A 115,343-nucleotide genomic window follows, 5' to 3' on the forward strand; every position below is an offset into this window, starting at 1 on the left:
ATGATCGAACCATGGGTGTCGCCGGTGATCGGCGCCGTGGCCGGCGCTTCGCCATAGCCGATGTGGCCGCTGTCGGTGTGCACCAGCACCACCACGTCTTCGACCGTCTCCACGGTCCGCAGCGCGGTCTTGAACGGGGTCTTCAGCGGCACGCGCAGCATGCCCAGTTGGATGTCGGTGATCTTCATTCGGGGGCGATCGGGCGGACGCGTTGGATGCGGGTGATGCGGTCGATGAAGGGCGTGCCGTCGCCCAGCAGCATCGGTTCCAGCGGCGTCACCGAGACGCCGTTGAGGCGCGCGCGCTGCAACTGTCCGGACGCGTCGCGGTAGCTGGCGCCGGCCACGTCGTGGATCACCCAGGTGTGGCTGCGGTCGTGGCCGATCACCATCATCACGTGGCCGGGGATGTACACCAGATCGCCGACCTGCAGCTGCGCCAGTGTTTGCTGCCGCTGCGCCAGCGGCGCGGCAGCGACGTAGGACACGCTGGCGAGACTGGGGCTGCGCGCCTGGTCGCCGGTATTGCGCGGCAAGGCGATGCCGAGGCTGCGGTAGACGTCGGAGACGAAGCCGCTGCAGTCGCGCGCGTCGTAGTCGTTGCCCCAGCCGTAGCGTTCGCCGAGGAACTTGAAGGCCTGCCGCAGCAGGTTGCGTTGCGTCGCCGCCAGCGGCGCGGCGGCGACGTCGGCACCGCGCGGTATCAGCGCGGGCGCCAGCCGCAGGCGGCCATCGTCGTCGCGCAAGGGCAGTTGCACCACGTAGGCCGCCAGCGGCGACTGGCCGTTGACCGCCTGTTGCGCCGGCCAATCCTGCAGCAGCGGCAGGCTGCTGCCCATGTCCAGCGACAGGTGCGACGCCGCTGGCAGTTCCGGTGTGAACGCGGTCAGCGCGCGCGCGCCGGTCACCACCAGCCGCGGCGTGCGCTGCGCGTAGTCCAGCACCGTGGCGCGTTCGCCTTCGGCCACACGTTCGCGTTCGATCCACGCCGCGTAGTTCGGCGCCAGCACGAACAGCCATTGGCCGTCGCGGCTGGCGTGCAGGATCGCCACCGCGGTGCCGGGATACAGCGCCGATTCCTGGAAACGATCGATGTCGTGGTCGTCGCGGGTGCTGAAAACGCGCTGCCGGGTCGGGAAGGTGCGCAGATCGGCGCGGCGCACCACCAGCGCGTAACGCGGCGCGATCTGCGCGGGAATCGTGTCCAGGGCGAGCGTGGACTGCAGGGCGGTCAGCTGCGCGGCATCGAGCGTGGCGCCACTCGCGTCGTAGAGCGTGCGCGTCGGCGGCGCCGACAGTGCCAGCACGTGCGCGCGTACCTGCGCTGCGCTGTAGCGCTCGGGCAGCGCCTGCAGGTCGTGCATCGAGGCATCGTGGCGCAGCAGATGCGCGTTGAAGGCCTGCACTTGCGCCGTGTCGAGCAGTGGGCGCTGCGCCTCGGGCAGACGCGCGATCCAGTACTCCGGCTGCAGTTGGCTGGCCTGCAACTGGAACGGCGTCTCGCCGGCGACGCTGGCCGCGGCGATGGGCGCGCTGAATGTGGCGGCCAGTAACAGACACAGGCCACGCATCGTATTCATCGGACCCCGGGCGGTGGAAGGAGTGCCGGACCGCTGCGCGCCGGCTTCCGAATAGTCTTTTTCTCGATGATGCTTGTCAAGAATGCGCGATTGACATGCGATTTCGCACCGTGCTAAACCAAAACGCAGGGGCGAGGAAGCGGTGGCGACAGGCGCCGTTCCCGTCAGCAGCGAGGCGCTAGCCTGGGGATCACGGGCGCACGTCGCAGGGGGCGCTGTTGGGCATCCGCACCTGGGGAAAGTAGCGATTACAGAAAACGGCGCCGTGCTACGGCCGTGCGCCATGTTGTCCGCGTGGGTGCCCAGGGAAGGCGGCCGGCTGCCGGCCTGCGTCGACTTGGGGCGCCGTCGTCAGCGTCCGTCGTCGATCGCAGGAGAGAGCCGCATGCCCACCCGAGTCCAGCATTCCCGTTGCCACTTCCGACCGTCCCGCCTCACGCTCGCGCTGCTGGCCGGATGCGCATTGCCGCCGCTCGCCGCGGCGCAGGACACTGCCATCGCGACGCGCGACCTGGACAAGGTCACCGTCACCGGTTCGCGCATCGCGCGCTCGCAGGTGGAAGGGCCGGCGCCGGTGACCGTCATCACCGCGCAGGACATCCAGAAGCAGGGCTTCAGCACGGTGTGGGAATCGCTCGGCACGCTGACCCAGTTCAGCGGCAGCGCCTTCAACGAAAGCGACCAGACCGGCAGTTCGCCCAACGGCCAGTACCTCAACCTGCGCGGCCTGGGACCCGGCTACCAGTTGATCCTGCTCAACGGCAAGCGCATGGCCGACTACCCGCAGTCCTACAACGCCAACGGCACCGCGGTCAGCCTGGGCAGCATTCCGGCGGCGGCGGTGGAGCGCATCGAGGTGATGAGTGGCGGCGCCTCGGCGATCTATGGTTCCGACGCGGTGGCCGGCGTGGTCAACATCATCACCAAGCGCGATTTCAGCGGCGACACGCTGCGCCTGCGCGGCGGCACCACCACACGCGGCGGCGGCGACAGCGGCCAGCTGCAATGGAGCGGCGGGCGTACCGGCGATCGTTGGAGCCTGACCTACGCGTTCGAACGGCTGGACCGCGAAGCCATCGTCGCCAGCCAGCGCGACTTCCTGGATTCGTACGACGACCATCCCGGCAACAAGGCCGATCCGGCCAGCCCCAATGCCTCGATTTCCGGCGTCTATCTGCGCCGCGGCAACACCTATCTGTGGCCCAGTGGCGGCGCGCTGTCCACGTCGGCCGGCGCGCTGGACGCGGCGTGTACGGCGACCAATCCGGCATTCAGACCGTACAAGACCGCCGACAGCCTGGCCGCGGCCAACCGTTGCGGCGCGTTCGGCTACTACGAAGGCCGCTCGGTGCAGAACGGCTACGGCAAGACCTCTGGGTATCTGTCCGGTAGTTTCGATTTCAGCGACGACGTCACCGGCTATGCGCAGGTGCTGGCCAACCGCTCCAAGGACGAAAGCTCCAGCCAGACCCACTACTACATCGGCGAGGGTGCGTTCACCGTCTACGATCCGGACCTGGGCCTGGTCACCGCGCAGCGCATCTTCCTGCCGTCGGAAGTCGGCGGGATCAAGAACATCGAGTACGACGAGAAATCCTGGAACCTCAACGCCGGCGTACGCGGCAAGCTGTTCGACGGCCGCTTCGACTGGGACGCGAGCGTGTCGATGTCGCGCTACGACATCACCACACGGCGCCCGCGCTTCCTCACCAACGCGGTGCGCGACTACTACATGGGGCCGGTGCTCGGCTATCGGCCCGACGGCACCGAGATCCGCGAGTTCTACGCCGACAAGCTGTTCGCGCCGGGCAGCGCGGCGCTGTACGACCAGCTCACCACCGAGGTGGTCAGCCGCGGCGAATCCAGTACCGACCAGGCCCAGTTCGTTTTCAGCGGCGACCTGTTCGCGCTGCCGGCCGGCATGGTGCAGATCGCCACCGTGCTGGAGGCGGCGCGGCAGAAGTACGACCTCGCCCCGGATCCGCGCACCACCGTGGACTACACCGGCAGCGAGCGCATCTACAACCTGACCCAGACCCCGGGCGGCGGCCCGCGCGACCGCTACGCCGCGGGCCTGGAACTGCGCGTGCCGATCTTCAACCGGCTCAGCGCGACGCTGGCCGCGCGCTACGACAAGTACGACGACATCACCGCGGTCGACGATGCCGCCACCTGGCAGGCGGGATTGGAATGGCGGCCGTTCGACAGCCTGCTGTTGCGCGGCAGCCACGCCACCAGTTTCCGCGCGCCGGACCTGCTGTGGATCTACGCCGGCACCAGCGCCAACAATCCCACCGTCACCGACGAATACCTGTGCCGCCGCGACGGCCTGGATCCGTTGTCCGATGCCTGCTCGGCTGCGCACGAGTACCAGACCTTCTCCACCCAGTCGTCCAATCCGCTGCTGGAAGAGGAGAAGGGCAAGTCGACCACGCTGGGGTTCGTGTGGGACGTGCTGCCGACCCTGTCGCTGAGCGCGGACTACTACCGCATCGAACTGGAAGGCCGGGTCGAGTCGATCTCCAGCGAGACCTTGCTGGAGAACAACGCCAATTGCCTGCTCGGCAGCGACCGCGCCGGCAATGCGGTCGATACCGCATCGGCGGCCTGCCAGTTCTACATCCAGTCGGTGACCCGCAGCCCCGGTACCGACCTCACCGCCGAAGGCCAGATCACCGCGTTCGAGACCTTCCCGATCAACCAGTCGTTGATGCGCACCGACGGCGTGGACGCCAACTTGCGCTACAACTTCGACCTTGGCGACTGGGGCGCGTTCGGGCTGCAGGCCGGCTATACCCGTGTGCTGAAGATGGAAGTGGCGCAGTTCGCCGGGGCCAAGCCGGTGGACGTGATGAACGACGTCGATTACCTGGCATTTCGCACCCGCACCAACTGGCGTGCGAACTGGAGCATCGGCGACTGGTCGACCAGCCTGTACGGCTACCGCTACGGCTCGCGTCCCAACTACGCCGAGAGCGGACGCGTGGCGCCGTACGTGATCTGGAACGCGGACATCGCCAAGCAAATCACCGCCAAGGCCACGCTCGGCATCAGCGTGCTCAACTTGTTCGACAAGATCCATCCGCGCGACGACACCTACACCGCCTGGCCGTACTTCCCGCGCGTGTACAGTGCGATCGGGCGACAGCTGTACGCCAACTTCACCTACACCTTTTGAGGACGCGCGTGCGAGGCGACACAGCCACGCTGGAGACGACGAGGCCGGGGACGCCAGCGCGCAACGCAGCAAGCGCGGGGTGGATGCGCAGGTGCTTGCTCGCCGTCTGCCTGGCATGGCCGGCAGTCGCGGCGGCTGCGCACGGCGCTGCCAATGCGCTGCCGTCGCACGCCGAGTTCGACCGCCTGTTCGAGCAGGCCATGACGCGCTACCGGTTGCCGGGGCTGGCGGTCGGCGTGATCGACAACGGCGAGCTGGTCTACGCGCGCAGTGCCGGCGAACTGCGTCCCGGCAGCGGCGAGCGCATCGATGGGCAGACGCTGTTCAAGATCGCCTCCAACAGCAAGGCGATGACCACCGCCTTGCTGGCGCGGCTGGTCGATGCCGGCAAGCTGCGCTGGGACGATCCAGTGACCCGGTATGTGCCGGAATTCCGCATGTACGATCCGTGGGTCACGCGCAACATCCAGGTGCGTGACCTGCTGATCCACAACAGCGGCCTGGGCCTGGGCGCGGGCGATCTGATGCTGTGGCCGGAGCCCAATGCGTTCAGCCGCGCCGACATCATCGCCGGGCTAGCCTACCTCAAGCCGACCCACAGCTTCCGCGCGCACTACGCCTACGACAACCTGCTGTACGTGGTCGCGGGCGAAGTGGCCGCGCGCGCCGGCGGCAAGCCCTACGAGCAGCTGCTGCGCGAGCAGGTATTCGCGCCGCTGGGCATGCAGCGTTGCCAGGTCGGCGCCTGGGACCGCGATGCGGTCGGCAACGTCGCCCAGCCGCATATGCGCCAGGGCGAGGCCAACGTGGTAGTGCGCGCGGACCCGGCGCGGATCGCGGATACGCCGTCGATGGCGGCCGGCGGCGTGCGCTGCAGTCTCGACGACATGCTGGCCTGGATGCGCGCCTGGCTGTCGCCCGACGGCGATACCGCGGCGTGGTTGTCGCCGGCGCAGCGCCAGGCGCTGTGGACGCTGCACACGCCGATGCCGATCTCCGCGCAGATGCGCGACTGGGACGGCACGCGCCTGTACGGCTATGGCTACGGCTGGCGCCTCTCCGATGCGGACGGGCAGTGGCAGGTCGCGCATACAGGCACCCTGATGGGCATGTATTCGGCGTTGGTGCTGCTGCCGGATCGGCGCAGCGGCTTCGTCATTCTCAGCAACGGCGAGGGCGGCGAGATGCGTACCGTGTTGAGCGAGGCGCTGCTCAAGCATTTCACCCGTCCCGGCGAACGTACGCTGGATGTGGAGCACTACGCCACGCTGCTCGAGCGCGCGCGTGCGCATGCCGGCAAGGCGGCGCCTGCCGCGGTGGATACGTCTGCGCGCGTGCCGGTCGCCAGCGCCGCGTCGCGCGATCGGCAAGGCGTGTGGCGCGATCCGTGGTTCGGCGAGGTCGTGCTATGCCCGCAGCAGGACGTGTTGCGCTTCCAGGCGCGCAAGTCGCCGCTGCTGCGCGGCCGGGTCATGCAGGCCGGCGCGCGCTGGCTGGTGGATTGGGACGACGCCAGCGTCGATGCGGAGCCGTGGCTGGACTTCGCTGTCGGTGCCGAGGGCACGCAGCGGATGAAACTGGCGCATGTCGATCCGGATGCGGATTTCAGTTACGACTATGCCGACCTGGAGTTCGTGCGGGTGAGATCCTGTCCTGATCTTGTGGGAGGGACTTCAGTCCCGACGCTTCAGCGGTAAGGCCTGTCGGGACTGAAGTCCCTCCCACAACAAGCATCTCGTTCACAAGTTTCCAGATACTGCTATTGCTTGCGCTTGCTGCTCACTGTCAGATACCCCGGAATCCTCTCCATGACCCGACGCTTTCCCACTCCCGCATCGCCCCGCATCCGCTGGCTGGCACCGCTGGCGCTGGTCGCCCTGCTCGGCGCCTGCGCGCACGCGCCGCAGCGCAATCCGCTGGCCGAATGGGTGCCGTCGCCGAACCAGGATCTGCGCCGGCCGATCCTGATCGTGATCCATTACACCGACCAGGACTCGGTGCAGCGCAGCCTGGACACGCTGCGTTCGCACAACAGCAAGGGCAAGGTCAGCGCGCACTACCTGATCGGTCGCGACGGCAAGCGTTATCAGCTGGTCAGCGACGAACGCCGCGCCTGGCATGGTGGCGCCGGGCGCTGGGGCACGATCACCGACATCAATTCCGCCTCGATCGGCATCGAACTGGACAACGACGGCAAGACCCCGTTCGCCCCCGCGCAGATCGACAGCCTGCTGCTGTTGCTGGAGGATCTGTGCACGCGGCTGCGCATCCCGCGCACGCAGGTGGTCGGGCACGAGGACTTCGCGCCCACGCGCAAGGTCGATCCGGGCCCGCTGTTTCCATGGAAGCGTCTGGCCGAAGCTGGTTTCGGCCGCTGGCCCGCCGCGGACACGCCGCCGGCGCCGCCCGGTTTCGACCCGTGGCAGGCGCTGGCATTGATCGGCTATCCGCTCGACGACCGCGCGGCCACGCTGCGCGCCTTCCACCACCACTACCGCGGCAACGACGCCACCGCGTTCGATGCCGAGGACTTGCGCATCCTCCATGCATTGACCCAGCCGGCGCAGGCGCGACCGCAGCCACAGCCGACCCCGGCGCTGGAACAGGACGTGCCGTAGCGCTGCCGGGTCGTCCGGCACCGCATGCAGGCGACCCGCCTGTGCCGCCGCACCGACCTGGCGCGCGGCATCCATTGGATGCGACGCGTTCTTGGTAGCATGAGCGCGCCAAGAACTCCAAAGGACGCAGTGATGAGGCTAGCAAAGACAGCCCTGTGGGCGGCAACGCTCCTGTTGATCGGCGGTTGCACGGACAAGCAACCCGCCGCCGCCCCGTCCGCCGCGCAGGCGGGCACTGCAGCGAGCGCGCCGGCCGCACCCGCCGCCGCGCAATCCGATCCGGTCGCGGTCGAGGTGCCGGCACCTGGTCGCGTGCTCGACGACATCTATGGAGAGAAGGGCGACGGCTCGGCGTCCTACACGATCGACAACAACGCCCTGGCCAGCTTCTGGTACGGCTATCGCTTCGACCTCGGCGGCAAGCACTACTACACCGGCTTCGCCAATGCGGGTCCGGAAAAATACGGCAAGTCGGAGGAAGAGAACACGCCGGATCCCGCCGTCGGCGTGAGCATCAGCCAGGCCACCTATGTGCTCGACAGCGTGGACGGCAAGCCGACCTGGACGTTGTTCCATGCGCAGCGCTGGGCCGGCGATTTCGGCGCTTCTGAGAAGGCCGATACGCTGGACCAGAAGCGCAAGCCGCAGAGCACCGAGACCAAGGACGGCCACCTGCTGCTGGCGCTGCCGACCACGCACTTCGCCGACGGCATCACCAGCTCCGGCTTCGCCGTGTTCACCTTCGACCCGAACAAGAACGACCTTGGCGACTACAAGGGCTGGGTCTACCTGGGCACCGTGGCTACTGGCGAGGACAACGGCGCGGCCTGCGACGATCAGGGCACCATGAAGTGCGCGGCCAGTACCGGTACGCTGAGCTTCGAACCCGGCACCGGGCCGCTGCCGGGCCTGCACGTGGCCATGAGCGGCACCGCCATCGCCGGCCCCGGCAAGGTCCGCACGCTCGGCCCCGCCGACGTGGCGACCTATACGTACGACCAGGCCAAGGGCCAGTACACGCCGCCGCTGGATCGCTGAACAGCCGCCGACCGGCCCGAGCTAGGGCCGGCCGGAGGTGGGCGCGGAGGGGCGTTGCCCGCTGGTCGCCGGCAATGGAACTGGGTAAGATGCCGGCACGGGGCCTGATGATCAGGCGAGTCATTCGCGAGCGGCAATGGATGCTGCACTCGCCCGAAATGCCGGAGTGGAACGCCGGCTTGCGGTTCGCCATGCGCGAATCGCCATCACCGCCCCTGCTTTGGGGCCGGATTGCAATCCACCGTTCTCTGTCCGAAGCCGCGCCTGCGAGGAGTTCTTCATCCACGTAGGTCGCGCTGTGTCTGCGATGCGCAAGCGGGCGGCATCCGGATACGGCGGCGTGGCGTGTCGGGATTTTCAGGAGTGTTTTTCGGCTTCTTCAACGAATACAGGATGTTCTGCACATGTCCAATGACAACAAGCTTGCCGTCGCCACCGAAGCGCCGCCCTATCCGGGCAGCGTGCTGTATCTGATCTACGGGATCGACGGCGATGGCGCCCTCTCCTACGAAATCGACAACGGCGCCGTGGCCAGCTTCTGGTGCGGCCAGCATTTCGATCTGGGCGGCAAGCACTACTACACCGGTTTCGCCTATGCAACGCGCGGCAGGTACGGCAACGATGACGAGGAAACCTTTCCCGGTCCGGACGAAAGCGTTTCGCTCAGCCAGGCCACCTTCGTCCTGACCAACCCCGGCAGCGAGCGGCCATGGATGGTCTTCCACGCACAGCGCTACGTCGGTGCCTTCGGCAGTTACGAGCGCGCCGATGCGCTCGACGAGAAGCGCAAGCCGCAGCAGCATGTGCTGGACAACGGCCACCTGCTGCTGGCGGTGCCGACGTCGAGCTTCGACAATGGCGTCACCAGCGCCGGCTTCGCGCTATTCACCTTCGACCCGAACAAGAACGAGCTGGGCGACTACCAGGGCTGGGTGTATCGGGGAACGGTCGCGGCCGGCGAGGACAACGAAGCCAGCAGCGACGAAGAGGGCGTCGTCCCCCACGTTTCCAGCGTCGGCACACTGAGCTTCAAACCGGTGCCGGGCGAACCGATGCCAGACGTGCAGGTGGCGCTGAGCGGTACCGCGATCGCCGGTCCCGGCCGGGCGCGCATGCTCGATGCATCCGATGCGGTGCTCTATGCGTACGACCAGGCTAGCGCACAGTACCTGCCCACGAATAACGCATGAACCCGCCAGTGCGCCGATCTGTGGATGGGCGCGCTGGCAGCAGCAACACAGCAGCACACGTAGTACCCGAACAGTTTTGTTGACCGCGCACTAACAAGCTCACGGACGAGCTCGGTTGACCTTGTCGGCGCACGCCGCCGTATATCAACCTCAAGGAGTAACACGAGATGGCACGCGATTACACGAAGGCCGAGAACCTCGACATCATCGAGCGTGAGGCCAAGGAACGCCACATTCCGGTCGACGATTTCATGCGTTTCGCCTATATCGAAACCGGCGGCAAGTTCAACGAGCAGGCCAGCCGCGGCCCGAACGGCGCCAAGGGCCTGTTCCAGTTCACCCCCGGCACCGCAGCGGCCTACGGCATCAGCGGCCGCGAACTGGATGCGGTGGCCAATACCGATGCCGCCGCACGCCTGTACCAGGACAACCAGCATGCGCTGACCCGGCAGCACGACAAGGACCACCGTCCGTACCTGTCCGGCAAGCCGCAGCCCGATGGCCTGGACATGTACATGGCGCACCAGCAGGGTGCCGGCGGCTACCGCTCGATCCAGGCCGCGGTCACCAGCGGCAGCTTCGCGCGCGAAGACACGCGCTCGAACATCCTCAACAACGTGCCGCGCGAAAAGGATGCGGGCGGCGCCAAGCAGTTCGAGGCTTACACCGGGTCTTCGCTGGCCGAGTTCAAGAAGATGTCCGACCAGGACATGGCCAAGACCTTCCTGAAGTACTGGGACACCAAGTTCGACCACATCGCGATCCCGGAAAAGGGCATCAAGCCGGTTACCGAGGGCCATGCCCCGCAGCCGGTCCCGCCGGGTCGCATGCAGCCGCATCCGGCCGTGCATCCAGCCGCACATCCGGCCGCGATTGCCGCGACTGCCAAGCAGGACGGCCACGACGGGATCAAGCTCACCGCCGCGTACGAGATGGGCATCAAGTACGACGACGTGAAGTACGCGATCAACATCAAGGGCCACAGGCTTTCCCACCCCGGCGTGGACGGCAAGCATCTCGAGCAGGGCTACATCGATTGCTCCGGCTGGGTGACCGAACTGCAGAACAAGACGATGCTGGAGATCAACAAGAAAGCTGGCCACGAGGTGTTCGGCCAAAAGGATCTGTTGACGCAAGGCATGGTCGGCTCCGGCGATATCGTCAAAAAGGCTTCGCTCAGTTCCGGCGTGCTGCTGCAGGGCCAGGACGTGTTCAAGCCCGGCGCGCTGAAGGAAGGCATGGTCATCGGCGTCGATGCCAGCCACAAATCGGGGCATGACTACTGGAACGGCATCGACCACATCATGATGGTGGTGCGCGACCCGAAGAACGGCGAGCTGCTTGTCAGCCAATCCACCGGCAGCAAGGGCGTGAACACCATGCCGCTGGACGATTACCTGGCCGGCCACAAGAACGCCAAGCTGTTCGCGTCCGACCCGCTGGCCAAGGCGCGCGACCTGCTGCAGGACAAGCAGCAGACGCAGTCGCAGACTCACAGCCAAGGCCATGACGCGCGCACGTCGCTGAAGCCAGGCGAGCAGGGCCCCGACGTGAAGGCGATGCAGCAGAGCCTGATCGAGCACGGCATCAAGGACAACAGCGGCAAGTTGCTGACCGGCACCGGCTACTACGGCGACAAGACCAAGGAAGTGGTGGCCAACCTGCAACGAGAGAAAGGCATCGAGCCGACCGGCATCGCCGACAAGGTCACCCTCGATGCGCTGAGCAAGCTGCAGACGCAGGGCAAGGCCGAGGCCAAGGCCAACCCGGCCGCCGCCGAAGCGCAGCGTGCCGACAATCCGCTGTTCACCCAGGCGCTGGAGAAGCTGCAGAAGCAGGGGCCGAACGGCGGTTTCAACAGCCGCGAGGAAATGCAGCGTGCGGCCGGGCAGGTGGCGTTCGAGGCCAAGGTCGGCGGCATGTCGCGCATCGACGATGTGGTCCACAGCACCGACGGCAAGGGCCTGATCGCAGTGGAGCGCAACCCGAACAACCCGCATGACGTGAACCGCGCCTACGTGGACAAGCAGCATGCCGCGACGGTGCCGCTGGAACAGAGCCAGCAGCAGCTGGTAGCGGAAACCCAGCGGCAGGCGCAGGAGCAGACCCAGGATCAGCGCACCCAGACGCAGTCGCAGACACCGACGCGCTGATGCGTGCTGCCAGCATCGGCTGCCGCCGTCACGCGGATGGCAGCCGATGCCGGTTCGATCATCGATCGGGCTGGCGTCCACGCGCGCTCGCAGCTGCATGATTTTTTTCCTGCTTGGCGACGCATGCGGCATCGAGCAGGTGCCGCGTGCGAAGCGACCGATCGCGTCCGTCAAGTGGACGCTGCGGATGCAAGGCGATTGGGGGCTCGTCGAGACGCTGCCTACAGCCTGTCTGCGTTGTTTGAACGGCCGTGTAGCGGTGGCGTCGCAATCCGACGATCCCATGGACACAGTTTCGACGATCGTTTAGAACTGCCCTCCCTTACACGCATCACCACAAGGCGAATTCCAAAGTGGCCACCGTCAAGGTTCTTCCTGTTTCCTGCCTGCTCGTGCTCTGCGGTCTGACCGCGGCGTGCAACGGCGGATCTTCCGCGCCGGCGCCGGCTGCGCAATCCGCCACCGCTGCGCCAGCGACCGCGCCGGCATCGCCCGCGAGCGACGCGCCTGCGGCGAATCCGCAAGCGCCGAGTACGCCGTCCACCGAGGCGGATGCTGCCGCCGCACCATCGAAACCTTCAGGAGAAAACGTCGTGCTGCGACCTTCCTATGACACATGCATCAGCGCCGCCGCAGGCGTGACCCCGACGATGCAGGACTGCATCGATACCGAATACGAATACCAGGATGGCCGCCTGAACACGGTCTACAAGGCGCTGATGGCCAAGCTGGGCGACGCGGAAAAGAACGCGCTGCGCGAGCAGCAACGCAAGTGGATCTCCGATCGCGACGAACAGTGTTTCTACGATCCCGACAGCGGGCAGGCGGGGCGTGTGGATGCCGCCGAATGCCGTCTCGACATGACCGCCAAGCGTGCGGACGAACTGGAAGCGCGCTGATTCCTGCTGTGGTTTTTGCGATGAACTTTTTTAGACAAGGAGATGGACGATGAGCGACAAGGATTGGGAACTGGGTCAGACCTCGAAGCATTACGAAACCGGCGGACGCGGCGCGAGCACGGTGTCCTCCGGCATCGACGATCCGGGTGGCGTGTCCTACGGTTCCTACCAGATGACCTCGCAGGTCAAGACCAAGGAAGGCACGGTCATCGTGGGCGGGACCGTCGCGGCCTTCGTGAAGGACAGCAAGTACGCCGACGACTTCGCCGGCCTGAAGCCCGGCTCGGCCGACTTCAGCGCGAAGTGGAAGGAACTGGCCAGGACCGACGACAGCTTCGCGCAGGAGCAGCACGACTACATCAAGCGCACGCACTACGACAGGCTGGTCGACCGGTTGCAGGACAAGGGCGTGGACCTGTCCGACCGCGGTCCGGCGGTGCAGGATGCGCTGTGGAGCACGGCGGTGCAGTACGGCCCTGGCAGCGACAAGAAGCCGGGCGGCTCGGGCGTGTTCCTGAATGGACTGGAAGAGAAGTTCGGCAAGGACTACGACCTGTCCAAGCTCTCCGACAAGGACATCGTCGGCGCGGTGCAGGATTACAAGGCCGACCACGTCAAGGGACTGTTCCCGCGGGTGGAGAAGCAGAGGACTCTGGATTCGCTGCAGAACCGCGCCGAGAACGAGAAGGCCGACCTGCTCAAGCTGGCAGACCAGGACAAGACGGTCACCCGGACCGGCGAGCAGCCGGCCAAGCATGAGCGTGCGCCGCACGCGGACAAGTCCCACGGCGGCAACGGCCCGCACGCCGACAACGGCGACGGCGTGCTCAAGCGCAACGAGCAGGGCGCCGCGGTGAAGGACATGCAGGAGAAGCTGTCCAAGCTCGGTTACCTGGACGCGAAGGACGCCATCGGCACCTACGGTCCGAAGACCGAAGCGGCGGTGGAGAAATTCCAGCAGGACAACTGGCTCAAGGGCGTGGACGGCAAGGCCGGCCCGGAGACGCTCGCCTCCATCGACAAGAGCCTGCAACGGGAGCAGGGCGTGGAGCAGTTGCGCCGCGACAATCCGATGTTCGACCAGGCGGTCAAGCAACTGGAGAAGCAGGGGCCGAACGGCGGCTTCGGCAGCCGCGAGGAGATGCAGCGCGCGGCCGGCCAGGTCGCGTTCGAGGCCAAGGTCAACGGCATGTCGCGCATCGACGACCTGGTGCACAGCACCGACGGCAAGGGCATGATCGCGGTGGAGCGCAACCCGAACAATCCGCACGACGTGAACCGCGCCTACGTGGACCGGCAGCAGGCCGCGGCGGTGCCGCTGGAGCAGAGCCAGCAACAACTGGCGGCCGAAACCCAGCGCCAGACGCAGGCGCAGGAGCAGACCCAGGACCAGCAGCGTACCCAGTCGCAATCGGCACCGTCGCAAGGGCGTTGATGCCTATGGCGCCGGCGGTCGTCGCCGGCGCCAACTGCGTTGCAATAGCCGCCAGCCCGGGTTCACCGGGCTGGCGGCCAACGCCTCTCGTGCAGAGGCAACAGCCGCGGCGTAGTCGCTCGTGGCTAGCGTAGGTATTCGATTCGTTTGTCCCGCCACACAGTGCCGCGCATCGGCAGCGGCCGCATGTGCGAGGTATTTGCAGGAACGCTGCGCCAGCGGTGTGATCGTCTGTCTGGTGCCCACAAGACACAACGCTCGGCCGCACTGCTGACGCAAGCGCCAGCAATGCTCGAGCTCATCGCCCCGGCTGTTCGCCGCGCGTGCCCAGGCTGGCCGAGAGATGGTCGATCCACACGCGCAGTTTGGGCAGCACGTGGCGGTGCGAAGGCCACAGCATCCAGAACGTGCCTTCGACGACGTTGTAGTGCTCCAGCGCCGTCTGCAGCAGGCCCTGCTGCAGGGCGTCTTCCACTGCGAAATCGGGCAGGTAGGCGATGCCCATGCCGCCTATGGCCGCGCTCAGCGTGGCTTCGATGCTGCCCAGGGTCATGGTCGTGGGCACGCGCAGTTCGGCCAGGTCGGCACTCGCTTCGCTCAGGCGCCACTCCTGCAGCTTGCCGCTCGACGGATACCTGAAGCGCAGGCAGCGATGGGCCGCCAGGTCCTGCGGATGCGCGGGCATGCCGTGCTGGGCGAAGTACTGCGGCGAGCCGCACAACTTGAAGTGGAACGGGCACAGGCCGCGCGCCGACAGCCGCGAGTCCGCCAGCGTGCCGCTGCGGATCGCCATGTCGAAGCCTTCGTCGACGACGTCGACCAGCCGGTCGCTGAAATCGATGTCCAGCTCCACCTGCGGATACGCCTGGACGAAGGCCGGCAACACCGGCATCAGCAGCCGGTGCCCCGCGGCGGGCACGCTGATGCGCAGGCGTCCGCGCGGCGCGCTCGCATTCTTGGAGAGCGCGGCCTGCGCATCTTCCAGGTCTTCCAGGATCCGGCGGCAGCGCTCGAAGAACTGCATGCCTTCCTCGGTGAGGGCGATGCTGCGCGTGCTGCGATGGAACAGGCGCACGCCGAGCTTGGCCTCGAGCCGCGCGATGCTCTTGCCGATGGCCGAGGGCGACAGCCCCAGTACCCTGGATGCGGCGACGTAGCTGCGGGTCTCGGCTGCACGAACGAACGCGGTCAGCCCGCTTACATGGTCCATTTTTTCGGCCTTTGCGGAAATGGAATTGACGACAATTTGTCGTTTCTGTCGGGAATCATGGCTTGTTCCAAGCCGATTGAAGCCATCCTATCTTTTGTCGATCCATTTTGTGGATGCGCCCGACAAAGGATCCGATGTGAATTCTCCTGACCCCACGCACGCTGCCAACGCGAAGAAATGGCAGCTTCTCGGCGCGGTTCTGCTTGCTGCCTTGTCCATGCCGCTGAGCTTCACCGGCCCGGCGGTGGCGCTGCCTGCCATCGGGCAAAGCCTAGGGAGCAGTCCCGTCGCCCTGAACTGGGTGACCAATGCCTTCATGCTGGGCTTCGGCGGTTGCCTGATGGCGGCCGGCGCGCTCGCCGACCAGTTCGGCCGCCGCCGTCTGTTCGTTCTGGGCATGGGCGGTTTCGCCGCCGCCTCGCTGGCGTTGGTCCTCGTGCCGGACATCGTCTGGCTGGATGCGCTGCGTGCCGTGCAGGGCGTGGCCGGTGCGGCGGCGTTTGCCGGCGGCGCGGCCGCCCTGGTCCAGGAATTCGACGGCCATGCGTGCACCCGGGCCTTCAGCCTGCTGGGCACCACCTTCGGCGTCGGCCTGGCGTTCGGGCCGGTGCTCGCCGGTTTCCTGATCGAGCGCCTGGGATGGCGTTCGGTCTTTTTGAGCGTCACCGTGCTGGCCGCGTTGGCGCTGCTCTGCGGCTGGCGCTGCATGCGCGAATCGCGCGACCCGGGTGCGCAAGGGTTGGACTGGCTCGGCGCCCTCGGTTTCACCGCGGCGTTGACGCTGTTCACCTATGCGTTGCTGCAAGCGCCGGAGCACGGTTGGAGCGACCTCACGGTGGCCGGCCCGCTGGCCGTTGCGGCCGTGCTGCTGGCGGCCTTCGTGCTGATCGAGACCAGGGTCAAGCGGCCCATGCTGGACCTGTCCTTGTTCCGCTACCCGCGCTTCGTCGGCGTGCAGTTCCTGGCGGCGGCGCCGGCCTATTGCTACGTCGTGCTGCAGGTGCTGTTGCCGGCACGCTTCATCGGCATCGAGGGCTACAGCGCGATGGCGGCCGGACGCATGATGATCGCCCTGTCCGCACCGATGCTGATCGTGCCGATCCTGGCGGGCATGCTGACGCGCTGGCTGTCGGCCGGCCTGATCTCCGGCATCGGATTGCTGACCGCCGCCGGCGGCCTGGCGTGGCTGGCGCAGTGCACGCCGGGGCAACCTGCCGCGCAGTGGTTGGGACCGCTGCTGGTGATCGGCCTGGGTACCAGCCTGCCCTGGGGGCTGATGGATGGCTTGGCCGTGAGCGTGGTGCCCAAGGAGCGCGCCGGCATGGCCATGGGCATCTTCAGCACCACGCGCGTGGCCGGCGAAGGCGTGGCGCTGGCCGTGGTAGCCGCCATGCTCGCCGGCCTGGTGCAGTCGCGCCTGCGCGGCGCGGACCTGGTGGATGGCGCGCAGGCCTTGCCCGAGGCCGCGCAGCGCCTGGCGATGGGCGACCTGACGCATGCCGCGACCGTGTTGCCCGGTATCGATCAGGCCTTGCTGGTGCAAGGTTACGGCGACGCCTTCCGCATCCTGCTCTACATCCTCAGCGCAATCACGGTGCTGTCGAGCGTCATGGTCTTCGGTTTGCTGACGCATCGCCCGGTCCAGGAAGCAGCGTCGGAGCATGCGCTGCAGCCGTGGCCCGACGTGGAGCAGAACAGCGGGCCTGCGCCGTAGACCGCGCGCAAGCCTTAGGCAGGGGACGACGCGTCGCGGGCGCACGACGGCGGGCACCATGAAGAACGGCATCTGAGTGGCACGCAGGCGATCGCCTCCGTATGTGCCTCGCGATCGAAGCCAATGGCGGGGGATGGGCCGTCACGCGGGGTGATGGCCTATGCTGGGTCCATGTCGCATTTCGCCTCCGTTGTGCCGCATCCCGTGCCGCGTCAGCTACGTCGGGCATCGCGCGCGCGCCGGGTGTCGCTCGTGCTGTTCGCCGCATGCGCCGCTACCGGGCCGGGCAGCGCGCTGAGCGCGGCGGTCACGCCGGCTGTGTCGCCGGCGACCACGCCCGCGCAAGCCGGGTTGGTGGACGTGCACGAGGTCGCGCCGGACATCGCGATGGACATCCGCTACGCCGGCCACGACAACTTCACCGGCCGTCCGGTGCCCGGTTACGACGCGCCGAAGTGCTATCTGCTGGCCCCGGTCGCGCAGGCGCTGGCGCGCGTGCAGCATGCATTGCGCGCCGAGGGCTATGGCCTTCAGGTGTTCGACTGCTACCGGCCGCAGCGCTCGGTGCGCGCCTTCGTGGCCTGGGCGGGCGACCTCGGCGACCAAGTCGCCAAGGCGCGTTATTACCCGCACCTGGACAAGCGCGTGCTGCTCGGCGACTACATCGCCGAGACCTCCGGCCACAGCCGCGGCGCGACGCTGGACCTTGGCCTGCTCGACTGCCGCAGTGGCCATTGCGCGTCGCTGGACATGGGCACCGGCTTCGACTTCTTCGATCCGTTGGCGCACACCGACGCGGCAGGAATCGATGCGGCCCAGCGTGCGAGCCGCCAGCACCTGCTGCGCGCGATGGCGGCGCAGCGCTTCGCCAACTACCCGCTGGAATGGTGGCACTACACCTTCCAGCCCGAACCCAGCCCCGGCACCGCCTACGACGTGCCGGTACGCTAAGGCTTCCCGTATCGCTTCATAGGCCAAGCTCATGTCCGGCATGCAAAGCTTCATCGACCTGCAGTGCCCGTATTGCGGCGAATGGATCGACCTGGCGCTGGACCCGTCGGTCGAGACGCAGCAATACGTGGAGGATTGCCAGGTCTGTTGCCGGCCGATGCTGGTGACGGTGCGCTGGGACGAAGACGGTGCACCGGTGGTGAGTGCCAGTGCCGAGAACGATGGCTGATGCGTTTCCTCTCGGTCGATGGCCGGGGGTAAGCGCGGACTCCTGCTGGCCTCGGGGAATGGTCACGGCAGAAGCCGTTGACATTGCGCTTTGCGACGATGCCCGCATGCGTTGTGGGGATAGGCGACGCTTAGTTAGGACCGCACGCAGGTAGCCACACCGCCTAGACTGGCGCTCTCCTCGCCACCAGGAAGCACCGCAATGAACCTGCCGCTGCACTTCGGCCTGCTGGGCTCGCTCGAAGCCGGGCTGATCGCGTTCGCGGTCGGGTTCCTCGTGTACGCGCTGTGGCACCGCCTGTGCCGCTGGCTGCAATGGTCCGAGGGCCATGCGCTGGGCTGGTCGTGCCTGATCGCGGTCGCTGTGTCGGCGGGGATCGATTGCTGGAACCTGTTCTACACCGGCATCGTGCGCCTGGAGTCGCCGTTGTACGCGCGGCTGGCGCTGGCCAGCATCCACGATCCGAACGAGTTGGGCTCGCGGGTGGTGCTGGAAGTGTCCGGTGCGCTTGCCGGTGTCGCCGCGGCCTGGGTCGCGTTCAGTTCGCGTTCAAGCGAAAAATCCGGCGACGACGAGCGCCAAATTGGGTGAAACACACGCTTTTTTTCCAAGTTCCGAACGTCTCGAACGAAGGCCTTACCACCGGCTCACCAGGCGCTAACCAAGCGGGTAGCGCGTGTTTTGCCCGAGGTGGTTAACGAAGCGTTGCCTGCGGTTTTTCGCAAGGGAATGGATTCAGCCTGGCACCGGCACGGTGTAGCCATGCACCGGATTCAACCGGGCATGCCACAACCGAGAGAGCACAGGAGACCACCCATGAACATTCGCAACCGCACGCCGCTGATCGGGACCGCCGCCATTCTCGCCGCCGCACTGGCCATGCCGGCCTTCGCCCAGGATGCGCAGAGCGATGCCGCCACCCAGGCGCAGTCGCCCACCAGCGCGACCGGGCAGTCCGCGCAATCCGGCGCTTCGGGCGGCGGCCAGACCTGGGCCGACGTCGATACCGATAGCGACGGCGCCATCAGCAAGCAGGAAGCGCAGGTCAATGCAGGCCTCAGCCAGATCTTTGCGCAGGCCGATGCCGATCACAACGGTAAGTTGACCCCGGACGAATACAAGGCGTATGTCGCCAAACAGCAGCAGGGCGGCGCCGCCGGCAGCAACGGTCAGTAACGCCGACGATGGCAAGGCGCAGCGGTCGGTACGCGCATAGACGAGGACGCGTGCCGATCGCGGCGCGGAGACGACGTAACTGGCCTGATCGAACGTGACAGAGACGTATGAGGAAGGGCGGCCTGATGCCGCCCTTCCGCTTTTTTGCACTGCAACCGAAACATCGGCACGGCCGACATTGCTGCGGCCATAAGCGGCGTGGCAAGGAGTAGGGTGTGCATTCGCCGTTGGATGGGGGCTGCCCATGAGTTCTTCACGCTATTCGCTGCGCCTGTGCCTGGCGTCGTCGTTGGCGGCTCTTGCCGCAACCGGCATGGCCGCGCCGCAGCAGGATCCTGCCGCACCCGTATTGCCCATCCCTGTGCCGACACCCGCGCCCACCCCGGCGCCGGCCCCGCTGCCGCCATTGCCCGCGCCACCGGCCTCGACCTTGCCGGTGCCGGCAGCGCCTGCCAGCGACGCCGGTGCTGCTGCGGGCGCGCGCAGTTTCGCCGCACTGGACCTGGACCGCGACGGCCGCATCGACCGTACCGAAGTCACCGCCGACCCGGTCCTGCGCGAAACCTTCGACACGTTCGACGCCGATGCCGACGGCGCGTTGTCGCGCGAGGAGTACGCGCACTATCAGCCCGGCCCCGGCGATCCTGCGGCGCAATAAGCGGCGCTGCTATGCTTGCGCGATGCCCACTCCTACCGCTCTGCGCTCCTCCGCCATCGCTCTGGTCGGCTTCGACGGCGACGACACGCTGTGGAAAAGCGAGGACTACTACCGCGACGCCGAAGCCGCATTCGAAGCCATCCTCGGCCACTATCTGGACCTGCGCGACGTCGGCACCCAGCAGCATCTGCTGACGGTGGAGCGTCGCAATCTGAAAGTGTTCGGCTACGGCGCCAAGGGCATGACCCTGTCGATGATCGAGGCGGCGATCGAACTGACCGATGCCCGTATTTCCGCGCGCGATCTGCAGCGCATCGTCGAGATCGGTCGCGCCACGCTGCAGCATCCGGTGGAGGTGATCGCAGGCGTGCGCGAGGCGGTGGCGGCGATCGCCGCCGAGTTCGAGGTGGTGCTGATCACCAAGGGCGATCTGTTTCACCAGGAAGCGAAGATCGCGCAATCCGGACTCGGCGCGCTGTTCCCGCGCATCGAGATCGTGTCGGAAAAGGATCCCAAGACCTACGCCAAGGTGCTGGCCGAATTCGGCATCGGTGCCGAGCGCTTCGTGATGATCGGCAACTCGCTGCGCTCGGACGTGGAGCCGGTGATCGCCCTCGGCGGCTGGGGCATCCATACGCCCTATGCCACCACCTGGGCGCACGAGGCCGAGCATGGCGTGGCCGCCGACGAACCGCGTCTGCGCGAGGTAGCCACGGCGGCCGAGTGGCCGCAGGCGGTAGCCGACCTGAACCGGCATGCGGCGGCGCAGGGTGTTTTGCCGCTGGGGTGAGGGCGCTTGCGGCGCTGGTCCTCAAGGCCTCGACTGCCGCGCCGCCAGTGTGTGCAGCTAGTACGAAAGCAGGCGCCGGTAGCGGCAGCACGTGAGCGCGCGCTTCGCGTTGGCCGGTGCGCCGCGGGAGCGGCCCGAGCGGGGCGACCGCGTGCCATCGGTGCCGGTGCTTCTCCGTCCGGGACGCACTTGCGCGCGGCGTAAGCCGAGCGTGTCCGCCATGTCGGGCGGATGCGGCGCGTTACGGGCCTTGGGGTCTTTCTTGGCGACAGTGCCGACCACGCCACCCTGACAGCGATGCCGGCATCCGGCAGAATCGACGCATGCCGTGCCGCCTGCGCTCCCTCTGCCTGATCCTGCCGCTGGCGCTATGCATGGCGAGCGCCGCAATGGCCCAGGACACAGCGGCGCCGAGCGCTGCTGCGGCGGATGCGGCCGTGCCCGGCAGCGGCGATGCCTGGATCGACCGCCAACTGCTGGACATCGACCGCTATGCCGCGCGCTATCCGGACAGTTTCCTGGATGAGGTGGCGCGCTACGCGCAGCTGCCGCGCGGCTATGCCGAGGCGCTGCTGCGCGAACGCCGCTGGCCGCCGCGCGACATCTACTTCGCCTGCTTCCTGGCCAAGGCGGCGGGGCTGCCGTACCGCGAGGTGGTGCGTGCGCGGGCCAGCGCCGGCCCCGACGCCAGCTGGGCGGACGTAGCGAACGCGTTGCAGGTCGAGCCGGGCTCGCTGACCTACCGCGCGCTGCGCCACGCGATCGTCGCCAGCTACGACCACTGGGACCGGCCGATCGCGCTGGATGCGCTGCTGCGCCGCCAACTCGGCGACCGCGCGCAGCGCGACCAAGCGGCGACGCAGTAGACGCGGCCGACGCTGTGCAGGAAGCGGTCGGCGGCGCGCGGCCGATGCGGAGGCTCCGCTCGAATGCCCGCAGAACCGAGCCAATCTGGCGAAGCCCTTGTGGGAGCGACTTCAGTCGCGACGCGTCGATCTCGCCGTGCGCGTACCAAGCCTAAGCCGACAGCCGCGGAAACCGGTAAGGCCGCCGCTGCGCTTGTCGCGACTGAAGAGCACTTCTAACCTCGATTCCGAGATTGCACGCCAGGCACATCAATCACTTGCGAACGCTTGGACGAGCTTTGGGGGCTTGCAGGTGCCCTGAAGTCGCTCCCATCAGGGGCCTGCGGTCCGCTTGCAGGCCGCTACAGCCGGGCGCCTGGCGGCAAGCGTCTAGCAGCAAGCGCTATTTCTGCTGTTGACCGCCGCCGGCTCAGCCACCCAACCAGGACCTTCCATGCCCGCTGCGCTCGCGTTCCCTTATGGCGGCGATCCACGCGTACGACTGGCCGCGCCGTCGCCGCGGCGCGAGAATAGGCGTTCTGCCGGACCTGGTGCCCGGCGCTACCGCCGCTCCGGACCGTCCGATGACCACTGCTTTCGTTTCGCCCGATGCCATCCGCAGTCTGTTCGCGCAGGCCATGTCCGATATGTACCGCACCGAGGTGCCGCTGTACGGCACGCTGATGGAGCTGGTGGCGCAGGTCAACGCGGCGACCCTGGCCGCCGATCGGGCGCTGGACGCGCAGCTGCAGCGCAACGACGAGCGCGCGCGGCTGGACCAGGAGCGGCACGGCGCGATCCGTGTCGGCAGCGCCGAGGAACTGGCCACGCTACGGCGGTTGTTCGCGGTGATGGGCATGCATCCGGTCGGTTACTACGACCTGTCGGTAGCCGGAGTGCCCGTGCATTCCACCGCGTTCCGTCCGCTCGACGCGGCGGCGCTGGCGCGCAATCCGTTCCGCGTGTTCACCTCGCTGCTGCGGCTGGAACTGATCGAAGACCCGGCGCTGCGCGCGCAGGCTGCGCAGATCCTTGCGCAGCGGCGCATCTTCACCGAGGGCGCGCTGCAGCTGATCGAACGCTGCGAGCGCGACGGCGGCCTGGACGAGGCCGACGCGCAGCGCTTCGTCGCCGAGGCGCTGGAGACCTTCCGCTGGCACGGCGACGCCACCGTGACGCTGCCGACCTATCGCGCGCTGAGCGATGCGCACAAGCTGATCGCCGACGTGGTCAGTTTCCACGGCCCGCATATCAACCACCTGACCCCGCGCACGCTGGACATCGATGCCGCGCAGGCGGAAATGCTGCGCCGGGGCATCGACGCCAAGGCGGTGATCGAAGGCCCGCCGCGTCGACGCTGCCCGATCCTGCTGCGCCAGACCAGCTTCAAGGCGCTGGAGGAGACGGTGCGCTTCCCGGCCGGCGACGGCGCTGCCGAGGCCGGCACCCACACCGCGCGCTTCGGCGAGATCGAGCAGCGCGGTCTGGCCCTGACCCCGAAGGGCCGCGCGCTGTACGACGCCTTGCTGGAGCGCGCGCGCGCCGCCGACGGCAGCGCCGGCGGCGACTACGCCACGCGCCTGCAGGCCGCGTTCGCCCAGTTTCCCGACGACTACGCCACGCTGCGCCGCGAAGGCCTGGGCTATTTCCGCTATGCGCTGACCGAGGCCGGCCGCGCCGTTGGGGCCGCGGGCCTGGCCGGCAGGCCCGCCGAGTCGCTGATCGCCGATGGCCTGGCCAGCGCCGACCCGATCGTCTACGAGGACTTCCTGCCGGTCAGCGCCGCGGGCATCTTCCAGTCCAATCTGGGTGGCGGCGAACAGCGCGCCTATGCCGCGCATGCCAACCGCGCCGCGTTCGAGCAGGCGCTGGGCGCGGCGGTGCATGACGAATTCGCGATCTACGCCGGCATCGAGCGCGCCTCGCTGGAAGCGCTGCAGGGCTGAGCCACCGAAAGCCCCTCTCCCCTCGGGAGAGGGGTTGGGGTGAGGGTACGGACGCGAAGCGTCTCGCGGAGTTTGGGTGCACGAGGCTACGCCCGTACCCTCATCCGCCCCTGCGGGGCACCTTCTCCCGAGGGGAGAAGGAACAGCCGCTAGCCCCTCTCTGGGGTGAGGGTACGGCGCGAAGCGTCTCGCGGAGTTGGGCACACGAGGCTACGCTCGTACCCTCATCCGGCCCTGCGGGCCACCTTCCCCCAAAAAGGGGGCCATGGTCCCGATGGGAGAAGGGAACGGCCATGGCACCAGGCGCCGCGCGAGAACGGCGACCTTGGCTAGTGCGATGCAGCCGCTTGCGGTGCGGTGCGCGCCTGGCGCCGCTCGCGCTTGCGTGCCCGCCGCGCGCGCCAGCGCTCGCGCAGGCACGAGAAGATCACGTACAGCGCCGGGGTGCTGAGCAGGGTCAGGCTCTGCGAGATCAGCAGGCCGCCGATCATCGCGATGCCCAGCGGGCGGCGCAGCTCCGAGCCTTCGCCCAGGCCGACCGCCAGCGGCACCGCCGCCAGGATCGCCACCATCGTGGTCATCATGATCGGGCGGAAGCGCACCACGCACGCCTCGCGCACCGCCTCCAGCGGCGACTTGCCGTGCTGGCGCTCGGCGACCAGCGCGAAGTCGATCATCATGATCGCGTTCTTCTTGACGATGCCGATCAGCAGCACCAGCGCGATCATCGAGATCACCGACAGTTCGGTGCCGGTGAGCCACAGCGCCAGCAGCGCGCCCATGCCCGCGGCCGGCAGCGTGGACAGGATCGTCACCGGGTGCACCAGGCTCTCGTACAGCATGCCCAGCACGATGTAGACCACCACGATCGCTGCCAGCACCAGGATCAGCATCGAGTTCGGCTGCAGCGCCACGCCGAAGCCGCCGCCGTCGGCGATGCGGATGTCGCCGGGCATGCGCAGGCCGGCGACCGTAGCGGCGATGATCGCATCGCCCTCGCCGGTGCTCACCCCGGGCGCCAGGTTGTAGCTCAGGTCCATCGTCGTGTACTGGTTCTGATGGGTGATCTGCGGTGGCGCCAGGCCCGGCACCTGGCGCGCGACCGCGGTGAGCGGCACCATCGCGCCGCTGCGCGTGGGCACGTAGATGCGGTCCAATGCCGCCGGCGTGGCAGTCTGCTCGGGCAGCGCGTTGACCACCACGCTGTACTGGTTGAGGTCCGAATAGATCGTGGAGATCTGGCGCTGGCCGAACGCGCCGTACAGCGCGCCGTCGATCGCGCCGATCGACACGCCCAGGCGCGCGGCTTGCGCGCGGTCGATGACGATGTTCTGGCGCAGGCCGGCGGTGTCCACGTCGGTGCCGACGTCGCGCAGCTTCGGGTTCTGTTTCAGTGCCGCCTGCAGCTTGGGCAGCCATTCCTGCAACTGGGTGTTGTCGTTGCCCTGCAGCGAGACGCGGTATTGCGCGCCCTGGCTGGTGCCGCCGCCGCCGTCGCTGGGCAGGTCCTGGATCGCGCGCAGGCGCAGCTGCAGGTCCGGGTAGCGGTCGGCCTTGGCGCTGAGCCGCGTCAGCACTTGCGCGGTGGTCTCGGTGCGGCCCTCGTCGCGGCGCTTGAGCTCGATGTTGAAGCTGGCGCTGGAGCCCTGGCGGCTGCTGCCCAGGCGCGCGCCGACGATCTTCACCGCCGGATCGGACATCAGCATGTCGGTGATGCGGCGCTGGCGCTTGACCATGTCGGCGAAGGACACGGTGGCGCTGGAACTGGCGCGGCCCCAGATCAGGCCGGTGTCCTGCGCCGGGAACGAGCCCTTCTTCACCGCGCCGGCCAGGAACACGGTGGCGGCGATCAGCAGCAGCGGGGTCAGCGCCAGCAGCAGCGCGTGGCGCAGCGAGAAGTCCAGCGCCACGGTGTACACGCGCAGCATGCCGGCGTGCACGCGCTCCAGCCACGCGCCGAAGCGGCTCGGCCGTTCCGGTTCGGCATGCGCGGACAGGAAGCGGCTGCACAGCGCCGGGGTCAGGGTCAGCGAGACCACCGCCGAGACGCAGATCGCCGCGACCAGGGTCACGGTGAATTCGCGGAAGAACGTGCCGATCATGCCGCTGGCGAACAGGATCGGGATGAACACCGCCACCAGCGAGGCGGTGATCGAGACGATGGTGAAGCCGATCTCGCGTGCGCCGGCCAGCGCCGCATCCAGCCGCGACATGCCTTCGTCGAGGTGGCGCATGATGTTCTCGATCACCACGATCGCATCGTCCACGACGAAGCCGATCGCGATCACCAGCGCCAGCAGGCTCAGGTTGTTCAGGGTGAAGCCCATGACGTACATCGCCAGCGCCGCGCCGGCCAGCGACAGCGGCACGGTGGCCGCGGCGATCAGCGTCGGCGCCAGCCGGCGCAGGAACAGCGCCATGGTCAGCACCACCATCGCCAGGCTGATCAGCAGCGTGGCCTGGACCTCGTTCAACGAGGCGCGGATGGTCGGCGTGCGGTCGAAGTAGGCGGACATCTTGGTGCCCGGCTGCAGGTAGCCGCGCAGCATCGGGATCTGCGCCTTGACCCGGTCCACCGTCTCCACGATGTTGGCGCCGGCGCGGGTGAACACATACATCACCACCGCCGGCTTGCCGCCGAACCAGGCCGCCTGGTAGGCGTCCTGCTGGCCGTCGTAGACGTTGGCGATGTCGCGCAGGCGCACGGTGCGGCCGTTCTGTTGCGAGATCACCACTTGGCCGAAGTCGGCGGCCTTGGCCACCGAATCGTTGGCCACGATCGCGGTGGTGGAACTGCCGTCGCTGAGGAAGCCGGTGGGCGAGGTCACGTTGGCCGCGCGCACCGCATTGCGCAGGTCGTCCGGGGTCAGCCCCATCGCGTTGAGCGCGCGCAGGTTCACGTCCACCCGCACCGCCGGGGTGGAGGCGCCGCCGATGTCGACCGAGGCCACGCCGCTGATCTGGCGGATGCGTTGCGCCAGCAGCGAGTCGGCGACGTTGTACAGCTCGTCGGCCGATTGGGTGTCGGAGGTCAACGCGATGGCGATGACCGGATCGTCGTTGGGATTGGCCTTCTGGTAGCGCGGCGTGGACAGGCCCGAGGGCAGGTCCGCCTGCGCGGAATTGATCGCGGTCTGCACGTCCTGCGCCGCCGAATCGATGTTGCGGTCGCTCTGGAACATCATGAACACCTGGCTGTTCCCCTCCGAACTGGAGGAACGCATGGTGTCGATGCCGGGGATCTGGCCCAGGTGCCGTTCCAGCGGCGCGGTGACCGTGGACGCCATCGTCGAGGCATCGGCGCCGGCCTGGCTGGCCTGCACGAAGATCACCGGGATCGAGATGTTCGGCAGCGCCGCCACGCCCAGGCGCAGGTAGCACATCATGCCGATCACGAACAGGCCGATGGCCAGCAGCGTGGTGCCGATCGGGCGGCGGATGAAGGGGCCGGAGATGTTCATGGGGCCGGGATTGGGGAGTGGGGATTGGGGATTCGGAAAGCGGAACGCTTGCACGCTCCTTGCTCTCGCAAGTCGTCAGGCGTTCGAGGGGGCCGCAGGCCGCAGACGCCCCGCGATTCCCGATTCCCCATTTCCGAGTCCCAGCCCCTCACGCCGTCCGCTCCGCCGCCGCCACTGCCGCCTCGCGCCGCGCGGCGCGACGTTCGCGGTAGGCGCGCATCCGCTCGGAGGCGCGCTCCATGTACAGGTAGATCACCGGGGTGGTGTACAGGGTGACCAGCTGCGACAGCAGCAGGCCGCCGACGATGGCGATACCCAGCGGGCGCCGCAGTTCCGAGCCGATGCCGTCGCCCAGCGCCAGCGGCAGCGCGCCGAGCATCGCCGCGGCGGTGGTCATCATGATCGGGCGGAAGCGCAGCAGGCAGGCGCGGCGGATCGCATCGTGGGCGTTGGCGCCCTCGCGGCGTGCGTCGATCGCGAAGTCGATCATCATGATCGCGTTCTTCTTGACGATGCCGATCAGCAGCACGATGCCGACGATGCCGTCCACCGACAGGCTCAGCCCGCACAGCATCAACGCCAGCAGCGCGCCGACGCCGGCCGGCGGCAGCGTGGAGATGATCGTCAGCGGATGGATATAGCTCTCGTAGAGCACGCCGAGCACGATGTAGATCAACACCACCGAGGCCAGCAGCAGCCACACGATGTCGGTCTGGCTGCCGGTGTATTCGGCGGCCTTGCCGATGAATTCGGCATGCAGCTGCGGCGGCAGCTGCAACTGCTCGTTGGTTTCCTCGATCGCCGCCACCGCCTGCGACAGCGAATAGCCCGGCGCCAGGTTGAACGAAACGGTGATCGCCGGCAGCTGCTGCTGGTGGCTGACCACCAGCGGCGTGGTCGCGACCCTGGCCTCGGCCACCGCGGCCAGCGGCACGGTGCCGCCGCTGCCGACGGCGATGCCGGTGTTCTGGTTGCCGATGCCGGTGGCGGTGGACGAGTTGCTGGAGGTGGTCTGGCCGAAGCTGGTGGCGTTGCTGGCGGTCAGCGCGCCGCTGCCGTTGCTGGTCACCGCCAGCTGGTGCAGCAGCGCGGTGCTGTTGCGAAACTGCGGCGCCACTTCCAGCACCACGCGGTACTGGTTGAGCTGGGTGAAGATGGTGGAGATCTGGCGCTGGCCGAAGGCGTCGTACAGGGTGTCGTCGATGGTCTGCATCGGCACGCCCAGCGCGCTGGCCTTGTCGCGGTCGACGGTCAGCTCCAGCGCACGGCCCTGGTTGGCCAGGTTGTTGTCCACGTCGGCCAGTTCCGGACGCTTGCGCAGCGCCTCGGTCAGGCGCGCGGCCTGGGTCGCCAGTTCGGCGCTGTCCACGTCCGACAGCGAGTACTGGTATTCGGTCGCCGCCACGCGCGTGTCCAGGGTCACGTCCTGCACCGGCTTCAGGTACAGCGCCACGCCGGGCAACCCGGCCACCGCCTTCTGCAGCCGCGGCAGCACCTCCTCCAGGCTGTCGCGGTCGCCGCGGGTCTTCAGCACGATGCTCAGCTGGCCCTGGTTGAGGGTGGGATTCATCGAGCCGGCGCCGATGAAGGCGGCCACGCCGGTCACCGCCGGATCCCGCCGCAGCGCCTCGGCCACCGCCTGGGTGCGCTGCTGCATCTGCGGGAATGCCACGTTCTGGTCGGCCTGGACCACGCCGGTGATCAGCCCGGTGTCCTGCTCGGGCAGCAGGCCCTTGGGGATCACCACGTACAGCACCACGGTCAGCACCATCGTCGCCAGCGCGATCGCCAGGGTCAGCGGCTGGTGGGCGAGCACCCAGTCCAGCGAGCGCTCGTACAGCGCCACGGTGCGCGTCCACACGGTGGTCTTGCCGGCCGCGGCCGCACGCTCGTGCGCGTCCTCGCCTTCGGGCAGCGCGTCGGGCTTGAGCAGGTAGGCGCACATCATCGGCGTCAGCGTCAGCGACACCAGCATCGAGATCGTCACCGCGATCGACAGCACCCAGGCGAACTCGTGGAACAGGCGCCCGGTGACGCCCGGCATCAGCAGCAGCGGCAGGAACACCGCCACCAGCGACACGGTCAGCGACAGCACGGTGAAGCCGATCTGCTTGGCGCCGATCTCCGCCGCCTCCGGTCCGCTCTTGCCCTGTTCGATGTAGCGCACGATGTTCTCGATCATCACGATCGCATCGTCGACCACGAAACCGGTGGCCACCACCAGCGCCATCAGCGACAGGTTGTCCAGCGACATGTCGGCGAAGGCCATCACCGCGAAGGTGCCGGCCAGCGACAGCGGCACCGCCACCGACGGGATGATCGTGGCCCACAGGCGGCGCAGGAACACGAAGATCACCGCGACCACCAGGCCGATGGTCAGGATCAGGGTGAACTTGACCTCGTGCACCGAGGCGCGGATGGTCTCGGTGCGGTCGGAGAACACATCCAGGTGCACGCCGCTGGGCAACACCGCCTGCAATTGCGGCAGGATCGTGCGGATCTGTTCCACCGTCTGCACGATGTTGGCGCCGGGCTGGCGGCGGATCTCCAGCAGCACCGCCGGCTTGCCGTCGGCCCAGGCCGCGAGCTGGTCGTTCTCCACCCCGTCCACCACCTGCGCCACGTCCGACAGCCGCACCGGCGCACCGTTCTTGTAGCTGATGACGGTGTCGCGGTAGTCGGCGGCGCTGGACAGCTGGTCGTTGGTGCCGATGCTGTAGGACTGGGTCTTGCCGTTGAGCGAGCCCTTCGGCGCGTTGACGTTGGTCTCGGTCAGCGCGCTGCGCAGCGCCTCCATGGTCAGGCCCATGTTCGACAGCTGCGCCGGATTGACCTGGATGCGCACGGCCGGGCGCACGTTGCCGGCGATCGACACCAGGCCTACGCCGGGCACCTGCGACAGGCGCTGCGCCAGGATCGAGTCGGCGTAGTTGTTGACGTCGCGCAGCGGCAGCGTCTCGGAGCTGAGCTTGAGGGTGATGATCGCCGCGTCGGCCGGGTTCACCCGGTTGTAGACCGGCTGGTAGGGCAGCGACGAGGGCAGGGTGGACTGGCGGATCGCCGCCTGCACGTCCTGCGCGGCGATGTCGATGTCGCGGTCCATCGCGAACTGCAGGATGATCGTGGACAGGCCCGCCGACGAATCGGAGGTCATCATCTGCAACCCGGAGATCTGTCCCAGCTGCCGCTCCAGCGGCGTGGTCACCAGCGAGGCCATGGTGCTGGCATTGGCGCCGGGGTACTGGGTGGTCACCACCAGGCTGGGCGAGTCGATCTCCGGCAGCGCCGACACCGGCAGCTGCCGGTAGCCGAGGATGCCGAGCAACAGCACGCCTGCCATCAGCAAGGTGGTGGCGATCGGGCGGCGGATGAAGATCGTCGAAAAGCCCACAGGAATATCCTTGCTGGTGAGGTCCCGGACCCGGACGGACCGGGGCCGGGGAAAGCCGTTGCGTCAGTCGGCGAGTGACATCTGGTCGAACAGGTTGGTCGGATCGCGGTTCGGCGCGACCATGACGACGTTGCCCTGGAACCCGTATCCGTGCGGCCCCCATTGCCCGTAGACGTCGGTGCTCGAGGCGATGACGGTGCGGCTCTGCAGCGCGTCGAGCGGCAGACCGGCGACGAAGCCCTGCTGGTCGATCAGCAACGTCTGCAGGCTCTGCGCAAGCGGGTCTTGGGAGGCGATGACGACATTGGTCATGATGGGATTCCTCTTGAGGGTGACGGGCGGGGAGCGCGTGCTCCGCCCGTCATCCAGACGCGCCGCAACCGCGGTGCGAGCCGCGTGCCGCGCGTGCCGATGCCGGCCTGCTCAGCGCGGTCCGCCGCCGCGCCGGCCGCCGCCGCCGTCCTTGCGCTGCTGCTTGCTCTCGGCCGCCTTCAGCTCGGCCTCGCTCGGCTGCGGTGGCGCCTCGCCCGGCTTCAGCGGGGCGACCTTGCTGCCCGGCTTGAGCCGGAACTGGCCCTCGGTGACCACCCGCTCGCCGGCCTTCAGGCCCTGCGCCAGCTGCACCTGGCTGTCGCCGACTTCCGCGCCCTGCTTGACCGTCTGCATCTTGACCGTGTTGTCGCCCTGCACCACGTACACGTAGTCGCCGTCGGGGCCGCGCTGCACCGCCTGGGTCGGCACCACCACGCCGTTGTCCAGCGTGCGCAGGGTCAGCCGCACGTTGACGAACTGGCCCGGCCACAGCGCATTGCCTGGGTTGGGGAACACCGCGCGGACCTTGAAGGTGCCGGTGTCGCTGCTGATCTGGTTGTCGACCACGTCGACCTGGCCGTCGCCGGCGATCACGTGCGCGTCGCTGCGGTCCAGCGCCGCCACCGTCAGCGGTCCGGCCGCCTGCGCCTCGCGCAGGCCCTGCAGCTCGCGCTCGGCCAGGTTGAAGACCACGTAGATCGGATGGATCTGGGTGATGGTGACGATGCTACTGCTGGTGCTGACGATGTTGCCCACGTCCACGCCGCGCAGGCCGGTGATGCCGTCGATCGGGGCGAGGATGCGGGTGTACTGCAGCTGCACCTGTGCCGCGCGCATCGATGCGTCGTTGGCGGCCACCGCGGCCTCGTACTGCGCCACCTGGTTGCGCTGCGTGTCCAGGTCGGTCTTGGCCACGTACTGGCGGTAGGCCGGCGAATCGGAACGCTGGAAGGTGGAGCGGGCGGTGGCCAGCAACGCCTGGTTCTGGCGCTTGCTCGCCGCCGCCTCGTCGTAGCTGGCCTGCAGCGAGCGCGGGTCGATCTGCGCCAGCACCTCGCCCTTCTTCACTTCCTGGCCTTCGCGGAAGTTCAGGCTCATCAGCTGCCCGCTCACCTGCGGGTTGACCGTGACCGTGGCCAGCGCGGTCACCGTGCCGGTGGAGGTGGCGTAGATCGGCACCGCCTGGCTGCCGGCGGCGACCACCGTCACCGGAATCGGCGTGCTCGTGCTGTCGTCGCCATCGCCGCCCGCGCCCGCGCCGCCGCGGCCATGGCCGTGTCCGCTGCGCAGGAAGTGCGCGCCCACCAGCACCACGGCCACCGCTGCGACGATCAGCAGCGCAATCTTCCAGAAACGCGACATCCGGGGGGAACTCCTGTGGCGAGGCGGGGTAGGGGACCCTCCCGCAGTGGCTGGTGCGACAAGCGGTGAAGCATATCGCCAGCGCGTTGCGATTGGACCATGACTTAAGGGAGGGGGACGCGCGCCTGCGGTCATCGGCGCTGGTAGCGGCAACGCACCGGCGGCGGATCGGTTGACACGGATTCCTAAGGGTTTTTTCGCCGCGGCGGCGCGTTGGCCGGTGCCGGCCTGCCGCGAATGCAATACATTGACTGAACGCCTTGCAAAAACCGATCGGAGATTCCCCAATGCCGCGCCTGTCCCGCCTGCTGTCCGCCCTGCTGCTCGCCGTCCCCGCGCTGGCCTGCGCCCAGTCCGCCGAACGCCCGGAAGTGGCGGCCGCGGCAGCCAAGCTGCAGGCCAAGGTGGTCGAGTGGCGGCGCGACTTCCACCAGCACCCCGAGCTGTCCAACCGCGAGGAGCGCACCTCTGCCAAGGTCGCCGAGCGGCTGCGCGCGCTGGGCCTGAAGCCGCAGACCGGGATCGCCCACCACGGCGTGGTGGCGATCATCAAGGGCGCGCTGCCGGGGCCGAAGATCGCCCTGCGTGCGGACATGGACGCGCTGCCGGTGACCGAGCAGACCGGCCTGGCGTTCGCCTCCAAGGCCACCGGCGAGTACCGCGGCGAGACCGTCGGGGTCATGCACGCCTGCGGCCACGACGCCCACACCAGCATCCTGCTGGGCGTGGCCGAAGCGCTGGTGGCGATGCGCGCGCAGCTGCCGGGCGAGGTGATGCTGGTGTTCCAGCCCTCCGAGGAAGGCGCGCCGGGCAACGAGGAGGGCGGCGCCTCGCTGATGCTGAAGGAAGGCCTGTTCCGCGACTTCAAGCCCGACGCGATGTTCGGCCTGCACGTGTTCTCCAGCGTGCAGGCGGGCAAGATCGCGGTGCGTGGCGGCCCGCTGATGGCCGCCTCGGACCGCTTCAGCATCAAGGTGATCGGCCGCCAGACCCACGGCTCGGCGCCATGGAACGGGATCGACCCGATCGTCGCCAGCGCCGACCTGATCGGCGCGGCGCAGACCGTGGTCAGCCGCCGCGCCAACATTTCCAGGCAGCCGGCGGTGCTCAGCTTCGGAGCGATCAAGGGCGGCATCCGCTACAACATCATTCCCGACGACGTGGAGATGGTCGGCACCATCCGCACCTTCGACGAGGGCATGCGCCAGCAGATCTTCGCCGACCTGAAGACCGTCGCCGAGCACACCGCCGCCGCGCACGGCGCCAGGGCCGAGGCGCACGTGCCCGACCAGGACGGCAACCCGGCCACCATCAACGACCCGGCGCTGACCGCGAAGATGCTGCCCAGCCTGCAGGCGGTGGTCGGTGCCGACAACGTCTACGAGCCGCCGCTGCAGATGGGCGCGGAAGATTTCTCGTTCTACGCGCAGCAGGTGCCGTCGATGTTCTTCTTCGTCGGCGCCACCGCTCCCGGCATCGACCCGGCGACCGCGCCGAGCAACCACTCGCCGCAGTTCCTGCTCGACGAATCGGCGCTGGACGTGGGCCTGCGCGCGCTGCTGCAGGTGTCCTTGGACTATCTGGGTGTGAAGCGGTGATTGGGGATTGGGGATTGGGGATTCGTAAAGGCGATTGTCCGGGGCGGAGATAGCGCAGCGCTCCCTGGCACTTCTGGATCCGATGGATTGGCCAAGGCGCAGTTAGCGCGGTGCGCTTTTACCAATCCCGAATCCCGACTCCCCAATCCCGGCCGTCCATACACCTGCCAGCCAGACCGCCCCCGCTAGACTGGCCGGCATGAACACCCCCCAGGATTCCAGTCTCGGCCGCGAGGTCGCGTATCCCTCGCAGTACGATCCCGCGCTGCTGTTCCCGATCCCCCGCGCCGGCGGCCGCGCCGAGATCGGCCTGGACACCGCGCCGCTGCCGTTCTTCGGTCTCGACCGCTGGCATGCCTACGAACTGGGCTGGCTGGACGCGCAGGGCAAGCCCTGCGTGGCCACCGCCACCTTGCAGGTGCCGTGCACCTCGCCGCAGCTGATCGAATCCAAGTCGCTCAAGCTCTATCTCAACTCGCTCAACGCGATGCGCTTCAACAGCGCCGAAGCGGTGCGCGCCTGCATCGTCACCGACCTGTCGGCGCGCGCCGGCGCCGACGTGACCATGGAGTTCGGCCTGCCGCCGGTGGACCCGCTGGGCGAGGGCGACTCGCTGGACGCGCTGGACATCGCCATCGACTGCTACGGACCGCCACGCCCGCAGTTCCTGCTCGCCGCGGCCGACGACATCGTCGAGGAAACGCTGTGCAGCGAATTGCTCAAGTCCAATTGCCCGGTCACCGGCCAGCCAGACTGGGCCACGCTGTGCGTGCGCTATCGCGGCGGCCGCATCGACCGCGAAGGCCTGCTGCGCTACCTGATCAGCTTCCGCGAGCATGCCGGCTTCCACGAGCAGTGCGTGGAGCAGATATTCCACGACCTGATGACGCGTTGCCGCCCGCAGTCGCTGCAGGTCGAGGCGCGCTACACCCGCCGCGGCGGCCTGGACATCAACCCGTGGCGGGCCACGCCCGACGTGGCCGAGCCGATCGCCTTCCACCGCGATCCGCGCCAGTAGCGCGCGGCTGAATCGGACCAACGCCATTCACGGCTGCGCGATCCGCTTTTAACAAATCCTGTGCAACCGTGGCCGCATCCCATCCACGCACGGAGCCACATGCGATGAACAGCGACAAGCGCGCCGATTTTTCGGCAGTCACCGCCAAAGTGGATACCACTGCGGACATCACGCCGAAGGCGGATTTCTCCGCAGTGCAGGCGCACGTGGACACCACCGCCGAACAGGTGCAGCAGGTCTACGTGGTCAAATCGGGCGATTCGTTGTCCAAGATCGCCAAGCTGCACTACGGCGACGGCAACGCCTGGACCCGCATCTTCGAAGCCAACCGCGACGTGCTCGACGACCCGGACAAGATCTATCCGGGGCAGACGCTGAAGCTGCCCGCTCGCGCCTGACCCGCAGCGCACCGCAAATCGTGCGCGATCCATCATTCCATCCAAGGAGCACCACCTCATGAAGATCCATTCGAAGACATTGACCTCTCCGCTACTGCTGGCGCTGGTCGGCACACTGGCCCTGGCCGGTTGCAAGAAGCAGGAACAGAGCCAGACCGCCACGCCCGATCCGACCTCCTCCGCCCCGACCGAGGCGATGCCGGGTCCGGCAGAGACGGCGCCGGCCGCGGCTAATGCCGGCACGGTGACGGTCGCCTCGGTGACCGTGGGCAACACCGCTGGCGCCGACAAGACGGTGGCGCCGCTGACCACGCTGAGCAGCAAGGACACCATCATCGTTTCGGTGAAGACCGAGGGTTCCTCCACCAATACCACTATCGGCGCCAAGCTGCTGTTCCAGGACGGCCAGACCGCCGGCGAACAGAGCGCGACGCTGACCACGGCCGGTGCGGAAACCACCAATGTCTCCTTCACCAACGCCAAGGGCTGGCCGGCCGGCAAGTACAAGGCCGAGGTCACCGTGAACGGCCAGCCGGCCGGGACGGCGCAGGAATTCGAAGTCAAGTGATGCGCATCGCGTCGCGCTAGGGACACCGCAGTCACGGATCGCGCCAGCCGACTCTCTCCCGGCCGGCGCGGCACGCTGGGCGCAGTCGCGAGACTGCGCCCTTTTTTATTGGCGAACCTGCACCCTGGCGCATGCGACGCGCATAGCGTCGATGCGTACATCGCGCATTGCCGCGCAAGCCGCGCCGCACACCATGCGCTGGCGAATGGCAGCCCCGCATTGCTCAACCACTGATGGCAGCGGCATGCGCCGCAGCGAAGCGTGTTGCTGCGTGTTCCATACGCATGCGCAGGGAACACGCGCCGCCTTGTGCCGCAAGCGATGGCGGAATTTGTCCTGCGAGCCAACGCAAGCCATCGCCGCTGCGCCATGCCACACGCAGCGCAAGCGCATGCGCCGGCGCTGCGGTCGCGATCTCCACCGTTCCATGCAAGCGCTTTCTCCGGCCCGCAGAAAACGCGACAATCGGCGGCCGTCATGCCATCGCCGTCGCAGGGTTTCCCTGCGTCGCAAGCGCTGCACTCCGCACGCCGTCCGCGCCGTGCCACCCGCAGTCTTGTTCGCGGCAACGTATCCTTCCCGAATCGCAAGAGAGCCTACGTCACTCATGTCGAATACGCCCAAGATCCTGTACACGCTCACCGACGAAGCCCCATACCTGGCGACGCAGTCGCTGTTGCCGATCGTCGCCGCCTTCGCCGGCACCGCCGGCATCGCCGTGGAAACCCGCGACATCTCGCTGGCCGGCCGCTTGATCTCGCAGTTCCCCGAATACCTGCGCGAGGATCAGCGCATCGCCGACGACCTGGCCGAGCTGGGCCAGCTGGCGACCACGCCGGAAGCCAACATCATCAAGCTGCCCAACATCAGCGCCTCGGTGCCGCAGCTCAAGGCCGCGATCAAGGAACTGCAGCAGCAGGGCTACGCGCTGCCGGACTACCTGGACGAGCCGCAGGACGACAAGCAGAAAGAGGCCAAGGCGCGCTACGATCGGGTCAAGGGCAGTGCGGTCAATCCGGTGTTGCGCGAGGGCAATTCCGATCGCCGCGCGCCGCTGTCGGTGAAGAACTACGCGCGCAAGCATCCGCACCGCATGGGCGCGTGGAGCGCCGATTCCAAATCGCACGTGGCGCACATGGACGCTGGCGATTTCTACGGCAGCGAGCGCTCGGCGCTGATCGCGCAGGCCGGCAGCGTCAAGATCGAACTGGTCGGCAAGGACGGCACGGTCAGCGTGCTGAAGGAAAAGACCGCGGTGCAGGCTGGCGAGATCATCGACGCGGCGGTGATGAGCAAGCGCGCGCTGGCCAGTTTCGTGCAGGCGCAGATCGCCGACGCCAAGCAGCAGGGCGTGCTGTTCTCGCTGCACCTGAAGGCGACGATGATGAAGGTCTCCGACCCGATCATGTTCGGCGTGGTGGTCGGCGCGTTCTACCAGGACGTGCTGGACAAGCATGCCGAGGCGCTGAAGCAGGTCGGCTTCGATCCGAACAACGGCATCGGCGACCTGTACGCGCGCATCGCCACCCTGCCGGACGCGCAGCGCACGCAGATCGAAGCTGATCTGCAGGCGGTGTACGCGCAGCGCCCGGCGCTGGCGATGGTCAATTCCGACAAGGGCATTACCAACCTGCACGTGCCCAGCGACGTGATCGTCGACGCGTCGATGCCGGCGATGATCCGCGACTCGGGCAAGATGTGGAACGCCGAGGGCAAGCTGCAGGACACCAAGGCGCTGATCCCGGACCGCTGCTACGCCGGCGTGTACCAGGCGGTGATCGAGGACTGCAAGCGGCATGGCGCGTTCGATCCGGCGACGATGGGCAGCGTGCCCAACGTCGGCCTGATGGCGCAGAAGGCCGAGGAATACGGTTCGCACGACAAGACCTTCCAGATCGCCGCCGACGGCACGGTGCGGGTCAGCGACAGCGACGGCAACGTGCTGCTCGAGCATGCGGTCGAAGCCGGCGACATCTGGCGCATGTGCCAGGTCAAGGACGCGCCGATCCAGGACTGGGTCAAGCTGGCGGTCAGCCGCGCGCGCCTGAGCGGCACCCCGGCGGTGTTCTGGCTGGACCCGCAGCGCGCGCACGATGCGCTGATGATCCAGAAGGTGGAGCGCTACCTGCAGGACCACGACACCAAGGGCCTGGACATCCGCATCCTGCCGCCGGTGGAGGCCACCGCGTTCTCGCTGCAGCGTATCCGCAAGGGCGAGGACACCATCTCGGTCACCGGCAACGTGCTGCGCGACTACCTCACCGACCTGTTCCCGATCATGGAACTGGGCACCAGCGCCAAGATGCTGTCGATCGTGCCGCTGATGGCCGGCGGCGGCCTGTTCGAGACCGGCGCCGGCGGTTCGGCGCCCAAGCACGTGCAGCAGTTCGTCGAAGAGAACTACCTGCGCTGGGATTCGCTGGGCGAGTTCCTGGCGCTGGCTGCGTCGCTGGAGCATCTGGGCCAGCGCCACCAGAACGCGACGATCGGCGTGCTGGCCAAGACCCTGGACCAGGCCAACGGCCAGTTCCTGGACAACGACAAGTCGCCCTCGCGCAAGGTCGGCGAGCTCGACAACCGCGGCAGCCATTTCTACCTGGCCCTGTACTGGGCGCAGGCGCTGGCCGCGCAGGACGAGGACGCGGCGCTGAAGGCGCGCTTCGCGCCGCTGGCCAAGCAGCTGGCCGAGCACGAGGCGGCCATCGTCGCCGAGCTCAACGGCGTGCAGGGCAAGCCGGTCGACATCCAGGGCTATTACCGCCCGAACCTGGAGCGGGTCAGCCAGGCGATGCGGCCGAGCGTGACGTTCAACGCGGCGCTGGCGACGCTGACGGCGCAGTAAGCGCCGCTGTCGTTCGCTGTTGTACGAGCCCGGCCGACGCACGCGCGTCGGCCGGGCTTTTTTTGCGTTAGCGCCGCCGCGCCCGCAGGTAGACTGCGGCCATGACCGACACGCCCGCTCCGCCCGTGCCCGCCGAACCCCGCGCCGACGCCGTGGCGCGCAGCATCCGCGACGCGTTCGAGGACTACCACGCGCGCTTCGCGCAGATCAGCCGCCGCGCCCGCCGCCGCTTCGAGACCCGCGACTGGAACGCCGCGCGCAACGACGCGGTCGAGCGCATCGCGCTGTACGACCAGTGCATCGGCGAATGCATGCTGCGCCTGCGTACGCTGCTGCTCGGCCAGGCCCACGACCGCACGCTGTGGGCGCAGGTCCGCGACAGCTACGCCGCGCAACTGCACGGGCTGATCGACCAGGAACTGTACAAGACCTTCTACAACACGCTGACCCGGCGCTTCTTCCGTACCCAGGGCGTGGATACGCGGATCGAGTTCGTGGCATTGGACATCGAGCCGACCGACGCGATCACCCATCCGGTGGCACGGCACAACTACGTGGTCTCCGAGACGCGGCCGGTGGATGCGTTCGTGCGCGTGCTCGGCGACTACCCGTTCGACGTGCCGTACGCGCACCGCACGCGCTGCGCCGCGGCCATCGCGGTGCGCCTGCAGGACGACCTGACGCACTGGGGCGAACATCCGGTACGCGGCATCGAATTGTTGGAGACGGTGTTCTACCGCGAGCGCCGCGCCTACCTGGTCGGCCGCGTGTTCGGCGAGCACCGTTTCTCGCCCTGCGTGATCGCGCTGGTCAACGATGCCGACGGCCTGCGCGCCGAAGCGGTGCTGACCAAGCGCAACGACGTGGCGCAGCTGTTCGGCATCTCGCGCAGCTACTTCCAGGCCGACCTGGCCACCGTCGGCGACGCGGTGGTATTCCTGCGCAGCCTGCTGCCGCACAAGCCGATCGACGAGCTGTACACCATGCTCGGCCGCGCCAAGCAGGGCAAGACCGAACGCTTCCGCACCTTCTTCCGCCACTTCCAGGCCCAGCCCAACGAGCAGCTGGTGCACGCCGACGGCACCCCGGGCATGGTCATGGCGGTGTTCACCCTGCCCAGTTACCCGCTGGTGTTCAAGCTGATCCGCGACCGCTTCGCCTATCCGAAGACGATGAGCCGCGAACAGGTCGAGGACAAGTACGCGCTGGTGTTCAACCTGGACCGGGTCGGCCGCCTGCTCGATGCGCAGCCGTACCGTTCGTTGCGCTTCCCGCGCGCGCGCTTCGCGCCGGCACTGCTCGCCGAACTGCTGCAGGGCTGCGCGCGCAGCCTGCGCGAGGACGGCGACGACCTGATCTTCGAGCTGTGCTACGTGCAGCGGCGGCTGCGCCCGCTGAACCTGTACCTGCGCGAGCAGACCGCCGAGGCGGCGCGCGAGGCGGCGCTGGACTACGCGCAGGCGATCAAGGACATGGCGCGCAACAATATCTTCCCCGGCGACATGCTGCTGAAGAACTTCGGCGTGTCGCGGCAGGGGCGCGCGGTGTTCTACGACTACGACGAGCTGTGCCTGGTCACCGACTGCACCTTCCGCGACTGGCCGCAGCCGCGCAACGACGAGGAAGCCATGTCCGCCGAACCCTGGTTCCACGTCGCCGCGCGCGACGTGTTCCCGGAGCGCTTCGCGCTGTTCATGGGCTTGCCGGCCGCCTCGCTGGAGGCGGTCAAGCGCGCGCATGGCGAACTGTTCGACCCGCAGTGGTGGCGCGCGCTGCAGGCGCGGCTGCGCGAGGACGACTACCCGGACGCGCCGCCATACCCGGAGTCGCTGCGCCTAGCCTGACCTGCCGGCCTGACTTGTCTGCGTAAGCCGGCTGCGTTTTAATCGGCGCCTCATCCATGCAAGGACGGCGCGATGCACCGCAATTCAAACCTCTCGATGTGGCGTTGGGGCGGTCTGCTGTTGGCGTTGCTCGCCGCCACCGCGTTCGCCACCGGCGCCGGGCCGGGCGCGGTGCGCAAGCAGGTCGAAAACAGTCTGCTGGTGACCGGCAAGATCGACATCGAGCCCGACGGCGCGGTCTCGGCGCTGGCGATCGATCGGGAAGACAAGCTGCCCGAGGGCGTGATCCGCTTCGTGCGCGATTCGGTGAAACAGTGGAAATTCGAGCCGGCGCTGCGCAACGGCAAGCCGGTGCCGGCGCGCGCGCCGATGACGCTGCGCATCGTGGCCAAGCGCCAGGAGGGCGACAGCTATCAGGTGGAGATCCGCCATGCCAGCTTCGCCACCTACGATCCCAAGGATCCGCGCGCGGTGACGTCGCTGAAGATGGCGCCGCCGTCCTATCCGGAAGCGGCGTACCGGGTGGGCGCGTCGGGCTCGGCGTACCTGGTGCTCAAGGTGGCGCGCGACGGCAGCGTCGCCGATGCCGCGGTCGAGCAGGTCAACCTGCGCATCGTCGGCTCGGAGAGCGAGATGAAGAAGCTGCGCGAGATCTTCGCCAGGAGCGCACTGGCGGCGGCGCGCAAGTGGACGTTCCGCCCGCCGACCGAAGGCGAAGACGTGTCGGCGCCGTACTGGCAGGTGCGCGTTCCGGTCGACTATTCGCTGCGCGACCAGCCCAACGAAGGCTCGGAAAGCAGCTACGGCCGCTGGATCAGCTATGTCCCCGGTCCGCGTGAGCGGGCGCCCTGGGACACCGGCAAGGACGCATCGGGTTTCTCGCCCGACACGCTGCCGGCCGGCGGCGTGTACATGGTCGACAGCAACGGCCCGCACCTGCTGACGCCGCTGCAGCAGGGCGGTTGAGCGCGGCCAGCCCGTCTCGGTTTGCGTCGCAAAAAAAACGCCCCGTGAAACGGGGCGTTTTCTTGTTCGGCTTGCCGCTGCGTCGACTCAGCGCTTCATCGAACCGAAGAACTCGTCGTTGGACTTGGTGTTCTTCATCTTGTCCAGCAGGAACTCCATCGCCGCGATCTCGTCCATCGGATGCAGCAGCTTGCGCAGGATCCAGATCTTCTGCAGCAGCTCCGGCTCGATCAGCAGGTCTTCGCGGCGGGTGCCGGAACGGTTGATGTCGATCGCCGGGTACACGCGCTTCTCGGCGATACGGCGGTTCAGGTGCACTTCGCTGTTGCCGGTGCCCTTGAACTCTTCGTAGATCACCTCGTCCATCTTGCTGCCGGTTTCCACCAGCGCCGTGGCGATGATGGTCAGCGAACCGCCTTCCTCGACGTTGCGCGCCGCGCCGAAGAAACGCTTCGGGCGGTGCAGCGCATTGGCGTCGACGCCGCCGCTGAGCACCTTGCCGGAGGACGGCACCACGTTGTTGTAGGCGCGGGCCAGGCGGGTGATCGAGTCGAGCAGGATCACCACGTCCTTCTTGTGCTCGACCAGGCGCTTGGCGCGCTCGATCACCATCTCGGCGACCTGCACGTGGCGCGCGGCCGGCTCGTCGAAGGTGGAGGAGATGACCTCGCCGCGCACGGTGCGCTGCATTTCGGTCACTTCTTCCGGCCGCTCGTCGATCAGCAGCACGATCATGTGCACGTCGGGATGGTTGGTGGTGATCGCCGTGGCCACCTGCTGCATCAGCATGGTCTTGCCGGCCTTGGGCGGGGACACGATCAGAGCGCGCTGGCCCTTGCCCTGCGGCGCCATCAGATCGAGGATGCGCCCGGAGATGTCTTCCGAGGAACCGTTGCCGCGTTCCAGGGTGAAGCGCTTGCGCGGGAACAGCGCGGTCAGGTTCTCGAACAGCACCTTGTTCTTGCTCGCTTCCAGCGGCTCGCCGTTGATCGTGTCGACGATCGACAGCGCGAAGTAGCGTTCGCCGTCCTTCGGGAAGCGGATGCGGCCGGACAGGTGGTCACCGGTGCGCAGGTTGAAGCGGCGGATCTGGCTGGGCGAGATGTAGGTGTCGTCCGGGCCGGCCAGGTAGCTGGCCTCGGCCGCGCGCAGGAAGCCGAAGCCGTCCGGCAGGATTTCCAGCACGCCGTCGGCGGCGACGCCTTCGCCGTGGCGGGTCAGCACCTTCAGCAGCGCGAAGATCACGTCCTGCTTGCGCGCGCGGGCCACGCCGTCCTGGATGTTGAGCTGCTCGGCGATGTCCAGCAGCTTCTGCGCCGGCATCCGCTTCAGGTCGCTCAGCGAGTAGATCGGGAAACCTTCCGGCACGTTGGCGTGCGGGCGCGGCACGAACACTTCGTTGGCGCCGGTGTCGTTGGGCAGGCCGTTGTCCGGGAAGCGACCGCCGCCGCCGCCACCACCACCGCCTCCACCGCCGCCACGATCGCGATCGCGGCGATTGCGGAAGCGGTCGCGACGATTGCCCTGCTGGTTGTTCTGGTTGTTCTGGTTCTGCGGATTCTGGTTGTTGAAGCGCGGGTTGCCGCCTTCGCGCGGCTCGCCGCCGTCGTTCTGGTTGCCGCCGCCCTGGCCCTGGGCATCGCCGCCGGAGGCGGGAGCGGGCTGGGACTGGGGCTGCTGCGACGGGGCCTGCGCGTGTTCCTGCGGCGCGGCGCGCTCCTGGCGTTCCTGGCGTTCTTGCGGCGCCGGACGCGGCGCGTCGGACTGGGCCGGCGCCTGGTTCAGCGGCAGGTTCGGCTGCGCCGGTGCGCCGTGCTCGGCTCCGCCGTCAGCGCCGGCGACGGCCTTGCTGACACGTGGCTTGCGCGCGCGCTTCTCGGCGGGGGCGTCGACGCTCCCGGGTTCGGTGGTGGTGTTATCGGACAAGTGGTGATTCCTCGCTATGAGTGCGAGCGCCCAGCGTGGGGGCAAACGGGTTGGGAAGGGGTCTAGAAGAGAATCTTCCAGAGGGGGTGCGGTGCGCGAATGCCACCGGATGCGCCGACACTATCATCGCCGCGCAACCACGGCAAGCAGGCGTTACCGGGCGATTCAGCCGGCCGGCAGCGACGCTGCAGGCCGGTACAACAGCGGCCGCTCCGCTCCGGAACGGCCGGCGACAGACTCAGGCCGCGGCGCCGCCCAGGGTCTTGTCGATCATCTGGGTCAGCTGGCCCTTGCCGACCGCACCGATCTGGGTGGCCTGGACCTTGCCATCCTTGAACAGCAGCAGCATCGGGATCGAGCGCACGTGGTACTTGATCGCGGTGGCGCGGTTCTCGTCCACGTTGACCTTGGCCACCTTGAGCTTGCCGTCGTAGGCGTCGGCCAGGTCGTCCAGCACCGGGGCGATCATCTTGCACGGACCGCACCACTCCGCCCAGAAGTCCACCAGGACCGGCTCGCCGGATTGCAGCACGGCGGTATCGAAATCGGCGTCGCCGACGTGTAGGACCTTATCGCTCACTAGGGGTATCTCCTGGGCCAATGCGACTGGCCGGACCGGGTGGCCGCCGCATTGCGGTAAACTGGGGCATTGCGCGGCGAAATCAAGGGATTCCCCCTGTCGCGCGACCCGGCATGGAAGTAGCCAGTGTGCGACGCTGCCGGGGCCGATGCAAGCCGCGACCTTACGCTTCGGGCGGGGTGGCCTGACGAAGATGGAATGATGAGCGACAAACCGCTGACCGATGTGACTTTTTCCGCGTTCGAGCTGCAACCGGCGCTGCTGGCCGGCCTCGAAGGCGCCGGCTTCACCCGCTGCACGCCGATCCAGGCGCTGACCCTGCCGGTGGCCCTGCCGGGCCGCGACGTGGCCGGCCAGGCCCAGACCGGTACCGGCAAGACCCTGGCGTTCCTGGTGACGGTGATGAACCGCCTGCTCAGCCGCCCGGCGCTGGCCGATCGCAAACCCGAGGATCCGCGCGCGCTTATCCTGGCCCCGACCCGCGAACTGGCGATCCAGATCCACAAGGATGCCGTGAAGTTCGGCGCCGACCTGGGCCTGCGCTTCGCGCTGGTCTACGGCGGGGTGGACTACGACAAGCAGCGCGAGCTGCTGCAGCAGGGCGTGGACGTGATCATCGCCACCCCGGGGCGGCTGATCGACTACGTCAAGCAGCATAAAGTGGTGTCGCTGCACGCCTGCGAGATCTGCGTGCTCGACGAAGCCGACCGCATGTTCGACCTGGGCTTCATCAAGGACATCCGCTTCCTGCTGCGGCGCATGCCCGAGCGCGGCACCCGCCAGACCCTGCTGTTCTCGGCCACGCTCAGCCACCGCGTGCTGGAACTGGCCTACGAGCACATGAACGAGCCGGAAAAGCTCGTGGTCGAGACCGAGAGCATCACCGCCGCGCGCGTGCGCCAGCGCATCTACTTCCCCTCCGACGAGGAGAAGCTGACCCTGCTGCTGGGCCTGCTGTCGCGCAGCGAGGGCGCGCGCACCATGGTGTTCGTCAACACCAAGGCCTTCGTCGAGCGCGTGGCGCGTTCGCTGGAGCGCAACGGCTACCGGGTCGGCGTGCTGTCCGGCGACGTGCCGCAGAAGAAGCGCGAGACCCTGCTCAACCGCTTCCAGAAGGGCCAGCTGGAGATCCTGGTCGCCACCGACGTGGCCGCGCGCGGCCTGCACATCGATGGCGTCAAGTACGTCTACAACTACGACCTGCCGTTCGACGCCGAGGACTACGTGCACCGCATCGGCCGCACCGCGCGGCTGGGCGAGGAAGGCGACGCGATCAGCTTCGCCTGCGAGCGCTATGCGATGAGCCTGCCGGACATCGAGGCCTACATCGAGCAGAAGATCCCGGTCGAGCCGGTCACCGCCGAACTGCTGGTGGCGATGCCGCGCACCCCGCGCGCGGTGGTCGAGGGCGAAGCGGTCGAGGTCGACGCGGATGCCGACGAGAGCATCGGCGACATCTTCCGTGAGGCGCGTGCGCAGCGCGAGGCCGACGAGCAGCGGCGCGGCGGCGGCAGCAGCCGCGGCAAGCCCGGTGGCGGCCGCAGCGGTCCTGGCGGCGGCGCTGGCCGCAGTGGCGAAGCGCGCGGTGCCGATGGCAAGCCACGGCGTCCGCGCACCCCGCGCCCGGCCGAGGGCGATGCCGCGGCGACGACGGTCACGGCGGCACCCGTCGCTGCTGAAGCCGAAGCCGTCGCGGCTCCGGTCGCTGCACCCGCGCCGAAGCCGGTGCGCTCGGCTGCCGAGGGCGCAGCCGCCGTCGATGGCGAGCGTCCGCCGCGCAAGCGCCGTCGCCGCCGTGGCGGCCGTCCGCTCGAGGGTGCCGAAGGCGCGGCAGCGTCGGTGCCGACCGACGCGCCGGCCAAGCCGGTGCAGGTCAGGGCCGCGCGCCAGGGCGAGCGCGCCGCGGCGCCGGCCGCCGCGGCCAACGATTCGTTCCTGACCCGCCTCGGCCGCAAGCTGCGTTCGCTGGTCTCCAGCTCCTGATGCACCGGTCCTCCACCGTTCGCGGCGCGCGCACGGTGGACGAAAACCCGGGCCGCTCCGGCATAATCGCCGGATGAGCGTTCTGCGGTTCGACAATGTCAGCAAACAGTACGCCGGTGGCCACGAGGCGCTGGTGGACGTCAGCTTCCAGGTGGAGGAGGGCGAGATGCTGTTCGTCACCGGCCATTCCGGGGCGGGCAAGAGCACCTTGCTCAAGTTGATCCATCTCAGCGAGCGTCCGTCGCGCGGTGCGGTGCTGTTCGGCGAGCGCAACCTGCTGAAGGTGCGCGGGCGGCGCGTGCCGCTGCACCGGCGCGAGGTCGGCGTCGTGTACCAGGACCACCGCCTGCTGATGGACCGCAGCATCGCCGAGAACGTGGCGCTGCCGCTGATCCTGCGCGGCACCCGCCGCGCCGAGATCGGCAAGCGCGTGCGCTCGGTACTGGAACGGATGGGACTGGGCCATCGCGAGAAGGCGCTGCCATCGCAGCTGTCGGCCGGCGAGCAGCAACGCGTAGGCATCGCCCGGGCGATGGTCGCCGAGCCGCGCCTGCTGGTCGCCGACGAGCCGACCGGCAACCTCGACCCGACCCTGGCCGCCGAGATCATGCAGCTGTTCGCCGAATTGCCGGCGCGCGGCACCAGCGTGCTGGTGGTCAGCCACGACCTGGCGCTGCTCAAGCAGATGCGCAAGCGCGTGCTGATCCTGGACCACGGCCGCCTGGCCGACGACATCTCTCCGCAGGACCTGGCCGAATGAGCGCACGCAATGCCGCCGGCGCCGCCGCGCCCTCGCGCCTGGGCGTGTGGTGGGACCACCACCTGCACAGCATCGTCTACAGCCTCGGCCGGGCCATGCGCAAGCCGTGGGCGACGTTGCTGACGATGGCGGTGATGGCCCTGGCCCTGGCGTTGCCGCTGGGGCTGTCGATCGCGCTGGACAACCTCAAGCAGTTCGCCGGCAGCGTGCAGCAGTCGCGCGACATCAATGTGTTCCTGAAGACCGACATCGATGCCGCCGCGGCCAACGCGCTGGCCGCGACCCTGCGCGGGCGCGCCGACGTCGCCGCGGTGGCGCTGCGCACTCCGGAGCAGGGCATGGCCGAGCTGCGCGACAGCGCCGGGCTCGGCGAGGCGCTGGACGCGCTCGACGACAACCCGCTGCCGACGCTGCTGATCGTCACCCCGGCCGCGGCCGACGACGCGCAGCTGGCGGCCTCGCTGAGCGCGCTGCCGCAGGCCGACCTGGTGCAGCACGACGCGCTGTGGCGCAAGCGCCTGGACGGCTGGCTGCGCTTCGGCGAGCGCCTGGTGCAGGTGCTGTCGGTGCTGCTCGGTGCCGGCGCGGCCTTGGTGGTCGGCAACACCGTGCGCCTGGACATCCAGTCGCGGCGCGAGGAAATCGGCGTGCTGCAGTTGCTCGGCGCCAGCGACGGTTTCATCCGCCGTCCGTTCCTGTACCTGGGCGCCTGGTACGGCTTCGGTGCCGGAGTGCTGGCGCTGGGCCTGATCGCCGCGTCCGGGCTGGCGCTGGGGCCGCCGCTGGCGGAACTGGCCGACAGCTACGGCAGCCATTTCGCGCTGCACGGGCTGGACGCCTTGCATTCGGGGTTCGTGTTGCTCGGCACCCTGTTGCTGGGCTGGCTCGGCGCCTGGCTGGTGACCGGCCACTTCCTGCGCCAGACGCGTCCCACCGACACCTGAGGCGCGCATGTCCCGGCACGAGCTCAAGCACCTGATCAGCGACGCCCCGCGGGTGATGGTCGTGGACGGCTCCAAGCTGGTGCGCAAGCTGATCGCCGATGTGCTGCACCGCGAACTGCCGGACGTGGAAGTGGTCGGCTGCGCCAGCATCGCCGAGGCGCGCGCCGCGCTGGAGGCCGGCCCGGTGAACCTGGTCACCACCTCGCTGGCGCTGCCCGACGGCGACGGCCTGGCCCTGGCGCGCAGCGTGCGCGAGGCCGCCGGGCAGGCTTACGTGCCGGTGATCGTGGTCTCCGGCGATGCGCAGCAGCACCTGGTCGAGCGCCGCTTCACCGAATACGTCACCGACTATTTCGACAAGGCGCTGGGCCACGAGGCGCTGGCGACCTTCATCCGCGGCTACGTGCAACCGCAGCCGGTGGTCGGCGCCACCATCCTCTACGTCGAGGACAGCCGGGTGGTGGCCGAGGCGACCAAGCGCATGCTCGAACGCCAGGAACTGCACGTGGTGCACGTGCTGACCGCCGAGGACGCGTTCGCGCTGCTGACCGCCGAATCGCTGGGCCGCACCACCCGCCGCATCGACCTGGTGCTGACCGACGTCACCCTGAAGGGCGAACTCAACGGCCGCGACGTGGTGCAGCGCATCCGCATCGACTTCGCCTACGGCAAGCGGCGCATGCCGGTGCTGGTGATGACCGGCGACAGCAATCCGCACAACCAGTCCGAGCTGCTGCGCGCCGGCGCCAACGATCTGGTGCAGAAGCCGATCGAGGAGCGCCTGCTGGTCACCAAGGTGCTGTTCCAGCTGCGCCTGGCCAAGCTCAGCGACAATGCAGTGACCTTTTGACCGATCTGCCGAACCTGCATGAGTAGCGAAGACGACACCCGGATCCAGCTCGAACCCTCATGGAAGGCGAAGGTCGGCGACTGGCTGCTGCGCCCGGAAATGCGCGAACTGGCCGCGTTCCTGCGCCAGCGCAAGGCCGCCGGCGCACACGTGTTCCCGCCGGGGCGGCAGATCTTCGCTGCGTTCGACGCGACCCCGTTCGACCAGGTCGAGGTGGTGATCCTCGGCCAGGATCCGTACCACGGCTACGGACAGGCGCATGGGCTGTGCTTCTCGGTGCTGCCCGGGGTGCCGGTACCGCCGTCGCTGCTGAACATCTACAAGGAAATCGAGGACGACCTGGGCATCCGCCGTCCCGATCACGGCTGCCTGTTGCCGTGGGCGCAGCGCGGCGTGCTGCTGCTCAACGCGGTGCTGACGGTGGAGGAAGGCCGCGCCGGCGCGCACCAGGGCAAGGGCTGGGAGGGCTTCACCGATCATGTGGTGGAGACCTTGAACCGCGAGCGCGAAGGCCTGGTGTTCCTGCTGTGGGGCAGCTATGCCCAGGCCAAGGGCAAGGTCATCGATACCCGCCGCCACCGCGTGCTGAAGGCGCCGCATCCCTCGCCGCTGTCGGCGCACCGCGGCTTCCTCGGCTGCAAGCACTTCTCCGCGGCCAACGAGTACCTGCACCGCCGCGGCGCCACGCCGATCGACTGGAGCCTGCCGCCACGCGCGGCGCTGGACGCAGCCTTGGCCGGCGGCTGAACCGCGGTTCGACGGCGTCGCCCAGGGCTCGCCGCGTCTACGCAAATTTCGCAGGACCGGTGCTAGTTTTGGCGCTCGTAACCGGTTACGCCCGCATTTCCCATCGTTCCAGCGGCTTCCGTCACAGTCCGTTTCCTGATTCGAATGTTCCATAAACAGAACGCAGGAACTTTTTACTGTACCCAGCAGTCTAGTTAGTTGACTGCTAAGATGAGCCCTATGAGCCAGACCATACCTGCCACCGCGCTGGTGGCCAACAACCTCCCGATCCCCAGTCCGCTCGGTTCGCTGGATGCCTATATCGGCGCCGTGCACCAGATCCCGGTGCTGACGTCCGAAGAGGAACGCGCGCTGGCGGTGCGCTACCGCGACCAGGAAGACCTGGATGCGGCACGCGAACTGGTCCATTCCCATCTGCGCTTCGTGGTTCACGTCGCCCGCGGCTACAACGGCTACGGCCTGCCGCTGGGCGACCTGATCCAGGAAGGCAACATTGGCCTGATGAAGGCGGTCAAGCGCTTCGACCCGGAAATGGGCGTGCGCCTGGTCAGCTTCGCGGTGCACTGGATCCGTGCCGAGATGCACGAGTACATCCTGAAGAACTGGCGCATCGTCAAGGTCGCCACGACCAAGGCGCAGCGCAAGCTGTTCTTCAACCTGCGCAAGTCCAAGACCCGCCTGGGCTGGATGAACGCGGCGGAAGTGACCGCGGTCGCCAAGGACCTCAACGTGTCCGAGCGCGAGGTGCTGGAGATGGAGTCGCGCCTGTCCGGTCGCGACATCGGTTTCGACGCGCCGTCCGACGACGATGACGACCACGCGCCGCCGTCGCCGGCTGCTTATCTGATGGCCGCCGAGGAAGATCCCTCGCAGGCCTACGAGCGCGCCGACAGCGAGGACAACCAGCTGCAGCTGCTGCGCGAAGGCCTGGCCGAACTGGATGCGCGTTCGCGCGATATCATCAAGCGCCGCTGGCTGGATGCCGACAGCAAGATCACGCTGCAGGAGCTGGCCGACGAGTACGGCGTGTCCGCCGAGCGCATCCGCCAGATCGAAGCCAACGCGCTGAAGAAGATGAAGGCGTTGTTCGTGGCGTAAGTGTCGCTCAGTTGCGGATGATCGATCCGCCAAGCAAAAAGGCCCGGTTTCCCGGGCCTTTTTCGTTGCGCCAAGGTACGTGGAAACCGGCATGCCGACCCGCGTTGCGGGTTACGGCTCCGGCGGCGGCCGCGCCACCGGCAGGTGCCAGCCGTAGCGGATCGCCATGAAGCGCAGGCCGAAGCACAGCGTTGCGCCGATCGCCAATCCCCACGGTTGCGGCAGGTGCAGCGCGTGCGCCGCGGCGACCACGCCGCCGCCGAGCAAGGCCGCCACCGCGTACAGCTCGGCCTGCAGCACCACCGGCGTGCGCGCCACCAGCAGGTCGCGGACGATGCCGCCGCCGATTCCGCTGAGCATGCCGAGCAGGGTCGCGCTGAGCGGACCCAGGCCGAACGCCAGCGCCTTGCTGGTGCCGTACACCGCGAACAGCGCCAGGCCTAGCGCGTCGAAGAGTTGCACCGGGTTGCGCAGGCGCTCGACCGTGTTGTGGCTATAGAAGGTCAGCAGCCCGGCCAGGCAGGCGACGCCGAGGTAGCGCGCATCGCCGAGCGCTGCCGGCGGGGTGGCGCCGATCAGCACGTCGCGGGCGATGCCGCCGGACACCGCGGCCGCGCACGACAGCACCAGCACGCCGAACAGGTCCAGGCGGTGGCGCACGCCGACGGTGGCGCCGCTGATCGCGAATACGAAGGTGCCGAGCAGGTCGAGCAGGAATAGGAAGGTCGCCAAGACGGCACTGCGCAGCGGCAAAGGGCGGCTAGGATCGCAGTCCCGCCGCGGGGTGTCACGCGGCCGGCGGCGGCTTGGGCTCGGCCGGCTCGGGCGCGGTAGCGCGCGTGTCGTCGCCGAGGATGATGCGCGCCGCGCGCTGGTAGCTCCAGTACGCCCAGGCCCAGTTGAGCAGCACCACCAGGCGGTTGCGGAAGCCGATCAGGAAGAACACGTGCGCGGCGAGCCAGAACCACCAGGCCAGCAGGCCGGACAGCTGCAGGCGGCCCAGGTGCACGATCGCGGCCATGCGCCCGATGGTGGCCAGGTTGCCGTAGTCGGCATAGCGGAACGGCGCGTCGCCGGCTTCGCCGCGCAGCCGCTTCGCCAGGTTTTCGGCGACGTGCCGGCCCATCTGCTTGGCTGCCGGCGCCACGCCGGGCACCGGCTTGCCGTCGGCCTGCTGCAGCGCGGCCAGGTCGCCGGCGACGAAGACCTCCGGATGCCCGGGGATGCTCAGGTCCGGCTGCACCTGCACGCGGCCGCTGCGGTCTAGCGGCACGTCCAGGGTCCGCGCCAGCGGCGAAGCGGCCACGCCGGCGGCCCAGACCACGGTGCGCGCGGGCACGAAGGTGCTGCCCAGCCGATAGCCGCTGGCGTCGATGTCGGCCACCGGTAAGCCGGTCTGCACTTCCACGCCGAGTTTTTCCAGTTGCCGTTGCGCCTTGGCCGACAGCCGCTCCGGGAACGAGGCCAGCACGCGCGGGCCGGCTTCGATCAGCCGCACCCTGGCCTCGGCGGGATCGATGCGGCGGAATTCGTGCTTGAGCGTATGCCGCGCGATCTCGGCCAGGGTGCCGGCCAATTCCACCCCGGTCGGGCCGCCGCCGACGATGGCGAAGCTGAGCCAGGCCGCGCGCGCGGCAGGGTCGCTCTCGGCTTCGGCGCGCTCGAACGCCAGCAGCAGGTGGCGGCGCAGGTGCAGCGCGTCGTCCAGGGTCTTCAGGCCGGGCGCATGCCTGGCCCATTCGTCGTGGCCGAAGTAGGCATGGGTGGCGCCGGTGGCGACCAGCAGGTAGTCGTAATCCAGCGTCTCGCCGCCGGCCAGCTGCACCTGCCGCGCCTGCTTGTCCAGGCGCACCACTTCGCCCAGGCGCACTGCCACGTTGTCCTGCTTGCGCAGGATCTGCCGCAGCGGCGCGGCGATATCCGGCGACGACAAGCCGGCGGTGGCCACCTGGTACAGCAGCGGCTGGAACAGGTGGTGGTTGCGGCGGTCGATCAGGGTGATGCGCAGCGGCGCCTTGGCCAGCGCGCGCGTGGCCCACAGCCCGGCGAAACCGCCGCCGACCACGATCAGGTGCGGTACGGGCGGGTTAGCCATGCAGGACTCCAGAGGGATGCGAAGACGAGGCGCGAGCGGCTGTCGGGACGCTGGCGACGGCCGCGGACGCTGCATCCGCGCGGTGCGGCGCAGCGCCGTGATGCAGGCAGCGGTCGAGGCGCCGTGCAGGAACTGGGGGCTGGAACGGCATGGCCCTATAGTAGCGCGATGGCGGGCGCAGGCAGGGATGCGGAGGGCGCGTGGGAATGCGAGCGACAACAACGGATCGGCCTCTTGTTTCGCCCGCCGCGGCGATGCCGTCGCGGCTGGGCGGCCTGCTGTTCGCGCTGAAGACCCGCGTGCTGCAACTGCGCCGCGCGCTGCGCGATCTGCGCGGCGGGCCGCGCCGGCATCGCCGCGATGCGGGACTGCCGATCGCCGCCGCGGCGATGTCCGAATCGGTCACCGCGCTATGGCCCGCGTCGGAAGAGACCTCGCCGCTGCTGGTCGCCGGCAAGATCCACAACCTGCGCGTGGCCGCGCGTGCGCTGCACGGGATCGAAGTGCCGGCCGGGGCGGTTTTCAGTTTCTGGCGGCAGCTGGGCCGGGCCACGCGCCGGCGCGGTTTCGCTGCCGGGCGCGAATTGCGCGAAGGCTGTCTGGTGCCCTCGATCGGCGGCGGCTTGTGCCAGCTGTCCAATGCGATCTACGACGCGGCGTTGCGCCAGGGCCTGCAGATCGTCGAGCGGCATCGGCATACGCAGGTGATCGCCGGTTCGCTGGCCGAGCGCGATCGCGACGCGGTGGTGTTCTGGAACTACGTGGATCTGCGCCTGCGCGCGGATTCGGCATGGCGCCTGGAAGTGTGGCTGGATGGCGATGACCTGCACGTGCGCATCCTCGGCGGTGCGCCGGCCGTCGCCGCGCTGCCGTTGCTGCCGCTGCGGCGCACGCCGGCCGCGACCGCGGCGAACGACTGCACGCGTTGCGGCCGCGAGGAATGCCATCGGCATGTGCCGGCGCGCGCGCAGGGCATCCGCCGCACCTGGCTGGTGGACGAGGACTGGCCGGAATTCGCCGACGACCGCCGGCGCCGCATGCAGCCGGGCGATCGGCTGCTGGCGCTGCGCCGGACCAGCTTTTCCGCGGTGCAGGCGGCGTTGCTGCAACGCTGGTGGCTGCGCCGCGGTCTGCCGTTGCCGCAGGTGCGGCAGCGCGCGCAGCGCATCCGCCTGCGCGCGCTGCAGCGCCAGCTCGGCGCGCAGGATGTCGAACTGGTGGTGCCGCAGGGCCTGTTGCCGGGCCTGTGGCTGGCCGGCGAACTGCAGGGCCGGCGCTGGGACGTGTGCATGACCGCGCTGCCGATGCAGGTGCTGCAGGCGCACCTGGACGTGGCCGCGCAGCGCCATCCCGACAGCGCCACGCTGCGCGATTTTCGCGCCGATCCGCTGTTGGTCGAGGCCGAACGCGCGGCGCTGGCGCAGGCGCGGCACTGGATCACTCCGCATCGCGAACTGCTCGCCTTGGCCGGTAGCCGCGGCATCGCCCTGCAGTGGCAGCGGCCGTTGCTGCCTGATGCTGCACAACCCAACAGCAATGGCGCTGCCGCGCAGGTGCTGCTGGCGGCGTCGTCGCTGGCGCGCAAGGGCGCGTTCGAATTGCGCGAGGCGTTGCGCGGTCTGCCGGTGCAGTTGCTGTTGCCGCCGGGCGCGCAGGAAACGCCGCAGTTCTGGAGCGGTTTCGATGTGCGCCGGGTCGCGTCGATGGCCGACGGCGTGCAGGCAGCCGCGGTGGTGGTGCTGCCGGCCTGGATCGAGCAACAGCCGCGTGGCGTGCTGCTGGCCTTGGCGCTGGGCAGGCCGGTGATCGCTACCGCGGCCTGTGGTCTGGGCGCAGACGATGGCGCGTGGCGTTGCGTGGAAGCTGGCGACAGCGCCGCGCTGCGCGCGCAACTGGTCGACGCGCTGGGCTTGCCGGGCTGAGAAAGCGCGTCGCGAACGACGCGCTCGGCTCAGTACAGATCCTGCGGATCCACATCCAGCGACCAGCGCACCCGCCGCGCCTGCGGCAGCGCGTAGATCGCCGGTACCGCCGCGTCCAGTACCGCATGCAGCGCGCGCCGCGTCGGCGCCGACAGCAGCAGCTGGGTGCGCTGGAAACCGGCGCGGCGCGGCATCGGTGCAGGCATCGGTCCGAAGCGTTGCACCTCGGCCTGCTCCGGCAGCAGTGTGCGCACCGCGCTGAGGAAGGCGTTGGCGTGTTCGACCTGCTTGGCCTCGGCGCGCAGCAGCGCCAGATACGCGAACGGCGGGAAGCCGGCCGCTTCGCGCTGCGCCAGTTCGGCCTCGGCGAAGGCGTGGTAGCCGCCGTGCACCAGGGTCTCCAGCAGCGCATGGCCGGGATGGTGGGTCTGCAGCCACACCTCGCCCGGGCGCGCGGCGCGGCCGGCACGGCCGGCGACCTGGATCAGCTGCTGCGCCAGTTTCTCGCTGGCGCGGAAGTCGGCCGAGAACAGGCCTTCGTCGATGCCCACCACCACCACCCGGGTCAGCTGCGGCAGGTCGTGGCCCTTGGCCAGGATCTGCGTGCCGACCAGGATGCCGGGCTGCGTGCCGAGCGTGGCCAGTTGCGTCTCCAGCGCGTCGCGGCGCTGGGTGGTGCCGCGATCGATGCGCAGCACGGGGACGTCGGGGAAGGCCTGCAGCAGGCGTTCTTCCAGGCGCTCGGTGCCGATGCCCTGCGGCTGCAGCGCCAGGCTGCCGCAATCCGGGCAGGCCAGTGGCGCCGGCTGGCGCGCGCCGCAGTGGTGGCATTGCAGGCGCCGGCCGCCGGCATGCACGGTCATCGGCGTGGCGTGCAGCGGGGTGCTGCAACGCTGGCACGGCGCGGTCCAGCCGCAGTCGTGGCACAGCAGCACCGGCGCGTAGCCGCGGCGGTTCTTGAACACCAGCACCTGGCCGCCCTCGGCCAGCGCGCTGCCGATGCCGGCCAGCACCTCCGGCGACAGGCCGTCCTGCAGCGGCCGCTTGCGCACGTCGAGCACGCGCACCGTCGGCGGCCGCGCCTCGCCGGCGCGGCGGGTCAGGCGCAGGTGCGCGTAGCGGCCGCTGGCGGCGTTGTGCAGGCTTTCCAGCGACGGCGTGGCGCTGCCCAGCAGCACCGGCACGTCCAGCGCCTTGCCGCGCACCAGGGCGAAATCGCGGGCGTGGTAGCGGATGCCGTCCTGCTGCTTGTAGCTGCCATCGTGTTCCTCGTCGATCACGATCATCCCGGCCTGCGGCAGCGGCACGAACACCGCCGAGCGGGTGCCGACCACCACCCGCGCCTCGCCGCGCCAGGCCGCGGCCCAGACCCGCGCGCGCTCGTTGTCGGTGAGTCCGGAATGCAGCGCGTGCACCGGCACGCCCAGGCGCGCACGGAACCGCGCCAGGGTCTGCGGGGTCAGGCCGATCTCCGGCACCAGCACCAGCGCCTGGCGGCCGCGCGCCAGGCAGGCAGCGATGGCCTGCAGGTAGACCTCGGTCTTGCCGCTGCCGGTGACCCCGTCGAGCAGGAACGGGGCGAAGCCCGGGGCGGCGACGACGGCGTCGATCGCGGCCTGCTGTTCGTCGTTCGGGGTGGGGCCGGGCTGCGGCTGCGGCGCCGCGGTGCTGGCGGGGACCGCGATGCGTTCGGCGAAGTCGCGCTTGGCCAGGCTGCGCGCGGCGCTGCGCCAGTCGTCCATGGCCTGGTCCAGGCGGTCCTCGTCCAGCGGCCCGGCCCGCAGCAATTCGGCGAAGCGGTGCGGACGGGTGCCGGGGCGGGCGCGGTGGCTGGCGCCGGCCTCGGTCAGGCGCCAGGCCCAGGCGTGGGTGTCGGGCAGCGCCTCGCCGCGGCGCAGGGCCACCGGCAGCGCGGTCGCCAGCACCTCGCCCAGTGGCGCATGGCTGTAGCGGGCCAGCCAGTGCAGCGAGTCGGCCAGTTCGCCGTGCAGCAGCGGCATCGGGTCCAGCCAGGCCAGCGCCGCGCGCAGGCCCTCGCTGTCCTCGACCTGGCCGAGCGCGGCGACCACCCCGCTCAGCTCGCGATTGCCGAACGGCACCCGCAGCCGGCGCCCGATGTCGCCGGCGCCGGCGGGCTCGCCAGGCGGTGGCAGGTAGTCGAACAGCTGCGGCAGCGGCAGCGGCAGGGCGACGCGGAGGGTGGCGGCAGGGGACGGCATCGGTCCTAGTTTAGCGGCCGCGGGACGGGCGCCAGTGCCTCCTCGGCGGTAGTCGGCGAGGGGCGCCAGTTGCAAGCGATAGCTGCTCGCAAAGTGATAAACAAGTCGTAAATAGCTGCCCCGCTTGGAGAATCGATTTTATCCACACCCGCTGTGGATAAAGCTGTGCATGAAAGGGATGCTCCACGCCGTGAAGACGGATTCACAAGCCTCTGCCACAAGTTGGACAAAAAAGCGCCACTCGGATAAATCCAATAAATAACAACAACTTGGCCGTGAAACATGGCTGCAACATGATTTTGCGGGGGCTTGACAGGAGGCGTCGCCCGGACCTTGAGGGCGCTGTGCACAACCCGTCGCCGCGATCCGCCCGGCTGGCGCCTGAAGCAGCCGATCGGCGCGCCGTTGTCAAGCGCGCGGCGCGGCGGCGGCATCGCTATCATCGCGCCGATGATGGAGTTCCGATGACCGCCGCGCCCCCTTCCGACGGCGCGGTCGCACCGCCCGCCCTGGCCGCCTTCCTGCGCGGTATCGAACGCCGTGCCGCGGTGCTGGCCGAGTTGCAGAGCGGCAGCGTCGAGCGCGGCGCGCCGGCGCTGGCCGCGGCGATGCGCGCGTTCCGCAGCCATGCCGCGACCCTGCCGATGGCCGACTGGCCGCTGCGCTTCTGGAAGCTGCTCGCCGCGGTGCCGTCGCTGCGCCAGGTCGCCACCGCGGCCGGCAGCGGCTGGCCCACGCCGCTGGCGCACCTGGGTGAGTTGGGCGCGGCCGACCGTCTGGCGCTGCTGCTGCGGATCGTGGCCGGGCTGGACGAGCCGACCGCGGCGCAGGTCCTGAACCAATCCACCGAGGACTACCAGCAGGCGCTGGCGCGGGCCTGTCCGCGCGATGCCGGCGGGCGTCCGGACGCCGCCGGCTGGCGCGCGCTGGCCGACGCCGCCCAGCAGCATCTGCGCGAACTGCCGCCGCAGCGGTTGCAGGCGCTGGCGCAACTGCGCGATGCGGCCATCGCTGGCGCGGCGCCCACGCCCGCGGCGACGCCGGCGGCGCCCGCGGCGGTCCGTCCGCGCCGTAGCGGGCGCGGGCTGACCCGGCCACGGCTGGTGGCCGCAGTGATCGTGCTGGTGGTCCTGGCCCTGCTGGGGACGCTGTGGTGGGGACGGACGCCGCCGCGGCCTGCGGCGACAGACACCGGCTCGAGCCTGGCGCTGGGCGATACCGGGCCGGTGCAGGTGGAGGAACTGCCGGCCGAGTCGGATGCGCCCACCGCGCCGCCGTTGCCGGCGGCCCCGCCGGCGCCGCTGCCGGAACCGGCGGTCTACGACCTGGACTTCTTCGCGTGGTACGCGGCCGGCGCACCGCCGGCACGGATCGAGCGCAGCGCGCCGAGTGCGGAGGACCTCGCCGCCGCCGCCGCCGCCCAGTCCGCCACCGGCAGCGCCGCCCCGGCGGCAGCCGCTGCCGCCGACCCGCCGCCGGCGCTGACCCCGGCGCAGTTGCGTGAGCGCCAGACCGCCTGGGAGGCGCTGGACGCCACGGTGCAGGCGCGCCTGCGCCAGGTAGCCAGCGCCTTCGCCGGCTTGCCGGTGGAGCAGCAGCACACGCTGCGCGCGCAATTCGCCGCACTGGATGCGCTGGAACGCCATGGCTGGTTGCTGGGTCCGGAACTGGGCAGCGAGTACTGGGCGTTGCAGCCGCTGTTCGGCTATGTGCCCGACGCGCAGCGTGCGGCGCTGCTGGGCCTGCTGCGCACGTTGCCGGCCGAGCAGCGCGAGCACCTGGCGCTGTTGTCGCAGCGCACCCCGCCGCAGGACCGCGCGACGCTGCGCCGCGAGTTGCTGGCGCAGGGCGCGGACACGCGCGCGGCCTGGCTGCGCCAACGCGCCGCGCGCTGAGCGCAGCATCTGCCGCTCTTCGCTCTTCGCTCTTCGCTCTTCGCGTCCCGAGTCCCGAGTCCCGAGTCCCGAGTCCCGAGTCCCAAAGCCTGCGCCGAACAGCCGAGCAGGTTAAACTGCGGCCCCTCCGCCACCCGGCGCCGGCGCTTTCCTGCGCGGCCGCAGTCGGCGGGATCGCCAGAGTCTTGCAATGTCTTCGTCCTCCACCCCGGCGTCGGTCCGGGGCCGCGAACTGCGCACCACCGCGCAGCTCGCCCTGCCGCTGGTCCTGGGGCATATCTCCGCCGGCCTGATCAGCTTCGTCGACAACGTGATCGCCGGGCACCACGGCACCCGCACGCTGGCCTCGGTGACGGTCGGCACCGCGCTGCTGTGGCTGCCGATGATGATTCCGATCGGCACCCTGATCGCGTTGACCGCGTCGGTGTCGCAGCTCGATGGCGGCAAGCGCCACGCACAGATCGGGCCGATGTTCCGCCAGGCGCTGTGGTTGTCGCTGGGCCTGGGCGTGCTGATGTTCGCGTTCCTGAGCGTGATGCCGATGGCGCTGCCGCAGCTGGGCATCGCCGCGGAAATCGTGCCCGGCGCGCGCGATTTCCTGCACGCGATCCGCTGGGGCGTGCCGGCGATGGTGCTGTACTTCTGCATGCGCTATCTCAGCGAGGGCATGCACTGGACGCTACCGACCATGCTGCTCGGCTTCGGCGGGCTGCTGGTGCTGGCGCCGCTGGGCTATGTGCTGACCTTCGGCCTGTTCGGGCTGCGCGAGCGCGGCGCCGGCGGACTGGGCATCGCCTCGGCGATCATGATGTGGCTGCAGGCGCTGTGTTTCGCCATCTACCTGGCGCGCTCCAAGCGCTTCGCGCCGCTGCGCCTGTTCGCGACCTTCGAGGCGCCGGACCTGCGCGCGATCGGCGGGTTGCTGAAGACCGGGCTGCCGATCGGCATCACCATCCTGATGGAGGGCGGGCTGTTCATCGTCACCGCGCTGCTGATCGCGCGGCTGGGCGAAGTGCCGGCGGCCGCGCACCAGATCGCGATCAACGTGGCGCAGCTGTGCTTCATGGTGCCGATGGGCGTGGCCGAGGCGACCACGGTGCGGGTCGGGCGCGCGGCGGGCGGCGGCGATGCGGTCGGCGTGCGCGGCGCGGCCTGGGCCGGCTATACGATCGTGCTCGGCACCCAGGCGCTGTCGGCGCTGGTGCTGCTGTTCGGCCACGACGCCATCGTCGGCGTCTACACCCGCGACATCGCGGTGGCCGGGCTGGCCTCCACGCTGCTGCTGTACGCGGCCGCGTTCCAGTTTCCCGACGGGGTGCAGGTGCTGTCGGCCGGCGCGCTGCGCGGGCTCAAGGACACCCGCGTGCCAATGCTGCTCGCGCTGTGCTCCTACTGGGGCCTGGGCATGCCGCTCGGCGCCGGGCTCGGCCTGTGGCTGGGCTGGGGACCGCAGGGCATGTGGATCGGGCTGATCCTGGGCCTGACCGCGGCCGCGGTGATGATGGCCGCACGCTTCCGTCTCAGCAGCGGGCGCCTGCTCGCCGCCGCGGCTGCCTGACCCTGACCCCTGACTTCAGGCGCATGTGCGGCGCCGGCACAGCCGGTATGCTGCACGCGCGCAAGACGCTTTCCTTCCGGAGTTTTCCATGAACCAACCCGTGCGTCGCAGCCCCATCGCCAGCTTCTTCGTCGGCCTATGGGATGTGATGAACTTTACCCGCCGGCTGATCCTGAACCTGGTGTTCTTCGGCTTCCTGCTGCTGCTCCTGCTGGCGATCGTGTTCGCGATGGCGCGCGGCGATGGCGCCAAGACGCTGCGCGACCGCACCACGCTGCTGATCGCGCCGGAAGGCACCCTGGTCGAGCAGTTCAGCGCCGATCCGGTCAGCCGTGCGCTGACCAAGGCGATGGGCGACAAGGGCGCCGAGGAGATCCAGCTGCGCGACCTGATCCGCGCGCTGGAAGCGGCCAAGACCGATCCGAAGATCGAGCGCGTGGCGCTGCGCCTGGACAAGCTGCAGCCAAGCGGCTTCGCCTCGATGCGCGAGGTGTCCGCGGCGCTGCAGGACCTGCGCGCCTCCGGCAAGCAGGTCGTGGCCTACAGCGACAGCCTGAGCCAGGCGCAGTACCTGCTGGCCGCGCAGGCCAACGAGGTCTACCTGGACCCGATGGGTTCGGTGGTGCTGGAAGGCCTGGGCCGCTACCGCCAGTACTTCCGCGAAGGCCTGCAGGACAAGCTCGGCGTGGACGTGCACCTGTTCAAGGTTGGCGAGTTCAAGTCCGCGGCCGAGCCGTACGTGCTCGACGCGGCGTCGCCGGCCTCGAAGGAAGCCGATCTGTTCTGGATGAACGACGTGTGGCAGCGCTACGTGGCCGACATCGCCAAGGCGCGCAAGCTGGCGCCCGAGCAGATCTCCGCCGGCATCGACACGATGCCCGAGGGCATCGCCGCGGCCGGCGGCGACATGGCCAAGTTCGCGCTGCAGCAGAAGCTGGTCGATGGCCTGAAGACCCGCGAGGAGGTCGAGGAACTGCTGACCAAGCGCGGCGTCGCCGACGACGATGCCGACACCGGCTTCCGCAACGTCAATCTGGATGCCTACCTGCAGCAGCTGGATCTGCGCCGTTCGCCGGTGGATTCGCGGCCGCAGGTGGCGGTGGTGGTCGCTGCGGGCGAGATCAGCGGCGGCGAGCAGCCGGCCGGGCGCATCGGCGGCGAGTCGACCGCGGCGTTGCTGCGCGACGCGCGCGACGACGACGCGGTCAAGGCGGTGGTGCTGCGCGTGGATTCGCCGGGCGGCGAAGTGTTCGCTTCCGAGCAGATCCGCCGCGAGGTGGTGGCGCTGAAGGCGGCCGGCAAGCCGGTGGTGGTATCGATGGGCGACCTGGCCGCGTCCGGCGGTTACTGGATCAGCATGAACGCCGATCGCATCTACGCCGACCCGTCGACGATCACCGGCTCGATCGGCATCTTCGGCATGATCCCGAACCTGACCCGCAGCCTGGACAAGATCGGCGTGCATACCGACGGCGTCGGCACCACCCGTTTCGCCGGTGCGTTCGACGTCACCCGGCCGATGGATCCGGTGGTGGGGCAGGTGATCCAGTCGGTGATCAACAAAGGCTATGCCGACTTCACCGGCAAGGTCGCGCAGGCGCGCAACAAGCCGGTCGAGGCGATCGACCAGGTCGCGCGCGGCCGCGTGTGGAGCGGTGCACAGGCCAAGGAACGTGGCCTGGTGGACGCGTTCGGCGGCTTCAAGGATGCGGTGGCCGATGCCGCCGCGCGGGCCAAGCTGGGCGATCGCGACAAGTACCGCGTGCGTTACATCGAGAAGCCGGCCACGCCGTTCGCGCAGTTCGTCAACGGTTTCGCCGGCAGCCGCATGGGCGCGTGGATGCTGGGCGATTCGGCACTGGCGCACGCCGTGCTGGCGCGCAGCATGCCGGAGCTGGATACCCAGCTGCGCTTCGTGCAGGACGCGACCGACAAGCGCGACGGCACGCCGGTCAAGGCGCTGGCCTACTGCTTCTGCGGCTTCTGATGCAGGCCTGATGCAGGCGCGTCCGCCACTGGCGGGCGCGCTGCAAGCGAAGACGAACGCCGGCCGACGCCGGCGTTTTTCATTGTCCGGTGGCGGCGTCGATCGCGGCGTTCTGCGCGGCCGCGGCCTGTTCGGTACCGGCCGCCGCCTGCTTGGCGCGGTCCAGCGGTTGCGCGATCGCCGTGCGCAGCGCGCCGGCCTGCGGCTCGGGCGGTTTGTCCGGCGGTTTCGGCGGTGCCGGTTTGCAGGCGGCGAGCGCGGCCAGCAGCGAGAGTGCCAACGTCATCAAGCGCAGTGAACCCGTCATGGCGGCGACCTCGTTGAGCGTGGGCGTTATCCTACGCCCACCCCGGTGCAGACAGGCAAGGCGATGCAGCAACGTTGGCGGCTGGACGGACAGACCGCATTGATCACCGGCGCCAGTGCCGGCATCGGCCTGGCGATCGCGCGCGAGCTGCTCGGCTTCGGCGCCGAGCTGATGCTGGTGGCGCGCGACATCGATGCGCTGGAAGCGGCGCGCGACGAACTGGCCGATACCTTTCCGGAGCGGCGCATCCTGGCGCTGGCCGCGGACGTGGCCGACGACGAGGACCGGCGCGAGATCCTGGACTGGGTCGAGGACCATGCGGACGATGGCCTGCACCTGCTGATCAACAACGCCGGCGGCAACGTCAGCAAGGCCGCGGTGGATTACACCGAGGACGAGTGGCGCGGCATTTTCGAGACCAACCTGTTCTCGGCATTCGAGCTGTCGCGCTATGCGCATCCGTTGCTGGCGCAGCACGCGTCCGCGGCGATCGTCAACGTGGGCAGCGTGTCCGGGCTGACCCACGTGCGCAGCGGCGCGCCGTACGGCATGACCAAGGCCGCGCTGCACCAGCTGACCCGCAACCTGGCCGCCGAATGGGCCGAGGACGGGATTCGGGTCAATGCGGTGGCGCCGTGGTACATCCGCACCCGCCGCACCTCCGGGCCGTTGTCGGATCCGGACTACTACGAGCAGGTGATCGAGCGCACGCCGATGCGCCGGATCGGCGAACCGGAGGAAGTGGCGGCCGCGGTCGGCTTCCTGTGCCTGCCGGCGGCCAGCTACATCACCGGCGAATGCATCGCGGTGGACGGCGGGTTTCTGCGCTACGGGTTCTAGGGCGCCGGTAGACCGCGAGCGCCGGCCAAACCTTGTAGGAGCGGCTTCAGCCGCGACAGGCATTGTCAGCAAAGCGTCGCGGCTGAAGCCGCTCTTACAAGGCAGCGTAGGATCGAACATCCGCGGCGCATGCCCTAATCCGGCGCGCCGCAGCTGCTCGCCTGCAGCAGTTGCTGGCGACGCAGGAATTCCTGGCGCAGCGGCTCGGCGTGTTCGGATGTGGCGAAACGCCAGTGCGTCTCGGCTTCGGCCACGTAGCTTTGCCAGGCCTCGCAGGCGCCGGCTTCGGGCAGCGCCTCGCAGCGATCGCGCAGCACTTCGCAGGCGCTGCCGCCGGTCCTGTCGGGGCTGCCGTCCAGGCCCATGGTGCGCAACGGCACGCAGCGCGGCGTCGGCTCTGCGGTTTCGCCGATGTAGCGTTGCTGCTCGTAGGTGGTGCAGGCATACAGCGTGGGCGGCGGCAGGCGCGGCGCGGCCTCTGCCGGCGCTGGCGGCGGCGCTGGATCCGGTGTGGCGGCGACAGCGGCCGATGCGGGCGGCGGCGGTACCGGCGCGGCGGCTGCAGCTGGCGCGGCCGCCGGCACCTGCGCGCGGCCGACCCCCTGCATGAGCTTCTTTTCCTGGCGCATGCCCTTGGGGCACGGCTGGTTCTGCACGGTCAGGTTGTCGTGCGCATCGGTGCAGCGATAGAACACCACTTGCTCGGCCTGCGCGGCGCCGGCGCAGGCCAGGAGCGCGGCGAGGCAGGCGCCACCTCGCATCTCAGCTGCTGCCGCAGTCGCGGTCGAGTCGCGCGTCGATGCCGCGCTGCTCGGTTTCCAGCGCGCGGCGCTCGCTCTGCAGCGCGCTGTTGTAGCGGCGGATCAGTTCCCAGCGGCGGTCGGTCAGGCGTGCGCACACTTCCTGCGGCGGCAGCGCGTTGCAGGTGTCGCGGATCATGGTGCTGCCGGCCGGCACCACCACGCCGGCGCCGGGATATACCGGCGGCGGGCGCGGGCGGCCGCCATTGCCGCCGCCATGACCGTGGCGATAGCCGTCGCCGTAGCCGCCGGCATAGCCGATGGTCCACAGCGGCACCCAGCGCGGATTGCCTTCGTTGTCGTCGCTGGTATAGCGCTGGCCTTCGCTGGTGACGCATTCGTACATCGGCTGCGGCGGTTGCACGGTGACGATGCGGATCTCGCGCTGCGGCAGCTGCGCCGGGGAGGCCGCGGCGCGCGCCGGATCGGTGCTGAGCGTGGTGGTCGGGCGCGGCGGCGGATCGCGCGGGCGCTGCATGTCCAGCACCTGCTGCTGGCGCGCGTTCTCGCAGGGCGCGTTCTGCAGGCTGACTGCGCCGGAATTGCCGATGCAGCGGTAGATGCGCACCGACCCCTGCCCGCCATCGCTGCTGGTGGTGCGCGTGCTTTGCGCCCAGGCGGCGCCGGCCAACGGCAACAGCGCGGTCAGGAGCAGGACGGGGCGGGCGAGGCTTGGCATGCGCGCATCTTGCGCGCCTTCGCCGGCCAGGGAAAGTGAAAGGCGGGCGGGGATCGGCAACGCGCTCAGGCGCGCAGGATCTCGCCGCTGACGGCGTCGCGGATCGGGGTGGGCTGGGCCAGGCCGCCGGTTTCGCCACCGACCACGCCGTCGAGCGCAGCCAGCAGGTGCGGATCGAGTTCGGCGCGCTGCCGCGCCGGCGGCTCGCCGCCGCGGTTGGCGCTGGTCGAGACCAGCGCGCCGCCCCAGGCGCGGCACAGCGCGGCCACCTGCGGATGCGCGCTGATCCGCACCGCGATGCTGCGGTGCGCGCCGGTGACCCAGGGCGGCGCCTGCGCCGCGGCCGGCAGCACCCAGGTATGCGCCCCGGGCCAACTGGCCAGCACCGCGGCCAGACGCTCCGGCGGCAGCGCCGCCAGATCCAGCAGCGGGCGCAGCGGCTCCAGTTCGGCGGCGACCACGATCAGGCCTTTCTCCACCGGGCGCTGCTTGATCTGCAGCAGGCGCGTCACCGCGGCCTGGGCGTACGGATCGCAACCCAGGCCCCAGACAGCTTCGGTCGGGTAGGCGATGACACCGCCCTGGTGCAGGACGGCGACGGCTTGGCTGAGCGACAGATCGGTCATGCGCGCATGATGCGGCAGGCTGTTTTGTGGGGCAATGCCGGAGGGCCGGGATTCGGGATTCGGGATTGGCAAGAGCGAAGCGTGCTTTGCTGCCGGTTTCCCGTTCGATTCCTGTCGGGCGGTGCGAGCGGGTGTGGCTCGTGCGTAGGCTGTGGAGGCTGCGGTTGTTCGGGTCTGCGCCGAGCCGCTACCGAATGGACTGGTGGACTCGATGCGGCAAGCGCGATCGGATCGCTGGCGCGAGGGATGGCGAAAAGGGCCATCCGGCGCGGCTCCTGCGGATGTTGCATCCGCAGGAGCGGGGGTGGATCAGGCGGGCTTGGCCGCCGCCTTCTTGACCACTTTCTTGGCCGCCTTCTTTGCGGTCTTCTTCGCGGCCTTCTTGACCGCTTTCTTCGCCGCGGGCTTGGCCGGGGCGTCGGCCGCGGCCTTCTTGGCTGCGCTCTTCTTCGGCGCCGCTTCCTTCTTCGCCGCGGCCTTCTTCGCGCCGAAGCCGCGCCGTGCCGGCTTGCCGGTCTCTTCCAGCAGCTTCTGCACTTCTTCCAGGGTCAGCGTGGCCGGCTCGCGGTCCTTGGGGATCTTGCCGTTGAGCTTGCCGTCGCTGATGTACGGGCCGAAGCGGCCGTTGAGCACCTGGATGTCGCTGCCGTCGTATTCCTTGATGATGCGGTTGCGCGCGATCTCTTCCTTTTCTTCGATCAGGAACACCGCGCGCGCCAGATCGATGGTGTACGGATCGTCTTCCTTCTTCAGCGAGGCATAGACGCTGCCGCGCTTGGCGAACGGGCCGAAGCGGCCGATGCCGACGCTGACGTCCTCGCCCTTGTCCTCGCCCAGCGCGCGCGGCATCAGGAACAGCTCCAGCGCGTCTTCCAGGGTGATGGTGTGCATGCTCTGGCCCGGCCGCAGCGAGGCGAACTTGGGCTTGTCCTCGGCGTCCTCGGCGGTGCTGCCGATCGCCGCGTACGGCCCGAACCGGCCCAGGCGCACGCTGACCGGCTTGCCGGTCTTGGGGTCGGTGCCGAGTTCGCGCGCGCCGGTGGCCTCGGAGCGGTCCACCGATTCCTTCTTCTCCTCGACCAGTTCCTTGAACGGGCCCCAGAACTTCTCCATCAGCGGCCGCCATTCCTCCTCGCCGCGCGACACCGCGTCCAGCTCGTCCTCGAGCTTGGCGGTGAAGTCGTAGTCGACGTAGCGGGTGAAGTGGCCGGACAGGAACTTGCTGACCGCGCGGCCCACGTCCGAGGGGCGGAAACGGCGCGCGTCCAGCTCCACGTACTTGCGGAACAGCAGGGTCTGGATGATCGAGGCATAGGTCGACGGGCGGCCGATGCCGTATTCCTCGAGCGTCTTGACCAGCGAGGCTTCCGAAAAGCGCGGCGGCGGCTCGGTGAAATGCTGGTCGGTATGGATGCGGTCGAGCGGGATGCGGTCGCCGGGCTTCATCGCCGGCAGCTTGCGGCCCTCGTCCTCGTCCTCGGCGGCCTTCTGGTCCTTGCCTTCCTCGTACACGGCCAAAAAGCCCGGGTCGATGACCGTGGTGCCGCTGGCGCGGAAGCTGTGCTCGTTGCCCGCAGCCAGTTCCACAGTGACGGTGTTCATCGTAGCCGGCACCATCTGGCAGGCCACCGCGCGCTTCCAGATCAGTTCGTACAGGCGGCGGCCGTCGTCGTCCAGGTACTTTGCCATTTGCGCTGGCGTGCGCAGCGCGGCGGTCGGACGGATCGCTTCGTGCGCTTCCTGCGCATTCTTGGACTTGGTCTGGTACATGTTCGGCTTGTCCGGCAGCGCGCCGGTGCCGAAGTCGCGCGCGATCACGTCGCGGATCTCGGCCAGCGCGTCCTGCGACAGGTTCACCGAGTCGGTACGCATGTAGCTGATCAGGCCGACCGTGCCCTCGTCGCCCACGGTCACGCCTTCGTACAGCTTCTGCGCCACGCGCATGGTGCGGCTGGTGGTGAAGCCGAGCTTGCGCGAGGCTTCCTGCTGCAGCGTGGAGGTGGTGAACGGCGGCGCCGGGCGGCGCTTACGCTCCTTGCTGGCCACATCGGTGACGTGCAGCGCGCCCTGCGCGGCCTTCTGCAGGCGCATCCGCGCCGCTTCGGCGGTGTCGCCGTCGGTGATGGTGAACTGCTCGAACTTCTGCCCGTCGAGCTTGACCAGCTTGGCCGCGAACGGCTGCGAGGGGTGCAGGCAGTCGGCGCCGATGCTCCAGTATTCGCGGGCGACGAAGGCTTCGATCTCTTCCTCGCGCTCGACGATCATGCGCAGCGCCGGCGACTGCACGCGGCCGGCGGACAGGCCGCGCTGCACCTTGCGCCACAGCACTGGCGACAGGTTGAAACCGACCAGGTAGTCCAGCGCGCGCCGCGCCTGCTGCGCATCGACCAGGTCCACGGCGATCTGCCGCGGGTTGGCCATCGCTTCCTTGATCGCGCGCGGGGTGATTTCGGTGAACACCACCCGGTGCAGCGGCTTGTCCTTGAGCAGCCCGCGCTCCTTGAGGATCTCCGCGATGTGCCAGCTGATCGCCTCCCCCTCGCGATCCGGGTCGGTCGCCAGATAGATGTCTTCGGCGACCTTGGCGGCCTTGGCGATGGCCTCGACGTGCTTCTCGTTCTTCTCGATCAGCGCGTAGCGCATCGCGAAGCCGTCGTCCGGATCCACCGCGCCCTCTTTCGGGATCAGGTCGCGCACATGCCCATACGAGGCCAGGACGTGGAAGTCCTTGCCGAGGTATTTGTTGATCGTCTTGGCCTTGGCGGGCGATTCGACGATGAGCAGGTGCTTGGACATGATGAGGTGGGCTTCGAATGGGCGGGGCGGGCGCCCTGGGGGCGGTAGGGTGGCGCAATTGCTCCGGTTAGTGAAGCGTTGCGGTGGTTCAGAGCGGCCGACGCCCGGGGCAGATACCCCGGGCGTTCAGCTGCGTCTCTTTTTATTAGTGGACATGTCCGGCGGCGGCTGTCAAGCGCGGCCGCCGGCGAAGTCTCCGGCATGGGGCTGCGCCGACTTCCGTTCTTCGGGGCCCGGATCCCCGGTCCCGAGTCCCGGCGGTCAGTGCCAGCCGCTGCTGGCGGCCAGGCCGATCGCCAGGATCACCAGCAGCACGATCCCGACCATCAGCACGCCGAACAGCGACAGGATCACCACGGTGACCGTGCCCAGTTTGTGCTGCTGCCACTCCGGGTGGTCGGTGTAGGCCCATTTGTCCACCACCAGGGTGTCGCAGATCATGTCGTGCAGGGCCTGCTTGCGCTCGGTGAAGGCGGCCATCAGGAAGCCGATGAAGATGGTCAGGCTGCTCAGCAGGAAGCCGAAATAGCGGCCGATGCCGCGGCCGACGCTGATCCGGCTGCCGTCGGTGCGCACCACCTTGATGCCGACCGCCATCTTGCCCAGCGTGGCCTGCTTGGTCGAGGCATGGAACAGGCCGAAGTACAGCGCCGACATGCCCAGCGGCACCAGGTACACCAGCACCAGCATGACGATGCCGCCGGGCGTGCTGAAGTCGGGGCTGCCGCCCAGGCTGCTGAAGCCGAAGAAGCCCAGCATCAGCACCAGCTGGATCAGCTGCGAGACGATGCCGACCAGCATGCCGTCGATCAAATAGGCGGCGGTCCGTTTCCAGAAGCCGGCCTGCACCACCTCGCCGCCGGCGACGAAACGCGGTTCCTCGCCGAGCCTGGCGGCGGGCGCGGCATAGGGCGAATGCGCAGCGGCGTCGGATTCCGGCGCGGCCCAGGCCGCGGGCAATGCCTGCGCGGGCGGCACCGGTGCCGCCTCGACGGCGTCGCTCGGCGCGATCGCCGCCGGCGCCTGGGTCAGGCCCAGTTCGTCGACGAAGTCGGCCAGCGGATGCCATTCGCTGAGGCCGTCGCGCCACACCAGCGTGGTCAGGCCGACGTCGCCGCGCTGGAAGCGCTGCTGCAGTTCGTCGGCGGGCATCGGTCCATGACGCTGCTGCGCGGCGTCGGCGTAGTACCACTCACTCATTCCTGTTCCCCAGGGTTGCGATCGAAAAATCCGTTTCCGCTCAACCGCCGCGGCAATGCGCGGGCAGGTAGCGGTCGTCCAGCTCGGAACTGCATTTCCAGGCCGAAGCCCGCTCATCGTAGTCCAGCCACAGCGCCTTGCCATCCAGCTTGGCGTTGCCGGGCGCGAGCAGGGTGGCTTCCAGGCCGCAATGGCCGTTGTCGAAACGGCCGATCCGCACCTGCGCGACGAATTCACTGGCGTAGCTCTCGGTGGTGCCGAAGCCGGGATCGCCGTTGACCGGACAGCGGCCCTGCTGCATGGCGAAGCCGGAGATCTTGGACTTCAGCGGGGTGACGCTGCCGATCGCCAGTGTCGCCTTGGTGCGCAGCGTGTAGTCCTGATACGCGGGCAAGGCGATGGCGGCGAGAATCCCGATCATCGCCAGCAGCACCGAGCCGACCACGACCGCGACGATCGCGCCGATGCCGCAACCGGACAGGCCGTTGCGCGGAGCCGCGGCGGGCATGGTCGGGGTGGCGCTCGCCACTGCTGGCAGCGGGGGCGGGGGCGGCGGGGCTGTCGCTGACAGGCCGAGTTCGTCGGCGAGCGCGTGCAGCGGCCGCCACTCCGGCATGCCTTCGCGCCAGACCAGGGTGTTGCGCTCCAGCAATCCGTCGCGCAGGCGTTCCAGCAACGTGGCGGTGCTCAGCGGGCCATGCCGCTGGCGTGCCGCGTCGGCGTAGTACCAGGCGCTCAGGGCCGGTTCCTCGTGCATCCGTGCATGGCCCGTCAGTGCCTCAGTGCACCGGCTCCGGCTCGTCGACGAACATCTGCGTTTCCATCCACGCGTAGGCCGCCTCGGCGCCGGGCTGGTTGAACAGCACCATCAGCACCACCCATTTCAGGTCGTCCAGGTCCAGTTCGTCCTGGTCCAGCGCCATCGCCCGGTCCAGCACCAGCTCGCGCTGGTCGCTGTCGAGGATGCCGTGCTGTTCCAGGAACAGCAGGAAGCCGCGGCATTCCACGTCGAGCTTGTCCAGCTCCGGGCCGTGGTAGATGCGGATCGGACCGTCGATGCGCGGCTGCGGCACGGCCGGCCGCTGGTCGGCCAGGGCATCGAGCCAGTCGAACGCTTTGCTGATTTCGGTGGGGCTGAAGCCAGCCTGGATCAGGCCATTCTGGAGGGAGTCGCGATCGCGGACCGGGTCCGCATCCTCGCTGAAATAGTGTTCGAACAGGTACAGCAGGACATCCAGAATGCTCTCTTTCATTGCCCCTCGGCCTGCGTCGCTAGACGCTGTGGAGGTGAAGAAACTAGGGTTTGCGGGTGTAACGACCTCGTTCGACCGCCACGTAGCCATCCAGTTCCATGGCCAGCAGCATGGAGGAGGCCGCCGCGGCCGTCAATCCGGTGCGGGCGATCACTGAATCCATACAGGTAGGGTCGTGGCCCAGCGCCTGCCACAAGCGCTGGTAGTCGGGATCGGGAAAGGACGGCGTGGCGCCGGGGTCGTCGGCGATCTTCTCAGTGGGGGCGCACAGGCGCCCACGCAAGGCATCGGCCAGTTCCGCGGCCAGCGGCGCGACCCCGGCCAGCACTTCCTCGGCGCTCTCGACCAGCCCGGCGCCGTCGCGGATCAGGCGGTGGCAGCCGCGCGCCAGCGGGTTGTGGATCGAGCCGGGCAGCGCGAACACCTCGCGCCCGGCCTCGGCGGCCAGGCGTGCGGTGATCAGCGCGCCGGAGCGGGTGGCGGCCTCGATCACCAGGGTGGCCAGGGTCAGCCCGGCGATGATCCGGTTGCGGGCGGGGAAGTGGCTGGGCCGCGCCGGGGTGCCGGGCGGATGCTCGCTGACCACCGCGCCGCGCGCGGCGATGCGCTCGCGCAGGGCGGCATGCTGGCGCGGGTAGGCCAGGTCCGCGCCGGTGCCGACCACCGCCACGGTCAGTCCGTCCTCGCGCGCCAGCGCCGCCGCGTGCGCGGCGGCATCGACCCCGGCGGCCATGCCGCTGGTCACCGCCAGCCCGGACGTGGCCAGCGCCAGGGCGAAGCGATACGCATTGTCGCGGCCGCCTGCGCTGGGCGCGCGGCTGCCGACCACCGCCACGGCCGGATGCCAGAGCGCCGCCGGGTCGCCGTCCAGGTACAGCGCCAGCGGCGGGTTGGGGCTGCGCAGCAGCAGCGCCGGGTAGTCGGGGTCGTGGCAGCCGAGCAGGTGCCGGCGCGGCTGCGCCAGCCAGGCCAGCGCGGCATCCATTGCGGCGCGGTCGGGCTGGCGCAGTGCCGTGATCTGCGCCGGATCCAGTCCCGCCGCCTGCCACGCGGCCGCGCCGGCGGCCAGCGCGGCGGCAGGACTGCCGTGTCGCTCGAGCAGGCGCCTGCGTGGGGCGCTGGCGCCGCCGGCCAGCGACAGCGCCAGCAATGCGGGGTCGGGGGTGGAAAGTGTGTGGTCGGGTAGGGCGGACATGGGCCCCAGGCTAGGCCGCAAACGCAGACGGCGCCCTAGGGCGCCGTCTGTTGCGGATGTAGGACTTGCCCGCGTGCGCGGGTCAGCGCGCGTCCGGGTGCTTCACGTCGTAGCCGATCCGGGTCGGCTTGACCCCGTCCATCACCAGCGCGTAGCTGACCTTGTCGAAGGTGCGGAACACCATCGCGTGCGCGGCGTATTCGTCGGGCAAGGCCACCGAGCCGCGGCCGCCGGTGAAGCCGTCGTCGGCGCGCGAGGTGTTCGGGCGATGCACGCGGTCGTTGACCCGGGTGCCGTGACGCCACAGCGACACCACGGTGCCGTTGTCGATGCCCTCGCGGCTGCCGCCGGAGATCGCGATCACGTCGCGCGGGCCGGCGGCGCTGAACGCGTCGGCCACCGCCAGCACCCGCAGCCCGGCCTCGAGCGCCTGCGCCGAGGGCGGATGCGGCACGAACTGCAGGTCGTAGGGCTGCGCCTGGACCGCGATCAGGCGGTCGCCGGCGCGCACTTCGCGGGCGCTGTCCTGCAGCAGCAGGGTGGTGGCCTGGCTGTCGTCGGCGGAAACGCGGGTGACGGTGCCGATATTGACCTGGGCCAGTTCGTAGCCCAGCGTTTCGCGGCGCTTGTTGTCCGGCGCCACGAAGGTCTGCCACAGGTTGCCGGTGCCCGGGGTGCTGCGGCCCTCGTTGTTCAGGTCGTCGCTGAGCCTGGGCAGTTCGTAGCGCACGGTCGGCCGCACCACCGCGTAGCGCTGCCCGACCTGCGCCTCACTGAGCCCGGTCGCGTAGACCACCTGGCCGATGGTGGCGCGCAGCCGGTTGTCCTCGAAGCCCACCACGTAGGGCAGCTCGTCGATGCTGTCGGCCACGCGCAGGTTCTTCAGGAACGGCTCGACGTCGGACAGCGGGATCGCGTCGATCGGCGCGTCCTGGCGCGGACCCTGCTTGACCGTGGCGCGGGCCACGCGGTCCAGGTAGGCCAGGCTGAGCACGTCGCCGGGGTAGATCAGATGCGGGTTCTGCACCTGCGGGTTGGCCTGCCAGATTTCCGGCCACAGCCACGGCTTGCCGAGGAAACGCCCGGCGATGTCCCACAGCGTGTCGCCCTTGCGCACCACGTAGGTGTCAGGGTGTTCGGCAGCCATGCTCGCGGAAGCGGCATAGGTCGCCACGGTAAGCATCGCCACGGCGACGACCGTACGGAGTCGATTGAACATGAGTGCGGAGCCTGATTCCCCAACAGGTCCGCGCACTATAGTCCAGAACCCTGGGCGCGGCGCAAGCGTTGCCGCCAGAACGGGGTAGAATTGTCATGTCTTGCCGAATTATCCGGCGCCCCCAACTGGGTACCGCTATGGCCCTGCTTCCCATCCTCGAATTCCCCGATCCCCGCCTGCGCACCAAGGCGGTGCCGGTCGACCCTGCCGAAGTGACCGCGCCGGCGTTCCAGCGCCTGCTCGACGACATGTTCGAGACCATGTACGAGGCCCCCGGCATCGGCCTGGCCGCGAGCCAGGTGGACGTGCACAAGCGCTTCATGGTCATCGACGTCAGCGAGGAGAAGAACGCCCCGCAGGTGTTCATCAACCCGCAGATCGTGCAGCGCGACGGCGAGCAGGTGTACCAGGAAGGCTGCCTGTCGGTGCCCGGCATCTATGCCGACGTGACCCGCGCCGACGCCATCGTCGTGCGCTACCTGGACCGCCACGGCCAGCCGCAGGAACTGTCCGCCGACGGCGTGCTCGCGGTCTGCGTGCAGCACGAGATGGACCACCTGGACGGCAAGCTGTTCGTCGACTACCTCTCCCCGCTCAAGCGCGAGATGGTGCGCAAGAAGCTGGCCAAGGCGCGCAAGCACGTGGCTTGAAGGCCGGGATTCGGGATTCGGGATTCGTAAGTGCGAGTCGGATTCCCTGCCGGTCGCCGAACCCCGCCGTTGCGAATCTCTAATCCCCACTCCCGAATCCCCGCCCAATGAAAATCGTCTTCGCCGGTACGCCGGACTTCGCCGTGCCGTCGTTGCGCGCGGCCGCGCAGCGCCATGAAGTGGTCGCGGTCTACACCCAGCCGGACCGGCCCGCCGGGCGTGGCCGCGGGCTGACCCCGTCGCCGGTGAAGCTGGAGGCGGTCGCGCGCGGCATTCCGGTGCTGCAGCCGGACACCCTGCGCTCGCCGGAAGCGCTGCAGACCCTGCGCGCGCTGCAGCCGGACCTGATGGTGGTGGTGGCCTACGGCCTGATCCTGCCCAAGGCGGTGCTGGCGATCCCGACCCATGGCTGCTGGAACGTGCACGCCTCGCTGCTGCCGCGCTGGCGCGGCGCCGCGCCGATCCAGCGCGCGATCGAGGCCGGCGACAGCGAGACCGGGGTGTGCCTGATGCAGATGGAAGCGGGCCTGGACACCGGCCCGGTGCTGATGTCCCAGCGCACCCCGATCGGCGACAGCGAGACCGGCGGGCAACTGCACGACCGGCTGGCCGCGCTCGGCGCGCAGGTGCTGGCCGACGGCCTGGGCCTGCTGCGCGCCGGCATCCGCCCGGTGTCGCAGCCGCAGCCGGACGCCGGCGTCACCTACGCGCACAAGCTGGACAAGGCGCAGGCGCGGCTGGACTGGCAGCAGCCGGCGGCGCAGCTGGCGCTGCGGGTGCGCGCGTTCAATCCGTGGCCGATCACCGAAGCGGTGCTGGCCGGCGAGCGCGTGCGCATCCACGGCGCGGTCGCGCTGGAACTGGCGCATGCGCAGCCGCCGGGGACGGTGCTGGCCGCCTCCAAGCAAGGCATCGACATCGCCTGCGGCCAGGGCGCGTTGCGCCTGCGCGTGCTGCAGCGCGAAGGCGGCAAGGCGATCACCGCCGCCGACTACCTCAACGCCCGGCGCGACCTGCCGGTGCTGGCCTGAACCGGCGCGACCGCCCATGACGCAGACGCCTGCCGCGCCGCCTGCCGCCGCGCCGTCGCCGGGCGTCGCGCCGCGCGTCGCCGCCGCCCGCGTGCTGAGCGCGGTGATCGACCGCGGCCGTTCGCTGAAGGCCGAACTGGCCACCGCGCTGCCGGCGCTGCCCGATCCGCGCGACCGCGCCCTGGTCGAGGCGATCTGTTTCGCCGTGCTGCGCCGGCGCCCGGCCTACGAGGCGGCGTTGCGGCTGTGGATGCAGAAGCAGCTGCCGCAACGCGACGCCGAGCTGCGCACGCTGCTGATGGCCGGCTTCGCCCAGCTCGACGTGCTCGGCCTGGCGCCGCACGCGGCGCTGTCGGCGACGGTGGAAGCGGCGCGCGCGCTGGACCGGCCGCGCCAGGCCGGCATGGTCAACGCCCTGCTGCGCCGCGCGCTGCGCGACGGGTTGCCGGCGGTGGCCGCCGATGCCGGCTGGCCGCTCTGGTTGCGCGATGCGCTGCACGCCGACTGGCCGCAACAGGCCGAGGCGATCTTCGTCGCCAGCCAGCAGGCGGCGCCGTTGTGGCTGCGGGTGAACCGCCAGCGCAGCACGCGCGACGCCTATCTGCAGCGGCTGGCCGACGCCGGCATCGGCGCACAGGCGGTGCCGGACTTGGCCGATGCGATCCGCCTGGCCGAGTCGGTGGCGATGAGCGCCTTGCCCGGCTTTGCCGAGGGCTGGGTCTCGGTGCAGGACGGCTCGGCGCAACAGGTCGCCGACGTGCTGGCGCCGGCGCCGGGCGCGCGCGTGCTCGATGCCTGCGCCGCGCCTGGCGGCAAGTCCGCGCACCTGCTCGAACGCGATCCGACGCTGCGCCTGACCGCGCTGGACGTGGACGCGCGGCGCCTGGCGCGGGTGCGCGAGACCTTCGAGCGCACCGGTGCCGGCGCGCAGGCGCTGCTGCAGGCGGCCGATGCGGCGCAGCCGGACAGCTGGTGGGACGGCGAGGCGTTCGATGCGGTGCTGCTCGACGCGCCGTGCTCGGCCACCGGCATCGTGCGCCGCCAGCTCGACGTGCTGCTGCACCGGCGGCGCGAGGACGTGGTCGCGCTGCAGGCGCTGCAGGCGCGGCTGCTGGACGCCGGCTGGCAGGTGCTGCGTCCGGGCGGGGTGCTGGTCTACGCGACCTGTTCGCTGCTCAAGGACGAGAACGAACGCCAGCTGCAGGCGTTCATGGCGCGGACCGCCGATGCCGCGGCCGAGGATCCCGGCGCGGCCTGCGGCCATGCGTCCGGCGGCGGCCGCCAGCGCCTGCCCGGCGAGCAGGACCGCGACGGGTTCTTCTATGCGCGGCTGCGCAAGACGGCGTGAACCCACCCCGGTATCATCCTGCCCCATGCTGAAGACCCGCGCGTCCCGAGAATTCTGGTTGCTGGCCCTGCTCGCGCTGCTGGTGCTCGGCGCCGGCCTGGGCCTGCGCGATCCGCACCCGGCCGACGAACCGCGCTTCGCGCTGGTCGCCAAGCAGATGGTGGACAGCGGCAACTGGCTGTTCCCGCACCGCGGCACCGAGCTGTACTCGGACAAGCCGCCGATGCTGATGTGGCTGCAGGCGTCGTTCTACACCGTGTTCGGCAACTGGCGGGTGGCGTTCCTGCTGCCGTCGCTGCTGGCCGGGCTGGGCACGCTGGCCTGCGTCTACGATCTGGGCCGGCGCCTGTGGACGCGCCGGGTCGGCATGTATGCAGCGTATGCGCTGCTGTTCGCGTTCCACTTCACCTACCAGGCGAAGAAGGCGCAGATCGATCCGCTGGTGGTGTTCTACATCACCCTGGCCAACTACGGCCTGTTGCGCCACCTGCTGCGCGGACCCGATTGGCGAATGTGGGCGCTGGGCTGGTTCGCCGCCGGCCTGGGCACCATCACCAAGGGCGTGGGCGCGCTGGCGCTGCTGATGCTGCTGCCGGCCGCGGCGGCATCGCTGGCGCAGTGGCGCGGGGTCAGGATCGGTGCGCGCAATCCGCGCTTCTGGCTGGGGCCGCTGGCATTCCTGGGCGCGGTGTCGATCTGGCTGGTACCGATGGTGACCACGGCGCTGTCGGCGCACCAGCCCGAATACCGCGCCTACCTCGACGACATCCTGTTCCGGCAGACCGCTGGGCGCTACGCCAGGTCCTGGGACCACCCACACGGGCCGTTCTACTTCTTCGGGGTGATGCCGAGCATGTGGCTGCCGCTGCTGCTGGCCTTGCCGTGGGCGATCCCGGCCTGGGCGCGGCGCCTGCGCCGGCGCGATCCGCGCTACCTGCTGCCGCTGGCGTGGTGGGCGCTGATCGTGCTGTTCTTTTCGATTCCCACCGGCAAGCGCGACGTCTACATCCTGCCGGCGCTGCCGATGCTGTGCCTGGCGATGGCGCCGCTGATCCCGGGGCTGCTGCGCAAGACCGGGGTCAAGCGGCTGCTGCTGGCGTTCACCGTGGTGCTGACCGTGGCGCTGGGCGGCGTCGGCGCAGCGATCCTGGCCGGGCATGGGTTCCGCGCGCAGATGATGGAGCAGCGCGGCGTCGATCTGCAGACCGTGCAGGCGCTGGCCTGGATCCTGTTGGCGCTTGGCCTGTGGGGCGTGGCCAGCCTGGCGGTGTTCGCGCGGCGGCGTCCGGAACTGGCGATGGTGTCCACGCTGAGCATGCTGTGGGTGCTGGTGGGGCTGCTGGTGTATCCGCTGATCAACACGTCCAGCTCCGCACGCGGAGTGATGGAGGCGGCCGGCCGCCGCATCGGGCCGGACGCGGAACTGGGCCTGGTGGCCTGGAAGGAACAGAACCTGCTGATGGCCGACCGCGCCGCGACCACCTTCGGTTTCGTGGTGCCGTGGGACGAGCAGTTGCGCCGCGGCGTGGCCTGGCAGGCGCAGGCGCCGCAGCGGCGTTGGCTGCTGGTGCAGGAGGCGGCGATGCTCGGCTGCGTCGATCGCCGCGCCAGCACCCTGGCCGGGGTGTCCAACCGCCGCGACTGGTGGCTGGTGCCGGCCGCCGCCGTGCACGGCCGATGCACGGTCACCACCGGCGACCGCGACCGCTTGCGCGAGCAGGACAAGGACCGCTTCGAGTGAGTCGCGGCCGCGCCCGCTCCGGTCTCGATCTCGGCGCCGTGCGGACGGGAGGTGTGGCATGCCGATGCGCCTGATCCGGGTCATCAGCCGCGACAACGGCGGTGGCCTGAGCCGCGACCTGCAGGTGGTCGCCGAGGCGCTGCGCAGCAGCGGCCGCTATCGGGTGGAGGTGCTCGGCTTCGGCACCGTGCGTTTCGCCAACCACCTGCGCGAACTGCGCCTGGCCCTGCGCAGCCTGCTGCGCGGCCGCGCCGACCTGCAGATTTTCCTGGAACGGGTCTATCCGCGCTGCCTGGGCGCCGGCCGGCGCAACGTGCTGGTGCCCAATCCGGAGTGGTTCCGCCGCAAGTGGCTGCGCTGGCTGCCGCGTTTCCAGCGGGTCTTGTGCAAGACCTGGCAGGCGGAGCAGCTTTTTTCCGCGCAGGGTCCGGCGACCACCTTCATCGGTTTCTGCAGCGACGACTGCTATCGCCCGGAGGTGCCGCGCGAGCGCGCCTGCCTGCACGTGGCCGGGCGCAGCTCGGCCAAGGGCACCGCGGTGCTGCTGCAGACCTGGGCACGGCACCCGGAATGGCCGCGGCTGACGGTGGTGCAGAGCGCGAAGAAATCGCGCCCGATCGATGCCGAGAACATCGACTACCTGACCGGCTACCTGGACCAGCACGAGCTGCGCCGGCTGCAGAACGCGCATCGCTTCCACCTGTGCCCGTCCGAGGTCGAGGGCTTCGGCCACTACATCATGGAAGCGTTGAGCGTCGGTGCGGTGGTGATCACGACCAACGGCGCGCCGATGAACGAACTGGTGACCGCCGAGCGCGGCGTGCTGATCGAACCGGTCGGCGAGCGCGAGGACAATTTCGGCGTGCGCTACCGGATCGATGCGGCCGGCATCGAGCGGGCGATGGCGCAGGCGCTGGCCCTGGCGCCGATGCAATGCGATGCGCTGGGCACTGCCGCGCGCACGTTCTTCGAATCGCGCCAGCATGAGTTCGGCGAGCGCCTGCAGGCGGTGGTGGCCGATCTGCTCGGCGATGCGCCGCCGCCGGCCACGTCGGCGCCGGCCGGGACCGGCCGCGTACAGGTCAGGTCGGGTTAGGGATCGCACTTGGATCATCGCCCCCCATCGTCTTTCCGTCCGATCTCCCAGATGACCGAAGCCCCGCCCCGCGCAGCCCCGCCGCTGGCCGCGTTCCTCCCATCGCCACACTGTGGCCGAGTGGGGCGCCGCGCTGGGCATGCTGTGCCTGCCGGCGCTGGTGGTCAGCATCCCCGGCGGGTTGCTGCCGTTCGGTCTGCTGCTGTTGGCGAGCAGCCTGCTGGCGCTGGAGCGCCTGCGCCGTGCGGCGTCCGGGCTGCAGCCCTCACTGCGCTGGCTGACCGTGCTGGCGCTGCTGGTGATCGTGCTGTCGGTGTTCTCTCTCCTGTACTTCGGCCAGGCGCTGAAGGACATCGACAACCGCACCCGCTTTCTGGTGCTGCCCTGGACCGCGCTGTGGGTCTACGCGCTGCGTCCGCCGCAGCAGTTGCTGTGGTGGGGCGCGCTGCTGGGCATCTTCGCCACCCTGGTGCTGGCGGTCGTGCAGGTGCTGCAGGGCCAGCCGCGTGCCGAGGGCTGGACCAACGCGATCGTGCTCGCCGACGTGGTGCTGGTGCTGATGATGGTGGCGGTGTTCTGCCGGCCGCATGGGCGCTTGCCGTGGACCGTCGTCGCGATCGTCGCCGGCTGCGCGACCATCCTGCTCAGCGGCAGCCGCGGCGTCTGGTTGGGCGTACTGTTGCTGCTGGTGGTCATCGCCCTGTGCTCGCGCTGGCGCAGCGGCCGCGCGCGGCTGGTGATCCTGGGCGTGCTCACCGTGCTGGCGGCGACCCTGGTGCTGAGCGTGCCTGCGCTGACCCGGCAGACCCGCCTGGCCGAACTGCATCATGACGTGCAGCGCTACGAGCGCGGCGACAGCGATTCCTCGGCCGGGGCGCGCATCGAACGGCTGCAGGTGGCGGCGGCGACCTTCGTCGAGCATCCGCTGGTCGGGGTCGGCGTGGGCCGCTTCGACAATGCGATGCTGCGCCTGCCAGATTGCCGCAGCAAGACCTGGGTGGAGCGCTGCCATCTGGGCCATGCGCACAACGACCTGGCCGAATGGAGCGCGACCCAGGGCCTGCCCGGCACTGTGCTGATCCTGCTGGTCTACGGCGTGCCGCTGTGGCTGCTTCTGCGCCTGTACCGGCGGCGGCCGCATCGCGAGTTTCATGGCCCGGCCGCGGCCGGAATCATGGTGGTGGCCGGCTACATCCTGTGCGGCATGACCCAGTCGATGTTCGCGCATCAGGTCACCACCGGCTTCTACGTATCCCTGGTCGGCGTGCTGATCGGGCTGGCGGCCTGCGATGCGCAGGCGCCGCGGGCGCGCGCCGGCGCCGCTGAAGGCGCTGCCGGAAGCCGGTAGACTGCCGATCCCGCACCGCCGAGCGGCGCCGAGCGCGCCACGACCGCAGGGTGCACCGCTGCCCCGGATACCGAGCGCCATGGCCGACGCCGCCGCGACCACCTTGCCGCTCAGCCTGGTGGTGATGACCTACAACGAAGCGGCCAACATCGCGCGCTGCCTGGACAGCGTGCCGTTCGCCGCCGACAAGTTGGTGGTGGACTGCGGCAGCACCGACGCCACCGCAGAGATCGCCCGCGCGCACGGCGCGCGTGTGGTCGAGCAGGCCTGGCTCGGCTTCGGCGCGCAACGCAACTTCGCTTCCACCCAGGCCGCGCACGACTGGATCCTGGTGCTGGACGCGGACGAATTCCTGTCCGACGCGCTGCGCGCCGAATGCCTGGCACGGCTGCCGCAACTCCTGGCCGAGGACCGGCTGGACGCGGTGTGGCTGCGCCGCAGCACCTGGTACATGGGCGCGCCGATGCGCTGGTACCGGCCGATGGTCGGCGAGCGCCTGGCGCGGCTGTATCACCGCGGCCGCGCGCGCTGGAGCGATGCGCGGGTGCACGAATCGCTGCGTTTCGACGGCGCCAGCGCCGAGTTCGCGCCGCCGTTCAACCACCTGCACAACCCGACCCTGGTGCACAAGCAGCTCAAGGTGCTGCGCTACGCCGAACTGAAGGCGCTCGGCTGGCGCGACAAGCGCAAGCCGGTGAGAATGTGGCAGAGCCCGTTCGTGTTCGCCGGCGCCTTCCTCAAGGATTACCTGCTGCGCCTGGCGGTGCTCGATGGCTGGCGCGGCTTCGTGGTGGCGCAGACCGCGGCCAGCTACGCGCTGTACAAGCGCATGCGCTACTACGAGATGCAGGTCAACCCGGCCTCGGTGGAGCAGGCACGGGCGCAGCTGCAACGGCACGATCTGGAGCATTGATGAGCAAGCACTATCTGCTGTACGGATCCGAACGCTATGCGCTGGCGATATTGCGTCCGCTGCAGGCCGCGATCCGCGCGCGCGGCGACGAGGCGGCGTGGTTCTTCGACGGCCCCGGCGCCGCCGATCTGAGCGCCGACGAGCGCCACCTGGCCACGGTCGAAGAGGTGCTGGCGTGGAATCCGTACGCGGTGATCACCTCCAGCAACGCGGTGCCGCACTTCTTCCCCGGAGTGAAGGTCGAGACCTTCCACGGCTTCGACGCCGGCAAGCCGCGGCACATCTATGTGCGCGGTTTCTTCGACCTGTACTGCACCACCGGCCCGCGCGACACCGCCGCGTTCGGCGCGCTGGCGCGCAGGCTTGGCCACTTCGCGGTGAAGGAAACCGGCTTCCCCAAGATCGACCCGTTCATGCGCGAGATCGGCGCCGAGCTGGCGCCGGTGCGGCAACCGCCGGTGATCCTGTACCACTCCACGTTCTCGCCGTCGTGGAGCGCGGCCGGCATCCTCTACGACGAGGTCAAGCGGCTGTCGCGCAGTGGCGAGTGGCGCTGGATCGTGACCTTCCATCCGAAGATGGACCCGGAGATGGTGGCGCGCTACCGCGCGCTCGAGAACGAGTACCTGCGCTTCGCCGACAACGACAACATCCTGGAGCTGTTCCCGCAGGTGGACCTGATGTGCTCGGACACCTCCTCGGCGCTCAACGAATTCCTGCTCACCTACAAGCCAGTGGTAACGTTCAAGAACCGGCGCCCGGGCCCGCAACTGATCGACATCGACGACCCGGCGCAGTTCGAGCCGGCCATCCGTCGTGCGCTGGCGCGGCCGCCGGAGCTGATGGCGGCGATCCGCGACTTCGCCGACGGCCTGCATCCCTACCGCGATGGACAGTCCAGCGAGCGCGTGCTGCGCGCGATCGACGACTTCGTCGCCGAGGGCGCGCGCAATCCCAAACGCAAGCCGTGGAATTTCTGGCGCAAGCTGAAGATCCGCCGACGCATCGGCTACTGGGGCCGCGGCGCGCGTTGAGCCATCGCGTGGCTGGGCGCGGCGCTTGCCGCTACCAGCGCAGCCGGCGCTTTGCCAACGCGTGACTCAGTTGCAGATACAGCGCCTGCGCTTCTGCCTCGGGCACCAGGCGCACTCGCAACGGCGGCTCGCCATGGCGGGCGCCGGCGGTATCCAGCCACAGGGTGGCGGTGCCGCAATAGCGGTCCAGCGGCGAGCGGGTCAGCTGCAGCGTCTGCAGCTTGTCGATCTCGGCCAACCGCCACCAGCGCGTCCACCAGCCGCCGCGCACTGCCACGTAGCGCGCGTCCAGCGCATAGCCCATGCGTTGTGCCTGGCGCCAGGCCTTGAACGCCGACCACGGCAGCCACAGCAGCGACAGCGCGGCCCAGGCGCCGAACGGCCGCCACAGGCCGGCGCACAGCAGCGGTACCAGGCACAGCGCCGGCAGGCATAGCCGCCACCAGCAGCGCGTGGCGATCCCGTGCCATTGCGGCGGCGGCCAGGCGATCTGTGGCAGCAGCCGGTGCAGCAGCGCATCGCAGGCGGCCGGAGTCGCCAGCGGCGCCAGTTCCTTCAGCGCGCGGCCCTCCTCGCCGTGTCCATCCATCACCGCGGTGTCGATGTGCAGGCTGCGCCGCTGCAGCAGGCGTTGCAGCAAGCCCTCGTGCAGGGTCCAGGCCTGGATCCGGCGCCGCGCCACGCTGCTGCGCAGCCGGGTCAGTAGGCCGCGCTCAACGGTCAGCCGGCGCTCGCTCTCGCTGAGCCGGAAGCCGTGGTACTGCAGCAGCGCCAGCGCCATCGACAGCACACGCATGACCAACAACAGCGTCGCCAGCATCAGCGCCACGCTGATCGCGCCGGCCATCCAGCCCAGTTGCAGGTGGCTGGCGTAGCCGAACAACTGCCGCCCGTAATGCTCGATCGCATTGGAGACCATGCGCTCGGGGAACAGGTGATAGGTGGCGCCGAACGCGGTGATCACCACCACCATGCCGCGGTTGGAGATCAGCCCTTGGCGCAGCACTTCCGAGCTGGGCAGCGCCAGCAGCACGTCGCTGGCCGGCGCTGCGTCCGCCGCCGCGGGCGCGGTCTCGGCGGCATGCGCGCGGTGGCGGATCTGCCGCTCCAGTGCCAGCGCCTGGTCCAGCCGCAGCACCCGCATCTGCGCTTCCGGCTTGGTCCCGCCGGCCGATTCCAGCCGCACTTCGGCCACGCCGAACAGCCGATGCAGCAGCGACTGGTGTACGACCACGTTGTGGATGCGCGCGAACGGGATCTCGCGCAGGCTGCGTTCCAGCCAGCCGCTGCGGATGCTCAGGCTGTCGCGGCCGATGCGGTACTGGTAGGTGAGGTAGCGCAGCAGCGACACCGCGATCAGCGCGCTGCCCACCAGCAGCATCATCAGCTGGTCGACATGGTCGTTGCGGCCGTCGCGTCCGCCGAACACCAGCAGGGCCAGCAGCGGCAGCAGGAAATGCCGCAGGTGCTGCAGCAGCACGAACAGCCACGACCACGGGTGCAGGCGCCGGACCGCGGTGTCCTCGGCGTCCAGGGCGGCGCTCACAGCGCGTCGTCGTCGTGGTCGAGCTGGTGCGCCAGGCGTTCGCGCAGGCGCTCGGCGTCGGCCTGGTCCAGGCCGGGCACGGCGACCGCGTTGTGCCGGGTGCCGGCGGTGTGCACCACCAGGGTGGCCAGGCGCGCGGCGCGCTCCAGCGGGCCGCGGCGCAGGTCCAGATGCTGCACGCGCGACATCGGAACGTGCACTTCGCTCTGCCACAACCGCCCGCGGTGCAGGTCCAGGCCCTGCGCGTTCAGCCGCCAACGGATCCGGCGATGGCGCACGAAGCCGATGCAGGCGCCGAACAGCACGCCGAGCGCCGCGGCGCCGGCACCGATGAGCAAGGCCTGGCGGCTGTGCAGCGAGAAACCGAAGATGGCCGCGCCGATCAGCACGCACAGGCCAAGGACGCAGCCGCCGCCGAGCGCGGCCAGCCAGGCGCCGCGCAGCGGCAGCGGCAGCCAGTCGTCCGCAGGCGCGAACGCGATGGCGGCCTGAGGGTCGGCGCCAAGCGCGGCAGCAGAGGGGTCCAGGGACGGTGGTGCGGTCACGGTGGGCTCTCGAAGCGATGGGCGGGCACTGCGCACGCGCGCCGCGTAGGTCCCCGATCGTAACGCGGGCGGCACCTGGCGTGTTTCGCGCGCGGGCGCGAGTTGTCTGGAGCCCCTCTCCGCAGCGCGCCTCGCCGTTCGGCCTGCGCCGCTGTCGTCGTTGCCGGTGCTGCGCCGTCGCGGCTCAGCGTGCGGCGTGGATCAGCGCGTCCACATCCAGCGCATGGCCGGCACGGGCGGCCTTGGTGCGCAGATAGCCCTCGTTCTCGGCGGTGATCGCGCCGGTGATCGGGATGCGTTCGACCACCTCGATGCCGGCCGCGCGCAGGCGCTCGGCCTTGGAGGGGTTGTTGGTCAGCAGGCGCACCCGCTGGATGCCGAGCCCGCGCAGCATCGCCACCGCGCCGCCGTAGCGGCGCTCGTCGGCGCCGAACCCCAGCTGCGCATCGGCGTCGATGGTGTCCAGTCCGTCGTGCTGGTAGCCGTAGGCGCGCATCTTGGTGGCGATGCCGGTGCCGCGGCCTTCCTGGTCCAGGTACAGCAGCACGCCGCCGCCGAGTTCCTTGAGCTTGGCCAGGCCATGCCGCAGTTGGTCGCCGCAGTCGCACTTCAGCGAGCCGAACAGGTCGCCGGTGAGGCAGGAGGAGTGCACCCGCACCGGTACCGGCGCCGACAGGTCGGGCTGGCCGATCACGATCGCGACCTGGTCGCGCTGCGCCACGCCGCCGCGGAACACCACGAATTCGCTGCTGCCGAGATCGCGCAGCGGCACCTGGGTGCGGGTCACCAGTTCGTAGCTGCCGGCGGTGGTGGTCGCGCAACCGTGTTCCAGATCGTCCAGCTGCAGCGACTGGCAGCCCTGGAAGGCGCTGCTGTCCGCGCCCAGGTCTACCGCGATCATCGCCGGCAGCAGCAGGCCCAGGCGCGCGATCTCCACCGCGCCGGCATCCAGCGCATCGCCCGGCAGCCAATGCGCCGGCAGCGTGCCGTCGCGCAGGTAGGCCAGCGCCGCCAGCGCGTCGTAGGACTGGCCGGCCAGGGCGATGCGCGCGCCCTGCGGCGCGGCCAGGCCCAGCACCTGCGCGCGAGTCGGGGTCAGGAACAGGTAATGCCGCTGCGCCGCCGCCTGGGCGAAGCTGAGGTAGGACTGCGCGGTGCTGCTATCCAGCGCCAGCACCGCGCGCGCCTGGCCGTGGCGGCCCTCGATGACCACCGGCCGGCCGGCACGCAGCTCCGAGGCCGCGCGCTCGCTGCGGATCGCGGCGGGATCGCCGAAGGCGTGCACGGAGGTGGGGGCGGGGCTGGTCATGCACGACTCCAAATGGGGATCTCCGGCGCCGCTTCAAGGCGTGCCGGCGGCGCTGCGCCCGGCAAGCGCCGCGTGTGGGCGGGTGCGGCGGCTGTTTCGGTGCGCCATTGTCGCGTGGTTTGGCCGTGCCGCCAGCATGCGCGGGATGGAACGCACTGTGCGCCGCGCCGGCATGCCTCGCACGCAACCGTCGGCCGGCGCGCGGTCACTCACGAAATCGTGGTCGCGGCCGCCCGGCAGGCGGGACGGGCATGTTCAAGCGCGGTCGATTGATTTCTACTACGCCGGACCCGTTCCCCAGGACCTACGCATGCACCTCGTCGAATGCACCGAACAGCGCCATGCCGGCGCGATCCTGGAGATCTTCAACGAGGCCATCGTCCGTTCCACCGCCCTGTACGACTACCGGCCGCGCCCGCCGGAGAGCATGGCCGGCTGGTTTGCGGCCAAGCGCGCCGGCGGCTTTCCGGTGATCGGGGTCGAGGACGCGGACGGCACCTTGCTCGGCTTCGCCAGTTACGGCACGTTCCGCGCCTGGCCGGCGTTCAAGTACAGCGTCGAGCATTCGGTCTACGTGCACCGCGACCATCGCGGCAAGGGCCTGGGGCGGCGCCTGCTGCTGGCGCTGGTCGAGGCGGCGCAGGCGCGCGGCGTGCACGTGCTGGTGGGCGGTATCGACGCCAGCAACAGCGGCAGCATCGCGCTGCACGAGCAACTGGGCTTCGTGCACGCCGGCACCGTGCGCGAGGCCGGTTTCAAGTTCGGGCGCTGGCTGGACCTGGCCTTCTACCAGCGCATCCTCGCCACACCGGCGGACCCGCACGACGACTAGCCGCTGCGCGGGATGCGCGCCGCTAGTGCGGGTGCCTGGCCGTGGCGTAGGGGTTGGCTTCGGCCGGATCCGGACGCAGCGTGTAGCGCTTGTAGGTCCACTGGTACTGCGCCGGGTCGCGGCGCGCCACCCGTTCCACGCCTTCGTTCAGCGCGGTCGCGGCGCGCAGCGGGTCCGGGTCGGCGATCGCCTCCGGCGCCGGCTGCACCTGCAGCGCGAATTCCAGGTCGTTGCCGACCCGCTCGCACCACGCGAACAGCACGATCGCGCCGGTGCGTTCGGCCAGCCGGTTGACCAGGGTCATGGTCAGCGCCGGCACGCCGAAGAACGGCGCGAACACGCCGTCGCCGGCCTTGGGTTGCTGGTCGGGAAGAATGCCGACCGCGCCGCCGTCCTTAAGCACCTTGAACAGCTGCCGCACCGCCGGACCCTCGGCGCGCACCTGGCGCACGTTGTCGCCGCTGCGCACCAGTTGCAGGAAGGCGTCGCCGACATCGGAGGCCGGCGCGCGGTAGACGATGGCGATGTCGCCGCGCGAGGCCAGCCACTGGTTGAGCAGTTCCCAGTTGCCGAAGTGCGGCGCGGCCACGATCACCCCGCGGCCCGACGCCAGCGCGGCGTCGTACAGCTCCTGGCCGTGGCGCTGGCGCAGCCGCGCCAGGTTCTGCGCCGGCGGCCGGGTCCACAGCACCAGGGTCTCGAAGGCCTGCCGCGCGGTGGAGCGCAGCACGTCGCGGTGCAGCGCGATGCGCTCGCTCGGCAGCAGCTCCGGGTAGGCCAGTTCCAGGTTGCGGCGGGTGACGCGGCTTTCGCGCGCGTCCTTGCGCAGCCACAGCCAGGCCAGGCCGTCGGCCAGGCGCCGCAGCCACGGCCAGGGCAGGCGCGCCACGGCGGCGGCGCAGCGATACAGAACGGTTGCGAGCGTTGCGGGTTTCATCGCGCCAGTTTATCCGCTGCGCCGGCCGTGCCAGGTCGAATGCATCCCTATGACCCGATCGGCATCACGAATCGGTCCGCTTGCGGGCCATCGCGACTTTCGCCGAGCGCGGTGACTCGGCCATGATGCCGACGGGATGACAGCGTCCCGCCGAACCCGGATGCTCCCGAGTCCCGAGTCCCGAGTCCCCGCCCATGCTCTCCCTGATCCAGCGCGTCAGCCAAGCCGAAGTCCGCGTCGACGATGCGGTGGTCGGTCGCATCGGCCCCGGCCTGCTGGCGCTGGTGGCGGTGGAGCCGGGCGATACCGAGGCCACGTTCCAGCGCATGGCCGAGCGCCTGTTGGGCTACCGCGTGTTCGCCGACGCCAGTGGGCGCATGAACCGCTCGCTGCGCGACACCGAAGGCGGCTTGCTGCTGGTCAGCCAGTTCACCCTGGCCGCCGATACCGGTTCCGGAATGCGACCGAGCTTCACCACCGCGGCACCGCCGCTTGAGGCTGAACGCGGCTTCAACCGATTGCTGGAAATCTGCCGGGAGCGGCACGCGCCAGGGGTGGAAAGCGGGCGCTTCGGTGCCCATATGATCGTCAGCCTGGTCAACGACGGCCCGGTCACTTTCCTGCTTCGGCCCTAGGTCGGGGCGCTCCTGGCGGAGCGATTCAGCTCCTTGTCCGGCAAGCGGCGGTCCGGGCTGTTATAATGCTAGGTTCACTCATTCATCTACCTGCCGGTGGCGCGAGCACTCATGGCCAACGAACGTCCTGCCCAGCAATCCGACATCAAGCTACTGATCAGCAAGGGCCTGGAACAGGGCTATCTGACCTACGCCGAAGTCAATGACCATCTGCCCGACGACTTGGTCGATCCGGAGCAGATCGAAGACATCATCAGCATGATCAACGGCATGGGCATCGACGTCCATGAAGTCGCCCCCGACGCCGAGACCCTGCTGCTCAACGACGGCAACACCGGTAACCGCGAAGTCGACGACACCGCGGCCGAAGAAGCCGCCGCGGCGCTGACCGCGCTCGACACCGAAGGTGGCCGTACCACCGACCCGGTGCGCATGTACATGCGCGAGATGGGCACGGTCGAGCTGCTGACCCGCGAAGGCGAAATCGCCATCGCCAAGCGCATCGAGGAAGGCCTCAGCCAGGTCCAGGCCGCGCTGGGCGCGTTCCCGCTGGCGGTGGAGACGCTGCTCGAGGACTACGAACAGCACAAGGAAGGCAAGAAGCGCCTGGCCGAGATCGTGGTCGGCTTCAACGACCTGATCGAGGAAGAGCCGGCGCCGCCGGCGGTGGTCGCCAGCGACGACGATGCCGCCGATGCCGATGCCGACGACGACGACGAGGAAGTCGAAGCCGCCGAGGAAGAGGCCGGCCCGACCGGTCCGGATCCGGCCGAGGTCGCGCGGCGCATGGAGGTGCTGGCCACCGAATACGCCAAGTTCAAGAAGGCGCACGCCAAGAACGGCGCCGAGCACAAGCTGGTCACCAAGCTGCGCACCGACATCGCCGAGGTGTTCGTCACCCTGAAGCTGCCGCTGCCGCTGACCGACGTGCTGGTGCGCAAGCTGCGCGACACCATGGCCCAGGTCAAGGACCACGAGCGTCGCGTGCTGCACCTGGCCACGCACGTGGCGCGGATGCCGCGCAAGGATTTCATCCGTTCCTGGGAAGGCAACCAGACCAACGTGGCCTGGGTCGACGACGCACTGAAGCGCAAGCAGAAGTGGTCCTCGGCGCTGCGCGACGTCAAGGACCAGATCGTCGCCGAGCAGGAAGCCACCGTGGCGGTGGAGCAGGCGACCTACCTGAGCCTGACCGAGCTGAAGGAAATCAGCCGCGCGATGGCCTATGGCGAAGCCAAGGCGCGCAAGGCCAAGAAGGAAATGGTCGAGGCCAACCTGCGCCTGGTGATCTCGATCGCCAAGAAGTACACCAACCGCGGCCTGCAGTTCCTCGACCTGATCCAGGAAGGCAACATCGGCCTGATGAAGGCGGTGGACAAGTTCGAATACCGTCGCGGCTACAAGTTCTCCACGTATGCGACCTGGTGGATCCGCCAGGCCATCACCCGTTCGATCGCCGATCAGGCGCGCACCATCCGTATCCCGGTGCACATGATCGAGACGATCAACAAGTTGAACCGCATTTCCCGGCAGATGCTCCAGCAGTACGGCCGCGAGGCCACGCCGGAGGAGCTGGCCAAGGAAATGGACATGCCGGAGGACAAGATCCGCAAGGTGATGAAGATCGCCAAGGAGCCGATCTCGATGGAAACCCCGATCGGCGACGACGAGGATTCGCATCTGGGCGACTTCATCGAGGACACCAACGTGGAGTCCCCGATCGAGAACACCACCAACATCAACCTGTCCGAGACCGTGCGCGACGTGCTCGCCGGGCTGACCCCGCGCGAGGCCAAGGTGCTGCGCATGCGCTTCGGCATCGACATGAACACCGACCACACCCTCGAGGAAGTCGGCAAGCAGTTCGATGTCACCCGCGAGCGCATCCGCCAGATAGAGGCCAAGGCGTTGCGCAAGCTGCGTCATCCGAGCCGCTCCGAGCAGCTGCGCAGCTTCCTCGACATCGACTGATCGAGCGCGGTTCGCGGCAACGAAAAAGCCCCGCCATGTGCGGGGCTTTTTTGTGGGCGAAGAATTGGTGCAGCTTGCTTACGCTATCGCACCACCTGCGCGCGACCGACGCCCGCTGTCGCCCCCCCCCCCGGCGGGCGACCGACCCCTGTAGGAGCGGCTTCAGCCGCGATCGGATCTCGCCGGTAACACCCGGTCGCGGCTGAAGCCGCTCCTACAGGAACACAGGCGCCGGATCGCCGGCGCCCCGCGTATGCCTACGCGAACGCCTTGCTGCCGCGCATCACCGCCAACACATCGTGGCAGGCGCCCATGGTGTGGTAATCGGTCTTGCCGGCCGGGCTCTTCTCGTCGCTGTAGCTGCGGTTGTCGCGGCTGAGGATGCGGAACCAGGCGCCGTAGCGGTGGTCGACCAGGTGTTCCCACGAATACGTCCACAGCTTGTCGTAAGCGGCGCGGTAGCTGGCATCGCCGCTCGCGGCCAGCAGCCGCGCGGCGGCGGCGATCGCTTCGGCCTGCACCCAGAAATACTTGTCGTCGTCGCAGAAATAGGTCGGATGCTGCGCCACATCGGGCACGTCGACCACCGGCTCGGCTTCGGTGCCGGAGGCGAAGCCGTAGACGATGCCGCCGTGCTGCGCGTCCCAGCCGTGCGCCAGCGCGGTGTCGAACAGGTGGCGGGCGGTCGGCAGCAGCCAGTCCGGCGCGCTGCCTTCGGCGGCGTGCAGATGGCCGTGCAGCAGCACCAGCAGCTTCGACCATTCCACCTGGTGGCCGGGCTGGAAACCCCACGGCCGGAACAGGTGCTTGGGATTGTCGCGGTTGTAGTCCCAGTCCACCTGCCAGTTCGCGTCGTAGTGCTCCCACACCAGGCCGCCGGCCAGCGCGGCTTGCCGGCGGGTGATGTGGTCGGCGAGCAGCAGCGCGCGCTGCAGGTAGCGCGGTTCGGCGCTGGCCTCGTAGGCGGCGATCAGCGCCTCGCACAGGTGCATGTTGGCGTTCTGCCCGCGGTAGCTGGAGAACTGCCACTCGGGCGTGGCTTCATCGCGGTACAGGCCGGCGTCGGCGTCCCAGTAGCGGGTTTCCAGCAGCTGCCAGGTCTCGTCCATCCACGCGCCGGTGTCGAGGCCGGCTTTCTTAGCGGTGGAATAGGCCAGCAGCACGAAGGCGGCGCCGTAGGCGTGCTGGGTGCGGTCCTCGGCGACGCCGTCGCGCAGGGTCCACACGTAGCCGCCGCTGGCGGCGTCGCGATGCGTCTCGCGCAGGTAGCGCAGGCCGTGGCGGGCGGCGTCCAGGTACTCGGCGGCCAGCGGCGAATCGGCGAACTCGTTCGCCGCCATCGCGTAGTTGAAGACGAAGCGGGTGCTGCTGACCAGGTGACGGTGGCCGGCGTCGTACACGCTGCCGTCGTCGCGGAAATAGTGGAAGAAGCCGCCGGCCGGATCGATCGCGCGCGGATGGTAGAAGGCCATGGTGTCGGCGATATGCGCGCGCAGCACGGCGGCATCGGCGAAGTCGGGCAGGGGCGTGGCAGGCAGGTTCATGCGGTCGCTAGGAGCCATGTGAGTGGGGGAAGGGGGAGGAACAACCGAGCGCAGGCACGGCGGCAGCACGCCGCCGCGCCCGTCTCGCGCATCAATGCATAGCGCGCGCCACCGGCCTGGCGCCCGGCGCCTCGGCCGGCAGATTGGCCGACAGCCGCGAGCCGCGCAGGCCGTACCAGAGGATGTAGGCGTAGCACAGCAGCGGGATCACGAAGGCATGCTGGATGCCGACCACATCGGCCAGCGCGCCCTGCGCCAGCGGCACCAGCGCGCCGCCGACGATGCCCATGATCAGCAGGCTCGAGGCCTTGCTGGTCAGCGGGCCCAGGCGTTCGATGGCCACGGTGAAGATGGTCGGGAACATGATCGAGTTGAACAGGCCGATCGCGATTACGCTCCACATCGCCACGTGGCCGGTGCTGATCATGGTCACGATCAGCAGCAGCGAGGCGACGCCGGCGAAGGCGGCCAGCAGCTTGCGCGCTGGGATCACCTGCAGCAGCGCGGCGCCGGCGAAGCGGCCGACCATCGCGCCGCCCCAGTAGAACGCCAGGTAGCGGCTGGCGGTGGCTTCGGTCAGACCGCCGGTGGTCGGGCCGGAGATGTAGTTGATCAGGAAGCTGCCGATCGACACTTCCGCGCCGACGTACATGAAGATCGCCACCACGCCCCACAGCAGGTGCGACTGGCGCAGCGCATCGCCGAAGCTGTGATGCGACTCGACGCTGCCGGCGTCGTCCTCTCGCAGCGAGGGGATACGCATCACCAGCACGAACACCGCCAGCAACAACAGGCCGCCGGCCAGCAGCAGGTACGGCACCTGCACCGATTGCGCCTGCGCGCCGCGGTAAGCCGCCTGCTCGAGCGCGCTCATCGCCGCGATCTTGTCGGCCGACAGCACCGCGCCGGCCAGGATCAGCGGGCCGATCAGCAGCGGGAAGATGGTGGTGCCCAACGAATTCAGCGCCTGCGCGAAGTTGAGTCGGCTCGGCGCCTTGCTCGGTTCGCCGATCAGGCTGATGTAGGGATTGGCCGCCACCTGCAGCAGGGTGATGCCGCTGGCCAGCACGAACAGCGCGGTCAGGAACAGCGGATACGACGGCAGCCGCGCGGCCGGATAGAACATCGCCGCGCCGATCGCCGCGATCACCAGGCCGATGACGATGCTGGCCTTGTAGCCCACGCGCGCCACTACCGCGCCGGCCGGCAGCGACATCAGGAAGTACGCGCCGAAGAAGGTGAACTGGATCAGCATCGACTGCGCGTAGTTCATCTGGAACACGGCTTTCAGATGCGGGATCAGCACATCGTTGAGGCTGGTCAGGCCGCCCCAGGTGAAGAAGATCATGCTGACCACCGCGATGGCGGCAGTGTTGGACAGCGGGCGACGGCTCATGCAGCGACTCCGGGAACGGACGATAAGGCGACCCGGCTGCTGGCACGCAGGCACAGCCGGGACGGGGCGATGGTAAGCGCAGGCAGTGACTGTTGCTGGCGCAGCGCGTCCAGCACCAGCTGCGCGGCCTGCATGCCGCGTTCGCGGGGGGCGACCGCGACGGTGGACAGCGACGGGGTGGCGACGGCGGCTTCGGCGATGTCGTCGAAGCCGATCAAGGCGTAGTCGCGGCCGGCGTGGCGGCCGCGTTCGGCCAGGCCGCTGGCCAGGCCCAGCGCGACCACGTCGTTGTAGCAGACCAGCGCGGTCGGCAACGGATCGCGCGCGCACAGCGCGCCGGCCTGGCGCGCGGCTTCCAGCCGGGTCGGCGCGCATTCGATCAGCCACGCCGGGTCGACGGCGATGCCGGCAGCGGCCAGCGCGTCGCGGTAGCCGGCGCGGCGTTCGGCGCAGGAACTGGATTGGCGGTGGCCGCCGAAGAACGCGATCGCGCGATGGCCCAGCGCCAGCAGGTGCTCGGTGGCCAGGCGCGCGCCGCGGCGGTTGTCCAGCGCCAGCAGCGGCCAGTCGCCGTCCAGCGCGCGGTTGAACAGCAGTACCGGCAGCCGCGTGCCGAGCAATTGGCGCAGCCGCGCCGCGTCGGTGTTCTCGGTCGGCGACAGGATCAGCGCCGCCGGCTGGTGTTCGATCAGCGACGCCAGCACGCTGTGCTGGCGCTCCGGCGATTCGCCGGTGCTGCCCATCAGCATCACGTAGCCGGCCTCGGCCAGCGCCGCGTCCACCCCGCCGGCGAATTCAGCGAAGAACGGATTGGCCAGGTCGTTGACCACCAGCGCCACCGCATTGGAGGCGCGCCCGCGCAGGCTGGCCGCGCCGCGGTGGTACACGTAGCCCTGCCGCGCGATCTCCGCCGCCACCCGCGCGCGCGTGTCCGCATGCACCAGCGGGCTGTTGCGCAGCACCAGCGACACGGTCGCCCGCGACACGCCGCAGGCGGCGGCGATGTCGGACACGGTGACGCGTTTGTCGGCGGGGGACGACGGCACGGCGATTAGACCGGTTCAAAAGGCCGCCCATCCTGCGCCGTCGTGATCCCCTGCGCATTTTGCAGTGCAGCAAAATGCAGGACGGCTTTGTGGTATCCGTTTCTTGGACCGATTCGACCGGGGAAAGACGCAATGCCCAACACCTGGACTCAGCGCGCGGCCGTCGCGCTGCTGCTCGCCGCCGTCTGGCCGGCGGCGCACGCCGCCACCAAGCAGGCCCTGGCCAGTGCCGCCAGCCCTGGCGAGCGCGCCGTCGCCGCGGTGGACCCGTTCATCGGCACCGGCGGCGAAGGCCACACCTATCCCGGCGCCACGGTGCCGTTCGGCATGGTCCAGCTGAGCCCGGACACGCGCATCCAGCCGCGCAAGGACGCCTACGGCTGGGCCGCGGGTTACCGCTACGACGACCGCAGCCTGGTCGGCTTCTCGCACACGCACTTCTCCGGCACCGGCCATTCCGACCTGGGCGACGTGCTGCTGATGCCGATCAGCGGCGCGGTGCGGCTGGAGCGCGGCGATCCGGACACACCCGGCAGCGGCTACAGCTCGCGCTTCCGCCACGACGACGAACGCGCCGAGCCCGGCTACTACGCGGTGACCCTGGACGACTACAACGTGCGCGCCGAGCTCACCGCCAGCGCGCGCGCCGGCGTGCACCGCTACACCTTCCCCAAGGGCCAGCCGGCGCACGTGCTGCTGGACCTGCGCACCAGCATGTACGACTACCCGGGCAAGATCAGCTGGTCGCGGCTGCGCGTGCGCGCCGACGGCACCGTCACCGGCTTCCGCGAAACCCGCGGCTGGGCGCCCGGGCGGCAGCTGTACTTCGCGCTGCGCTTCTCGCAGCCGCTGCGCGGCCATGCCTTGCACAACACCGAGCAGGACATCCCGTACAAGGGCTTCCCGCCGCCGGGCGACAACGACCCCACGCAGCGCGCGCAGATCGAAGGCCGCCAGCTGGTGGCCAGCTTCGACTTCGGCCAGGCCACGCGCGAACCATTGTTGGTGAAGGTGTCGATCTCGCCGGTCAGCGAGGACAGCGCCATCGCCAACCTCGACGCCGAGGTGCCGGGTTGGGACTTCGACGGCGTGCGCCGCGCCGCACGCGCGCAGTGGGCGCAGGCGCTGGGTGCGGTCGAAGTGGACGCGCCGGCAACGCAGCGCACCCAGTTCTACACCGCGCTGTACCACAGCCTGCTCGGCCCCACGCTGTTCATGGACAGCGACGGTCGTTACCGCGGCCCTGACAACGCCGTGCACCAGGCGCAGGGCTACACCAACTACTCGACGTTCTCGCTGTGGGATACCTACCGCGCGCTGCACCCGCTGCTGACCCTGGTGCAGCCGCCGCAGCGCACCAACGACATCGTCAACTCGCTGCTCTCGCACCGCAAAAACAGTCCGTACGGGGTGCTGCCGGTGTGGTCGTTCCAGGGCCTGGAAACCTGGTGCATGATCGGCTACCACGCCGTGCCGGTGATCGCCGATGCCTACATGAAAGGCATCCGCGGCTACGACACCGACGCCGCGCTGGACGCGATGGTCGCCAGCGCCGACTACGGCCCGTACGACGGCATCGCGCAATACCGCGAGCTGGGCTACGTGCCGATCGACGAGGAAGGCGAGGCCGCGTCCAAGACCCTGGAATACGCGTTCGACGACTGGACCATCGCACGCATGGCGCAGGCGATGGGCCGCAGCGAGGTGGCCCGCGAATTCGGCAAGCGCGCCGGCAACTGGCAGCATGCCTTCGACGCCAACACCGGCTTCATGCGCGCGCGCAAGCGCGACGGCAGTTTCCGCGAACCGTTCGATCCCAGCGCCAGCGGCTATGGCAGCGACTACACCGAAGGCAACGCCTGGCAATACTCCTGGTACGTGCCGCAGGACGTGGCCGGCCTGGCCCGCGCGCACGGTGGCGAGGACAAGCTGCTGGCGCGGCTGGACCAGGTGTTCGAGGCCAAGGTCGATCCCAAGGTGTTCGAACACATGGAAGACATCACCGGCTTGATCGGTTGGTACGCGCACGGCAACGAACCCAGCCACCACGTCGCCTACCTGTACGCCTACGCCGGGCAGCCGTGGCGCACCCAGGCGCGGCTGCAGCAGATCATGCGCAGCCAGTACGCCGCGCGACCCGACGGCCTGGCCGGCAACGACGACCTGGGGCAGATGTCGGCGTGGTACGTGTTCACCGCGCTGGGTTTCTACCCGGTGGCGCCGGCCAGCAACCAGTACATCATCGGCCGCCCGTTCCTGCCGCACGCGACCCTGGCGCTGCCCAACGGCAAGCGTTTCAGCATCGTCGCCGACGGCCTGGACGACGCGCATCCCTACATCGGCCGCGTCACCCTCAACGGCCGCCCGCTGGACCGCGCCTTCCTGCGCCACGAGGAGATCATGGCCGGCGGCGAACTGCGCTTCACCCTGCAGGCCGAGCCGAACACCGCGTGGGCGGCGGGCGAGGGCGCGGAGCGGGCGTATTCGATGAGCGAAGGCGGGGCGCGTGGGAGGCAGGGCCAGTAGCGCCGCGCCAGTGGCTCGTGCCGAGGCTGCCTGCAGCGTGCGGTCGCAGCGGGCCTCAGCGCAGCGGTTGGAGCAGAAGACTCATGCAGTTCGCATCCGGCCAGGCCCGCGATAAAAACAGGCACTTGGGCTTTTTGCGCAGGTGCCTTTTACGCCTTCGGAAAAGCGCCGGAAAAATTCAGTGCTTGCGAGGCGGTTTTACGACTGGCACGTCGCGATCGTAATGCCCGTGGCGGTGGTCGTCACCGATGCGCGACTGAGGCCCGCTTCTCGCCACCACGCTCGTGGACGTCCGGCGTTGTCAGCGACGGCGCTGACACTGTCACGCACTGCGATGTGCATCGAAGTGCTGCCGGCATTGGCGAAAATCCTCGGCGTGTTCCACCACCCATGTCCACATGGGAATCATCAGGACAAGCAGGTCCTTGCCCAATGGGGTGATGCTGTACTCGACACGGGGAGGCACCTCGTTGAAATCGTGCCTGCCGATCAGGCCGTCCCTTTCCAGTTGCCGCAGGGTGCGCGTGAGCATGCGCTGGGTAATTCCCTTCATCCTGCGCGCCAGATCCGCATGCCGCAGTGTTCCGTAAACGCCTAGCGCGTGAATGATGCCAAGGGACCAGCGATTGCCCGCGTGCGCCAGAACCTCGCGGCGTAGACCGTCGTCGTCGGCGCTCATTCCGTCGCAGATCAGTTGGGAGTGCTGCAGGAGCTCGTCGGAACTCATGAACGGGGCGGTCGGTATCACGGGTGTGCCTTCTTATGTGTGGTCTGTGCGACAGGCAGAATCGCCGCCATCGTACACAGACATGGTGATTCAATGGCTTCTCGCGCCAGCAACACTGCCTTCCGGTCCATCCTGGTTTTGGGAGCGGGAGAACTTGGGATGCCGGTCATCCGCAACCTGGCACGGCTCTCGAAGGAGCATGCCCAGGCGCGCATCAGCGTCATGCTGCGGCCGGCCTCCATCGCATCGGACCTGCCCGAAAAGCGGCGCATGGTGGACGAGATCCGTTCGCTGGGCGTCGAGATCGTCGCCGGTGATCTTGTCGTGGCGAGCGAGGATGCGTTGGCCGCCACCTTCTCCGGATTCGACACCGTCATTGGATGTACCGGTTACGCGGCCGGTCGCGATACCCCGATGAAAGTCGCGCGCGCCGCAGTGAAGTCGGGTATTCCCAGGTACTTCCCGTGGCAGTTCGGGGTCGATTTCGATGCCATCGGCCGTGGAGGCCCGCAGGACCTCTTCGACGCGCAACTGGACGTGCGCGACTACCTGCGCGCGCAGAGCGCGATGGACTGGGTGGTCATTTCCACCGGGATGTTCACCAGCTATCTCTTCGAGCCGGCATTCGGGGTGGTCGATCTTCCCGGACGCAAGGTCAACGCGCTGGGCTCGGCGACCAACGCCGTCACCCTGACCACGCCGGAGGACATTGGCGCAATGACCGCGCGCATCGTCTTCCACGCGCCCGCGATGCGCAACGAGATCGTGTACCTCGCCGGCGACACGATCGGTTATGGCGAACTTCCGGGAATTCTCGAGAAGACGTTCGGCGCACCGTTCGAGCTCGCGGTATGGACGGTTCCTCAGCTCATGCAGGAACTGGCGGCAGATCCGGCGAACATGATCAAGAAGTACCGCGCGGCCTTTGCGCAGGGGAAGGGCGTCTCGTGGGAAATGGAGCGCACCTTCAACTTCAAAATCGGCGCTGCGCTGGAAAATGTCGAAGGCTGGTTGAAAGCCAACGTCCAGACGCCCTGACCGTGACCGGCATGGTTCTGTCCAGCCTTTCGGGATGAGCTGCGCCGGTGTAGTCGACCCGCATTGTCCGATTCCTGCTTGAACGACTTGCCGGGTTCACGCCCCCGCTGAACCAAGGTTTCCGCGGGCGGCTGAGGCCCTTTGCCGATCACGGCCGCTCTTAGCGTCATGTGCGCCCTGGCGCTGCTCGATGGAAGGCGCCAGGGGGTGGTGGTCGTCCAGGGCCTGGACGACACGCATTCCCTACATCGGCCGCGGCGCCCTCGACGGCCACGGTGCCGGCTCCCACCCCTTTGCGCGACGGCAGTAACGTCACCGTGTGCAGCCTGTGGCGAGCGCGTGAAAGCGCGATGACGTTAAGACGTTCGCAGCGCTGCGGGCGTGCCACGCGTTTCTTCGCAAACGTCCGGGCGGTGGCGTTTTTGCGCCCGTGCCGCACCATGCCGGTGCACGTGCCTCGCGTGCAGATGTATGCGCCTGCTTAATGCCATGAACACATTTCATTGGCATCCACTGTGGTCTTGTGGCGCTGTCGCATCGCATCGAGCGGCATTGGCGCCACGGCGCCGAATCCGATTGCGGATGCGGCACATCGTGCAGGCGCATTCCGTCTCCGTCTTGTGCGACGTCTGATTCGTACCGCCGATGGCGATCGCTGCGGTCTGGATCGTGCACTCCTCATTGACGCCGAACGGGATATCCGAATGCATGTCTGCCTGCTGTCCCCCTTGAGCAACCCCGATACGGCCGCGCTGGAGGCGGCCATGGCGGCCGCACAGGCCAACGGTTGCGACCATGTGATCTTGCCCAACCCGTTCGCGCAGGACCCGCAAGGGCGGCTGGCGGACCCGGCGGCCGACGATGCCGACGGCGCCGCACGGCTGCAGCAGTGGCTGGCGCTGGCGCAGAAACACGGCCTGAAGCTGTCGGTCGATCTGCGCATCGACGAGATCGGCGGCGGTAGCCGCCTGCTGCAGGAACATCCGCACTGGTTCCGCGCGCGCACCTCGGCGCTGCCGGATCCGCGCACGCAGCGCGGCGCACCGGAGATCGCCCAGGGCCGCTTCGCCTATGCCGAAGAGGGCGCGGGCCTGACGCAATGGTGGAGCGTGCGCCTGCGCGACTGGCTGCGCAGCGGCGTCGCCGGATTCCGCGTGCTGCAGCCGCAGCGCGTGCCGGCCACGTTGTGGCGCAGCCTGATCGCCGATGTGCAAGCGCAGGTGCCGACGGCGACCTTCCTGGCCTGGACCCCTGGCCTGGGCCTGGAGGCCTTGCGCGGGCTGCACGGCGCCGGCTTCGATGCGGCGTTCTCGTCGCTGGCCTGGTGGGACGGACGCGGCAGCTGGTTCTTCGACGAAGACGTGGCGCTGCGCAGCCTGGCGCGTCGTGTCATCGCCACCATCGATCCCGATGCGCCGAGCGAAGCGCAGCCGCCGTTGCGGCGCGCGCAACGCGCCCGGTTGGCATCCGCGTTCGGCGATGCCTGGGCGATCGCCGAACCCACCGCCTTGCCGGCACCGACGGACACCGACGCCTACGAAGCGCCTGCGCTCCCGGCTGAGGCCAGGGAGGACCTGCGCCTGCGTCCGCTGCTGCGCGACGGCGCGCTGACCGCGGTCGCGGTGGAACCGCTGGGCGCCGCGCCGTGGCTGGTGCTGCTCAACAGCGACCACGATCATCTGCTGCCGGTACCGGGATCGGCATTGCTGCGCCTGCTCGGCGACAGCGAATCCCTGCTCAGCGACCAGGGCGAGCCGATCCAGGGCGACCAGGGCGGCACCCTGGAAGCGGGCGAAGTGCGCGTCTATCGCAGCGTGCCGGCGCGTCCGGTGCTGGCCGCCGCGCGCGCGCGCACGCCGGCCGATGTCGCCGCCGCGGCGGCGCGGATCTGCATCGAGACGGTGACGCCCTCGGTGGACGATGGCCGCTTCCCGGTCAAGCGCACCGTCGGCGACCGCATCTGCGTGGAAGCCGATGCGTTCTGCGATGGCCACGACCGCATTGCGGTGGCATTGCTGTGGCGCGCCGCCGACGCACGCACCTGGTCCACCGCACCGATGCGCGCGCTGGGCAACGACCGCTGGCGCGGCGAATTTCCGCTGGAACGGCTGGGCCGCTACGAGTTCCGGATCGAGGCCTGGCGCGACGTGTTCGCCACCACCCACGCCGACCTGGAAAAGAAGCGCGCCGCCGGCACGCTGCTGCCGGTGGACGTGCAGGAAGCGCTGGCCCAGGTCGAGGCGGCGCGCGCGCGCAGCCGCGGCGCGCTGGCCGCGCGATTGAAGGCGATCGTCGCTCGCATCATGCGCAGCGAGGGCCTCTCGGCAACTGCGGAAATCCTGCTCGAACCCGGCACCGCCGAGGCCATGGCGCGCGCCGACGACAAGCCGTTCCGCACCGAATACCCGATGACCTTCCGCGTCGAGGCCGAGCGCCGCGGCGCGCACTTCTCCAGCTGGTACGAACTGTTCCCGCGTTCGCAGAGCGGCGACCTCGCGCGCCACGGCACCTTCGACGACGTGATCGCGCGCCTGCCGCATATCCGCACGATGGGCTTCGACGTGCTGTACATGCCGCCGATCCATCCGATCGGCGAGAAGAACCGCAAGGGCCGCAACAACGCCGTCACCGCGCAACCTGGCGAACCCGGCAGCCCGTACGCGATCGGCTCGGCCGAGGGCGGGCACACCGAAGTGCACGCCGAACTCGGCGGGCTGGAAGGCTTCCGCCGGCTGCGTGCCGCCGCGGCCGCGCAGGGCCTGGAACTGGCACTGGATTTCGCGATCCAGTGCGCGCCGGACCATCCGTGGCTGCGCGAACATCCGGACTGGTTCACCTGGCGCGCCGACGGCTCGATCCCGTACGCGGAGAATCCGCCGAAGAAATACCAGGACATCGTCAACGTCGATTTCTACGCCAGCGGTGCCGTGCCGGAGCTATGGAACGCGCTGCGCGACGCGGTGCTGTTCTGGGTCAACGAAGGCGTCCACCTGTTCCGCGTCGACAACCCGCACACCAAGCCGTTCCCGTTCTGGGAATGGTTGATTGCCGAAGTGCGCGGCCGCCATCCGCAGGTGGTGTTTCTGTCCGAGGCCTTCACCCGGCCCAAGCCGATGTATCGGCTGGCCAAGGTCGGCTTCTCGCAGTCCTACACCTACTTCACCTGGCGCCAGCACAAGGCCGAGCTGCAGGCCTACATCGAAGAACTCAATGCCGGCACGCCGCGCGAATGCTTCCGCCCGCATTTCTTCGTCAACACCCCGGACATCAACCCGGTGTTCCTGCAGCAGAGCGGCCGCGGCGGCCACCTGATCCGCGCCGCGCTGGCGACCACGCTGTCGGGCCTTTGGGGCATGTACCAGGGCTTCGAACTGTGCGAGGCCACGCCGCTGGCGCCGGGCAAGGAGGAATACCTCGATTCGGAGAAATACCAGCTGCGCGTGTGGCCTGAGCGCGCGCCCGGCGACATCGTCGACGAGATCACCCGCCTCAACCTGCTGCGCCGCCAGCACCCGGAACTGCAGTCGCATCTGGGCACGCGCTTCTATCTCGCGCACAACGACCAGGTGCTGTACTTCGGCAAGTTCCTCGACGAAGCGCACCTGGCGCGCAGCCGCAGCCTGGTGCTCGTGGCCATCAGCCTGGACCCGCATAGCGCGCAAGACGCACAGATCGAAGTGCCGCTGTGGGAACTGGGCCTGCCCGACCACGCCAGCGTCGCCGTGCAGGACCTGTGGGACGGCCACGCCTTCGCCTGGCACGGCAAGCAGCAAACCATTCGCCTCGATCCGTCGCGGCCGTTTTCCCTATGGCGTATCCGCGCCGGAGCCACTTCATGAATGCTGCAGTTCCCTTGTCCGCCGATAGCGAGCCAAGTCCGCTCGCGCACGATGCACTCTGGTACAAGGACGCGATCATCTACCAGGTGCACGTGAAGTCGTTCTTCGACTCCAACGACGACGGCATCGGCGATTTCCCCGGCCTGATCTCCAAGCTCGACTACATCGCTGATCTGGGCGTGGACACCATCTGGCTGCTGCCGTTCTATCCCAGCCCGCGCCGCGACGACGGCTACGACATCGCCGAATACATGGCCGTGCACCCTGACTACGGCAGCATCGCCGACTTCGAACGGCTGGTGGCGCAGGCGCATGCGCGCGGCATCCGCATCGTCACCGAACTGGTGATCAACCACACCTCCGATCAGCATTCCTGGTTCCAGCGCGCACGCAACGCGCCGGCCGGCTCGCCGGAGCGCGACTTCTACGTGTGGTCCGACAGCGACCAGGACTACGCCGGCACCCGCATCATCTTCTGCGACACCGAGAACTCCAACTGGACCTGGGATCCGGTCGCCGGCCAATACTTCTGGCACCGCTTCTATTCGCACCAGCCCGACCTGAACTTCGACAACCCGGCGGTGCTGGAAGCGGTGCTGGAAGTGATGCGTTTCTGGCTCGACCTGGGCGTGGACGGCCTGCGCCTGGACGCGGTGCCGTACCTGATCGAGCGCGACGGCACCTCCAACGAGAACCTGCCCGAAACCCACGCCATCCTGCGCCGCATCCGCGCCACGCTGGACGCCGAATATCCCGACCGCATGCTGCTGGCCGAGGCCAACATGTGGCCGGAAGACACCCAGCAGTACTTCGGCGAGAACGCCGACGAATGCCACATGGCGTTCCACTTCCCGCTGATGCCGCGTATGTACATGGCCATCGCGCGCGAAGACCGTTTCCCGATCACCGACATCATGCGCCAGACTCCGGAAATCCCGGAGAGCTGCCAGTGGGCGATCTTCCTGCGCAATCACGACGAGCTGACCCTGGAAATGGTCACCGACTCCGAGCGCGACTACCTGTGGCAGACCTACGCCGCCGACCGCCGCGCGCGCATCAACTTAGGGATTCGCCGGCGCCTGGCGCCGCTGCTGGAGCGCGACCGCCGCCGCATCGAACTGATGACCTCGCTGCTGCTGACCATGCCCGGCACGCCGGTGCTGTACTACGGCGACGAGATCGGCATGGGCGACAACATCCACCTCGGCGACCGCGACGGCGTGCGCACGCCGATGCAGTGGTCGATCGACCGCAACGGCGGCTTCTCGCGCGCCGACCCGGCCGCGCTGGTGCTGCCGCCGATCATGGATCCGCTGTACGGCTTCCAGGCGGTCAACGTCGAGGCGCAGCAGCGCGACCAGCATTCGCTGCTGACCTGGACCCGGCGCATCCTGTCGGTGCGCAAACGCTACCGCGCCTTCGGCCGCGGCACGCTGCGCTTCCTGTATCCAGGCAACCGCCGCCTGCTCGCCTACCTGCGCTGTCACGAGGACGAGACCGTGCTGTGCGTGGCCAACCTGTCGCACACGCTGCAGGCGGTGGAACTGGACCTGTCCGAATTCGAAGGCCGTGTGCCGGTGGACATCATCGGCGGCGGCAGCTTCCCGCCGATCGGGCGCCTGACCTACCTGCTCACCGTGCCGGCGTTCGGCTTCTACGCGTTCCAACTGGTCGGCAACGCTACCCTGCCGGACTGGCACGTGCCCGCGCCGATGCCGCTGCCCGACTACCAGACCCTGGTGCTGCGTGGCGCGGTCGATGCCGATGCGCTGCTGCCGCACCTGGGCACGCTGGAGCGCGACATCCTGCCGACCTGGCTGTCCACGCGGCGCTGGTTCGCGGCCAAGGACCGCGCCTTGCGCAGCGTGCGCATCGCCCGCCGCACGCCGCTGCCCGGCACCGACGCCTTGACCATGCTGGAGATCGAAGCGGAACTGGAGCACGGTGAATACGAGCGCTACATGCTGCCATTGGGCATCGTCTGGGACCGCGAACAACCCAGCGTGCTGGCCGAACAGCTGGCGCTGGCGCGGGTGCGGCACGGTCGCGAAGTCGGCTACCTCACCGATGGCTTCGCACTGAAATCGCTGACCCGCACCACGCTTGCCGCATTGCGCGAAGGTGCGGTGCTGTCGGTCGATGGCGAAACCCATGCCGGTGCCGATGCCGCGCCCGAACAGATCCGCTTCTGCCCCACGCCAGCGCTGGCCGCGATCGAGATCGCCGACGACGCCGAGATCCGCTGGCTGTCGGCCGAGCAGAGCAACAGCTCGCTGATCGTCGGCGACAAGGCCGTGTTCAAACTGCTGCGCCGCGTCTCCGCCGGCGCCAATCCCGAGATCGAACTCGGCGAGCGGCTGACCGCGATCGGTTACGCCAACGCCGCGCCACTGTTCGGCCACGTCACCCGCGTCGATGCGCAGGGCGTGGAAACCACGCTCGCGCTGCTGCAGGGCTTCGTGCGCAACCAGGGCGACGCCTGGCGCTGGACCCTGGATCACCTGGCGCGCGGCGCCGAGGAATACGCGGCCGCGCAGGACGATGCGGCGCGCGAGGAGTGCGTGGCCGGCTACGATGCCTTCGCTGCGGTCGTCGGCCGGCGCCTAGCCGAGTTGCACGACGTGCTCGCCCAACCTACTGATGCTCCCGCGTTCGCGCCGCAGCCGGTGGACGCCGCGGCCGCACAGCGCGTGGTCGCGGGCGTGGAGCATGAAGTGCAGGCGATGTGGGACACCTTGTCCGCGCATCGCGACAGCAGCGAGGATGGCGCCGAGCGCGCCGTGGTGGATGCGCTGCTGGCCGAACGCCCGCGCCTGGACGGCTGGTTGCAACAGGCGCCGGCCTTGCTCAATGGGGCGCTGCTGACCCGCGTGCACGGCGATTTCCACCTCGGCCAGATCCTGGTCGCGTTCGACGACGTGGTGCTGATCGACTTCGAAGGCGAGCCGGCCAAGTCGCTGGACGAACGCCGCGCCAAGGCCAGCCCGCTGCACGACGTGGCCGGCTTCCTGCGCTCGCTCGACTACGCCAGCGAAGTCTCCGCACGCGGCGAAGAGGGCACCGCCGCACGCGCCGGCGTCGGCCTGGACACCGCGCTGGATGCCTTCCTGTCCGCGTTCCGCAGCCGCGCCAGCGCCACCTTCCTGTCGGCCTACCGCCAGGTGCTCGACGCCAGCCCGCACCCGTGGGTGGCGCCGGCCGCATTCGAAACCACCACCCTGTTGTTCCTGATCGAAAAGGCCAGCTATGAAATTCGCTACGAGGCCGCTAACCGTCCGGCCTGGATCATGGTGCCGATACAGGGATTGCTGCGCATACTCGAACGCTTTCCCGCGCCACAGGAGGCGATTCGATGAGTGATGTCGGCCACACCTGGGACGAGGCAACGCTGCGCGCGTTCGCCAACGCCCGCCACGGCGATCCGTTCGCCGTGCTCGGTGCGCACCGCATCGGCGACGCGCGCGTGCTGCGCAGCCACCTGCCCGGGGCCGAAGCGGTCACCGCGGTGCTCGACGACGGCCGCGAAGTGCCGCTGCAGGAAGGCCCCAGCCCCGGCTTCTTCGCCGCCACGCTGCCCGACGACGGCCGCTACAGGCTGCGCATCCGCTGGCCCGGCGGCGAGCAGGAAACCGAGGACGCCTACGCCTTCGGCCCACAGCTCAGCGATTTCGACCTGCATCTGATCGCCGAAGGCCACCACCTGCAGCTGGCCGACGCACTCGGCGCCAACGTGGTCGAAGTCGACGGCGTGCGCGGCACCCGCTTCGCGGTGTGGGCGCCCAACGCCACCCGCGTGGCGGTGATCGGCGACTTCAACACCTGGGACGCGCGCCGCCACCCGATGCGCCTGCGCCACCAGGCCGGCGTGTGGGAACTGTTCGTGCCCGGCGTCGAAGTGGGCGCGCACTACAAGTACGCCCTGCGCGGCCCGCGCGGCGAAGACCTGCCGGCCAAGGCCGACCCGGTCGCGCGCAGCGCCGAACTGGCGCCCGGCACCGCCTCGATCGTGCCCGATCCCACCCCGTACCAGTGGCGCGACGAGGCCTGGATGGCGGCGCGCGGGCGCCGCCACAGCCCCAGCGCACCGCTGAGCGTGTACGAAATCCACGCCGGCTCGTGGATGCATGCCGACGATGGCAGCATGCTCGACTGGGACGCCCTGGCCGACCGCCTGATTCCCTATGTCGCCGACATGGGCTTCACCCATATCGAACTGATGCCGGTCACCGAACACCCGTTCGGCGGCTCCTGGGGCTACCAGCCGCTTGGCCTGTTCGCGCCCACCGCGCGCTTCGGCTCGCCCGACGGCTTCGCCCGCTTCGTCGACCGCTGCCACCGCGAAGACATCGGCGTCATCGTCGACTGGGTGCCGGCGCATTTCCCCACCGACGCGCACGGCCTGGCCCATTTCGACGGCACCTCGCTGTACGAACACGCCGACCCGCGCGAAGGCTTCCACCGCGACTGGAACACGCTGATCTACAACCACGGCCGGCGCGAAGTCTCCGGCTTCCTGATCGCCAGCGCCCTGGAATTCCTGCAGCGCTACCACGTCGACGGCCTGCGCGTGGACGCCGTGGCCTCCATGCTCTACCGCGACTACAGCCGCAACGCCGGCGAGTGGGTGCCCAACATCCACGGCGGCCGCGAGAATTACGAGACCATCGCCTTCCTGCGCCGGCTCAACCAGGTCGTGGCCGAACACGCGCCGGGCGCCATCACCATCGCCGAAGAATCCACCGCCTGGCCCGGCGTCACCGCGGATTTGGCGCACGGCGGATTGGGCTTCAATTACAAATGGAACATGGGCTGGATGCACGACAGCCTGCACTACATCGAACTGGACCCGATCTACCGCCGCTACCACCACGGCGAATTGACCTTCAGCATGGTCTACGCGTATTCCGAGCGCTTCATGCTGCCCATCTCCCACGACGAAGTGGTGCACGGCAAGCGCTCCCTGCTCGGGCGCATGCCCGGCGACGACTGGCAGCGCTTCGCCAACCTGCGCGCCTACCTGGGCTACATGTACACCCACCCCGGGCGCAAGTTGCTGTTCATGGGCTGCGAAATCGCCCAGCCCACCGAGTGGAACCACGACGCCGCACTGCCCTGGCACCTGCTCGACGACCCGCGCCACCGCGGCATCCAGCGCCTGGTCCGCGACCTCAACCGCCTCTATGCCGAACACCCCGCGCTGCACGCCCGCGACGACGACCCCGACGGTTTCGCCTGGGTCATCGGCGACGACGCCGGCAACAGCCTGTTCGCCTACCTGCGCACCGCCCAGGGCAGCGACGCCCCGCTGCTGGTGGTGGCCAACCTCACCCCGCTGGTGCACCACGGCTACCGCATCGGCGTGCCCCGCGGCGGCCGCTGGCGCGAACTGCTGAATTCCGATGCGCAGATCTACGGCGGCAGCAACACCGGCAACGGCGGCAGTGTGCGCACCGAGACCATCGGCGCCCATGGACATCCGACCTCGCTGTCGCTGACCATCCCGCCGCTGGGGGTATTGGTGTTGGGGTTGGAGGATTGAGGGGAGGGCGCTTGCGCTTTCCCGGCTGGCGTATCGCCAACGACCGCATCGGGTGTCGATGCGGTCGTTGCCACCACTACAACTGAGCCCTGACGGGCGAGCGTCAGGCGCGGCACTGGCCGGGAACGCGCCGCTGCGGCGCTGATCCGTCGAGCATCGAACAACCCCGGGAAGACACGGCGCCGCTGCGGACGTTAAACTCACGCCCGCCTCGGCGCCTTCCTCTGCATGCATGCCAGAGGCGCCAAGCCGGCGGCCGACGCATCGGCCCGCCCGCTCCGGACGCGTCCGGGCCTATAGCTCAACGGTTAGAGCAGAGGACTCATAATCCTTTGGTTCCAGGTTCGAATCCTGGTGGGCCCACCATCAGCATGCAAACGCAGTTGGATGTTTGTTTGCTCTTGAAAATAAGCTGACGCTAAAAGTGAACCTGATCCCTGTTCTTGGCTCTTGTTTGTTCTGGTCAGTCTAGGATCATGCAGTCACGCCATCGCTAGCGTTGCTTCGGGCCTGGAAGGCGGCTAAAGTCCTCGGCGCTTGCTCGCCGCCGTGCGCAAGCGACCGACGCCGGAAGGATGCCGCGTTGATGCATCCGACCGCCCGCAGGATGAACGGGAGACGACAGGATGTGTCGATTCGCATGGATGTGGGGAATGCTCTGCTGCATGGCGATCGCGCCAGCCAGGGCCGAGGTGCCGGCGGAGTGCGCGGCGCTGTACCAAGACGCCGGCGCGATTCCGGGAACGCAGAATTGCAGGACCGATGCGAGCAACGCGGACTTCGGCCTGGGCACTTACTATTGCAATAACCCGGACCTCATCGCTGAGTATTGTGGCGGCGCGGCGCTGCCGCCGTGGGATCCCGGCAAGAACAATCAATGCGACGTGACCACCGGGCCTACCCAGGTGGGCAATCCGATCAACGCGCCGCTGGGCATCAAGCTGCAGACCGAGACCGATGTGCGCGATGGTTCGGGTCACCTGTCGCTGCAGCGCCACTACAGCAGCGTGGCTATCGACGCCAATCCCGGCAGTGTATTGGGGCCACGCTGGCGGCATAGCTTCCAGATCGCGCTGTTATCCGCTGACGAGGGCGGAACGCCGGTGCGTCGGCTCAACCTCCCAAGCGGCGACAGCTATCGCTTCGTCGGCCAAGGCGGGGATGTGTGGCAGCCCGACGCGGACGTACGCGAACGCCTGTTGCCGATGATGCAGGGCGGCGCGCAGATGGGATGGGAAGCCATCGGCAGCGACGACACCCGCTACAGATTCGATATGGACGGCAAGCTCATCCGCATCGCCTATGTCGATGGTGACGTTCTGGCCCTGCGCTACGCCACGAGCGGGTTGCTGCAGGACGTCACCGATGCACGCGGCCGCCGTCTGCAGTTCGCCTATTCCAATGGGCGGCTGGCCTCGGTGAAACAGCCTGATGGACGGCTGGTGAAATACGCTTATGTGCAGCAGAACCTGAGCAAGGCGCAATACCAGACGACGGACGCCACGACGCCGGCATTCACTGCTGTGAGCTATGTCTATGGCGACAGCAACGATCCGCTGTTGTTGACCGGTATCGTGGACGAGTCCGGCCAGGCCTACGCGAACTGGGAATACGACAGCCAGGGCCGCGCGATGGCCAGTCGGCACGGCGGTGCGGATAGCGCGATCGACCATGTGTCGATCAGCTTCGGGTCGCAGCAATCGCAGGTGACCGATGCATTGGGCAATGTTGTCACCTATTCCTACGGGTTCGCCCTGGGCCGGGCTAAGCAGACGGCGGTGGACCAGTTGTGCAGCCAGTGCGGCGCTTCGCAGGTCAGCCAGCGCAGCTACGACGCCAATGGCTACCCGGATCTGCTCACCGATTTCAAGGGCGTCACGACCGATGAGGACTACGACAGCCGCGGCCTGCTGCTCCAGCGGATCAGTGCAGCCAACGACACGGATGGGCAAAAGCGTACCGTGCAGACCGATTGGCACCCAGACTTACGCATGCCGACCGAGCGCCGCACCTACGACGCATCGGATACGCTGATTTCTCGCTGGAACTGGACGTACAACACCCGCGGTCAGGCGCTAACGGCGTCGCGTATCGATCCGGCCACCGGCACCACCCGCTCATCCACCACGACCTACTGCGAGCAGGCCGACATCAACGCGGGCCACTGCCCTTTGCTGGGCCTCGTGACCTCTGTCGATGGTCCGCGCGGCGATGTCAGCGACAAGCTGACGTACACCTACTACTCCACTGACGACAGCAGCTGTGCCACGTCGCCGACGACCTGCCCGCACCGCAAAGGCGACCTGTGGAAAGTCAGCAATGCCCTCGGACAGATCACCGAATACCTGGCCTACGACGGCGCTGGGCGCGTGTTGTCGATGAAGGACGCCAATGGCGTGGTCACCGATAACACTTACCACCCGCGTGGCTGGCTGACCGCCAGCAAGGTACGTGGTGCCGATAGCACTACTGAGAACGACGATCGCATCACGTTGATCGACTACTGGCCGACCGGGTTAGCCAAGCAGGTAACGCAGCCGGATGGGGCATTCACCCGCTTCACCTACGACGCGGCGCACCGTCTGACCGATATCGCCGACAACGCCGGCAACACGCTGCACTACACGTTGGACAACGCCGGCAACCGGGTCAAGGAAGACACCAAGGATGCGGGCGGCGCGCTCAAGCGCACCTTGTCGCGCATCTACAATCAGCTCGGGCAATTGGCTACGCAGGCCACCGCCCAGGGCGATCCGACCGACTTCGGTTACGACGCCAACGGCAACACCACCGCCGTCACCGACGCGCTTGGGCACACGACCCAGAATGACTACGACCCGCTCAATCGCCTCGCCCGCACGCTACAGGACGTGGATGGGATCGCCGCGGAGACGAAGTTCGGCTACGACGCGCTCGACAACCTGACCAAGGTCACCGACCCGAAGGGCCTAGACACGACCTACGCCTACAACGGCCTGGGTGACCTGGCCACGCTCACCAGCCCGGATACCGGCGTTACGACTTACACCTACGACAGCGCCGGCAATCGCGCCACGCAGACCGATGCGCGCAACATCAAGACCACCTACAGCTACGACGCGTTGAACCGGCTGACCAAGGTGGCCTATCCGACTACCAGCCTCAACGTCAGCTACACCTACGACGTCAGCCAGACCACGTGCGCCAGCGGCGAGACCTACGCGGTCGGCCGCCTGGCGCGGATGCAGGATGGCAGCGGCAGCACCGACTACTGCTACGACCGTTTCGGCGACCTGGTACGCAAGGTGCAGACCACCAACGGCAAGGTGTTCGTGCTGCGCTACGCCTATACCAAGGCCGGGCAGCTGAGCCGACTGACCTATCCCGACGGCGCGGCGGTGGACTACGTCCGCAACGCCCAGGGCCAGACCACGGAAGTGGGCGTGACCCCGGCCGGCGGCACGCGGCAGGTCCTGCTGGGCAACGCGACCTATTACCCGTTCGGCCCGGTGGCGAACTGGTCCTACGGCAACGGTCGCCCGATGCAGCGCGTGCTGGACCAGGACTACCGCCCGCTGGCGGTCAGCGACACCCGCAGCGACGGCCTGAGCACCGGCTTCGCCTTCGACCCGGCCGGCAACCTCAGTGCCCTGACCGCGGCGGGCAACACCGCGCCGGTGGTCAGCCTGGACTACGACGCCCTGGGCCGCTTGACCGCGTTCAAGGACGGCCCGACCGGCACGGTGATCGACGGCTACAGCTACGACGCCACCGGCAATCGGCTCAGCGCCAAGGTCAACACCGTCACGCAGAGCTACACCTACCCGACCACCAACCACCGCCTGAGCGCGGTGGCCGGCACAGCCCGCACCTACGATGCGATCGGCAACACGCTCTCCATCGGCGGCACCGCACAGGAGTTCGCCTACGACGCCACGGGCCGTATGAGCCAGGCTAAACGCACGGGCACGGTGGTGATGAAGTACGGCTACAACGGCCGCGGCGAGCAGGTGCGTCGGGTGGACAAGACCAACACCTACACGCTGTACGACGAGAGCGGACACTGGTTGGGCAACTACGACGCCAACGGCGCGTCGCTGCAGCAGGCGATCTGGCTGGACGACCTGCCGGTCGGCGTGCTGGCCAAGAACAGCCTGCGCTACGTACAGCCGGACCACCTCGGCACGCCGCGCGCGGTGATCGACCCGACCCGCGACGTCGCGATCTGGACCTGGGACCTGAAGGGCGAAGCTTTCGGTAATACTCCGCCGAATCAGGACCCGGACGGCGACGGCACGGCCTTCGTGTTCGACATGCGCTTCCCGGGGCAGCGTTACGATGCGGCGACTGGGTTCAATCAGAACTACTTCCGGGACTACGATCCCGCCACTGGGCGGTATGGGCAGAGTGATCCGATTGGCCTGGCTGGTGGCGCATCGACCTACTCTTATGGAAGATCCAATGCATTGGTTAACTTCGATGCATTGGGGTTGATTAATGACAACCAATTTCCGAGTCAGCAGCAAATTCAGGCTGAAACTCGCTACCAGCGACAAAGACAACTGGCTATGTCTCAGTTGGTGGAGACATATCAAGAAATGTTGAATAAGAATGTGAGAGGAACGGATCAATTCTTCCATTGTTTGGCAGCGTGTCGGGCGTCGAAGGCCTCAGGGAACCCCGGATTGGTCCTCGAGCAGATGCAGAATAAAGAAATTCGGGATTTCGCGTTAAATTTGGCTGGTAAGTATGGAGATGGAAGGCTACCCATGGGCGAGATGCTCAAAGACAATGCAGCGGACATGGCAGTCAATAAGATAGGGGCTGCATGCCCGTCAAACGTAGATTGTCGGTCTAGATGCTCTAACCTGCTGGATAACCTGCCGTTGAGTCGTAGGCCGTTCATGGCCGAATATAGACCGGATTGGAGTCAGCCATGAAAGTACTGAAGAGCATCTGCATCGTCATTGCGGGGCTGATATTTATTTCGGGTTGTTCAGATGATGCCCCGAAGTTTTATTCTTCTTACAGAGATGCTGTTGATGACAATGCCATCGCGAAAGGTTGGATTCCGAATTTCATGCCCAAAGATGCGACAAGCATCTATGAACGTCATAATATAGAATCAAACCAGATCGCTGTAATTTTTAGATCTCCGAGTGCTGATTTTCTAATTGAATTTAATAAAATCAAAGGGCGCTACGATGAATATTCAGGCAAGGAGTTTGCGGCGCGACGGGCGCCAACGAAATACTCCATGAGTGGAGCTCGTTATTACTACAGGTGTAGCGATGAAGGGATTGGGTTGCTGGCAGTAAATTCGGAAGGGGATTTTTATTATATTGAGCCAGTGGTTGGTGAGGGCTTGGCAGTTCTATGCAATCGCTCTTTAAGGGGGTAGTTATTTTCCATGAGCATCATCCGGGTTAAGTTTTTCTCAGGACTACGCATGGAGATTTCGCTTACCTCGGCACCCCATCGGGTAGGCTTATAAGATATAGCTCTGTAGGTCAGCCCATCTAGCAACTTACCTGCGCCTGATGCTAATTCAAGTAGAGGGTGTGGGTGCGACGGGGAAAATAGTAAGTTAACCGAGTTGATCTATAATATCTTTGGGTGGCAATAATGAAGATTATTATTTTTATCGCTTTTGCCTTGTTTCTTCCTCAGGTTCCGGCTAAGGCCGGCGAGGCGTTCTCGGATATTGCTGAGCCAATTTCCGTAGCTCGAGCCAGTTTCGATGAAAAGATTCAAAAGGATTTCCCCGGGCAAGGTGATGGTTTGCTTTGGCGGGATATTAAAAACTATAGCATGGGGGTCGTGGAGAATGAGCGTGAAGTGATAATAGTTTTTATGCCGCGTCACGATAGGGGGAGCTTGATTGGGGGTGGCGGGGAATATCGCATAAATAAAAATTCAAAAAAAATAGAGAAATTCCGTGGGTATGAATAGGGGTAGATGTGGCGTCAGTGACGTCTCGCTAGGACAAAATGCAGCGAGCTCGATCTTTCCAAGTTCAAGCCAAATAATGCCGAACTGAGTTTCTTGATGAGTAAGCTGGCTGCATTGAATTCCAAATGCGAATCCAAATGCAAGCGGCTGTTATTCGTAGGATTAGGCAGATAACAGGCGTTTCCATTCCCTCAATAAAGAGTGGTACATATGGAGAATAAAATTATTCTGGCATCTCTTCTTTTTATAGGTGTCCAGGCTCCTGCATTGTCGAAGAACGTATTGAAGGTGGAGGCCTTCGTAGAGTGTAATTCTGAGGCTGAAGTTGTGATTCGTGCCATGAAAGAAGGTGCATCGTTCAAGGTCCACGAGTCGCTGGTACCCTGGAATTCACAGAGAGCGACAAACTTTGATGCTTATTCTGTCGAAGACGGAAAAGCCACCAAGCTAAAAAAAATTGGTGCAATTTCTGATTATCTGGACGAGGTTACCTTTGCATCGCGTCAGTCCAAGGAGGGGCGAGTAAGCTTGAAATCAAGGTTTTTTGGATTCGGTGACAACAGGAATGCCGACTACACAGTTCTTTTTGACTTCAAGTACCAATCGGAGAATATTGATCTGGCAATGGAGGGGGGAGAGGGGTAATTTTCTTTCCAAAGAAAGGTTTTTTTAACAACAGCTGTCTAGTAGTAATTCCTCAGGGATGAAGGTTAATTGGATCTACTACAGGAGTGGAGCGTGTTATGAAATTCTCGCCCCGCAAGTACCCGTATTGAGGCTATCAGCCTGAGCAACGCAAAGACCAGGAATGCAGGCCGCCGAGTGCCTCGCGCAGCCGCTCATGGTCTCGGGAGAGCCTTCAGAATCTCGCTAGCCAGCCGAAGCTTCTTTCCATCACACCAGCGCCTGGCAACTGCACGAAGTCCTTCTAATCATTGCAACTGAGTGCAACATCTCGGGGACAAGCCCTGCATCTTCATGACGAGCGGAGAAGACGCGGTGGCGTACCCATGCAACAAGCTGGCCTGGATCATCCTGGCGTGCGCCATCTCCGTGGTCGCTGCATGCTGACCTCGTGAGTGGCGGTGGGGCACGATGTTCTTGCGCAGCTCGTCGATGTGCACGGTGATGTCGGTGTATTCGATCGTGCGGCGTCGCTGGTGCGCTCGGCTTGCACTAGAGCCTCGCTGCATCGCCGGGCGTTGCCACGTCTGGTGCAGGACCGATCAAACGTTTGGAAACCGGAAGACAGAGATGGCAAAGACAGAGGATTCGAAAGAAGGCTCGAAGAACAGCGGACTCTCCCACCTGAGCTTGATGGACAAAGCATGGGATAGCCAGTGGGTGATGCGTTTCTCGTGCATAGTGCTGTTCGTGGATGCCGCACTGGTGCTCAAGGGCGGCAAGGGGTTGCTGCAATGGTCGGCGACCACCGAAAAGCTCTGGCAAGACGTGGGCTTTCTCATCGTGGCGGCGGCCGCGTTCGGGCTCCTGGCCAGCTTCGTGCTGCCGACGCTTGCCTACTTTGTGCGTTGGCTTGTCTTGCTGTTCCCAGGAGTCGCTAGCTTCGACGACAGTGGGCGGTTGCCTGGATGTGTGTCGGCTGGAGACTTTCGCGACTACGCCCTCAAACGAGAGAGCGAGTTCCTGCTGCGGATGTACGACGAAGCATGGCGGGAATGGTTGCGCCATCGCTCCGAGCGGGACGAGATGGGCAACCTGGTCTTTGTGACGGTGGTCATGGCTATCGCGGACGGCATGCTGGCGCTGCTGTATCTGGATGGGCGCTCGCTCGTCCACGACGCTCTCGTTCAGCTCGGGGACGGTGCCTGGCTCTTGGTGCCCCTGTTGCTCACAGGTGCCTTTTTGTTGCTGAGCAAAACCTGGTTTGCCGCAGATCGCCCCGTCGTTATTTACTACCCCCCGTTGTACTGGGAGCAGCGCGAGAAGCAGCTCCGCGATCGCGGGAACGT

The 115,343-nt window shown here is 68.5% G+C and carries 86 protein-coding genes, 1 tRNA gene and 1 pseudogene (2 of these 88 only partly in view); 58 read left to right on the forward strand and 30 right to left on the reverse strand.

All coding sequences use genetic code 11. The features are described 5' to 3' along the window. Nucleotides 1–188, reverse strand: partial view of a dipeptide epimerase gene (locus HEP73_RS02695; protein ID WP_185822019.1) — the beginning only. The gene continues 916 nt to the left of window position 1, outside the view; 188 of the gene's 1,104 nt are visible here — the first part of the coding sequence; the start codon lies at nt 186–188; its stop codon lies off the left edge, out of view. Continuing rightward, the gene (locus tag HEP73_RS02700) at nt 185–1,579 is read right to left on the reverse strand and encodes a C40 family peptidase (RefSeq protein ID WP_185822020.1); all 1,395 of its coding nucleotides are present in this window, start codon (nt 1,577–1,579) and stop codon (nt 185–187) included. Before HEP73_RS02700 ends, HEP73_RS02695 begins: the two co-directional genes overlap by 4 nt. Before the next feature lie 385 nt (nt 1,580–1,964). Here HEP73_RS02700 and HEP73_RS02705 point away from each other — a divergent pair, with 385 nt between their 5' ends. The 9 genes from HEP73_RS02705 to HEP73_RS02745 all read left to right on the forward strand — a co-directional run bounded on the left by HEP73_RS02705 (nt 1,965) and on the right by HEP73_RS02745 (nt 14,090). Next, nucleotides 1,965–4,757, forward strand: coding sequence for a TonB-dependent receptor plug domain-containing protein (locus HEP73_RS02705; RefSeq protein ID WP_185822021.1), 2,793 nt, complete (start codon nt 1,965–1,967; stop codon nt 4,755–4,757). 95 nt (nt 4,758–4,852) lie between these two features. Continuing rightward, nucleotides 4,853–6,454, forward strand: coding sequence for a serine hydrolase (locus HEP73_RS02710; protein WP_345776846.1), 1,602 nt, complete (start codon nt 4,853–4,855; stop codon nt 6,452–6,454). 111 nt (nt 6,455–6,565) lie between these two features. Continuing rightward, nucleotides 6,566–7,375, forward strand: a complete 810-nt coding sequence (locus tag HEP73_RS02715) for an N-acetylmuramoyl-L-alanine amidase (RefSeq protein ID WP_185815074.1) — start codon at nt 6,566–6,568, stop codon at nt 7,373–7,375. 132 nt (nt 7,376–7,507) lie between these two features. Next, nucleotides 7,508–8,413, forward strand: coding sequence for a hypothetical protein (locus HEP73_RS02720; RefSeq protein ID WP_185822023.1), 906 nt, complete (start codon nt 7,508–7,510; stop codon nt 8,411–8,413). Between the two features lie 404 nt (nt 8,414–8,817). Beyond that, nucleotides 8,818–9,603, forward strand: a complete 786-nt coding sequence (locus HEP73_RS02725; RefSeq protein WP_185822024.1) for a hypothetical protein — start codon at nt 8,818–8,820, stop codon at nt 9,601–9,603. Between the two features lie 167 nt (nt 9,604–9,770). Continuing rightward, the gene (locus HEP73_RS02730) at nt 9,771–11,756 is read left to right on the forward strand and encodes a peptidoglycan-binding protein (protein ID WP_185822025.1); all 1,986 of its coding nucleotides are present in this window, start codon (nt 9,771–9,773) and stop codon (nt 11,754–11,756) included. 97 nt (nt 11,757–11,853) lie between these two features. Next, nucleotides 11,854–12,066 carry a hypothetical protein gene (locus tag HEP73_RS02735; RefSeq protein ID WP_185822026.1) on the forward strand — a complete coding sequence of 71 codons (213 nt, stop codon included), beginning with the start codon at nt 11,854–11,856 and terminating at the stop codon, nt 12,064–12,066. 43 nt (nt 12,067–12,109) lie between these two features. Further along, a complete protein-coding gene (locus HEP73_RS22555) occupies nt 12,110–12,655 on the forward strand; it encodes a lysozyme inhibitor LprI family protein (RefSeq protein ID WP_255423647.1) in 546 nt (181 codons plus the stop codon). Between the two features lie 49 nt (nt 12,656–12,704). Next, nucleotides 12,705–14,090: a peptidoglycan-binding domain-containing protein gene (locus HEP73_RS02745; protein WP_185822027.1), complete on the forward strand. Its 1,386-nt coding sequence runs from the start codon at nt 12,705–12,707 to the stop codon at nt 14,088–14,090. Between the two features lie 298 nt (nt 14,091–14,388). Here the strand turns inward: HEP73_RS02745 and HEP73_RS02750 are convergent, their stop codons facing one another. Next, nucleotides 14,389–15,300 (reverse strand): LysR substrate-binding domain-containing protein, encoded by a 912-nt coding sequence (locus HEP73_RS02750; RefSeq protein ID WP_185822028.1) that lies wholly within the window; start codon nt 15,298–15,300, stop codon nt 14,389–14,391. Between the two features lie 19 nt (nt 15,301–15,319). Between HEP73_RS02750 and HEP73_RS02755 the strand changes: the two genes are divergently transcribed. The 9 genes from HEP73_RS02755 to hglS all read left to right on the forward strand — a co-directional run bounded on the left by HEP73_RS02755 (nt 15,320) and on the right by hglS (nt 23,609). Continuing rightward, nucleotides 15,320–17,014 (forward strand): MFS transporter, encoded by a 1,695-nt coding sequence (locus HEP73_RS02755; protein WP_185822029.1) that lies wholly within the window; start codon nt 15,320–15,322, stop codon nt 17,012–17,014. Nucleotides 17,015–17,266: 252 nt separating this feature from the next. Beyond that, nucleotides 17,267–17,965 (forward strand): M15 family metallopeptidase, encoded by a 699-nt coding sequence (locus tag HEP73_RS02760; RefSeq protein WP_255423648.1) that lies wholly within the window; start codon nt 17,267–17,269, stop codon nt 17,963–17,965. Nucleotides 17,966–17,996: 31 nt separating this feature from the next. Beyond that, nucleotides 17,997–18,194, forward strand: a complete 198-nt coding sequence (locus tag HEP73_RS02765) for a CPXCG motif-containing cysteine-rich protein (protein WP_185815081.1) — start codon at nt 17,997–17,999, stop codon at nt 18,192–18,194. A gap of 201 nt (nt 18,195–18,395) precedes the next feature. Beyond that, on the forward strand, nt 18,396–18,785 hold the full coding sequence (locus HEP73_RS02770) for a hypothetical protein (RefSeq protein WP_185822031.1): 390 nt from the start codon (nt 18,396–18,398) through the stop codon (nt 18,783–18,785). Nucleotides 18,786–19,010: 225 nt separating this feature from the next. Further along, nucleotides 19,011–19,370, forward strand: coding sequence for an EF-hand domain-containing protein (locus HEP73_RS02775; protein WP_185815083.1), 360 nt, complete (start codon nt 19,011–19,013; stop codon nt 19,368–19,370). Nucleotides 19,371–19,647: 277 nt separating this feature from the next. Next, nucleotides 19,648–20,028 carry an EF-hand domain-containing protein gene (locus HEP73_RS02780; protein WP_458309671.1) on the forward strand — a complete coding sequence of 127 codons (381 nt, stop codon included), beginning with the start codon at nt 19,648–19,650 and terminating at the stop codon, nt 20,026–20,028. 22 nt (nt 20,029–20,050) lie between these two features. Then, the gene (locus tag HEP73_RS02785; protein ID WP_185822033.1) at nt 20,051–20,818 is read left to right on the forward strand and encodes an HAD family hydrolase; all 768 of its coding nucleotides are present in this window, start codon (nt 20,051–20,053) and stop codon (nt 20,816–20,818) included. 323 nt (nt 20,819–21,141) lie between these two features. After that, nucleotides 21,142–21,684, forward strand: coding sequence for a hypothetical protein (locus HEP73_RS02790; RefSeq protein WP_185822034.1), 543 nt, complete (start codon nt 21,142–21,144; stop codon nt 21,682–21,684). 563 nt (nt 21,685–22,247) lie between these two features. Then, complete coding sequence (hglS, locus tag HEP73_RS02795; protein WP_185822035.1) at nt 22,248–23,609, forward strand: 2-oxoadipate dioxygenase/decarboxylase HglS; 1,362 nt, start codon at nt 22,248–22,250, stop codon at nt 23,607–23,609. 329 nt (nt 23,610–23,938) lie between these two features. Here hglS and HEP73_RS02800 read toward each other — a convergent pair whose 3' ends face one another. The 4 genes from HEP73_RS02800 to HEP73_RS02815 form a co-directional block, all read right to left on the reverse strand. Beyond that, the gene (locus HEP73_RS02800) at nt 23,939–27,070 is read right to left on the reverse strand and encodes an efflux RND transporter permease subunit (RefSeq protein WP_185822036.1); all 3,132 of its coding nucleotides are present in this window, start codon (nt 27,068–27,070) and stop codon (nt 23,939–23,941) included. Nucleotides 27,071–27,218: 148 nt separating this feature from the next. Then, nucleotides 27,219–30,461 (reverse strand): efflux RND transporter permease subunit, encoded by a 3,243-nt coding sequence (locus tag HEP73_RS02805; protein ID WP_185822037.1) that lies wholly within the window; start codon nt 30,459–30,461, stop codon nt 27,219–27,221. A gap of 63 nt (nt 30,462–30,524) precedes the next feature. Continuing rightward, complete coding sequence (locus HEP73_RS02810; protein WP_185822038.1) at nt 30,525–30,773, reverse strand: hypothetical protein; 249 nt, start codon at nt 30,771–30,773, stop codon at nt 30,525–30,527. 111 nt (nt 30,774–30,884) lie between these two features. Then, nucleotides 30,885–32,135: an efflux RND transporter periplasmic adaptor subunit gene (locus HEP73_RS02815; protein ID WP_185822039.1), complete on the reverse strand. Its 1,251-nt coding sequence runs from the start codon at nt 32,133–32,135 to the stop codon at nt 30,885–30,887. A gap of 287 nt (nt 32,136–32,422) precedes the next feature. Here HEP73_RS02815 and HEP73_RS02820 point away from each other — a divergent pair, with 287 nt between their 5' ends. From HEP73_RS02820 to HEP73_RS02850, 7 genes are all read left to right on the forward strand, one after another. Next, nucleotides 32,423–33,733 (forward strand): M20 family metallopeptidase, encoded by a 1,311-nt coding sequence (locus tag HEP73_RS02820; RefSeq protein ID WP_185822040.1) that lies wholly within the window; start codon nt 32,423–32,425, stop codon nt 33,731–33,733. A 199-nt stretch (nt 33,734–33,932) separates the two neighbouring features. Beyond that, nucleotides 33,933–34,751: an NADPH-dependent 7-cyano-7-deazaguanine reductase QueF gene (gene queF, locus HEP73_RS02825; protein ID WP_185822041.1), complete on the forward strand. Its 819-nt coding sequence runs from the start codon at nt 33,933–33,935 to the stop codon at nt 34,749–34,751. Nucleotides 34,752–34,855: 104 nt separating this feature from the next. After that, complete coding sequence (locus HEP73_RS02830; protein WP_047324480.1) at nt 34,856–35,149, forward strand: LysM peptidoglycan-binding domain-containing protein; 294 nt, start codon at nt 34,856–34,858, stop codon at nt 35,147–35,149. Between the two features lie 58 nt (nt 35,150–35,207). Then, complete coding sequence (locus tag HEP73_RS02835) at nt 35,208–35,717, forward strand: hypothetical protein (protein ID WP_185822042.1); 510 nt, start codon at nt 35,208–35,210, stop codon at nt 35,715–35,717. 607 nt (nt 35,718–36,324) lie between these two features. Next, nucleotides 36,325–38,559 (forward strand): NADP-dependent isocitrate dehydrogenase, encoded by a 2,235-nt coding sequence (locus HEP73_RS02840; protein WP_185822043.1) that lies wholly within the window; start codon nt 36,325–36,327, stop codon nt 38,557–38,559. Nucleotides 38,560–38,660: 101 nt separating this feature from the next. Then, entirely contained in the window at nt 38,661–40,403 is a 1,743-nt protein-coding gene (aceK, locus tag HEP73_RS02845; RefSeq protein WP_185822044.1) for a bifunctional isocitrate dehydrogenase kinase/phosphatase, read from the forward strand. Nucleotides 40,404–40,475: 72 nt separating this feature from the next. Next, nucleotides 40,476–41,369 carry an energy transducer TonB gene (locus tag HEP73_RS02850; protein ID WP_185822045.1) on the forward strand — a complete coding sequence of 298 codons (894 nt, stop codon included), beginning with the start codon at nt 40,476–40,478 and terminating at the stop codon, nt 41,367–41,369. Nucleotides 41,370–41,456: 87 nt separating this feature from the next. Here the strand turns inward: HEP73_RS02850 and rho are convergent, their stop codons facing one another. Next, nucleotides 41,457–43,295, reverse strand: coding sequence for a transcription termination factor Rho (rho, locus tag HEP73_RS02855; RefSeq protein WP_185822046.1), 1,839 nt, complete (start codon nt 43,293–43,295; stop codon nt 41,457–41,459). A gap of 238 nt (nt 43,296–43,533) precedes the next feature. Continuing rightward, the gene (gene trxA / locus HEP73_RS02860; RefSeq protein ID WP_009605950.1) at nt 43,534–43,875 is read right to left on the reverse strand and encodes a thioredoxin TrxA; all 342 of its coding nucleotides are present in this window, start codon (nt 43,873–43,875) and stop codon (nt 43,534–43,536) included. Nucleotides 43,876–44,076: 201 nt separating this feature from the next. Between trxA and rhlB the strand changes: the two genes are divergently transcribed. From rhlB to rpoH, 6 genes are all read left to right on the forward strand, one after another. Then, the gene (gene rhlB, locus HEP73_RS02865) at nt 44,077–45,858 is read left to right on the forward strand and encodes an ATP-dependent RNA helicase RhlB (protein ID WP_185822047.1); all 1,782 of its coding nucleotides are present in this window, start codon (nt 44,077–44,079) and stop codon (nt 45,856–45,858) included. 73 nt (nt 45,859–45,931) lie between these two features. Continuing rightward, nucleotides 45,932–46,618 (forward strand): cell division ATP-binding protein FtsE, encoded by a 687-nt coding sequence (ftsE, locus tag HEP73_RS02870; protein ID WP_047324490.1) that lies wholly within the window; start codon nt 45,932–45,934, stop codon nt 46,616–46,618. Beyond that, nucleotides 46,615–47,562, forward strand: coding sequence for a permease-like cell division protein FtsX (gene ftsX, locus HEP73_RS02875; RefSeq protein WP_185822048.1), 948 nt, complete (start codon nt 46,615–46,617; stop codon nt 47,560–47,562). The genes ftsE and ftsX overlap by 4 nt, the downstream gene beginning before the upstream one ends. 7 nt (nt 47,563–47,569) lie before the next feature. Next, the gene (locus tag HEP73_RS02880) at nt 47,570–48,412 is read left to right on the forward strand and encodes a response regulator (protein ID WP_064542860.1); all 843 of its coding nucleotides are present in this window, start codon (nt 47,570–47,572) and stop codon (nt 48,410–48,412) included. Between the two features lie 18 nt (nt 48,413–48,430). After that, entirely contained in the window at nt 48,431–49,159 is a 729-nt protein-coding gene (ung, locus tag HEP73_RS02885) for a uracil-DNA glycosylase (RefSeq protein ID WP_185822049.1), read from the forward strand. A 219-nt stretch (nt 49,160–49,378) separates the two neighbouring features. Beyond that, nucleotides 49,379–50,257, forward strand: coding sequence for an RNA polymerase sigma factor RpoH (rpoH, locus tag HEP73_RS02890; protein WP_003469114.1), 879 nt, complete (start codon nt 49,379–49,381; stop codon nt 50,255–50,257). 111 nt (nt 50,258–50,368) lie between these two features. Here the strand turns inward: rpoH and HEP73_RS02895 are convergent, their stop codons facing one another. Both HEP73_RS02895 and HEP73_RS02900 read right to left on the reverse strand, forming a co-directional pair. Then, nucleotides 50,369–50,989 (reverse strand): trimeric intracellular cation channel family protein, encoded by a 621-nt coding sequence (locus tag HEP73_RS02895; RefSeq protein ID WP_053837051.1) that lies wholly within the window; start codon nt 50,987–50,989, stop codon nt 50,369–50,371. 55 nt (nt 50,990–51,044) lie between these two features. Continuing rightward, complete coding sequence (locus HEP73_RS02900; RefSeq protein ID WP_185822050.1) at nt 51,045–52,352, reverse strand: NAD(P)/FAD-dependent oxidoreductase; 1,308 nt, start codon at nt 52,350–52,352, stop codon at nt 51,045–51,047. A 254-nt stretch (nt 52,353–52,606) separates the two neighbouring features. Between HEP73_RS02900 and HEP73_RS02905 the strand changes: the two genes are divergently transcribed. Continuing rightward, a complete protein-coding gene (locus tag HEP73_RS02905) occupies nt 52,607–54,274 on the forward strand; it encodes a VanW family protein (protein WP_255423649.1) in 1,668 nt (555 codons plus the stop codon). A 29-nt stretch (nt 54,275–54,303) separates the two neighbouring features. Here the strand turns inward: HEP73_RS02905 and HEP73_RS02910 are convergent, their stop codons facing one another. Next, nucleotides 54,304–56,493 carry a primosomal protein N' gene (locus HEP73_RS02910; RefSeq protein WP_185822052.1) on the reverse strand — a complete coding sequence of 730 codons (2,190 nt, stop codon included), beginning with the start codon at nt 56,491–56,493 and terminating at the stop codon, nt 54,304–54,306. 464 nt (nt 56,494–56,957) lie between these two features. Here HEP73_RS02910 and HEP73_RS22560 point away from each other — a divergent pair. The 3 genes and pseudogenes from HEP73_RS22560 to sppA form a co-directional block, all read left to right on the forward strand. Continuing rightward, nucleotides 56,958–57,917 (forward strand): annotated as a pseudogene (locus HEP73_RS22560) (hypothetical protein); the annotation flags it as partial. A 661-nt stretch (nt 57,918–58,578) separates the two neighbouring features. Further along, entirely contained in the window at nt 58,579–59,946 is a 1,368-nt protein-coding gene (locus HEP73_RS02920) for an MATE family efflux transporter (RefSeq protein ID WP_185822053.1), read from the forward strand. An 88-nt stretch (nt 59,947–60,034) separates the two neighbouring features. Next, nucleotides 60,035–61,933 (forward strand): signal peptide peptidase SppA, encoded by a 1,899-nt coding sequence (gene sppA / locus HEP73_RS02925; RefSeq protein ID WP_185822054.1) that lies wholly within the window; start codon nt 60,035–60,037, stop codon nt 61,931–61,933. 79 nt (nt 61,934–62,012) lie between these two features. On the opposite strand, the gene HEP73_RS02930 is transcribed toward sppA, so the two are convergent. Further along, nucleotides 62,013–62,240 carry a hypothetical protein gene (locus tag HEP73_RS02930; RefSeq protein WP_255423651.1) on the reverse strand — a complete coding sequence of 76 codons (228 nt, stop codon included), beginning with the start codon at nt 62,238–62,240 and terminating at the stop codon, nt 62,013–62,015. Between the two features lie 63 nt (nt 62,241–62,303). Between HEP73_RS02930 and HEP73_RS02935 the strand changes: the two genes are divergently transcribed. Further along, on the forward strand, nt 62,304–63,080 hold the full coding sequence (locus HEP73_RS02935; RefSeq protein WP_185822055.1) for an SDR family oxidoreductase: 777 nt from the start codon (nt 62,304–62,306) through the stop codon (nt 63,078–63,080). A gap of 134 nt (nt 63,081–63,214) precedes the next feature. Here HEP73_RS02935 and HEP73_RS02940 read toward each other — a convergent pair whose 3' ends face one another. The 9 genes from HEP73_RS02940 to HEP73_RS02980 all read right to left on the reverse strand — a co-directional run bounded on the left by HEP73_RS02940 (nt 63,215) and on the right by HEP73_RS02980 (nt 72,848). Then, entirely contained in the window at nt 63,215–63,841 is a 627-nt protein-coding gene (locus tag HEP73_RS02940) for a DUF4124 domain-containing protein (protein WP_185822056.1), read from the reverse strand. A 1-nt stretch (nt 63,842) separates the two neighbouring features. Next, complete coding sequence (locus HEP73_RS02945; protein ID WP_185822057.1) at nt 63,843–64,559, reverse strand: DUF4124 domain-containing protein; 717 nt, start codon at nt 64,557–64,559, stop codon at nt 63,843–63,845. A gap of 65 nt (nt 64,560–64,624) precedes the next feature. Continuing rightward, the gene (locus HEP73_RS02950; RefSeq protein WP_185822058.1) at nt 64,625–65,185 is read right to left on the reverse strand and encodes a Sua5/YciO/YrdC/YwlC family protein; all 561 of its coding nucleotides are present in this window, start codon (nt 65,183–65,185) and stop codon (nt 64,625–64,627) included. 309 nt (nt 65,186–65,494) lie between these two features. Next, nucleotides 65,495–67,981: a DNA topoisomerase I gene (locus HEP73_RS02955; RefSeq protein ID WP_185822059.1), complete on the reverse strand. Its 2,487-nt coding sequence runs from the start codon at nt 67,979–67,981 to the stop codon at nt 65,495–65,497. Between the two features lie 261 nt (nt 67,982–68,242). Continuing rightward, a complete protein-coding gene (locus tag HEP73_RS02960; RefSeq protein ID WP_185822060.1) occupies nt 68,243–69,181 on the reverse strand; it encodes an RDD family protein in 939 nt (312 codons plus the stop codon). A 40-nt stretch (nt 69,182–69,221) separates the two neighbouring features. Then, nucleotides 69,222–69,938 (reverse strand): pilin, encoded by a 717-nt coding sequence (locus HEP73_RS02965; RefSeq protein WP_185822061.1) that lies wholly within the window; start codon nt 69,936–69,938, stop codon nt 69,222–69,224. Between the two features lie 22 nt (nt 69,939–69,960). After that, nucleotides 69,961–70,434, reverse strand: a complete 474-nt coding sequence (locus HEP73_RS02970; RefSeq protein WP_003470396.1) for a DUF494 family protein — start codon at nt 70,432–70,434, stop codon at nt 69,961–69,963. 43 nt (nt 70,435–70,477) lie between these two features. Continuing rightward, a complete protein-coding gene (gene dprA / locus HEP73_RS02975) occupies nt 70,478–71,629 on the reverse strand; it encodes a DNA-processing protein DprA (RefSeq protein ID WP_185822062.1) in 1,152 nt (383 codons plus the stop codon). An 82-nt stretch (nt 71,630–71,711) separates the two neighbouring features. Then, on the reverse strand, nt 71,712–72,848 hold the full coding sequence (locus HEP73_RS02980) for a LysM peptidoglycan-binding domain-containing protein (protein ID WP_185815119.1): 1,137 nt from the start codon (nt 72,846–72,848) through the stop codon (nt 71,712–71,714). Between the two features lie 137 nt (nt 72,849–72,985). On the opposite strand from HEP73_RS02980, the gene def reads away from it, so the two are divergent. The 8 genes from def (at nt 72,986) to HEP73_RS03020 (ending at nt 82,009) form a co-directional block, all read left to right on the forward strand. Further along, nucleotides 72,986–73,498 (forward strand): peptide deformylase, encoded by a 513-nt coding sequence (gene def, locus HEP73_RS02985; RefSeq protein ID WP_185815120.1) that lies wholly within the window; start codon nt 72,986–72,988, stop codon nt 73,496–73,498. Between the two features lie 107 nt (nt 73,499–73,605). Further along, a complete protein-coding gene (gene fmt / locus HEP73_RS02990; RefSeq protein ID WP_185822063.1) occupies nt 73,606–74,529 on the forward strand; it encodes a methionyl-tRNA formyltransferase in 924 nt (307 codons plus the stop codon). A gap of 16 nt (nt 74,530–74,545) precedes the next feature. Next, complete coding sequence (rsmB, locus tag HEP73_RS02995) at nt 74,546–75,877, forward strand: 16S rRNA (cytosine(967)-C(5))-methyltransferase RsmB (RefSeq protein ID WP_185822064.1); 1,332 nt, start codon at nt 74,546–74,548, stop codon at nt 75,875–75,877. A 25-nt stretch (nt 75,878–75,902) separates the two neighbouring features. Next, nucleotides 75,903–77,618: an ArnT family glycosyltransferase gene (locus HEP73_RS03000; RefSeq protein WP_185822065.1), complete on the forward strand. Its 1,716-nt coding sequence runs from the start codon at nt 75,903–75,905 to the stop codon at nt 77,616–77,618. A 58-nt stretch (nt 77,619–77,676) separates the two neighbouring features. Then, entirely contained in the window at nt 77,677–78,714 is a 1,038-nt protein-coding gene (locus HEP73_RS03005) for a glycosyltransferase (protein ID WP_185822066.1), read from the forward strand. A gap of 139 nt (nt 78,715–78,853) precedes the next feature. Continuing rightward, on the forward strand, nt 78,854–80,062 hold the full coding sequence (locus HEP73_RS03010; protein ID WP_255423756.1) for an O-antigen ligase family protein: 1,209 nt from the start codon (nt 78,854–78,856) through the stop codon (nt 80,060–80,062). Between the two features lie 79 nt (nt 80,063–80,141). Then, nucleotides 80,142–80,975: a glycosyltransferase family 2 protein gene (locus HEP73_RS03015; RefSeq protein ID WP_185815126.1), complete on the forward strand. Its 834-nt coding sequence runs from the start codon at nt 80,142–80,144 to the stop codon at nt 80,973–80,975. Continuing rightward, nucleotides 80,975–82,009 carry a CDP-glycerol glycerophosphotransferase family protein gene (locus HEP73_RS03020; RefSeq protein WP_185815127.1) on the forward strand — a complete coding sequence of 345 codons (1,035 nt, stop codon included), beginning with the start codon at nt 80,975–80,977 and terminating at the stop codon, nt 82,007–82,009. Before HEP73_RS03015 ends, HEP73_RS03020 begins: the two co-directional genes overlap by 1 nt. 31 nt (nt 82,010–82,040) lie before the next feature. On the opposite strand, the gene HEP73_RS03025 is transcribed toward HEP73_RS03020, so the two are convergent. The 3 genes from HEP73_RS03025 to ribA all read right to left on the reverse strand — a co-directional run bounded on the left by HEP73_RS03025 (nt 82,041) and on the right by ribA (nt 85,409). Further along, a complete protein-coding gene (locus HEP73_RS03025) occupies nt 82,041–83,555 on the reverse strand; it encodes a PH domain-containing protein (RefSeq protein WP_185822068.1) in 1,515 nt (504 codons plus the stop codon). Continuing rightward, a complete protein-coding gene (locus HEP73_RS03030) occupies nt 83,552–84,100 on the reverse strand; it encodes a PH domain-containing protein (RefSeq protein WP_185822069.1) in 549 nt (182 codons plus the stop codon). The genes HEP73_RS03025 and HEP73_RS03030 overlap by 4 nt, the downstream gene beginning before the upstream one ends. A 184-nt stretch (nt 84,101–84,284) precedes the next feature. After that, entirely contained in the window at nt 84,285–85,409 is a 1,125-nt protein-coding gene (ribA, locus tag HEP73_RS03035; RefSeq protein ID WP_185822070.1) for a GTP cyclohydrolase II RibA, read from the reverse strand. 310 nt (nt 85,410–85,719) lie between these two features. Here ribA and HEP73_RS03040 point away from each other — a divergent pair, with 310 nt between their 5' ends. Beyond that, nucleotides 85,720–86,241 carry a GNAT family N-acetyltransferase gene (locus tag HEP73_RS03040; protein ID WP_185822071.1) on the forward strand — a complete coding sequence of 174 codons (522 nt, stop codon included), beginning with the start codon at nt 85,720–85,722 and terminating at the stop codon, nt 86,239–86,241. Nucleotides 86,242–86,263: 22 nt separating this feature from the next. Here HEP73_RS03040 and HEP73_RS03045 read toward each other — a convergent pair whose 3' ends face one another. Beyond that, entirely contained in the window at nt 86,264–87,178 is a 915-nt protein-coding gene (locus tag HEP73_RS03045) for a lauroyl acyltransferase (protein ID WP_185822072.1), read from the reverse strand. A 194-nt stretch (nt 87,179–87,372) separates the two neighbouring features. Between HEP73_RS03045 and dtd the strand changes: the two genes are divergently transcribed. Further along, the gene (gene dtd / locus HEP73_RS03050) at nt 87,373–87,813 is read left to right on the forward strand and encodes a D-aminoacyl-tRNA deacylase (protein WP_185822073.1); all 441 of its coding nucleotides are present in this window, start codon (nt 87,373–87,375) and stop codon (nt 87,811–87,813) included. A gap of 111 nt (nt 87,814–87,924) precedes the next feature. Beyond that, nucleotides 87,925–89,784 carry an RNA polymerase sigma factor RpoD gene (gene rpoD / locus HEP73_RS03055; protein ID WP_185815134.1) on the forward strand — a complete coding sequence of 620 codons (1,860 nt, stop codon included), beginning with the start codon at nt 87,925–87,927 and terminating at the stop codon, nt 89,782–89,784. A 257-nt stretch (nt 89,785–90,041) separates the two neighbouring features. On the opposite strand, the gene HEP73_RS03060 is transcribed toward rpoD, so the two are convergent. The 3 genes from HEP73_RS03060 to HEP73_RS03070 all read right to left on the reverse strand — a co-directional run bounded on the left by HEP73_RS03060 (nt 90,042) and on the right by HEP73_RS03070 (nt 93,770). After that, nucleotides 90,042–91,328, reverse strand: coding sequence for an AGE family epimerase/isomerase (locus tag HEP73_RS03060; RefSeq protein ID WP_185822074.1), 1,287 nt, complete (start codon nt 91,326–91,328; stop codon nt 90,042–90,044). A 91-nt stretch (nt 91,329–91,419) separates the two neighbouring features. Next, complete coding sequence (locus HEP73_RS03065; RefSeq protein ID WP_185815136.1) at nt 91,420–92,724, reverse strand: sugar MFS transporter; 1,305 nt, start codon at nt 92,722–92,724, stop codon at nt 91,420–91,422. Next, the gene (locus HEP73_RS03070) at nt 92,721–93,770 is read right to left on the reverse strand and encodes a LacI family DNA-binding transcriptional regulator (RefSeq protein ID WP_185822075.1); all 1,050 of its coding nucleotides are present in this window, start codon (nt 93,768–93,770) and stop codon (nt 92,721–92,723) included. Before HEP73_RS03070 ends, HEP73_RS03065 begins: the two co-directional genes overlap by 4 nt. Before the next feature lie 132 nt (nt 93,771–93,902). On the opposite strand from HEP73_RS03070, the gene HEP73_RS03075 reads away from it, so the two are divergent. Further along, entirely contained in the window at nt 93,903–96,296 is a 2,394-nt protein-coding gene (locus tag HEP73_RS03075) for a GH92 family glycosyl hydrolase (protein ID WP_185822076.1), read from the forward strand. Between the two features lie 322 nt (nt 96,297–96,618). Here HEP73_RS03075 and HEP73_RS03080 read toward each other — a convergent pair whose 3' ends face one another. After that, complete coding sequence (locus tag HEP73_RS03080; protein WP_185822077.1) at nt 96,619–97,023, reverse strand: winged helix-turn-helix transcriptional regulator; 405 nt, start codon at nt 97,021–97,023, stop codon at nt 96,619–96,621. A 159-nt stretch (nt 97,024–97,182) separates the two neighbouring features. On the opposite strand from HEP73_RS03080, the gene HEP73_RS03085 reads away from it, so the two are divergent. The 10 genes from HEP73_RS03085 to HEP73_RS03130 all read left to right on the forward strand — a co-directional run. After that, the gene (locus tag HEP73_RS03085; protein ID WP_255423652.1) at nt 97,183–98,061 is read left to right on the forward strand and encodes an aromatic alcohol reductase; all 879 of its coding nucleotides are present in this window, start codon (nt 97,183–97,185) and stop codon (nt 98,059–98,061) included. 704 nt (nt 98,062–98,765) lie between these two features. After that, nucleotides 98,766–101,900, forward strand: a complete 3,135-nt coding sequence (locus HEP73_RS03090) for a maltotransferase domain-containing protein (RefSeq protein WP_185822079.1) — start codon at nt 98,766–98,768, stop codon at nt 101,898–101,900. Next, nucleotides 101,897–105,256, forward strand: coding sequence for a maltose alpha-D-glucosyltransferase (gene treS / locus HEP73_RS03095; protein ID WP_185822080.1), 3,360 nt, complete (start codon nt 101,897–101,899; stop codon nt 105,254–105,256). The genes HEP73_RS03090 and treS overlap by 4 nt, the downstream gene beginning before the upstream one ends. Beyond that, the gene (gene glgB, locus HEP73_RS03100; RefSeq protein ID WP_185822081.1) at nt 105,253–107,439 is read left to right on the forward strand and encodes a 1,4-alpha-glucan branching protein GlgB; all 2,187 of its coding nucleotides are present in this window, start codon (nt 105,253–105,255) and stop codon (nt 107,437–107,439) included. Before treS ends, glgB begins: the two co-directional genes overlap by 4 nt. A 290-nt stretch (nt 107,440–107,729) precedes the next feature. Next, nucleotides 107,730–107,805, forward strand: a tRNA-Ile gene (locus HEP73_RS03105). A 299-nt stretch (nt 107,806–108,104) separates the two neighbouring features. Beyond that, nucleotides 108,105–112,358: an RHS repeat-associated core domain-containing protein gene (locus HEP73_RS22405; protein WP_221899371.1), complete on the forward strand. Its 4,254-nt coding sequence runs from the start codon at nt 108,105–108,107 to the stop codon at nt 112,356–112,358. Then, nucleotides 112,355–112,819, forward strand: a complete 465-nt coding sequence (locus HEP73_RS03115) for a hypothetical protein (RefSeq protein WP_185822082.1) — start codon at nt 112,355–112,357, stop codon at nt 112,817–112,819. The genes HEP73_RS22405 and HEP73_RS03115 overlap by 4 nt, the downstream gene beginning before the upstream one ends. Before the next feature lie 224 nt (nt 112,820–113,043). Beyond that, nucleotides 113,044–113,370, forward strand: coding sequence for a hypothetical protein (locus HEP73_RS03120; protein ID WP_185822083.1), 327 nt, complete (start codon nt 113,044–113,046; stop codon nt 113,368–113,370). 210 nt (nt 113,371–113,580) lie between these two features. Next, nucleotides 113,581–114,015, forward strand: a complete 435-nt coding sequence (locus tag HEP73_RS03125; RefSeq protein WP_185822084.1) for a hypothetical protein — start codon at nt 113,581–113,583, stop codon at nt 114,013–114,015. Nucleotides 114,016–114,624: 609 nt separating this feature from the next. Then, on the forward strand, nt 114,625–115,343 hold the 5' portion of the coding sequence (locus tag HEP73_RS03130; protein ID WP_185822085.1) for a hypothetical protein. Its footprint extends 4 nt past the window's final position; the window shows 719 of its 723 coding nt (coding positions 1–719); the start codon lies at nt 114,625–114,627; its stop codon lies beyond the right edge, outside the window.

This window comes from Xanthomonas sp. GW (genome assembly GCF_014236815.1).
Classification (GTDB): domain Bacteria; phylum Pseudomonadota; class Gammaproteobacteria; order Xanthomonadales; family Xanthomonadaceae; genus Xanthomonas_A.

Bases quoted from the DNA above. Each gene is read 5' to 3' on its own strand.
- HEP73_RS02700 (WP_185822020.1), bottom strand. From the start codon at position 1,579: ATGAATACGATGCGTGGCCTGTGTCTGTTACTGGCCGCCACATTCAGC.
- HEP73_RS02705 (WP_185822021.1), top strand. From the start codon at position 1,965: ATGCCCACCCGAGTCCAGCATTCCCGTTGCCACTTCCGACCGTCCCGC.
- HEP73_RS02715 (WP_185815074.1), top strand. From the start codon at position 6,566: ATGACCCGACGCTTTCCCACTCCCGCATCGCCCCGCATCCGCTGGCTG.
- HEP73_RS02720 (WP_185822023.1), top strand. From the start codon at position 7,508: ATGAGGCTAGCAAAGACAGCCCTGTGGGCGGCAACGCTCCTGTTGATC.
- HEP73_RS02725 (WP_185822024.1), top strand. From the start codon at position 8,818: ATGTCCAATGACAACAAGCTTGCCGTCGCCACCGAAGCGCCGCCCTAT.
- HEP73_RS02730 (WP_185822025.1), top strand. From the start codon at position 9,771: ATGGCACGCGATTACACGAAGGCCGAGAACCTCGACATCATCGAGCGT.
- HEP73_RS02735 (WP_185822026.1), top strand. From the start codon at position 11,854: ATGATTTTTTTCCTGCTTGGCGACGCATGCGGCATCGAGCAGGTGCCG.
- HEP73_RS02745 (WP_185822027.1), top strand. From the start codon at position 12,705: ATGAGCGACAAGGATTGGGAACTGGGTCAGACCTCGAAGCATTACGAA.
- HEP73_RS02750 (WP_185822028.1), bottom strand. From the start codon at position 15,300: ATGGACCATGTAAGCGGGCTGACCGCGTTCGTTCGTGCAGCCGAGACC.
- HEP73_RS02755 (WP_185822029.1), top strand. From the start codon at position 15,320: ATGGAATTGACGACAATTTGTCGTTTCTGTCGGGAATCATGGCTTGTT.
- HEP73_RS02765 (WP_185815081.1), top strand. From the start codon at position 17,997: ATGTCCGGCATGCAAAGCTTCATCGACCTGCAGTGCCCGTATTGCGGC.
- HEP73_RS02770 (WP_185822031.1), top strand. From the start codon at position 18,396: ATGAACCTGCCGCTGCACTTCGGCCTGCTGGGCTCGCTCGAAGCCGGG.
- HEP73_RS02775 (WP_185815083.1), top strand. From the start codon at position 19,011: ATGAACATTCGCAACCGCACGCCGCTGATCGGGACCGCCGCCATTCTC.
- HEP73_RS02785 (WP_185822033.1), top strand. From the start codon at position 20,051: ATGCCCACTCCTACCGCTCTGCGCTCCTCCGCCATCGCTCTGGTCGGC.
- HEP73_RS02790 (WP_185822034.1), top strand. From the start codon at position 21,142: ATGCCGTGCCGCCTGCGCTCCCTCTGCCTGATCCTGCCGCTGGCGCTA.
- hglS (WP_185822035.1), top strand. From the start codon at position 22,248: ATGACCACTGCTTTCGTTTCGCCCGATGCCATCCGCAGTCTGTTCGCG.
- HEP73_RS02800 (WP_185822036.1), bottom strand. From the start codon at position 27,070: ATGAACATCTCCGGCCCCTTCATCCGCCGCCCGATCGGCACCACGCTG.
- HEP73_RS02810 (WP_185822038.1), bottom strand. From the start codon at position 30,773: ATGACCAATGTCGTCATCGCCTCCCAAGACCCGCTTGCGCAGAGCCTG.
- HEP73_RS02815 (WP_185822039.1), bottom strand. From the start codon at position 32,135: ATGTCGCGTTTCTGGAAGATTGCGCTGCTGATCGTCGCAGCGGTGGCC.
- HEP73_RS02820 (WP_185822040.1), top strand. From the start codon at position 32,423: ATGCCGCGCCTGTCCCGCCTGCTGTCCGCCCTGCTGCTCGCCGTCCCC.
- queF (WP_185822041.1), top strand. From the start codon at position 33,933: ATGAACACCCCCCAGGATTCCAGTCTCGGCCGCGAGGTCGCGTATCCC.
- HEP73_RS02830 (WP_047324480.1), top strand. From the start codon at position 34,856: ATGAACAGCGACAAGCGCGCCGATTTTTCGGCAGTCACCGCCAAAGTG.
- HEP73_RS02835 (WP_185822042.1), top strand. From the start codon at position 35,208: ATGAAGATCCATTCGAAGACATTGACCTCTCCGCTACTGCTGGCGCTG.
- HEP73_RS02840 (WP_185822043.1), top strand. From the start codon at position 36,325: ATGTCGAATACGCCCAAGATCCTGTACACGCTCACCGACGAAGCCCCA.
- aceK (WP_185822044.1), top strand. From the start codon at position 38,661: ATGACCGACACGCCCGCTCCGCCCGTGCCCGCCGAACCCCGCGCCGAC.
- HEP73_RS02850 (WP_185822045.1), top strand. From the start codon at position 40,476: ATGCACCGCAATTCAAACCTCTCGATGTGGCGTTGGGGCGGTCTGCTG.
- rhlB (WP_185822047.1), top strand. From the start codon at position 44,077: ATGAGCGACAAACCGCTGACCGATGTGACTTTTTCCGCGTTCGAGCTG.
- ftsE (WP_047324490.1), top strand. From the start codon at position 45,932: ATGAGCGTTCTGCGGTTCGACAATGTCAGCAAACAGTACGCCGGTGGC.
- ftsX (WP_185822048.1), top strand. From the start codon at position 46,615: ATGAGCGCACGCAATGCCGCCGGCGCCGCCGCGCCCTCGCGCCTGGGC.
- HEP73_RS02880 (WP_064542860.1), top strand. From the start codon at position 47,570: ATGTCCCGGCACGAGCTCAAGCACCTGATCAGCGACGCCCCGCGGGTG.
- ung (WP_185822049.1), top strand. From the start codon at position 48,431: ATGAGTAGCGAAGACGACACCCGGATCCAGCTCGAACCCTCATGGAAG.
- rpoH (WP_003469114.1), top strand. From the start codon at position 49,379: ATGAGCCAGACCATACCTGCCACCGCGCTGGTGGCCAACAACCTCCCG.
- HEP73_RS02900 (WP_185822050.1), bottom strand. From the start codon at position 52,352: ATGGCTAACCCGCCCGTACCGCACCTGATCGTGGTCGGCGGCGGTTTC.
- HEP73_RS02905 (WP_255423649.1), top strand. From the start codon at position 52,607: ATGCCGTCGCGGCTGGGCGGCCTGCTGTTCGCGCTGAAGACCCGCGTG.
- HEP73_RS02910 (WP_185822052.1), bottom strand. From the start codon at position 56,493: ATGCCGTCCCCTGCCGCCACCCTCCGCGTCGCCCTGCCGCTGCCGCTG.
- HEP73_RS02920 (WP_185822053.1), top strand. From the start codon at position 58,579: ATGTCTTCGTCCTCCACCCCGGCGTCGGTCCGGGGCCGCGAACTGCGC.
- sppA (WP_185822054.1), top strand. From the start codon at position 60,035: ATGAACCAACCCGTGCGTCGCAGCCCCATCGCCAGCTTCTTCGTCGGC.
- HEP73_RS02930 (WP_255423651.1), bottom strand. From the start codon at position 62,240: ATGACGGGTTCACTGCGCTTGATGACGTTGGCACTCTCGCTGCTGGCC.
- HEP73_RS02935 (WP_185822055.1), top strand. From the start codon at position 62,304: ATGCAGCAACGTTGGCGGCTGGACGGACAGACCGCATTGATCACCGGC.
- HEP73_RS02940 (WP_185822056.1), bottom strand. From the start codon at position 63,841: ATGCGAGGTGGCGCCTGCCTCGCCGCGCTCCTGGCCTGCGCCGGCGCC.
- HEP73_RS02945 (WP_185822057.1), bottom strand. From the start codon at position 64,559: ATGCCAAGCCTCGCCCGCCCCGTCCTGCTCCTGACCGCGCTGTTGCCG.
- HEP73_RS02950 (WP_185822058.1), bottom strand. From the start codon at position 65,185: ATGACCGATCTGTCGCTCAGCCAAGCCGTCGCCGTCCTGCACCAGGGC.
- HEP73_RS02955 (WP_185822059.1), bottom strand. From the start codon at position 67,981: ATGTCCAAGCACCTGCTCATCGTCGAATCGCCCGCCAAGGCCAAGACG.
- HEP73_RS02960 (WP_185822060.1), bottom strand. From the start codon at position 69,181: ATGAGTGAGTGGTACTACGCCGACGCCGCGCAGCAGCGTCATGGACCG.
- HEP73_RS02965 (WP_185822061.1), bottom strand. From the start codon at position 69,938: ATGCACGAGGAACCGGCCCTGAGCGCCTGGTACTACGCCGACGCGGCA.
- HEP73_RS02970 (WP_003470396.1), bottom strand. From the start codon at position 70,434: ATGAAAGAGAGCATTCTGGATGTCCTGCTGTACCTGTTCGAACACTAT.
- dprA (WP_185822062.1), bottom strand. From the start codon at position 71,629: ATGTCCGCCCTACCCGACCACACACTTTCCACCCCCGACCCCGCATTG.
- HEP73_RS02980 (WP_185815119.1), bottom strand. From the start codon at position 72,848: ATGTTCAATCGACTCCGTACGGTCGTCGCCGTGGCGATGCTTACCGTG.
- def (WP_185815120.1), top strand. From the start codon at position 72,986: ATGGCCCTGCTTCCCATCCTCGAATTCCCCGATCCCCGCCTGCGCACC.
- fmt (WP_185822063.1), top strand. From the start codon at position 73,606: ATGAAAATCGTCTTCGCCGGTACGCCGGACTTCGCCGTGCCGTCGTTG.
- rsmB (WP_185822064.1), top strand. From the start codon at position 74,546: ATGACGCAGACGCCTGCCGCGCCGCCTGCCGCCGCGCCGTCGCCGGGC.
- HEP73_RS03000 (WP_185822065.1), top strand. From the start codon at position 75,903: ATGCTGAAGACCCGCGCGTCCCGAGAATTCTGGTTGCTGGCCCTGCTC.
- HEP73_RS03005 (WP_185822066.1), top strand. From the start codon at position 77,677: ATGCCGATGCGCCTGATCCGGGTCATCAGCCGCGACAACGGCGGTGGC.
- HEP73_RS03010 (WP_255423756.1), top strand. From the start codon at position 78,854: ATGCTGTGCCTGCCGGCGCTGGTGGTCAGCATCCCCGGCGGGTTGCTG.
- HEP73_RS03015 (WP_185815126.1), top strand. From the start codon at position 80,142: ATGGCCGACGCCGCCGCGACCACCTTGCCGCTCAGCCTGGTGGTGATG.
- HEP73_RS03020 (WP_185815127.1), top strand. From the start codon at position 80,975: ATGAGCAAGCACTATCTGCTGTACGGATCCGAACGCTATGCGCTGGCG.
- ribA (WP_185822070.1), bottom strand. From the start codon at position 85,409: ATGACCAGCCCCGCCCCCACCTCCGTGCACGCCTTCGGCGATCCCGCC.
- HEP73_RS03040 (WP_185822071.1), top strand. From the start codon at position 85,720: ATGCACCTCGTCGAATGCACCGAACAGCGCCATGCCGGCGCGATCCTG.
- HEP73_RS03045 (WP_185822072.1), bottom strand. From the start codon at position 87,178: ATGAAACCCGCAACGCTCGCAACCGTTCTGTATCGCTGCGCCGCCGCC.
- dtd (WP_185822073.1), top strand. From the start codon at position 87,373: ATGCTCTCCCTGATCCAGCGCGTCAGCCAAGCCGAAGTCCGCGTCGAC.
- rpoD (WP_185815134.1), top strand. From the start codon at position 87,925: ATGGCCAACGAACGTCCTGCCCAGCAATCCGACATCAAGCTACTGATC.
- HEP73_RS03060 (WP_185822074.1), bottom strand. From the start codon at position 91,328: ATGAACCTGCCTGCCACGCCCCTGCCCGACTTCGCCGATGCCGCCGTG.
- HEP73_RS03065 (WP_185815136.1), bottom strand. From the start codon at position 92,724: ATGAGCCGTCGCCCGCTGTCCAACACTGCCGCCATCGCGGTGGTCAGC.
- HEP73_RS03075 (WP_185822076.1), top strand. From the start codon at position 93,903: ATGCCCAACACCTGGACTCAGCGCGCGGCCGTCGCGCTGCTGCTCGCC.
- HEP73_RS03080 (WP_185822077.1), bottom strand. From the start codon at position 97,023: ATGAGTTCCGACGAGCTCCTGCAGCACTCCCAACTGATCTGCGACGGA.
- HEP73_RS03085 (WP_255423652.1), top strand. From the start codon at position 97,183: ATGCCGGTCATCCGCAACCTGGCACGGCTCTCGAAGGAGCATGCCCAG.
- HEP73_RS03090 (WP_185822079.1), top strand. From the start codon at position 98,766: ATGCATGTCTGCCTGCTGTCCCCCTTGAGCAACCCCGATACGGCCGCG.
- treS (WP_185822080.1), top strand. From the start codon at position 101,897: ATGAATGCTGCAGTTCCCTTGTCCGCCGATAGCGAGCCAAGTCCGCTC.
- glgB (WP_185822081.1), top strand. From the start codon at position 105,253: ATGAGTGATGTCGGCCACACCTGGGACGAGGCAACGCTGCGCGCGTTC.
- HEP73_RS22405 (WP_221899371.1), top strand. From the start codon at position 108,105: ATGGCGATCGCGCCAGCCAGGGCCGAGGTGCCGGCGGAGTGCGCGGCG.
- HEP73_RS03115 (WP_185822082.1), top strand. From the start codon at position 112,355: ATGAAAGTACTGAAGAGCATCTGCATCGTCATTGCGGGGCTGATATTT.
- HEP73_RS03120 (WP_185822083.1), top strand. From the start codon at position 113,044: ATGAAGATTATTATTTTTATCGCTTTTGCCTTGTTTCTTCCTCAGGTT.
- HEP73_RS03125 (WP_185822084.1), top strand. From the start codon at position 113,581: ATGGAGAATAAAATTATTCTGGCATCTCTTCTTTTTATAGGTGTCCAG.